At 72.2% G+C, this 111,541-nt stretch carries 112 protein-coding genes (2 of these 112 only partly in view); 58 read left to right on the plus strand and 54 right to left on the minus strand.

Translation table 11 applies throughout. From position 1 onward, the window contains the following. The 4 genes in view from R9X44_RS07415 to R9X44_RS07430 are tightly spaced (at most 3 nt apart) and all read right to left on the minus strand, a layout consistent with a single transcriptional unit that may run on beyond the window. Positions 1 to 635, minus strand: the 5' portion of a protein-coding gene (locus tag R9X44_RS07415; protein WP_319813240.1) for an SRPBCC family protein. It extends 46 nt beyond the left edge of the window; 635 of the gene's 681 nt are visible here — the first part of the coding sequence; it begins with the start codon at positions 633 to 635; the stop codon falls past the left edge of the window. A 3-nt stretch (positions 636 to 638) separates the two neighbouring features. Then, on the minus strand, positions 639 to 3,029 hold the full coding sequence (locus tag R9X44_RS07420; protein WP_319813241.1) for a xanthine dehydrogenase family protein molybdopterin-binding subunit: 2,391 nt from the start codon (positions 3,027 to 3,029) through the stop codon (positions 639 to 641). Beyond that, complete coding sequence (locus tag R9X44_RS07425) at positions 3,026 to 3,646, minus strand: (2Fe-2S)-binding protein (RefSeq protein ID WP_319813242.1); 621 nt, start codon at positions 3,644 to 3,646, stop codon at positions 3,026 to 3,028. The genes R9X44_RS07420 and R9X44_RS07425 overlap by 4 nt, the downstream gene beginning before the upstream one ends. Further along, positions 3,639 to 4,505 carry a xanthine dehydrogenase family protein subunit M gene (locus R9X44_RS07430; protein WP_319813243.1) on the minus strand — a complete coding sequence of 289 codons (867 nt, stop codon included), beginning with the start codon at positions 4,503 to 4,505 and terminating at the stop codon, positions 3,639 to 3,641. Before R9X44_RS07430 ends, R9X44_RS07425 begins: the two co-directional genes overlap by 8 nt. Before the next feature lie 192 nt (positions 4,506 to 4,697). On the opposite strand from R9X44_RS07430, the gene R9X44_RS07435 reads away from it, so the two are divergent. Both R9X44_RS07435 and R9X44_RS07440 read left to right on the plus strand, forming a co-directional pair. Beyond that, positions 4,698 to 5,225, plus strand: a complete 528-nt coding sequence (locus tag R9X44_RS07435; protein WP_319813244.1) for a MarR family winged helix-turn-helix transcriptional regulator — start codon at positions 4,698 to 4,700, stop codon at positions 5,223 to 5,225. A gap of 217 nt (positions 5,226 to 5,442) precedes the next feature. Continuing rightward, positions 5,443 to 5,934, plus strand: a complete 492-nt coding sequence (locus R9X44_RS07440) for a MerR family transcriptional regulator (protein ID WP_319813245.1) — start codon at positions 5,443 to 5,445, stop codon at positions 5,932 to 5,934. Between the two features lie 60 nt (positions 5,935 to 5,994). On the opposite strand, the gene R9X44_RS07445 is transcribed toward R9X44_RS07440, so the two are convergent. The 5 genes from R9X44_RS07445 to R9X44_RS07465 form a co-directional block, all read right to left on the minus strand. After that, positions 5,995 to 7,026: a class I SAM-dependent methyltransferase gene (locus R9X44_RS07445; protein WP_319813246.1), complete on the minus strand. Its 1,032-nt coding sequence runs from the start codon at positions 7,024 to 7,026 to the stop codon at positions 5,995 to 5,997. A gap of 234 nt (positions 7,027 to 7,260) precedes the next feature. Continuing rightward, entirely contained in the window at positions 7,261 to 8,406 is a 1,146-nt protein-coding gene (locus R9X44_RS07450; protein ID WP_319813247.1) for an NDMA-dependent alcohol dehydrogenase, read from the minus strand. Between the two features lie 324 nt (positions 8,407 to 8,730). Then, entirely contained in the window at positions 8,731 to 9,120 is a 390-nt protein-coding gene (locus R9X44_RS07455; protein ID WP_319813248.1) for a VOC family protein, read from the minus strand. A gap of 159 nt (positions 9,121 to 9,279) precedes the next feature. Then, on the minus strand, positions 9,280 to 9,708 hold the full coding sequence (locus R9X44_RS07460) for a hypothetical protein (protein WP_319813249.1): 429 nt from the start codon (positions 9,706 to 9,708) through the stop codon (positions 9,280 to 9,282). Positions 9,709 to 9,772: 64 nt separating this feature from the next. After that, complete coding sequence (locus R9X44_RS07465) at positions 9,773 to 10,192, minus strand: VOC family protein (protein WP_319813250.1); 420 nt, start codon at positions 10,190 to 10,192, stop codon at positions 9,773 to 9,775. Positions 10,193 to 10,444: 252 nt separating this feature from the next. Here R9X44_RS07465 and R9X44_RS07470 point away from each other — a divergent pair, with 252 nt between their 5' ends. Beyond that, a complete protein-coding gene (locus R9X44_RS07470) occupies positions 10,445 to 11,743 on the plus strand; it encodes a cation:proton antiporter (RefSeq protein ID WP_319813251.1) in 1,299 nt (432 codons plus the stop codon). On the opposite strand, the gene R9X44_RS07475 is transcribed toward R9X44_RS07470, so the two are convergent. Further along, positions 11,718 to 13,109 carry an aminobutyraldehyde dehydrogenase gene (locus tag R9X44_RS07475; protein WP_319813583.1) on the minus strand — a complete coding sequence of 464 codons (1,392 nt, stop codon included), beginning with the start codon at positions 13,107 to 13,109 and terminating at the stop codon, positions 11,718 to 11,720. The two genes, R9X44_RS07470 and R9X44_RS07475, sit on opposite strands and share 26 nt — an antisense overlap. Positions 13,110 to 13,436: 327 nt before the next feature. On the opposite strand from R9X44_RS07475, the gene R9X44_RS07480 reads away from it, so the two are divergent. From R9X44_RS07480 to R9X44_RS07500, 5 genes are all read left to right on the plus strand, one after another. After that, positions 13,437 to 14,597 carry a metallophosphoesterase gene (locus R9X44_RS07480; RefSeq protein ID WP_319813252.1) on the plus strand — a complete coding sequence of 387 codons (1,161 nt, stop codon included), beginning with the start codon at positions 13,437 to 13,439 and terminating at the stop codon, positions 14,595 to 14,597. 47 nt (positions 14,598 to 14,644) lie between these two features. Continuing rightward, positions 14,645 to 15,448, plus strand: a complete 804-nt coding sequence (locus R9X44_RS07485; protein ID WP_319813253.1) for a MerR family transcriptional regulator — start codon at positions 14,645 to 14,647, stop codon at positions 15,446 to 15,448. Beyond that, positions 15,445 to 16,071 (plus strand): GyrI-like domain-containing protein, encoded by a 627-nt coding sequence (locus R9X44_RS07490; RefSeq protein WP_319813254.1) that lies wholly within the window; start codon positions 15,445 to 15,447, stop codon positions 16,069 to 16,071. The genes R9X44_RS07485 and R9X44_RS07490 overlap by 4 nt, the downstream gene beginning before the upstream one ends. Positions 16,072 to 16,126: 55 nt before the next feature. Beyond that, on the plus strand, positions 16,127 to 16,627 hold the full coding sequence (locus tag R9X44_RS07495; RefSeq protein ID WP_319813255.1) for a hypothetical protein: 501 nt from the start codon (positions 16,127 to 16,129) through the stop codon (positions 16,625 to 16,627). A gap of 68 nt (positions 16,628 to 16,695) precedes the next feature. After that, positions 16,696 to 17,427, plus strand: a complete 732-nt coding sequence (locus R9X44_RS07500) for a Sir2 family NAD-dependent protein deacetylase (RefSeq protein ID WP_319813256.1) — start codon at positions 16,696 to 16,698, stop codon at positions 17,425 to 17,427. Between the two features lie 55 nt (positions 17,428 to 17,482). Here R9X44_RS07500 and R9X44_RS07505 read toward each other — a convergent pair whose 3' ends face one another. Beyond that, positions 17,483 to 18,070: a PepSY domain-containing protein gene (locus tag R9X44_RS07505; RefSeq protein WP_319813257.1), complete on the minus strand. Its 588-nt coding sequence runs from the start codon at positions 18,068 to 18,070 to the stop codon at positions 17,483 to 17,485. A gap of 118 nt (positions 18,071 to 18,188) precedes the next feature. Here R9X44_RS07505 and R9X44_RS07510 point away from each other — a divergent pair, with 118 nt between their 5' ends. The 3 genes from R9X44_RS07510 (at position 18,189) to R9X44_RS07520 (ending at position 21,163) form a co-directional block, all read left to right on the plus strand. Beyond that, positions 18,189 to 18,863, plus strand: a complete 675-nt coding sequence (locus R9X44_RS07510) for a response regulator transcription factor (protein WP_319813258.1) — start codon at positions 18,189 to 18,191, stop codon at positions 18,861 to 18,863. A 1-nt stretch (position 18,864) separates the two neighbouring features. Next, complete coding sequence (locus R9X44_RS07515; RefSeq protein WP_319813259.1) at positions 18,865 to 20,250, plus strand: HAMP domain-containing sensor histidine kinase; 1,386 nt, start codon at positions 18,865 to 18,867, stop codon at positions 20,248 to 20,250. A gap of 112 nt (positions 20,251 to 20,362) precedes the next feature. Beyond that, the gene (locus R9X44_RS07520) at positions 20,363 to 21,163 is read left to right on the plus strand and encodes an alpha/beta hydrolase (protein ID WP_319813260.1); all 801 of its coding nucleotides are present in this window, start codon (positions 20,363 to 20,365) and stop codon (positions 21,161 to 21,163) included. A 3-nt stretch (positions 21,164 to 21,166) separates the two neighbouring features. On the opposite strand, the gene R9X44_RS07525 is transcribed toward R9X44_RS07520, so the two are convergent. From R9X44_RS07525 to R9X44_RS07540, 4 genes are all read right to left on the minus strand, one after another. Then, entirely contained in the window at positions 21,167 to 22,042 is an 876-nt protein-coding gene (locus R9X44_RS07525) for a MerR family transcriptional regulator (RefSeq protein WP_319813261.1), read from the minus strand. A 55-nt stretch (positions 22,043 to 22,097) separates the two neighbouring features. Further along, positions 22,098 to 24,680, minus strand: a complete 2,583-nt coding sequence (locus tag R9X44_RS07530) for a LuxR C-terminal-related transcriptional regulator (RefSeq protein WP_319813262.1) — start codon at positions 24,678 to 24,680, stop codon at positions 22,098 to 22,100. Between the two features lie 109 nt (positions 24,681 to 24,789). Further along, positions 24,790 to 25,467 carry a hypothetical protein gene (locus tag R9X44_RS07535; protein WP_319813263.1) on the minus strand — a complete coding sequence of 226 codons (678 nt, stop codon included), beginning with the start codon at positions 25,465 to 25,467 and terminating at the stop codon, positions 24,790 to 24,792. A gap of 121 nt (positions 25,468 to 25,588) precedes the next feature. Continuing rightward, positions 25,589 to 25,978 (minus strand): YidB family protein, encoded by a 390-nt coding sequence (locus R9X44_RS07540; RefSeq protein WP_319813264.1) that lies wholly within the window; start codon positions 25,976 to 25,978, stop codon positions 25,589 to 25,591. Positions 25,979 to 26,206: 228 nt separating this feature from the next. Here R9X44_RS07540 and R9X44_RS07545 point away from each other — a divergent pair, with 228 nt between their 5' ends. Beyond that, positions 26,207 to 27,442 carry a multidrug effflux MFS transporter gene (locus tag R9X44_RS07545; protein WP_319813265.1) on the plus strand — a complete coding sequence of 412 codons (1,236 nt, stop codon included), beginning with the start codon at positions 26,207 to 26,209 and terminating at the stop codon, positions 27,440 to 27,442. 12 nt (positions 27,443 to 27,454) lie between these two features. Here the strand turns inward: R9X44_RS07545 and R9X44_RS07550 are convergent, their stop codons facing one another. After that, on the minus strand, positions 27,455 to 28,171 hold the full coding sequence (locus tag R9X44_RS07550; protein ID WP_319813266.1) for an SDR family oxidoreductase: 717 nt from the start codon (positions 28,169 to 28,171) through the stop codon (positions 27,455 to 27,457). Between the two features lie 493 nt (positions 28,172 to 28,664). Between R9X44_RS07550 and R9X44_RS07555 the strand changes: the two genes are divergently transcribed. Both R9X44_RS07555 and R9X44_RS07560 read left to right on the plus strand, forming a co-directional pair. Continuing rightward, on the plus strand, positions 28,665 to 29,309 hold the full coding sequence (locus R9X44_RS07555; RefSeq protein WP_319813267.1) for a DJ-1/PfpI family protein: 645 nt from the start codon (positions 28,665 to 28,667) through the stop codon (positions 29,307 to 29,309). Then, the gene (locus tag R9X44_RS07560; RefSeq protein WP_319813268.1) at positions 29,306 to 29,755 is read left to right on the plus strand and encodes a MarR family winged helix-turn-helix transcriptional regulator; all 450 of its coding nucleotides are present in this window, start codon (positions 29,306 to 29,308) and stop codon (positions 29,753 to 29,755) included. The genes R9X44_RS07555 and R9X44_RS07560 overlap by 4 nt, the downstream gene beginning before the upstream one ends. A 21-nt stretch (positions 29,756 to 29,776) precedes the next feature. Here the strand turns inward: R9X44_RS07560 and R9X44_RS07565 are convergent, their stop codons facing one another. From R9X44_RS07565 to R9X44_RS07575, 3 genes are all read right to left on the minus strand, one after another. After that, complete coding sequence (locus R9X44_RS07565) at positions 29,777 to 30,094, minus strand: hypothetical protein (protein WP_319813269.1); 318 nt, start codon at positions 30,092 to 30,094, stop codon at positions 29,777 to 29,779. A 410-nt stretch (positions 30,095 to 30,504) separates the two neighbouring features. Next, positions 30,505 to 31,362, minus strand: a complete 858-nt coding sequence (locus R9X44_RS07570; RefSeq protein WP_319813270.1) for a helix-turn-helix transcriptional regulator — start codon at positions 31,360 to 31,362, stop codon at positions 30,505 to 30,507. A gap of 32 nt (positions 31,363 to 31,394) precedes the next feature. After that, on the minus strand, positions 31,395 to 33,155 hold the full coding sequence (locus R9X44_RS07575; RefSeq protein WP_319813271.1) for an APC family permease: 1,761 nt from the start codon (positions 33,153 to 33,155) through the stop codon (positions 31,395 to 31,397). A gap of 366 nt (positions 33,156 to 33,521) precedes the next feature. On the opposite strand from R9X44_RS07575, the gene R9X44_RS07580 reads away from it, so the two are divergent. The 18 genes from R9X44_RS07580 to R9X44_RS07665 all read left to right on the plus strand — a co-directional run bounded on the left by R9X44_RS07580 (position 33,522) and on the right by R9X44_RS07665 (position 52,968). Then, entirely contained in the window at positions 33,522 to 35,126 is a 1,605-nt protein-coding gene (locus R9X44_RS07580) for a dihydroorotase (protein ID WP_319813272.1), read from the plus strand. A 1-nt stretch (position 35,127) separates the two neighbouring features. After that, positions 35,128 to 35,907, plus strand: a complete 780-nt coding sequence (locus R9X44_RS07585) for an isochorismatase family protein (protein ID WP_319813273.1) — start codon at positions 35,128 to 35,130, stop codon at positions 35,905 to 35,907. Then, the gene (locus R9X44_RS07590) at positions 35,904 to 36,488 is read left to right on the plus strand and encodes an amino acid synthesis family protein (protein WP_319813274.1); all 585 of its coding nucleotides are present in this window, start codon (positions 35,904 to 35,906) and stop codon (positions 36,486 to 36,488) included. The genes R9X44_RS07585 and R9X44_RS07590 overlap by 4 nt, the downstream gene beginning before the upstream one ends. Beyond that, on the plus strand, positions 36,485 to 37,222 hold the full coding sequence (locus tag R9X44_RS07595) for an ABC transporter ATP-binding protein (RefSeq protein WP_319813275.1): 738 nt from the start codon (positions 36,485 to 36,487) through the stop codon (positions 37,220 to 37,222). The genes R9X44_RS07590 and R9X44_RS07595 overlap by 4 nt, the downstream gene beginning before the upstream one ends. Continuing rightward, positions 37,219 to 38,034, plus strand: a complete 816-nt coding sequence (locus R9X44_RS07600) for an ABC transporter permease (protein ID WP_319813276.1) — start codon at positions 37,219 to 37,221, stop codon at positions 38,032 to 38,034. Before R9X44_RS07595 ends, R9X44_RS07600 begins: the two co-directional genes overlap by 4 nt. Positions 38,035 to 38,155: 121 nt before the next feature. Next, complete coding sequence (locus R9X44_RS07605) at positions 38,156 to 39,310, plus strand: hypothetical protein (protein WP_319813277.1); 1,155 nt, start codon at positions 38,156 to 38,158, stop codon at positions 39,308 to 39,310. A gap of 109 nt (positions 39,311 to 39,419) precedes the next feature. Next, complete coding sequence (locus R9X44_RS07610; protein ID WP_319813278.1) at positions 39,420 to 40,289, plus strand: carbon-nitrogen hydrolase family protein; 870 nt, start codon at positions 39,420 to 39,422, stop codon at positions 40,287 to 40,289. After that, positions 40,286 to 41,641, plus strand: coding sequence for an amidohydrolase (locus R9X44_RS07615; RefSeq protein WP_319813279.1), 1,356 nt, complete (start codon positions 40,286 to 40,288; stop codon positions 41,639 to 41,641). Before R9X44_RS07610 ends, R9X44_RS07615 begins: the two co-directional genes overlap by 4 nt. After that, positions 41,638 to 42,828: an amidohydrolase family protein gene (locus tag R9X44_RS07620; RefSeq protein WP_319813280.1), complete on the plus strand. Its 1,191-nt coding sequence runs from the start codon at positions 41,638 to 41,640 to the stop codon at positions 42,826 to 42,828. The genes R9X44_RS07615 and R9X44_RS07620 overlap by 4 nt, the downstream gene beginning before the upstream one ends. Before the next feature lie 17 nt (positions 42,829 to 42,845). After that, positions 42,846 to 43,448 carry an urea carboxylase-associated family protein gene (locus tag R9X44_RS07625; protein ID WP_319813281.1) on the plus strand — a complete coding sequence of 201 codons (603 nt, stop codon included), beginning with the start codon at positions 42,846 to 42,848 and terminating at the stop codon, positions 43,446 to 43,448. Beyond that, positions 43,445 to 44,491 (plus strand): hypothetical protein, encoded by a 1,047-nt coding sequence (locus tag R9X44_RS07630; protein ID WP_319813282.1) that lies wholly within the window; start codon positions 43,445 to 43,447, stop codon positions 44,489 to 44,491. The genes R9X44_RS07625 and R9X44_RS07630 overlap by 4 nt, the downstream gene beginning before the upstream one ends. Further along, a complete protein-coding gene (locus R9X44_RS07635) occupies positions 44,488 to 45,882 on the plus strand; it encodes an aldehyde dehydrogenase family protein (protein ID WP_319813283.1) in 1,395 nt (464 codons plus the stop codon). The genes R9X44_RS07630 and R9X44_RS07635 overlap by 4 nt, the downstream gene beginning before the upstream one ends. Next, positions 45,879 to 46,622, plus strand: a complete 744-nt coding sequence (locus R9X44_RS07640) for a class II aldolase/adducin family protein (RefSeq protein WP_319813284.1) — start codon at positions 45,879 to 45,881, stop codon at positions 46,620 to 46,622. Before R9X44_RS07635 ends, R9X44_RS07640 begins: the two co-directional genes overlap by 4 nt. A gap of 135 nt (positions 46,623 to 46,757) precedes the next feature. After that, positions 46,758 to 48,014, plus strand: a complete 1,257-nt coding sequence (locus R9X44_RS07645) for an aspartate aminotransferase family protein (protein WP_319813285.1) — start codon at positions 46,758 to 46,760, stop codon at positions 48,012 to 48,014. Further along, positions 48,011 to 49,405 (plus strand): amidohydrolase, encoded by a 1,395-nt coding sequence (locus R9X44_RS07650; RefSeq protein ID WP_319813286.1) that lies wholly within the window; start codon positions 48,011 to 48,013, stop codon positions 49,403 to 49,405. Before R9X44_RS07645 ends, R9X44_RS07650 begins: the two co-directional genes overlap by 4 nt. After that, entirely contained in the window at positions 49,402 to 50,934 is a 1,533-nt protein-coding gene (locus R9X44_RS07655) for an NAD(P)/FAD-dependent oxidoreductase (protein ID WP_319813287.1), read from the plus strand. Before R9X44_RS07650 ends, R9X44_RS07655 begins: the two co-directional genes overlap by 4 nt. 181 nt (positions 50,935 to 51,115) lie before the next feature. After that, positions 51,116 to 52,066: a methyltransferase gene (locus tag R9X44_RS07660; RefSeq protein ID WP_319813288.1), complete on the plus strand. Its 951-nt coding sequence runs from the start codon at positions 51,116 to 51,118 to the stop codon at positions 52,064 to 52,066. Beyond that, complete coding sequence (locus tag R9X44_RS07665; protein WP_319813289.1) at positions 52,063 to 52,968, plus strand: winged helix-turn-helix domain-containing protein; 906 nt, start codon at positions 52,063 to 52,065, stop codon at positions 52,966 to 52,968. Before R9X44_RS07660 ends, R9X44_RS07665 begins: the two co-directional genes overlap by 4 nt. A 15-nt stretch (positions 52,969 to 52,983) precedes the next feature. On the opposite strand, the gene R9X44_RS07670 is transcribed toward R9X44_RS07665, so the two are convergent. Further along, complete coding sequence (locus R9X44_RS07670) at positions 52,984 to 54,348, minus strand: CoA transferase (protein ID WP_319813290.1); 1,365 nt, start codon at positions 54,346 to 54,348, stop codon at positions 52,984 to 52,986. 166 nt (positions 54,349 to 54,514) lie between these two features. Here R9X44_RS07670 and R9X44_RS07675 point away from each other — a divergent pair, with 166 nt between their 5' ends. Further along, entirely contained in the window at positions 54,515 to 55,057 is a 543-nt protein-coding gene (locus R9X44_RS07675) for a hypothetical protein (protein ID WP_319813291.1), read from the plus strand. Here the strand turns inward: R9X44_RS07675 and R9X44_RS07680 are convergent. Next, entirely contained in the window at positions 55,014 to 55,910 is an 897-nt protein-coding gene (locus R9X44_RS07680) for an EamA family transporter (protein ID WP_319813292.1), read from the minus strand. The two genes, R9X44_RS07675 and R9X44_RS07680, sit on opposite strands and share 44 nt — an antisense overlap. Positions 55,911 to 55,982: 72 nt before the next feature. Here R9X44_RS07680 and R9X44_RS07685 point away from each other — a divergent pair, with 72 nt between their 5' ends. Next, positions 55,983 to 56,924: a LysR family transcriptional regulator gene (locus R9X44_RS07685; protein WP_319813293.1), complete on the plus strand. Its 942-nt coding sequence runs from the start codon at positions 55,983 to 55,985 to the stop codon at positions 56,922 to 56,924. Here the strand turns inward: R9X44_RS07685 and R9X44_RS07690 are convergent. The 17 genes from R9X44_RS07690 to R9X44_RS07770 form a co-directional block, all read right to left on the minus strand. Continuing rightward, positions 56,864 to 58,039 carry an MFS transporter gene (locus R9X44_RS07690; RefSeq protein ID WP_319813294.1) on the minus strand — a complete coding sequence of 392 codons (1,176 nt, stop codon included), beginning with the start codon at positions 58,037 to 58,039 and terminating at the stop codon, positions 56,864 to 56,866. The genes R9X44_RS07685 and R9X44_RS07690 overlap by 61 nt on opposite strands. Positions 58,040 to 58,426: 387 nt before the next feature. Next, complete coding sequence (locus tag R9X44_RS07695; protein WP_319813295.1) at positions 58,427 to 59,797, minus strand: FAD-dependent oxidoreductase; 1,371 nt, start codon at positions 59,795 to 59,797, stop codon at positions 58,427 to 58,429. Next, the gene (locus R9X44_RS07700) at positions 59,794 to 60,591 is read right to left on the minus strand and encodes an aspartate/glutamate racemase family protein (protein ID WP_319813296.1); all 798 of its coding nucleotides are present in this window, start codon (positions 60,589 to 60,591) and stop codon (positions 59,794 to 59,796) included. The genes R9X44_RS07695 and R9X44_RS07700 overlap by 4 nt, the downstream gene beginning before the upstream one ends. After that, entirely contained in the window at positions 60,591 to 62,042 is a 1,452-nt protein-coding gene (locus R9X44_RS07705; RefSeq protein WP_319813297.1) for an FAD-dependent oxidoreductase, read from the minus strand. Before R9X44_RS07705 ends, R9X44_RS07700 begins: the two co-directional genes overlap by 1 nt. An 8-nt stretch (positions 62,043 to 62,050) precedes the next feature. Continuing rightward, a complete protein-coding gene (locus tag R9X44_RS07710; protein ID WP_319813298.1) occupies positions 62,051 to 62,650 on the minus strand; it encodes an isochorismatase family cysteine hydrolase in 600 nt (199 codons plus the stop codon). Positions 62,651 to 62,676: 26 nt separating this feature from the next. After that, positions 62,677 to 63,459, minus strand: a complete 783-nt coding sequence (locus tag R9X44_RS07715) for an SDR family oxidoreductase (RefSeq protein WP_319813299.1) — start codon at positions 63,457 to 63,459, stop codon at positions 62,677 to 62,679. Beyond that, positions 63,449 to 64,807, minus strand: a complete 1,359-nt coding sequence (locus R9X44_RS07720) for an FAD-dependent oxidoreductase (RefSeq protein ID WP_319813300.1) — start codon at positions 64,805 to 64,807, stop codon at positions 63,449 to 63,451. Before R9X44_RS07720 ends, R9X44_RS07715 begins: the two co-directional genes overlap by 11 nt. Beyond that, positions 64,804 to 65,721 carry an oxaloacetate decarboxylase gene (locus R9X44_RS07725; RefSeq protein ID WP_319813301.1) on the minus strand — a complete coding sequence of 306 codons (918 nt, stop codon included), beginning with the start codon at positions 65,719 to 65,721 and terminating at the stop codon, positions 64,804 to 64,806. The genes R9X44_RS07720 and R9X44_RS07725 overlap by 4 nt, the downstream gene beginning before the upstream one ends. Next, positions 65,718 to 66,893 carry a hypothetical protein gene (locus tag R9X44_RS07730; RefSeq protein ID WP_319813302.1) on the minus strand — a complete coding sequence of 392 codons (1,176 nt, stop codon included), beginning with the start codon at positions 66,891 to 66,893 and terminating at the stop codon, positions 65,718 to 65,720. Before R9X44_RS07730 ends, R9X44_RS07725 begins: the two co-directional genes overlap by 4 nt. Before the next feature lie 81 nt (positions 66,894 to 66,974). Beyond that, a complete protein-coding gene (locus tag R9X44_RS07735; protein ID WP_319813303.1) occupies positions 66,975 to 67,478 on the minus strand; it encodes a flavin reductase family protein in 504 nt (167 codons plus the stop codon). A 38-nt stretch (positions 67,479 to 67,516) separates the two neighbouring features. After that, a complete protein-coding gene (locus tag R9X44_RS07740; RefSeq protein ID WP_319813304.1) occupies positions 67,517 to 68,236 on the minus strand; it encodes an ABC transporter ATP-binding protein in 720 nt (239 codons plus the stop codon). Then, positions 68,223 to 69,953, minus strand: coding sequence for a branched-chain amino acid ABC transporter ATP-binding protein/permease (locus tag R9X44_RS07745; protein ID WP_319813305.1), 1,731 nt, complete (start codon positions 69,951 to 69,953; stop codon positions 68,223 to 68,225). Before R9X44_RS07745 ends, R9X44_RS07740 begins: the two co-directional genes overlap by 14 nt. Before the next feature lie 2 nt (positions 69,954 to 69,955). Further along, positions 69,956 to 70,867 (minus strand): branched-chain amino acid ABC transporter permease, encoded by a 912-nt coding sequence (locus tag R9X44_RS07750; protein ID WP_319813306.1) that lies wholly within the window; start codon positions 70,865 to 70,867, stop codon positions 69,956 to 69,958. Positions 70,868 to 70,922: 55 nt separating this feature from the next. After that, the gene (locus tag R9X44_RS07755; protein WP_319813307.1) at positions 70,923 to 72,236 is read right to left on the minus strand and encodes an ABC transporter substrate-binding protein; all 1,314 of its coding nucleotides are present in this window, start codon (positions 72,234 to 72,236) and stop codon (positions 70,923 to 70,925) included. Positions 72,237 to 72,323: 87 nt separating this feature from the next. Then, positions 72,324 to 73,178, minus strand: coding sequence for an alpha/beta hydrolase (locus R9X44_RS07760; RefSeq protein WP_319813308.1), 855 nt, complete (start codon positions 73,176 to 73,178; stop codon positions 72,324 to 72,326). Next, on the minus strand, positions 73,175 to 74,080 hold the full coding sequence (locus R9X44_RS07765; protein ID WP_319813309.1) for a VOC family protein: 906 nt from the start codon (positions 74,078 to 74,080) through the stop codon (positions 73,175 to 73,177). The genes R9X44_RS07760 and R9X44_RS07765 overlap by 4 nt, the downstream gene beginning before the upstream one ends. Then, positions 74,077 to 75,252 carry a hypothetical protein gene (locus tag R9X44_RS07770; RefSeq protein WP_319813310.1) on the minus strand — a complete coding sequence of 392 codons (1,176 nt, stop codon included), beginning with the start codon at positions 75,250 to 75,252 and terminating at the stop codon, positions 74,077 to 74,079. The genes R9X44_RS07765 and R9X44_RS07770 overlap by 4 nt, the downstream gene beginning before the upstream one ends. A gap of 165 nt (positions 75,253 to 75,417) precedes the next feature. On the opposite strand from R9X44_RS07770, the gene R9X44_RS07775 reads away from it, so the two are divergent. Then, the gene (locus R9X44_RS07775) at positions 75,418 to 76,011 is read left to right on the plus strand and encodes a helix-turn-helix domain-containing protein (RefSeq protein WP_319813311.1); all 594 of its coding nucleotides are present in this window, start codon (positions 75,418 to 75,420) and stop codon (positions 76,009 to 76,011) included. A 7-nt stretch (positions 76,012 to 76,018) separates the two neighbouring features. Here R9X44_RS07775 and R9X44_RS07780 read toward each other — a convergent pair whose 3' ends face one another. Continuing rightward, positions 76,019 to 77,206: a helix-turn-helix domain-containing protein gene (locus R9X44_RS07780; RefSeq protein ID WP_319813312.1), complete on the minus strand. Its 1,188-nt coding sequence runs from the start codon at positions 77,204 to 77,206 to the stop codon at positions 76,019 to 76,021. A 192-nt stretch (positions 77,207 to 77,398) separates the two neighbouring features. Between R9X44_RS07780 and R9X44_RS07785 the strand changes: the two genes are divergently transcribed. The 8 genes from R9X44_RS07785 (at position 77,399) to R9X44_RS07820 (ending at position 85,800) form a co-directional block, all read left to right on the plus strand. Then, positions 77,399 to 78,241 carry an ABC transporter ATP-binding protein gene (locus tag R9X44_RS07785; RefSeq protein WP_319813313.1) on the plus strand — a complete coding sequence of 281 codons (843 nt, stop codon included), beginning with the start codon at positions 77,399 to 77,401 and terminating at the stop codon, positions 78,239 to 78,241. Then, positions 78,238 to 79,104, plus strand: a complete 867-nt coding sequence (locus tag R9X44_RS07790) for an ABC transporter ATP-binding protein (RefSeq protein ID WP_319813314.1) — start codon at positions 78,238 to 78,240, stop codon at positions 79,102 to 79,104. Before R9X44_RS07785 ends, R9X44_RS07790 begins: the two co-directional genes overlap by 4 nt. Continuing rightward, positions 79,101 to 79,988: a branched-chain amino acid ABC transporter permease gene (locus tag R9X44_RS07795; protein WP_319813315.1), complete on the plus strand. Its 888-nt coding sequence runs from the start codon at positions 79,101 to 79,103 to the stop codon at positions 79,986 to 79,988. Before R9X44_RS07790 ends, R9X44_RS07795 begins: the two co-directional genes overlap by 4 nt. Beyond that, entirely contained in the window at positions 79,981 to 81,087 is a 1,107-nt protein-coding gene (locus R9X44_RS07800) for a branched-chain amino acid ABC transporter permease (protein WP_319813316.1), read from the plus strand. The genes R9X44_RS07795 and R9X44_RS07800 overlap by 8 nt, the downstream gene beginning before the upstream one ends. Then, entirely contained in the window at positions 81,084 to 82,346 is a 1,263-nt protein-coding gene (locus tag R9X44_RS07805; RefSeq protein WP_319813317.1) for an ABC transporter substrate-binding protein, read from the plus strand. Before R9X44_RS07800 ends, R9X44_RS07805 begins: the two co-directional genes overlap by 4 nt. 205 nt (positions 82,347 to 82,551) lie before the next feature. Continuing rightward, on the plus strand, positions 82,552 to 83,814 hold the full coding sequence (locus tag R9X44_RS07810; RefSeq protein WP_319813318.1) for an ABC transporter substrate-binding protein: 1,263 nt from the start codon (positions 82,552 to 82,554) through the stop codon (positions 83,812 to 83,814). A gap of 113 nt (positions 83,815 to 83,927) precedes the next feature. Next, positions 83,928 to 85,274, plus strand: a complete 1,347-nt coding sequence (locus R9X44_RS07815; protein ID WP_319813319.1) for a cytochrome P450 — start codon at positions 83,928 to 83,930, stop codon at positions 85,272 to 85,274. Between the two features lie 16 nt (positions 85,275 to 85,290). Beyond that, positions 85,291 to 85,800: a DUF6328 family protein gene (locus R9X44_RS07820; protein WP_319813320.1), complete on the plus strand. Its 510-nt coding sequence runs from the start codon at positions 85,291 to 85,293 to the stop codon at positions 85,798 to 85,800. Here R9X44_RS07820 and R9X44_RS07825 read toward each other — a convergent pair. Next, entirely contained in the window at positions 85,797 to 86,123 is a 327-nt protein-coding gene (locus tag R9X44_RS07825) for a hypothetical protein (protein WP_319813321.1), read from the minus strand. The two genes, R9X44_RS07820 and R9X44_RS07825, sit on opposite strands and share 4 nt — an antisense overlap. Positions 86,124 to 86,285: 162 nt before the next feature. Here R9X44_RS07825 and R9X44_RS07830 point away from each other — a divergent pair, with 162 nt between their 5' ends. The 4 genes from R9X44_RS07830 (at position 86,286) to R9X44_RS07845 (ending at position 89,509) form a co-directional block, all read left to right on the plus strand. Continuing rightward, the gene (locus tag R9X44_RS07830; RefSeq protein ID WP_319813322.1) at positions 86,286 to 86,621 is read left to right on the plus strand and encodes a plasmid stabilization protein; all 336 of its coding nucleotides are present in this window, start codon (positions 86,286 to 86,288) and stop codon (positions 86,619 to 86,621) included. Positions 86,622 to 86,810: 189 nt separating this feature from the next. Then, entirely contained in the window at positions 86,811 to 87,317 is a 507-nt protein-coding gene (locus R9X44_RS07835; RefSeq protein ID WP_319813323.1) for a hypothetical protein, read from the plus strand. A gap of 169 nt (positions 87,318 to 87,486) precedes the next feature. Next, positions 87,487 to 88,314, plus strand: coding sequence for an alpha/beta hydrolase (locus R9X44_RS07840; protein WP_319813324.1), 828 nt, complete (start codon positions 87,487 to 87,489; stop codon positions 88,312 to 88,314). Between the two features lie 61 nt (positions 88,315 to 88,375). Then, positions 88,376 to 89,509, plus strand: a complete 1,134-nt coding sequence (locus R9X44_RS07845; RefSeq protein ID WP_319813325.1) for an alpha/beta hydrolase family protein — start codon at positions 88,376 to 88,378, stop codon at positions 89,507 to 89,509. 30 nt (positions 89,510 to 89,539) lie between these two features. On the opposite strand, the gene R9X44_RS07850 is transcribed toward R9X44_RS07845, so the two are convergent. Then, positions 89,540 to 89,713: a hypothetical protein gene (locus R9X44_RS07850; protein ID WP_319813326.1), complete on the minus strand. Its 174-nt coding sequence runs from the start codon at positions 89,711 to 89,713 to the stop codon at positions 89,540 to 89,542. 203 nt (positions 89,714 to 89,916) lie between these two features. Between R9X44_RS07850 and purB the strand changes: the two genes are divergently transcribed. From purB to leuC, 3 genes are all read left to right on the plus strand, one after another. Further along, positions 89,917 to 91,374, plus strand: coding sequence for an adenylosuccinate lyase (purB, locus tag R9X44_RS07855; protein WP_319813327.1), 1,458 nt, complete (start codon positions 89,917 to 89,919; stop codon positions 91,372 to 91,374). An 82-nt stretch (positions 91,375 to 91,456) separates the two neighbouring features. After that, a complete protein-coding gene (locus R9X44_RS07860) occupies positions 91,457 to 92,089 on the plus strand; it encodes a TetR/AcrR family transcriptional regulator (RefSeq protein ID WP_319813328.1) in 633 nt (210 codons plus the stop codon). Between the two features lie 109 nt (positions 92,090 to 92,198). Beyond that, positions 92,199 to 93,596, plus strand: coding sequence for a 3-isopropylmalate dehydratase large subunit (gene leuC / locus R9X44_RS07865; RefSeq protein WP_319813329.1), 1,398 nt, complete (start codon positions 92,199 to 92,201; stop codon positions 93,594 to 93,596). Positions 93,597 to 93,647: 51 nt separating this feature from the next. On the opposite strand, the gene R9X44_RS07870 is transcribed toward leuC, so the two are convergent. The 5 genes from R9X44_RS07870 to R9X44_RS07890 all read right to left on the minus strand — a co-directional run bounded on the left by R9X44_RS07870 (position 93,648) and on the right by R9X44_RS07890 (position 97,797). Further along, a complete protein-coding gene (locus R9X44_RS07870; RefSeq protein ID WP_319813330.1) occupies positions 93,648 to 94,535 on the minus strand; it encodes a TauD/TfdA family dioxygenase in 888 nt (295 codons plus the stop codon). A gap of 171 nt (positions 94,536 to 94,706) precedes the next feature. Beyond that, the gene (locus R9X44_RS07875) at positions 94,707 to 95,345 is read right to left on the minus strand and encodes a hypothetical protein (RefSeq protein ID WP_319813331.1); all 639 of its coding nucleotides are present in this window, start codon (positions 95,343 to 95,345) and stop codon (positions 94,707 to 94,709) included. Beyond that, positions 95,342 to 95,869 (minus strand): SigE family RNA polymerase sigma factor, encoded by a 528-nt coding sequence (locus R9X44_RS07880; protein WP_319813332.1) that lies wholly within the window; start codon positions 95,867 to 95,869, stop codon positions 95,342 to 95,344. Before R9X44_RS07880 ends, R9X44_RS07875 begins: the two co-directional genes overlap by 4 nt. A 110-nt stretch (positions 95,870 to 95,979) precedes the next feature. Further along, entirely contained in the window at positions 95,980 to 96,933 is a 954-nt protein-coding gene (locus tag R9X44_RS07885) for a peptidoglycan-binding domain-containing protein (protein ID WP_319813333.1), read from the minus strand. Positions 96,934 to 97,089: 156 nt separating this feature from the next. Further along, a complete protein-coding gene (locus tag R9X44_RS07890) occupies positions 97,090 to 97,797 on the minus strand; it encodes a dihydrofolate reductase family protein (RefSeq protein WP_319813334.1) in 708 nt (235 codons plus the stop codon). A gap of 22 nt (positions 97,798 to 97,819) precedes the next feature. Here R9X44_RS07890 and R9X44_RS07895 point away from each other — a divergent pair, with 22 nt between their 5' ends. The 3 genes from R9X44_RS07895 to R9X44_RS07905 all read left to right on the plus strand — a co-directional run bounded on the left by R9X44_RS07895 (position 97,820) and on the right by R9X44_RS07905 (position 100,960). Further along, positions 97,820 to 98,875 (plus strand): ATP-dependent DNA ligase, encoded by a 1,056-nt coding sequence (locus R9X44_RS07895; RefSeq protein ID WP_319813335.1) that lies wholly within the window; start codon positions 97,820 to 97,822, stop codon positions 98,873 to 98,875. Positions 98,876 to 98,940: 65 nt separating this feature from the next. Next, positions 98,941 to 99,426 carry a hypothetical protein gene (locus R9X44_RS07900; RefSeq protein WP_319813336.1) on the plus strand — a complete coding sequence of 162 codons (486 nt, stop codon included), beginning with the start codon at positions 98,941 to 98,943 and terminating at the stop codon, positions 99,424 to 99,426. A gap of 88 nt (positions 99,427 to 99,514) precedes the next feature. Beyond that, positions 99,515 to 100,960 (plus strand): aldehyde dehydrogenase family protein, encoded by a 1,446-nt coding sequence (locus R9X44_RS07905; protein ID WP_319813337.1) that lies wholly within the window; start codon positions 99,515 to 99,517, stop codon positions 100,958 to 100,960. Positions 100,961 to 101,009: 49 nt separating this feature from the next. Here R9X44_RS07905 and R9X44_RS07910 read toward each other — a convergent pair whose 3' ends face one another. Both R9X44_RS07910 and ligD read right to left on the minus strand, forming a co-directional pair. Further along, the gene (locus R9X44_RS07910; RefSeq protein ID WP_319813338.1) at positions 101,010 to 102,278 is read right to left on the minus strand and encodes an NAD(P)/FAD-dependent oxidoreductase; all 1,269 of its coding nucleotides are present in this window, start codon (positions 102,276 to 102,278) and stop codon (positions 101,010 to 101,012) included. A 77-nt stretch (positions 102,279 to 102,355) separates the two neighbouring features. Further along, positions 102,356 to 103,414, minus strand: a complete 1,059-nt coding sequence (ligD, locus tag R9X44_RS07915) for a non-homologous end-joining DNA ligase (protein WP_319813339.1) — start codon at positions 103,412 to 103,414, stop codon at positions 102,356 to 102,358. A gap of 104 nt (positions 103,415 to 103,518) precedes the next feature. Between ligD and msrB the strand changes: the two genes are divergently transcribed. Both msrB and R9X44_RS07925 read left to right on the plus strand, forming a co-directional pair. Next, a complete protein-coding gene (msrB, locus tag R9X44_RS07920) occupies positions 103,519 to 103,917 on the plus strand; it encodes a peptide-methionine (R)-S-oxide reductase MsrB (RefSeq protein WP_319813340.1) in 399 nt (132 codons plus the stop codon). A gap of 107 nt (positions 103,918 to 104,024) precedes the next feature. Further along, positions 104,025 to 104,690 (plus strand): VanZ family protein, encoded by a 666-nt coding sequence (locus tag R9X44_RS07925; RefSeq protein WP_319813341.1) that lies wholly within the window; start codon positions 104,025 to 104,027, stop codon positions 104,688 to 104,690. A gap of 6 nt (positions 104,691 to 104,696) precedes the next feature. On the opposite strand, the gene R9X44_RS07930 is transcribed toward R9X44_RS07925, so the two are convergent. Next, positions 104,697 to 105,377 carry a TetR/AcrR family transcriptional regulator gene (locus tag R9X44_RS07930; protein WP_319813342.1) on the minus strand — a complete coding sequence of 227 codons (681 nt, stop codon included), beginning with the start codon at positions 105,375 to 105,377 and terminating at the stop codon, positions 104,697 to 104,699. A gap of 114 nt (positions 105,378 to 105,491) precedes the next feature. Between R9X44_RS07930 and R9X44_RS07935 the strand changes: the two genes are divergently transcribed. Then, positions 105,492 to 105,932, plus strand: a complete 441-nt coding sequence (locus tag R9X44_RS07935; RefSeq protein WP_319813343.1) for a nitroreductase/quinone reductase family protein — start codon at positions 105,492 to 105,494, stop codon at positions 105,930 to 105,932. 32 nt (positions 105,933 to 105,964) lie between these two features. Here R9X44_RS07935 and hemQ read toward each other — a convergent pair whose 3' ends face one another. The 3 genes from hemQ to R9X44_RS07950 all read right to left on the minus strand — a co-directional run bounded on the left by hemQ (position 105,965) and on the right by R9X44_RS07950 (position 108,774). Further along, positions 105,965 to 106,606 carry a hydrogen peroxide-dependent heme synthase gene (hemQ, locus tag R9X44_RS07940; protein ID WP_319813584.1) on the minus strand — a complete coding sequence of 214 codons (642 nt, stop codon included), beginning with the start codon at positions 106,604 to 106,606 and terminating at the stop codon, positions 105,965 to 105,967. Between the two features lie 47 nt (positions 106,607 to 106,653). After that, entirely contained in the window at positions 106,654 to 108,060 is a 1,407-nt protein-coding gene (gene hemG, locus R9X44_RS07945; protein WP_319813344.1) for a protoporphyrinogen oxidase, read from the minus strand. 120 nt (positions 108,061 to 108,180) lie between these two features. Continuing rightward, on the minus strand, positions 108,181 to 108,774 hold the full coding sequence (locus R9X44_RS07950; RefSeq protein ID WP_319813345.1) for an NAD(P)H-dependent oxidoreductase: 594 nt from the start codon (positions 108,772 to 108,774) through the stop codon (positions 108,181 to 108,183). A gap of 102 nt (positions 108,775 to 108,876) precedes the next feature. On the opposite strand from R9X44_RS07950, the gene R9X44_RS07955 reads away from it, so the two are divergent. Then, on the plus strand, positions 108,877 to 109,734 hold the full coding sequence (locus R9X44_RS07955) for a helix-turn-helix transcriptional regulator (protein ID WP_319813346.1): 858 nt from the start codon (positions 108,877 to 108,879) through the stop codon (positions 109,732 to 109,734). A 1-nt stretch (position 109,735) separates the two neighbouring features. Here R9X44_RS07955 and R9X44_RS07960 read toward each other — a convergent pair whose 3' ends face one another. Then, positions 109,736 to 110,530: an alpha/beta fold hydrolase gene (locus tag R9X44_RS07960; RefSeq protein WP_319813347.1), complete on the minus strand. Its 795-nt coding sequence runs from the start codon at positions 110,528 to 110,530 to the stop codon at positions 109,736 to 109,738. Between the two features lie 57 nt (positions 110,531 to 110,587). Here R9X44_RS07960 and R9X44_RS07965 point away from each other — a divergent pair, with 57 nt between their 5' ends. Continuing rightward, positions 110,588 to 111,070, plus strand: coding sequence for a MarR family winged helix-turn-helix transcriptional regulator (locus tag R9X44_RS07965; protein WP_319813348.1), 483 nt, complete (start codon positions 110,588 to 110,590; stop codon positions 111,068 to 111,070). Positions 111,071 to 111,074: 4 nt separating this feature from the next. Here the strand turns inward: R9X44_RS07965 and R9X44_RS07970 are convergent, their stop codons facing one another. Further along, positions 111,075 to 111,541, minus strand: partial view of a hypothetical protein gene (locus R9X44_RS07970; protein WP_319813349.1) — the 3' portion only. The gene runs 124 nt beyond the window's last position; the window shows 467 of its 591 coding nt (coding positions 125-591); the start codon falls outside the window, past its right edge — the gene reads right to left on this strand; it ends in the stop codon at positions 111,075 to 111,077.

Genomic DNA, 111,541 nt, shown 5'->3' on the forward strand with positions numbered 1-111,541 from the left:
AACGCGAGCAGCAGGCCGAGGACCACGGCGAAGGGGGCTGCCTTCTTCACGAGGACGGGGCCCGCGACGGAACCCAGGTCCAGGGGGGCGGCGGCGACCGGCGCGAACGCGGGCTGGGCCGGCACCGCCTGACCCGACGCGGGCTGGGACGTCGCGGGCTGGGCGGGGGCGGCGGGGGCCGGGTGGGCCGGTTCCGGGGTCGCCGAGAGGGCCGCCTGGATGTTGGCGGCGAAGGCCGCGACGACCTTGTCGCCGACCTCGCTGATGACGCCGCGCCCGAACTGGGCGGCCCGTCCGGAGATGTCCACGCGGGTGTCCACCACGACGCGGGTCGCGCCGCCCTCGTCGGCGAGGCGGCACACCACGTCGGCGGCGACCGCGCCCGCGCCCTTGGTCTCGGCGGCCTCGACGCGGAGCGCGACGGTGTCGGCGTCGCCGTCGAGGAAGCGGCCCTTGCCCCGGTAGGACATGGTGATCGCGCCGACCTTGACGCTCATCCTGCCGGTGAACTCGACGCCGTCGAACCCGTCGAGGACCGCGCCCGGCATGCACGGCGCGAGCCGCGTGACGTCGTGCAGGACGCCCGCCGCCTCGCTCGCCGGGACGGGCACGGTGAAGGAGTGCTGAAGCTCCATTGCTTACCTTTCTGACGTGACGCCGGGGGACGCCGCGCGGATGAGGTCCTTGACCCGGCTCGGGGTGAGCGGGCCTCGGGTGACGTGGACGTGGTCGGGCCCCAGCGCGTCCTCGACGGCGTTGGCGATGACGGCGGGCGGCGCGATGGCCCCGCCCTCGCCGAGGCCCTTCACCCCGAGGGGGTTGAGGGTCGAGCGGGTCTCGATGTGGTCGAGCACGTAGGGCGGGGCCTCGGCCGCGGTGGGCACGAGGTAGTCCATGTAGGTGACCGAACGCGGCTGCCCGTCGGGGCCGTACTCCATCTCCTCGTAGAGCGCGCCGCCGATGCCCTGCATGACGCCGCCGGTGACCTGGCCGTCGGCGACCATCGGGTTCACCACGCGGCCGCAGTCGTGCACGATCGCGTACGAGACGATCTCGGTCTTGCCGGTCCGCTCGTCCACCTCGACGATCGCGCCGTGCGCGGCGCTGGCGACGGTGACGGTCGGCGGCTTGAAGAACGTGGTCTCGCTGATCACCGCGCCGGGTCCCGTGCTGGTGCCGGGCACGAGCAGGGGGGCGCGGCGGGCCGCGAGGTCGGCGAGGTCGATCCCGGCCTCGGGCTTGTCCACCGGACGCACCACGCCGGCCACGATCTCCAGGTCCTCCGGCGCGACGCCGAGCAGGCCGGCGGCGTCGGCGAGCACCTGGTCGCGGACGGCCAGCGCGGCGAGGTGGATCGCGTTGCCCGCGGTGACCATGCTGCGGCTGGCGATGGTGCCGACGCCGTGGCCGATCGCGGCGGTGTCGCCCTCGCGCAGGTCGATCCGGTCGAGCGGGACGCCGAGCGCGTCGGCGGCGACCTGGGCGAACACCGTCTGGTGCGCCTGGCCCTGCGAGCTCGCGCCGGTCGCGACCCTGATCCTGCCGGACGGCAGCACCGTCACCGAGCCGCTCTCGAACGGGCCGAGTCCGGTGCCCTCGATGTACAGGGCGAGGCCCACGCCGAGGCGCTTGCCGGGGGCGACGTCGCCGTCGCGCTGGCGTCGCCGGATCTCGGCGACGTCGAGGTGGCCGACGAGGCGGCGCAGCAGCTCGGGGAAGTTGCCCGAGTCGTAGGTCTGCATGGTCCCGTCGCGGTACATGAGGCCGGTCCGGTGCGGCATGTTCTCCGGCTGGACCAGGTTGCGGGCGCGCAGTTCGTGCGGCTCGATCCCGACCTTCCTGGCAAGACGGTCCATCGCGCGTTCCATCGCGAAGACCGCCTCGGGACGGCCCGCGCCCCGGTAGGGGGTCGCCATCATCGTCGTGGTGACCGCGCCGCGCACCCGCAGGTCGAGCGACGGGATCACGTACGGGCCGATCACGTGCGTGAGCGTGTTGTAGGGGACGACGAGGCCGGTGAGGTTGGCGTTGCCGAGGTTGATGACCGCGTCGTCGCGCAGGGCGAGGAGGCGGCCTTCGGCGTCGGCGGCGAGGGTGATGTCGTGGACCTGCTCGCGGGCGTGCGAGGAGGACGTCAGGTTCTCGGTGCGGTCCTCGACCCACCGGACGGGACGGCCAAGCCGGTGCGCGGCATAGGGGACAAGGACATCCTCGACATACTGGACGCCCTTCTGCCCGAATCCTCCGCCGATGTCGGGCGCGGTGACCCTGACGTCGGACGGGTCGAGCCTGAGGGTCCCGGCGATGACCTCGCGGAGGCGGTGCGGGGTCTGGGTGGAGGCGAAGACCGTCAGGGACCCGTCGCGCGGGTCGAGGGAGACCGCGACGCCGCGCGTCTCCATCGGCGAGGCGACATACCTGTGCGACCTGTACCTTTCGGTCACCACGTGGACGGCCTCGGCGAGGGCCGCCTCGACGTCGCCGACCTTGCCCTCGACGGAGATCGCCAGGTTGTCCTCGGTGCCCGGCACCACGACGGGGGCGTCCGGCGCGAGCGCGTCGAGCGGATCGACCAGCGCGGGCAGCGGGGAGTAGTCGATCTCCACGAGCTCGGCGGCGTCCTCGGCCACGTACCTGTCTGCGGCGACGACCATCACGACGGCCTGCCCGACGCACGTCACCCGTCCGTCGGCGAGCAACGGCACGGGCTGGAGCCGCGAAAGCGGGCGAATCGCCTCCCGCACCTGCTCGGGAATCCGCATCTCGGCCTCAAGGAACAGCTCAGAGACCGTGTCGCGAATGTCGTCCCAGGCGTAAACGGCGACAACCCCGTCAAGCGCGCGGGCCGCCCCGCAGTCGATCCTGGTGACCTCCGCGTGCGCGTGCGGACTCCGCACGAACGCGATCTCCAACGCCCCCGGCAGCGCGAGGTCGGCGAGAAACCGCCCCCGCCCGCGCAGCAGCGCGTCATCCTCCTTCCGCTTGACCGGCTGCCCGATCAACCCGCCCGACGCATTCACCACGCTCATCCCTCAACTCCTTCTCGCTCGACACCGGCCGCATCAGCCCGCGCGGCTCCCCCACCGACCCCGGCGGCCGCGACGTCAGCCCGCTCAGCCCGCGCGCGGGCGTCCTCAGCGCTCGCGGGGGCGGTGGGTGCGGCCGTGTCGTGGGGGCAGGGGGTGGTGAGGGCCTGGTGGGCGGCGGCGGTGATGTTGCGGTAGCCGGTGCAGCGGCACAGGTGGCCGGAGAGGGTCTCGGCGATCTCGTCCTCGGGGACCTCGGCGGTGGCGGCGCGCTCGTGGAGGGCGACGAGGCTCATGACGATGCCGGGGGTGCAGAAGCCGCACTGGAGGCCGTGGCAGTCGCGCATCGCCCGCTGGACGGGGTGCAGCTCGGTGTCGGACGGGGCGACCGACTCGATGGTGCGGATCTCGCGGCCCTCGGCCTGGACGGCGAGCGTCAGGCAGGCGCGGACGGGCTTGCCGTCCATCAGGATCGTGCAGGCGCCGCACACGCCGTGCTCACAGCCGACGTGGGTGCCGGTGAGGCCGAGGCGGTCGCGGAGCGCGTCGGTGAGCAGCATGCGGTCGGGCACGGTGAGGCGGTGCGCGGCGCCGTTCACGGTGAGGGTGATCTCAGGCATCGGTGCTCCTGGCGAGCGCGTCGGCCAGCGCCACACCCAGCAGGTGGGCGGCGACCTCGCGGCGGTAGTCGGCGGAGGCGTGGCTGTCGGAGGACGGGGTGAGCGAGGCGGCGGCGAGGCGCGCGGCCTCGTCGAACGCCTCCTCGGTGGCCGGGCCGCCGGTCAGCAGCGCCTCGGCCTCGGGCAGCCGGACGGGGGTCGAGGCGACGCCGAACAGCGCGAGGCGCGCCTCGGCGACGGTCCCCGCCTCGGCGCGCAGCAGCGCCGCGCAGCCGACGAGCGCGAAGTCGCCGCTGCGCCTGGCGACCTCCTCGAACGCCCAGCCGGTGCCGGGCGCGGGCAGCGGGAACTGCACGGCGGTGACGATCTCGTCGGGGGCGAGCGCGGTGTCGAACGTGCCGGTGAAGAAGGACGCGGCCTCGTGGACGACGGGACCGCGCGGCCCGTAGGCGAGGATTCGCGCGTCGAGCGCGAGGGCCAGCGCGGGCAGCTCGGCCGACGGGTCGTGGTGCGCGATGCTGCCGCAGACCGTGCCGCGGTTGCGGATCTGGGAGTGGCCGATCCGGGAGATCGCGGCGGCGAGGATCGGCAGGCGCTCGCGCACGAGGGGGTGCGCGGCGACGTCGGCCTGGGTCGCGGTCGCGCCGACCTCGAGGTGCCCGTCCACGAGGTCCACGTAGTCCAGCGCGCTGAGCGCGCCGATGTCCACGAGGGTGCCGGGGCGGGCGAGCCGCATGTTGAGCATCGGGACGAGCGACTGCCCGCCCGCGATGACCTTGGCGTCGGGGTCGGCCGCGAGCAGGTCTACCGCCTCGGTCAGCGAGGCGGCCCGGCGGTAGGCGAACGGCGCGGGCTTCACTGCCGCCGCCGCGCGTGTGTGGTCATGGGGATGACTTCCTCTCCTTGACGTTCCCGGCGGCTGCGCCCCGGCCTGCTTCGCCCGGCCGCCTGTGTCGCGGGCCGTACACTAGAAGCCTTGATACTGAGTTTTATAGCTTAGACCAAAGATACTTAGCCCGGAGCGATCCGGGGTCCGGGTGGGGAGATCCGCATGGCAGCCGACGAGACATTCCGTGACGAGGTCGACGAGATCGTCGACCAGTGGCGGGAGCAGCGCCCCGACGTGTCCCCCGACGCGATCGGCGTCTTCGGCAGGATCACCCGCATCAACATCGCCCAGCGCGCGATCCTGCGCGAGGTCCACGAGCGGCACGGCCTGACCCTCGCGGCCTTCGACGTCCTGGCGAACCTGCGCCGCTCGGGCGCGCCGCACCGCAAGACCGCGGGCGAGCTCGCCGAATCCTCCCTGCTCACCTCGGGCGGGATCACGTTCCGGCTCGACAAGATGGAGGCCGACGGCCTGATCCGCAGGACGCGGTCCAAGGAGGACCGCAGGGTCGTCTACGCCGAGCTCACCGAACTCGGCCTCGCCAAGATCGACGAGGTGTTCGCCGAGCACCTCGCCACCGAGCAGCGCATGCTCGGCGGGCTCGCCGAGGCCGAGGCCGCGCTGCTCACCGCGCTGCTGCGCAAGCTCGGCGCGTCGGTGGACGCCAGCGCACAGCCCGTCGAGGGCTGACCCCGCCCCGCGCATTACTCCCCCGTTCCGGCCGCCCCCTGCCCGGCACCGCGTCATCCCAGGTCAGCGATGTGCGATGTCCGATTTCGACCGGTTCCAGTGTGCGAACTCAAGTACGCTTGAGTACAAGCCCGCCGCCCCGGGAACATCACGGAGAGTCCCGAAGTCATCCGAATTCGGAACACAAGGGCGACGCCGGGGGTAAGGGGGAATCGGGATGGGTGAGTTGTATTCGATCACGGAGGTCGCGGAGCGGTTCGGCGTCTCGGTGCCGACGCTGCGCTACTACGAGGACATCGGGCTTGTCCCGTCGTCGGCGCGGCGGGGCAGGGTGCGGCACTACGACAGGGCCGCGCTTGAGCGGCTGGCGTACGCCCAGCTCTGGCACCACGACGGCATGATGACGCTCGCCGACACCCTGGCCACCATGCGTGCGCCGCGCGCCGCCGACCGGCACGCGCGGATCACCGCCCAGCTGGAGACCACCCGGGCGCGGATCAGCCGGCTGGAGCGCGCCGCCAAGGTCCTGAACCACCTGCTCGACTGCCCGCGCGACCACCCGCTCGACTGCCCCGTCACCGGGGCCCACATCCGCGCCCGCGTCGACGCGATCATGTCCGGCGAGCCCTACACCGAGCCCTTCCCCAACCCCGCGGACCTCCCCGCCCCCGAAGACTCCCCCGAGCGCGACGACCCCACCGAGCCCTAGCGCTCACCCGGGCGGCGGAGCCGTCCGAACGCGACAGCGTCCGTGAAGGACCTGCCGGGGTCAGACGCGGCGGGCGATGAGGCGGTAGGCGTTGGTGTGGCCGGGGATGAGGTGGCGGACCGTGTGGTCGAGGACGAACGCGACGGCGACCGTCGGGACCGCGGTGAGCAGGGCCGCGTAGTGCCGCAGACGGCCGACGAGGGTCGGCTTCGCCCAGGGGCGTGACGGTTTGGGGCCGAAGGCGTTGAGGACGACGAGGGAGGCGAAGACGAAGTCGTGCCCGAGGTCGGCCTTGGACCTGACGACCTCCACGACCTCGAACCCGGCGTCCGTGACCGCCTTGGCGAGGTTGGCGTGCGGGAACATGTGCAGGTGCTGCGGCTGCATCCACTGGAACCAGTGGTTCCCGAACAGCCTCGCGAACGCGCTCTCGGGGTCGGGGACCTCGATCTGGAGGAACCCGCCGGGGTCGAGCACCCGCGCGGCCGCCTCGATCTCCGCGAACGGCTCGGTGGTGTGCTCGAGGTAGTGGTGCATGCTCACCACGTCGTAGGAGCCCGCGAGTTCCGGCGCGAGGTCCACGAAGGAGCCGCGGTGCGCCTGGGCGACCCAGCCGCGGTCGAGTCCCTTGACGATGCCCGCGCCCTGGTCGAGTCCGGCGAATTCGGTGTCCGGCCAGACGCCTTTGGCCTCTTTGCAGAAGTGCCCGAAACCGGCCCCGACGTCGAGCCAGCGTTTGGGCTGCGCGCCGTGCGCCCGAAGGGTGCGCGCGCGGCGCCGGTAATCGCGGGCGACGAGCCCGAATCCGAATTCCGTGGACGCCTCGCCGAGCCCGTCATAGGTGTCGCGATAGTAGAAGCCGAGTCCTTCTCCGGTGAGCCGCGGGTTCTGGAAGACATGGCCGCACGCGCGGCATCCGTCGAGCGTGAAGACGCCCGGCTTGTGCTGCACGATGTCGGGCGTGACCGCGCGGACCGCCAGGTCGGACGAGCCGCACCACACGCACTCGGTGCGCCGGGGCTCGAAGAACCTGTCGACTCCCCTGGCGATCTCCGGTGCGTAATAGGCGCGCGCTTCGTCCTCTGCGGTCATAGCGAGCAAATGTAGCCGCACAATTCTCAGGGCAATATTCCGCCAAGTGTGATGTATCTCACATTCACCGAGGCAACCTCATCCGTGACTGGACAATCAACTGCCTTTCGTCAACCGTCCAAGGAATGAGACGTCCGGAATTCGGAAAACTCCCGGAAACATTGTGGCGGGCCCGTCCCGAAATGCGGACGGCCCGGCCGCCGCGAAGGCGTCCGGGCCGTGGGAAGGCGGGGTCTAGTACTTGATGATGCCCCGGATGTTCTTGCCGTCGCGCATGTCCTTGTAGCCCTGGTTGATGTCGTCAAGGGTGTACGTGGTGGTGATCAGCTCGTCGAGCTTGAGCTTGCCCTCCTCGTACAGGCGCAGGAGGCGGATGATGTCGCGGCGCGGGTTGGAGTTGCCGAAGATGCAGCCGACGAGTTCCTTGCGCTGCATCGACAGGTCGAACAGGTTGATCTTCACGTCCTCCTGCAGGATGGGCGCGACCGCGGTGCAGACGGCCCTGCCGCCCTTGGTGATCAGGCTCATCATCTGGCCGATGAGGTCGCCCGTCGCCACCGAGGTGGTGAGGATCGCCTTGTCGGCCATCGCGCCCCACGTCAGCTCGCCGACCTTCGCGAACGCCTCCTCGACGGTCGCGGCGGTGTGCGTCGCGCCGAACTCGGCCGCCTTCTCGCGCTTCCACTCCACCGGCTCGATGCCGACGACGTGCCGCGCCCCGGCGAGCGCCGCGCCCTGGACGGCGTTCATGCCGAGCCCGCCGAGCCCGATGACGACGACGGTCTCCCCGGCCCGCACGTCTGCCGCGTTGACCGCCGAGCCCCACCCGGTGGTGACGCCGCAGCCGACGAGGGCCGCCTTGTCGAGCGGGATCCAGTCATCGATCTTGATGCACGAGGTCTCGCTGACGACGGTGTAGGGCGCGAAGGTGCCCGTGCACGCCATGATGCCGAGGTCGGTGCCGTCGAGCGCGTGGTGGCGTGCCGTCATGTCGGTGATCTGGCGGCCCGCGAGGATGAACGCGCCGAGGTCGCACAGGTGCTGACGCCCCCGCGCGCACGACGGACACCGCCCGCACGCCGGAATGAACGACAGGACGACGTGGTCGCCCTCCTTGAGTGTGGTCACGCCGGGGCCGACCTCGACGACCTCGCCCGCGCCCTCGTGGCCGCCGATGATCGGGAACTGCTGGACGCCCATCAGTTCCGAGATGTCGGGCCCGAGCACCATGTCACCGGTGACGAGGTGCTCGTCGGAGTGGCACAGTCCGGACGCCACGAGCTTGATCTTGACCTCGCCGGCCTTCGGGTCGTCAAGCTCGATGTCCTCGACGCTCCAGTCGCCGTTCTGTTCCCACAGGATCGCTGCCCGAGTCTGCATGTGTTCCCCTTCAGGGGTCGGACCGTCGTGGCAGTCGCGCTCGCGCCTTGACGCGGCTTCCCGACAGGTGCGGTCGATATTGCTTCAGAACCTCACTGCACGAGGGAATCGCCGCGCCTGGACCAGCACGTGTGAAAGCCGTGGTCCCGTCTTCCGCTCAGTCGTCAAGTTGGCACCTCCGAAGGGGTGGCAGGAGGCCGTCGCCACGCAGCATGTCACGTTCTGGACGCCGCGGACAATATCGGGAGGGTGCCCCCGCACAACCGGGTCAGGGCCGACTGTGCGGGGGCACCCTCTCCGGGAGCCGTACGGACGTGCCGGGGGCTAGGCGTCCGTCATGATCTCCATGTTGTGGCCGTCGGGGTCCAAGAAGTAGACGTTGCGCCAGGTCATGGCGCGGCCGACGGTGTAGGGGCGGGTGTGGTTGGGGTCGCCGTAGTAGGTGATCTCCTCGGCCTCGAGGCGGGCGACCATGGCGTCGAAGGCGTCGCCGGGGACGTGGAAGGCGTAGTGCTGGCTCTGGATGGGGCCGTCGGTGAAGGCGTAGTAGTCGAGCGTGACACCGTTGCCCAGGAGGATCGGGAGGAACGGGCCCATCCGGTGGCCGACCTCGAGGCCGAGGATGCGGGCGAGGAAGGCCGCGGAGGCGGCGCGGTCGGAGGCGTGCACGACGGTGTGGTCGAGGCGGACGCCGGAGGTGTGCTGCGCGGACATTGGTGACCTTTCCGGTTTCTTCTGCTCGGTGCGCATGAGGCGCGAAGGTGCGGAGAAGCGGAAAGGGCGGCGGGCCGCGTGCCCGCCCCGGCCTCACTCGGCGGCCGGGGAACCCTTCCGTGCGCGGCGCGAGGCCGACCCGGCAGTCACCCGTTCAGCCTAACCCCGCGCCCTGCGCTCGATCAACGCGAGCAGCCCGGCGGGGCCGTGGCACAGGTTCACCATCTGGTCGAGCATCAGCCGCAGTTCCGCTCCTTCGACGAGTTCGGTGGCGGTCCGTCCCGGGCGCAGGCTGAGCAGCGCCCACACCTCCTCCCGGGGACCGAAGGTGAGGTGCGCCCAGCGCGGCGGGAGTCCGCCGAGGAGGTATTCGTCGGGGAGGTCGGCGAACTCCTCGACGCGCCAGACGGCGCAGGTGTCCGGGATCGTGACGCCCTGGCCGTCGGGGGCGAAGCGTTCGGCGAGCACGTCGGCGAGGGGGCTGCCGTAGTACCCGGCGAGGCTGACGGCGCAGCCGAGGAAGTCGGCGAACACCCGCCGCGGGTCGTCGGTGGCGGCGAGGATCCCGTCCCGGTGCACCTGTCGCATGGCGAAACTCCATAGGGGCCGTGGCGGGGGCGTCCCCCAGGAATAGCAGGACGCCCCCCTCACGTCACCCGGATTGCGCGGGCTCCAGCTGCTGGAGGAACACCCACAGGTGGTGGAACGGGTCGGTGAGGATCGCGGTGCGCGCCCCGTAGAACTGGTCGGCGGGGGCCTGGTCGAGCCGCGCCCCCGCGGCGACGGCACGGGCGGCGAGCGCGTCGACGTCGTCGACGTACACGTGCAGGGCGACGGGCGGCGCGCCGGGCACGGGCGGGCCGAAGGGCGGGTGCGGGTCGGAGAGCATCAGGGTCGATCCGGCGACGCTGATCTCGGCGTGGAAGATCGAGCCGTCGTCGTCGGTGAGCCGGAACAGCTCGGTCGCGGCGAACGCGCGGCCGTAGAAGGCGATCGCCTCCGCCGCGTCGGCGACGGCGATGTGCGGGATGACCGCTGCGTTGTAGTGCTCGGGGGCCGTGGTGCTCGCCATGGGCGTGCCTCTCTCGTCTGTGGGCGGTGCGATCACGACGCTAGGACCTGAACCTGACTCAAGGTCAAGGCACTCGACGCGATCACGAGATCGCCGGAAATGTGATGTGCGCCACCGGACCCGCGACCTTGTCAGCGTGATCAATTTAGGTAAGCCTTGCCTAAGTAGAACCGACCCCTCACGGCAGGCCCAGTCGCGCGTCCGGCAGACCGCTCCCCCCTGGAGGTTCGCTTGTCGTCAGCTTCCGCACCCGTGGCGACCCTTCCCGCAGAACAACTGCTCGTCTTCCTCCTCCAGGTCGGCGCGCTGCTCGCGCTCGCCGTCGGGCTCGGCGCGCTCGCGCGGCGGCTCGGGATGCCCGCGATCGTCGGCGAGCTGTGCGCGGGCGTGCTGCTCGGGCCGTCGGTCGCCGACCACCTCTTCCCCGGGTTCACCGCGTGGCTGCTGCCGAAGGACCCCGGCCAGTTCCATCTGCTCGACGCGGCCGCGCAGCTCGGCGTGCTGCTCCTTGTCGGGATCACCGGAATCCAGCTCGACCTCGGACTGCTGCGCAGACGCGGCATGACCGCCGCGCGGGTCAGCCTGTTCGGGCTGCTCGTGCCGCTCGCGCTCGGCGTCGGCGCGGGCCTGCTGCTCCCCGGCAGCCTGCTCGGCGAGGGCGCGGACCGCAACGTGTTCGCGTTCTTCCTCGGCGTCGCGATGTGCGTGAGCGCGATCCCCGTCATCGCCAAGACGCTGATGGACATGGGCCTGCTGCACCGCGACGTCGGCCAGCTCACCCTCACCGCCGGGATGTTCGACGACGCCGTCGGCTGGTTCCTGCTGTCGATCGTGTCCGCGATGGCGACGGTCGGCGTCACGACCGGGACCGTGGCGACGTCGATCGGGCATCTGGGCCTCGTGGTCGTCGCGGCGTTCCTTGCCCGGCCGCTGCTGCGGCGGCTGCTGCGCGCGACCGGCGACGACACCGGCCGCACCGTCTCGGTGCTGGTCGTCGTGATGATCCTCGCCGCCGCCGCGACGCACGCGCTGAAGCTCGAGGCGATCTTCGGCGCGTTCGTGGCCGGCGCGGTGATGGGCACGACCGGCGAGGTCACCGCAGAGCGCCTCGCCCCACTGCGGACGCTGGTGCTCGCGGTCCTCGCCCCGCTGTTCTTCGCCACGGCGGGCCTGCGCATGGACCTCACCGCGCTCGCCGAGCCGTCGGTGCTCGGCGCGGCGCTCGCGGTGCTGGCGATCGCGGTCGTCGGCAAGTTCCTCGGCGCGTTCGCCGGGGCCGCGCTCAGCGGGCTGAGCCGGTGGGAGGCGCTGGCGCTCGGCGCGGGGATGAACGCGCGCGGCGTCGTCGAGGTGGTGGTGGCGATGGTGGGGCTGCGGCTCGGCATCCTCACCACCGCCACTTACACGATCATCGTGCTCGTCGCGATCGTCACGTCGCTGATGGCCCCGCCGACGCTGCGGTTCGCGATGCGCAGGGTCGCGCCGACGGCCGAGGAGGAGACGCGGGAGCTGGCGTTCGCGCCGGTCAGGGCGTCCCGTGGGCCGTCATGACGTGCTTGACGCGGGTGTAGTCCTCAAGGCTGTAGGCCGACAGGTCCTTGCCGTGTCCGGACTGCTTGAAGCCGCCGTGCGGCATCTCCGCGGCGAGCGGCCCGTGCGCGTTGAGCCAGACGCAGCCGAAGTCGAGGTCGGCCGAGAGCCGCACCGCGCGGCCGTGGTCGGCGGTCCAGACGGACGCCGCGAGGCCCTGCGGGACGCCGTTGGCGAGCGCGACGGCCTCGGCCTCGTCTGCGAACGTCTGGACGGTGACGACCGGCGCGAAGATCTCCTCCTGGACGATCTCGTCGTCCTGGCGGACCCCGTCAACGACCGTCGCGGCGAGGTGGAACCCGCGGTCGCCGACGCGTGAGCCGCCCGCCCGTACCGTCGCGTGGGCGGGCAGCCGCTCCAGCAGGCCGAGCACCCGAGTGAGCTGCGCCGCGCTGTTGAGCGGGCCGAAGTCGCCGCCGTCCTCGGGCGCGAGGCCGGTGCGGGCGGCGTGGGCGCGTTCGGCGAGCGCGTCGGTGAACGCCTCGTGCAGGTCGCGGTGGACGAGGACCCGGGAGGCGGCCGTGCAGTCCTGTCCGGCGTTGTAGAAGGCCGCGTCGGCGACGGCGGCGGCCGTGGCGACGGGGTCGGCGTCGGCGAAGACAAGGACCGGCGCGTTCCCGCCGAGCTCAAGGTGGGTCCGCTTAAGCGCGCTAGCGGCCGACTTCGCTACCTCGGCCCCCGCGCGGGTCGACCCGGTGATCGAGACCATCGCGGGGACCTCGTGCTCGACAAGCGCGCGGCCGGTGTCGCGGTCGCCGGTGACGACGTTGACGACCCCGGCGGGCAGGTGCCGCGCGCAGACCTCGGCGAGCAGGACAGTCGTGGTCGGGGTGGTCTCGGCGGGCTTCAGCACAGTCGTGTCGCCCGCCGCGACGGCCGGGCCGATCTTCCACACCGCCATCATCAGCGGGTAGTTCCACGGGGTGATCTGGGCGCAGACGCCCAGGGGCTCACGGCGGATCGAGGACGTCAGGCCGGGCAGGTACTCGCCGGTCGCGCGGCCCTCCGGGGTCCTCGCGGCTCCGGCGAAGAAGCGCAGGGCGTCGGCGCTCTGCGGGATCTCGTCGGCGAGCACGAGGGCGCGCGGTTTGCCCGTCTCGCGGCATTCGGCGTCGGCGAACTCCTCGGCGCGCGCCTCGAGCTCGTCGGCGATGGCCAGGAGCGCGGTCATCCGCTGGGCGGGGGTGCTCTTGCGCCATGTCGCGAACGCGTCGCGGGCGGCGCGGGCGGCGGCGTCGACCTCGGCGGGACCGCACAGCGCGACCCTGCCGCACACCTCGCCGGTCGACGGGTCGACCAGGTCGAGCGCACGGCCGTCGGCGGGCATGACGCGCTCGCCCGCGATCAGTGCGGGAAGTGTCTTGATGGTCACGCGGAGGCTCCCTTGCGGCGGGCTGGGGTCGGGGCGACGTCGACCCACCCTAGGGTCGCCGCGCGCGCATCTCACTGGACGTTTCACCCCAAGTCAGGGCGGGATCAGGATGAATCATCCCGGTTGCCGCGCTCGGGTTCGGGCTCGCGCTCACCTGGACCGACGGCCGACCCGGGTTCCCCGGTACAGGTCGCGCAAACCCGACGAAGGTCACGGGAACAGGGCCGTCCGGACGATCGTTTCCGTGACGGAAAGATTCTGTAGGCGAGAGGGTGGGGCGGCATGGCGGTGGACTCGGCTGCGCGGCGGCCTTCGGCGCTGCGACCTGTGCTGATCGGCGGCGCGCTGGTCACGATCATGGGGCTGCTGTTCGGCGTGCCCTGGTGGACGCTCGTCGCCGCGCCGGGCTGGGGCGAGCCCGCCTTCGCGGTCGGATCGGCGCTGTTCGCGGGGGCGGCGCTGGCGACCCCGTTCCTGATGTTCGCCGGGCAGCGGCCCGGCGGCGACCGGCTGTCGGTGGCCGGAAGCGTCGTCCTGGGGGCGGCGTGGGTGCTGTTCAGCCAGTCGGTGCTGGCCGTCGTCGTCCGGGTCGGGCTTGAGGCGGTGGGCGTCGCGGACGCGGCGCGGATCACCGCCGCCTGGGTCGCGGCGGTCTCGGCGGGCCTGCTGGTGTGGGGCTACTACGAGGCGATGCGGGTCCCGCGCGTCAAGGAGGTCGACGTCGTCCTGCCCAGGCTCGGCAAGGGCCTCGACGGGGCGCGGATCGTCCTGCTCACCGACACCCACTACGGCCCGACGGACCGGGCCGCGTGGTCGGCGAAGGTCACCGAGGTCGTGAACGCGCTGGAGCCCGACGTCGTCGCGCACACCGGCGACATCGCCGACGGCACAGTCGCGCAGCGCCGCGCCCAGGCCGCTCCGCTGGCCGACGTCGAGGCGAAGCTGGCCCGCGTGTACGTCACCGGCAACCACGAGTACTACGGCGACCCGCTCGGCTGGCTCGCGCACATGCGCGACCTCGGCTGGCAGCCGCTGCACAACCACCACGTGGTGGTCGAGCGCGGCGGCGACAGGCTCGTCCTGGCCGGGATCGACGACCACACCGCGCACCACTCGGGCCACCCTGGCCACCGCGCCGACCTCACCGCGGCGCTCGACGGCGCGGACCCCGACCTGCCCGTCGTCCTGCTCGCCCACCAGCCCAAGCAGGTCGCGGTCGCCGAGGCCGCCGGGATCGACCTCCAGCTGTCCGGCCACACCCACGGCGGGCAGATCTGGCCTTTCCATCACTTCGTCCGGATCGACCAGCCCGAGGTCGCGGGCCTGTCCCGCCGCACCGACCGCACCCAGATCTACACGAGCCGGGGAACCGGCTTCTGGGGCCCGCCCTTCCGCGTCTTCGCCCCGAGCGAGATCACCCTCCTTAAGCTCCGCGCCGCCTGAGCGAGCCTGCTGGACCCTCCCCCCGTGGGAGGGTCCACGATGGGGGCATGCGGCAAGATCTGCTCACCATCGGGCGTTTCGCCCGACTGTGCCGCCTCAGCGTGAAGCGGCTGCGGCACTACGACGACCTCGGCCTGCTGCCGCCCGACCGGGTGGACGCCACGACCGGCTACCGCTACTACGCGCCCGAACGCGCCCCCGACGCCCTCGCCGTCGCGCTGCTGCGCGACCTCGACGTGCCGCTCCCCGCGATCGCCGCGGTGCTCGCCGCCTCCGGCGAGGAGCGGGCTGGGCTGCTGCGCGCCGAACGCGACAGGGTCGCCGCGCGGATCGCGCGCGACCGGGCACGGCTCGCGGTCCTCGACAGGCTCGCCGAAGGCCGGGCCCTCGACTACAAGATCGCCCTCGCCGAGGTGCCCGCACTGCGCCTCGCCGCGGTGCGGGCCGTCTGCGGGCCCGCCGACCTGGGGGCGCGGACCGGCGAGTGCGTCATGCGGCTGCTCGCCGCCATGACGGACGCCCGGTGGGCCCCTCCCCTGTACGGGATCTTCCCGCTCGACCTCGTCGACGGCATGACGGTGTCGGTCGGCGCGCTCGCCGAGGGGGAGCCGCCGGGGACGTCCCCGCTGGCCCTGCCCGCCGTGAACGCGGCAGTCACCCTGCACCGGGGGCCTTACGAGGAGATCCCGCTCGCCTACCACGCGCTGCTCGTGTGGATCAGCGGGCGCGGGCTCGCCCCGCGCGGGCCGGCCCGCGAGGAGTATCTGACCGGGCCCGGCGAGGCGGGGCCCGAGAATCTGCTGACCAGGCTCGCCGTTCCGGTCGGGCCCGCCGAGGAGGAGGGGCTATGAGCGAGGACTTCAAGAAGACCTATCGGGAGCTGTACAGCGCGCGGGCCAGGCCGTCGGTCGTGGAGGTGCCGGAGCTGGGGTTCCTGCGGATCGACGGGGTCGGCGCGCCCGAGGGCGAGGTGTGGTCGGCGGCCGTGTCCGCCTTGTACACCGCGTCCTACGCCGTGCGCGCGGCACTGAAGGGGGCGGGGACGCTCGTGTACACCGTCATGCCGCTTGAGGGGCTGTGGTGGCCGGGCGACGGGCAGCGTTATGAGGAGTCGGACCGTGACCGCTGGCACTGGTCGATGATGATCATGCAGCCGCCGCAGGCGGGGGACGAACTCGTCGCGACGGCGTTGGAGGGCGCGGCGCGCAAGAAACCGGGACTGCCGCTCGCCGACGTGCGGTTCGCCCCGTGGCGTGAGGGCCGCTGCGCCCAGATCCTGCACACCGGGCCCTTCGCCGACGAGCCCGCGACGCTCGAGCGCCTGTACGCGCACATCGCCGAGGCGGGCCTGGAGATCGCCGGGAAGCACCACGAGATCTACCTGTCGGACTTCCGGCGCGCCGCGCCCGAACGGCTCAGGACGATCCTGCGGTACCCGGTCGCCGAGGCCGGAAGCACGGCTTCGGCTCGGTAAAACGGCGGAAAAGCGCACACTACTTGAGGTAGTCGCGTCGCTACCCTGTGCGCTTATGCGTTCTCTCTGCGCCCTCACCGCCGCCGCCCTGCTCGTTCTGCCCGCGTCCGCCGCCTCGGCCGCGCCGACCGCCGGGATGATCGTCCCGATCAAGGTCGTGGAGGCGGGCGGGCAGGCGATCGACGTCCAGCTGCTGTACTCGTGCGAGCCGAAGAACGAGACGGCGGTGCTGTCCGTCGCGTTCGGCAAGACGTCGAAGGGGCCGTCCGCGCGCGCGAAGGCGCCCTTCGGGAAGATGCGGGAGAAAGTCGAGTGCGGGGTGCTGCGCCGGCACACCGTCCGGGTCCCGGTGCTGCGCGACGGGCCCGTCCCGGCCGGGGAGAAGATCACCCTCACCAGCGAGCTGCACGCCGCGAACGGGGTCAGGCTGCACTCGGCGACGAGTTCCAAGAAGGTGCAGGCCAACATCAAGAAGAAGGGCGGCGGCGGGCTCGGCAAGGGCAACCCGCTCGGCAACCCCTTCGGCGGCCTGTTCGGCGGCCTCCTGCCCTCCTGACGCGCCCCGGGCCGCGTCCCCGCCTAACCTTTTGCCCGGTGGGGGCGCGGGCCCCTATGTTGCAGGGCATGGAGGACCTTTCCTGGGCCAGGGGCGTGCGGCGGGTCACCGCCTTCACCGGAGCCGGAATCTCGACGGACTCGGGCGTGCCCGACTACCGGGGGCCGCAGGGCCTGTGGACGAAGGACCCGGCGGCGGCCGACATCTTCACCTATGACCGCTTCCTCGCCGACGCCGAAGTGCGCCGCCGCTTCTGGGAGGTGTTCTCCGGCCGCCAGGGCGAGGTGCAGCCCAACGTCGCGCACCGCGCGCTTGCCGACCTCGAGGCGTCCGGCTCCGCGGTGCGGATCGTCACCCAGAACGTCGACGGCCTCCACCAGAAGGCGGGGTCGTCGCCGCGCAAGGTCGTCGAGCTGCACGGCTCGCTCACCACCGCGTCATGCCTGGACTGCGGCGCGCGGACCACCGCGGCGTCCGCGCTCGCGCAACTGCCCGCCGAACCCCTGTGCGGGTGCGGCGGGCCGCTGAAGCCGTCGATCGTGATGTTCGGCGAGTACCTGGACTCCGACGTGCTGAGCCAGGCGCGCAGGATCGCCGCGGCCTCCGAGCTGTTCCTCGTCGTCGGCACCACCCTGCAGGTCGAGCCCGCCGCGTCGCTGTGCGGCCTCGCGGTCGACCTCGGCGCGCGGCTCGTGATCGTCAACCGCGACCCCACCCCGTACGACGACCTCGCCACCGCGGTCATCCGGACCCCGATCGGCGAGGCGGTCCCCGCGATCTGCGCGGAGCTCATGGCCTGACACGGCAGAACGCCCCGGGACGATGGTCCCCGGGGCGTCGCGTGGTGCCTTGCGGTCAGGTGGAGGTCGGCGACGGGGTCGCGGTGGCGTTCGCGTCGTCGGCCGGGACCTGGAGCTCGTGCTCGGCGCCGTCGTCGGCCTTGACCGTCACGTCCCACACCGGCTTGTCGCCCTCGTCGCCGAAGTCGACGGACTCCAGCGTGCCGGGCTGCGTCTCGGTCGCCTTCTTGACGGCGTCTGCGGCGGTCACCTTGGCGTCACGGATCTTCTTTGCCTCGTCGGAGTCGCCGTCGGTCTCCTGGTCGCCCGTGACCTCGCCGGACGTGCCGTCCACCGTCACCTCGTGCCACTTGTCGTCGTCGGTGACGACGGTGACCTTCCACGACGGCGGCTGGCTCTCGTCGTCGAGCTCGGTCGCGGCGATCTTGCCGGAGACCTTCTCGTTGGCCTTGGTCATCGCCTGGTCCGGCGTGATGGCCGGGGCGGCGGGCTGGGTGCCCTCCGGCGGGGCCGTCGGCGTCTCGGTCGCGGCGACGACGGGGACGCGAAGGGCGGAGTCGGCGGAGGCCAGGGCGGTCCCCGCGGCGATCCCCGCGGCTGCGGTCGCGGTGAACGCCAGGGCGATCACGGTCTTGGCGGGCATCGGTGCTCCTTACTTGACGCGGTCTATCCGATCAGCGCCCACGCTGCCCTAACCGTCCTGAAGAGACCCTGAAGCTGGCTGAAGCGTGCTTCAGCATGGTTTTGGCAAGGTTGAGGGTATGAGACTGCTGATCGTCGAGGACGAACGCCGCCTCGCGCTGTCGCTCGCGCGCGGGCTGCGCGCCGAGGGGTACGCCGTGGACGTCGCGCACGACGGGAGCGAAGGGCTGTTCCTGGCGTCCGAGGAGGACTTCGACCTGATCATCCTCGACGTGATGCTGCCCGGCATGAACGGCTACCGGGTCGCCGCGGCGCTGCGGCGCGACGGCGTCCAGACCCCGATCCTGATGCTGACGGCCAAGGACGGCGAGTACGACGAGGCCGAGGGGCTGGACTGCGGCGCGGACGACTACGTGACCAAGCCGTTCTCTTATGTGGTCCTGCGCGCCCGCATCCGCGCGCTGTTGCGGCGGCGGCAGCGGGCCGGCGCGCCCGTCATCGAGGTCGGCGACCTGCGGGTCGACCCCGCCGGGCAGCGGGTGCGCAGGGGCGAGGAGGAGGTCACGGTGACGTCGCGGGAGTTCGCGGTCCTCGAGTTCCTCGCGGCGCACGCCGAGGAGGTGGTCTCCAAGCGGCGCATCCTTGAACACGTGTGGGACTCGGCCTACGACGGCGACCCCAACGTGGTCGAGGTGCACGTCAGCGCGTTGCGCCGCAAGCTCGACGCCCCGTTCGGCAGGCGCTCGATCGAGACGGTGCGCGGCTCCGGGTACCGCCTGACGGCCGGGGCGTGACGTGCTCGGCTCGGTGCGCGCCCGCACGACCCTCGCGGCCACCGCGGTGGTGGCGCTCGCGCTCGTCGCCGCCGCGGTTCCGGTGGTGCTCGCGCTGCGCGCCGAACTCGTCGGCGGGGTGTCGGTGGCGGCCGAGGCCACCGCGCAGCGCGTCGCCGACCAGTGGACGGCGGGGACGTCCTCCAGCTCGCTGCGGCTGCCCGACGACGATCCCGTCCGGGTCGTCGGGGCGGACGGGCGGATCGTCGCGCAGAGCCCCGACCTCGCCGTCGACGGGCTGCCGACGGTCCCGCCCGGCCCGGCCGAGCACGATGACGATGACGAGCCGGAGACCGGGTTCGTCACCCGGACCGCGGTCTTCGAGGGCGACCCCGCGCCCTATCTGTTCGCCGCCGTCTCCGCGACGAGCCCCGACGGGATCGCCGTCGTCGTCTATGGCGGGGCCGATCTCAGCGACACGCGTGAAGCCGTCTCCACGACCGTAAGGGCGCTGCTTCTCGGGCTGCCGCCTGTGCTGCTCGTGACGGCCGCCGCAGCGTGGCTCGTAACGCGGCGCGCGCTACGGCCAGTGGAGGCGATCCGGGCGCGGCTCGCAGGGATCACCGCGGCGGGCGACCTGTCGGCGCGGGTGCCGGTCCCGGCGTCGAGCGACGAGATCGCGCGGCTCGCCGCGACCACCAACGGGACCCTGTCGGCGCTGGAACGCTCGAGTGAGCGGCAGCGCAGGTTCGTCGCGGACGCCTCGCACGAGCTGCGCACCCCGATCGCGTCGCTGCGCGCCCAGCTGGAGATCGCGCGCGAGCATCCCGAGCTGCTCGACCTCGACGAGACCGTCCTTGACGTCTACCGGCTCCAGAACCTCGCCTCGGACCTGCTGCTGCTGGCCGGGCTCGACGCCGACGGGGCCGGGCCCGATCCCGTCCGGGTGCCGTTGGCGGAACTCGTCGCGGACGTGGTGGCCGAGCGTGCGGCGACGGACGGGGTGCCCGTCGTGTACGAGGAGTCGGCTACGCCGTGGGTGTCGGTGCGTCCCCGACGGCTCGGGCGCGCGCTGGGGAACCTGTTGGACAACGCGCGGAGGCATGCGGCCGGACGCGTCACGGTGACGGTGGCGGAGGAAGGGGGCCTCGCGCTGGTCTCGGTGCGCGATGACGGACCCGGTGTCCCGGCCGAGCACCGGGAGCGGATCTTTGAGCGTTTTGTCCGGCTTGATGACGCACGCGCCAGCGACGAGGGCGGCGCGGGGCTCGGGCTCGCCCTCGCCAGGGAGCTCGCCGAGGCCGACGGGGGCTCGCTCGTTTGCGCCGATCCGGGCGGTCCCGGCGCGCTTTTTGAGCTCCGGCTCCCCCGCGTGGCCGACCCGGACGCGGCTTTTGGCCGATCCTGAGGATTTCCCGGGAGGCGTGCCCGGGAATGCGTCCGGGAATGAGTGGATTTGTAGGGGTGTCCGACGGTGAACTTCCCAGTGACAACTGGAATTCGGGAAGGCGGCGCGAGGCATGCTGGCATACGAGCGCAGGGGCGCGGGCGAGCCCCTCGTCCTGTTGCACGGGATCACCCACCGGAGGCAGGCGTGGTATCCCGTCGCCGACCACCTCGCCGAGCAGCGCGAGGTCATCCTCGTCGACCTGCCTGGGCACGGCGAGTCCCCGTCGCTCAGGCCCGGCGCGGAACCCCCGGGCGAGCGCATGGTCGCCGACCTCCTCGACCTCTTCGCCGAACTCGGCCTCGAGCGCCCCCACGTCGCGGGCAACTCGCTCGGCGGCCGGCTCGGCCTCGAACTCGCGGCGCTCGGCGCGGCCCGCAGCGTCACCGCGCTGTCGCCCGCCGGGTTCTGGCGCACCCCCGCCGAGTTCCGGTACACCGCGAGCCTCTTCCGCAGCGTCATGGCGCTCGCCGGGGCGCTCGACCCGCACGCCGCGCGCCTGCTGCGCACCCGCGCCGGCCGCGCCGCGCTGTTCTTCTGGATCAACAGCAGGCCGACGTGGCTGTCCCCCGAAGCCGCCCTCGGCGACTTCAAGGGGCTGCTGCGAGCCCGTCCCGAGGTGACCGAGTTCTTCGCCGAGAGCGCCCCGTTCACCGCCGAGATGCCCGCCGACGTGCCCGTCATCGTGGCGTGGGCGCAGCGCGACCTGGTGCTCCCGCTCTACCAGGCGAAGGTCGCCCGGACCCTGCTCCCCCACGCGGAACACATCGTCCTGCCGGGCTGCGGACACGTCCCCATGAACGACGACCCCTACCGCGTCGCCACGACCATCCTCCGCGGCAGCCGCCCCACGCCGGTGAAGAACGCGGCGTAACGGTCAGCGCAGCCGCTCACGCAGGTCGGCCAGCTCCGCCCTGACCCGCGCGTCCATCGCCCGCGCGAAGTGCTCGTCCGCCACGGCCCGCGCCACCGGCCGCAACGCCGCGACCACCCCGGCCAACCCCTCCCCCTCCTTCCCGCCGTCCCTTCGGGACTGCGGGAAGGAATCAAGGGACGCCGCGCCCGGGGCCTCGCCCCGCTCAGGCTCCACGCCAGGCAGGGCCGTGTCCTTTTCCTCGCGGTCCCGAAAGGACCGCGAGGAAAGCGATGTCGGGGATGGGGGGAGGTCGGCCAGGGCGGGGTCAAGGAGGTGGGTTCGGACCAGGCGGACGAAGCCGTAGGCGACCCTGTCGAAAGCCGCCTGGAGCTCCCAGCCCATCGAGACCACTGCCTTGAGGGGGATGCCCGCCTCGACGAGCTGGACCGTCGCGGCGAGCAGGCGCGGGCTCGTGTGGACGAGCTCGTCGCCCTCGAGCCGCACGTAGCCGAGCTCGACGGACTCGGCGAGCACCTCGTCGGTGAGCGGCCCGCCGAACCGCTGCTCGGCCTCCTGACGGCTCATCCTGACCTCCCCCGGCTCGGCCCACGGCGCGCCGGCCGCGCGCTCGAGGCCGAGCAGCTCGGTGACCTCCCTGCCCTCGCCCGCCGCGGCGAGGAGCTCCTCGATCCCGTCGAGCCGGTATCCGCGCTCCAGCAGCGCGGCGATGAGCCGCAGCCGCTCAAGGTGGGCCGCCGAGTACATGCCGACCCTTCCCTGCCTCCGGGGCCGGGGAAGAAGGCCGCGTTCCTGGTAGTACCTGAGCGTCCGTACGGGAATGCCCGCCTCGGCGGCGAGTTCCCCGATCCGGTACTCCACAGCCGCTCCGTCGCTCATGCCGGACAGCCTAGTGGCCGTGCCCGGCCACCAGGCCACCTGCCACTGGCAGGGTTCAGGGGGCGAGCATGTCCGCGAGGTCGGCGCGGTCGCTCACCCCCAGGCGCGCATACACCGCGACGAGATGGTTCGACACGGTTCGCACGGAAGTGTGGAGAAGGTTCGCTATCTCCCGGTTGCTCAGCCCGGACGCGGCGAGCCCCGCGACCTCGCGCTGCCGCGCCGTCAGCTCGGGGAAGGCGAGCCCGACCAGCGCGGGCGTGCGCGCCCCCTGGCAGCGGGCCGCGAGCCGCCAGCCGCGCGCCCGCGCCGCGCGGGCCGCCCGCACCGCCCCCGCCCGCTCGTGCGCCGCCGCCGCGTGCGCCTCGGCCTCCGCCGCGTACAGCAGCATCCCGGCCTCCTGGAAACCGCGCGCCGCCCGCTCCATCGCGACGGCGTCGCCGGCGGCCGCGCCCGTCGCGTGCTCCGCGCACAGCGCCGCGAGCGCGCCGCCCATCCGTCCGGCCAGACCGGCCAGCCGGTCGGCGACGAGCGCGGCACGGCCGAGCCGCACCACGTCGTGCAGGGCGAACACCAGGTAGCCGCCGAGCCCGCGCCGCTCGGCCTCCTCGGCGCAGGCCAGCGCGGTCTCGACCGCGCCCGAGCCGTCGCCGTCGAGCGCGGGCGCCCAGATCGCGGCGAGCCGCGCGGGGAAGTCGATCAGCTCGAACCCGGGCGCGCCGCGTTCGACCGCCGCCGCCAACGCGGGCTCGGCCTCCTTCCTGAGCTCCAGCAGCGCCGCCGCGTGCGCGAGCTCGCCAAGGCACAGGCCCGCGAAGCCCGCCTTGCCGTCGGCGAGCCGCGCCGCCCCCTCCCGCGCCGCCTCCAGCGCCTCCCTTGTTCTGCCGAGCAGGCGCAGCGCCTGCGCGCGGTGCCCGAGGAACCCAGCGACGCCGAGGTCCCAGCCCGCGAACCTCGCCTCGAACCTGCGGGTCATCCCGTCGGTGACGGCCAGCGCGCCGGGCACGTCGCCGGTGCCGAGCCGTCCGACGAGCCGCGCGCACTGGACGCTCATCTCCGCGTCGGCGATCGCGCCCCAGCCGTCGTAGGACGCGAACGCCGCCTCCGCCACGGCCTCCGTCGCGGCCGCGTCCTCGGTGTAGGCGGCGAGGATCGCGCGGGCCACCGACGCGTACGCCCCGGCCCGGCCCGTCAGCGGCGCCTCCTGGCCCGCCAGGGTCGCGCGCGCCCGCGCGAAGTCGCCGCGCTGCGCGCTGATCCACGCGCGCATCCCGGCGATCTCCGGCGACGCGACGGCCTCGGCGGCCGCGTCAAGCACCGTCAACGGGTCAACGACGGAGAAGCCGGTCAGGCCGTTGCCGAAGGCGCGCATCGTCGCGAGCTCCACGATCTCCGCGTCGTCGCCGCCCGTGCGCGCCGAGAGCAGGACGTCGGCTTCCGCGCCGCGTCCCGTCAGGTACAGGACACGGGCGAGGGCGACCGCCGCGCCGTGGCCGCCGCCCGCAGCGAGCGCGGCACGGGCGAGCCGCTCGGCGAGGCCCAGATCGTAGGCGGCGGTCGCGCGCAGGCACGCGTCGACCGCGCCACCCGGGTCCTGCGGCGCGCCGCTCTCCAGCCGCCACACCGCGACCTGGAACCGGTCGGCGGCCCTGCGCATCCCCGTCGCCTCGACCGTCGCGGCGAGGGTCGTCAGGGTGCGCCGGATCAGCAGCGGGCTCGCCTCACTGCGCGCGAGATCGCCGTACAGGGGGTGGCCCAGGCAGGCGTCGATGCGGCGTCCGTCGGACCTCAGCCGGACGAGCCCGCGCGCGACCGCGCGCTCCACCGCCGCGTCGGACGTGAGCCGCGCCAGTGTCTCGGCGGCCAGCGGCTCGCCCAGCGCGACAAGGCGCAGCACCTCGCGCTCGTCGGCGGGCACCTCGCCCGCCCGGTGCCGGATCAGGTCCTGCAGGCGCGGGGTCATCGGCGGGTCGCCGTCCCAGCGCCATACCCCCGCGTGCTCGGCGAGGCGTCCCGCCGCCGTCCCTGCCTCGACCAGCTCGCGCAGGAACAGCGCGTTCCCGCCCGCCGTCCGCCACAGCCGCGCCGCCGTGAAGTACCGGACGGGGCCGCCGAGCGCGCCGCGCAGGATCTCCGCCGACTCCTCGAGCGTCAGCGGGGCCACGGGGACGAGCGAGCAAGGGCCCTCCTTCCACAGCGCGCGCACGGCGTCCGGGACGGGCTCGCCCTCACGCAGCGTCGCGAGCACCCGGTGACCCCGTCGCGCGACGAGATGCAGGACCAGCGCCGCCGACGCCGGATCGAGCAGATGGGCGTCGTCCACGACGAGCAGGAGCGCGCCGCCGTCGCCGGTGATCGCCTCCTCCGCCCAGCGCAGCGGATTGGGCAGCGTGCGCACATCGGGCACCGGCAGCAGATGCCCGAACGCGCCGAACGGCAGCCGCGCCGCCGCCCGCGTCGCGCCGACCCGCAGCACCCGGAAGCGGCCGGGCGGCAGCAGCCCGACCGCCTCGGCCGCGAGCCTGCTCTTGCCGACCCCCGCGTCCCCCGTCAGCACCGCCCCGCCGGGCGCGCGCACCAGTTCGCCGATCTCGCCGAGCAGCGCCGCACGCCCGGCGAACGGCCAATGCCCTCGCACGCCCGCAGTGTAAGAACCGCTGTCGCGTTCGGTCTGCGCTCCCGCGCCCAAACGACCTCACCCGGCCAATTCTGGGGCGCGGCCTCCCCGCGCGGCCGCGCCCCGCCCGTCACGCCCGCGTCCAGCCCGTGCCCTCCCGCACGATCCGCTGGGCCACCAGCGCCCCCGTCACCGTCTGGAGCACGCCCCCGAGCACGAGCAGCGCGATCGTCCCCGTCGCCTGCCCGGCGACCAGGACCGGAACCGAGGCGGCGAACACCCACCCGGCCCACGCCGGGACCCGGCCCGACCTGGCGAGCGCCACCCCGATCACCACCGGCGCGATCAACCCGGCGATCGCGAGCAGCGACGGCCAGGTCAGCACAGGCGACGCCGCGACCCCGTCATCGAGGATCTTGACGGTCACCGCCTGGTCCACGCCCGCCTCTGCGGCGGCGAGCAGCAGGACGTCCTGCGACATCAGCAGCGTCAGCTGAGCCGCCGCGCCCACCGCGAACAGCGCGAGCCCGGCCCCCGCCGTCCGCCTGGCCCCCGCCAGCGCGACAAGCCCGATCAGCACCACGGCGGGCACATACAGGATCGCGGAGAGCAGGTTGGACAGAACGTAGACGCTCAGCTTCCCCGACGCGGCGACGGAATCCGCCACCATCTCCGATGTCTCGGAAAAGCCCGGATAGGGCAGGAACAGCGGGGCGACGGCGATCGAGAGCGGGCCGAGCACGGCGAGCGCGCCCGCCGCCGTCCGTCCCGTCGTGCGCCGTTCCGGCACGGTCTGCGCGGTCGTCATCTCGGAACCTCCAGAAGGTGGACTGCTTCTGGAGTGTGCGGGCGCGCGAGAGCCATTGCGTGAGTACGCCCTACTCAAAGTGCGCGGGACCGCCCCCTGGTGGGCGGCCCCGCTTAGCGCGCTACTGGCCGGGCTTGGGGTCGACCGAGCCCGCGGGCGTCGCCTTGTCGACGAGTCCTGGCAGCGCGTTGGCGAGATCGTCGGCCGCCTTGTCCGGGGCCACGCCCGCCGCCTGCGCCATCTGCTGGACGGTGTCGGGGCCGAGCGCCTGCTTGACCTCCTGGCCCGTCACCGGCTCGTTCGTGCCCGTGCCGACCCAGGAGTCGACCTGCTTGGACAGGCCGCCCCCGGCGAGCTGCCCCAGCAGGTCCTGGAGGCCCCCGCCTCCGCCCTTGCCCTGCGCGGCCTGCCCGCCCGCCTGGCCCGAGTCGCCCAGCCCGCTCACCAGCGACTTCACCATCTGCTGGACCTGCGGGTCCTGCGCCAGCTTCATCAACTGCGACAAGTCCATCGAAATCCTCCCTTGACCTCCTTTCACGCTAGGAAGCGGTCTTCCGGGCCGCGTCCAAGGGGGCGGCAAGGAATCGCCAAGGGGTCCGGCCACCGAGACCCGGCGCGGAGGGCGTGCGTGCGTCCGGACTACCCTGGCGAGGGCCTGCCGCACCACCGGCCGCCGCACCGCGGGGGACCGCCCTCCGGCCGACGCACACCGTCCCTTCTGCCCGCCGGAGCCCTCCGCATGACCGCACCGTCCGTCAGCCGTCCCGGCCTCGGCCTGATCCTCGCGCTCGGCACTTTGTCCGCGCTCGGGCCGCTGTCGATGGACCTGTACCTGCCGGCCTTCCCCCAGATCGCGCGGCAGCTCGGGACGACCGGCGACCTCGTCCAGGTCACGCTCACCACATGCCTCGCGGGGCTCGCGGCCGGGCAGCTCGTCGCCGGGCCGCTCAGCGACAGGTTCGGGCGCAAAAAGCCGCTCGTGGCGGGGATGGGGGCCTATCTGCTCGCCACGCTGGCGTGCGCGTTCGCGCCGACCGTCGAGGTGCTCATCGGGGCGCGGCTCGTCCAGGGGCTCGCGGGCGCGGCCGGGCTCGTCATCTCCCGTGCGATCGTCCGCGACCTCTTCCAGGGCCTCGCCGCGGCGCGGTTCTTCAGCACGCTCATGCTGGTCTCCGCGCTCGCGCCGATCCTCGCGCCGCTGCTCGGCGGGCTCATCCTCCAGGTCACCGTCTGGCGCGGGATCTTCGTGGTGCTCGCGGTGCTGGGGGCGCTGATGCTCGCCGGATGCGTCCTCGCCGTGCCCGAGACGCTGCCCGCCGACCGTCGGCTGAAGGGCGGGCTCGGGGGCGGGCTGCGCGCCGGATCGTCGCTGCTGCGGGACGCGTCATTCACCGGGTACATGCTCACCGGAGCCCTCTGCTTCGCCGGGGTGTTCAGCTATATCGGGGCGTCGTCCCTCGTCCTTCAGGACGTCTACGGGGCCTCGCCCACTGTCTTCAGTCTTCTGTTCGCGCTGAACGCCCTCGGCCTCGCCGTCGCGGCCCAGGTCAACGGCAAGCTCCTGCTCGGACGGTTCCGCTCCCACGCCGTCCTGCGCACCGGCCTCACCGCGATGACGCTCGGCGCGGCATGCCTGATCGTCCTGCACCGCGTCGACGCGCCCCTGCCCTGGGTGGCCGCCCTGCTGTTCGTCTGCGTCTCGTCCATGGGCCTGGTCATCCCGACCACCACGGCGCTCGCCCTCGACCGCGCGGGCTCCGCCGCCGGCACCGCGTCGGCCTTCCTCGGCGCGGCCCAGTTCGGCTTCGCCGCCCTCTCACCTCTCCTGACTTCTTTGGGCTCGACGCCTTCCCTTCTCCCCATGGCCCTTTCGCTCCTTGTCTTCTCCCTTCTGTCGCACCTTGCCTTCGCCGTCTTCAACCGCGCCCACGGCCACGACCCCCTCCTCGCGCCTCCCGCCGGGGCCGGGAGCTAGCACGCCCTGGGGCTAGTGGGTGCTCAGGCCGCCGTCTATGTAGAGGGTCTGGCCGGTCACGTAGGACGCGGAGGGGGAGGCCAGGTAGACGGCCGCGCCCGCGAAGTCCGAGGGGACGCCGTTGCGGCCGATCGTCGTTCGGGAGGCCAACTCGGCGAGGCCCTCGTCGGAGACGTGCGTGGTGAGGGGGGTGCGGACGAAACCGGGGACGAGGGTGTTCGCGGTGACGCCGCGCGCCGACCAGGCTTCGGCCTGGGAGCGGCTGAGCGCCGTGATGCCCGCCTTGGAGACGCCGTAGCCGCCGCTGTTCAGGAAGGCGCGGAACGCCTGCTGCGAGCCGACGTTGATGATCCTGCCCCAGCCGCGCCCGGCCATCGCGGCGCCGAACCGCTGGCCGAGCAGGAAGGGCGCGTCGAGGTTGACGGCCATCGTCAGGTCCCAGTCGGCCTCGGTGAGGTCATCCATGTGCGGGCGCGGGTTCACGCCCGCGGAGTTCACGAGGATGTCGACCTCGCCGAACGGCAGCACCGCGCGCTCGGCCGCGTCCTTCACCGCCGCCCGGTCCCCGAGGTCGGCGGCCACCCATCCCGCCCGGCACCCATACCCCTCAAGCTCCGCAACGGTCTCCCGCAACCCCTCCTCCCCCCGCGCCACCACCACGACGGCCGCCCCCGCCCGCCCGAGCGCAACGGCGATGCCCCGCCCGATGCCCGAGCTCCCGCCCGTCACCAGCGCCACCTTCCCATCAAGCCCAAACAACCCCCGCAAATACCCCATCCCTCTCCCCCTCCACTCGACTCCCAAGATTCTCCCCCCTCCCTCCCCCACCTCCGCCCTCCCCTCCCACGCCGCCTTGCCTGACCTCCGACCTCCCCTCGCCCCCCCTCCGCCCCGCTCCCCGCCGACCAACCCCTCCCCTCCCCGCCGCCCGACCCCACCTCCGCCCTCCCCTCCCGCGCCGCCTTGCCTGACCTCCGACCTCCCCTCGCCCCCTCCGCCCCGCTCCCCGCCGACCAACCCCTCCCCCCCACGCCGCCTTGCCTGACCTCCGACCTCCCCTCGCCCCCCTCCGCCCCGCTCCCTCCGCCGACCGACCTCTCCTCCGGCGGCTACCTCCCACGCCGCCTCTAACCTCCTTTCCTTCTTTCCTGGGGCGTTCCGTCCCGTTCGCCGACAGATCTTGGGACTTGTCAGCATGCTGACGTTATGACAGGATACTGACATGATGACTTCGACGCAGGACACTCAGGCCAAGCGCGACGTGTGGGTGGCGGTCTACGACGGCTGGGCCGACTGGGAGGCCGGTTTCACCGTCGCCGGGATCTCCGGCGCCCAGTGGCAGCGCGAGCCGGGCCGCTTCCAGGTGCGGACCTTCGCCGCGACGTCGGCCCCGGTCACCACGGCGGGCGGGCTCCGGATCATCCCGGACGCGACGCTCGCGGACGTGACGCCAGAAGGCTCGGCGATGCTCGTCCTGCCCGGCGCCGACGCGTGGGACGAACCCGGCGTCCTCGACCCGTTCGCCGACCTCGCGGCCCGCTTCGTCGCGGCGGGCGTCCCCGTCGCGGCGATCTGCGGCGCGACCGCGGGCCTCGCCCGCGCCGGCCTCCTCGACGACCGCGCGCACACCGGCGTCGTCGCCGAGTACCTCGCCGCCACCGGCTACCAGGGCGGCGCGCACTACGCCGACACCGACGCGGTCACCGACCGCGGCGTCATCACCGCGGGGCCGACCGACCCCGTCGCGTTCGCGCGCGAGATCTTCGCCGAGCTCGACCTCTACGAGCCCGCCGTCCTCGACGCCTGGTTCCGGATGTTCGCGCGCTCCGACGCGTCGGCCTTCCCCGTCCTCATGGCGGCCGGATGACCCCGGAGGACTTCGTCTCGGCCACGGCCCTCAGCGTTTTCCGCCTGAACGGCCTGTTCCTCGAGGCGTCCGAGCGCCTTGCCGGACCCGTCGGTCTGACGGCCGCGCGCTGGCAGGTGCTCGGCGCGGTCGTCACCACCCCCCACACCCTCTCCGAGATCGCCCGCATCATGGGCATAACTCGCCAAAGCGTCCAACGTGTGGCCGCCCTCCTCGTCGAGGAGGGCCTCGCCGAATACCTCCCCAACCCCGCCCACAAACGCGCCCACCTCCTCCACCCCACCCCCGCCGGCTACGCCACCCTCCGCGCCATCGACCCGGCCCACTCAGCCCTAGGCCACGCCCTTACCGAAGCCCTAGGCCCCGACCACCTCTCCATCCTCACCGCCCTAACCCGCCTGACCACCGCCATGCAATCCCTCCCCAACCCCCCCACCCCCTCCTAACCCCACCCCCACCCCCAACCGCTACAACGGCCCGGGACCCACCCCACCCACCACCACCTCCCCCACCCACAACACCGCATCCACAACATCCCCCGCCTCCGCGAACGCCGCACCCCCACGAAAGAAGAACCACAACCTCCCCCCATCATCACCCCGAGCCCCACACCCCACCTCCACCACAGCCCCCCTCCCCCCACCCAAACCAACCGTCATCCCCCCGACCACCCGCCGCACCACAAACCCCCTCCCCTCCAGCAAACACCCAAGCCGAAACAGCGCTGCGACCTCCGGCTCAACCACCGGAACCGCATCGGTGAACCCCTCGCCCTCAAGCTCCACGACCAGCCCCCCGCCGGTCCCGAAACAACCACCCCTGCACATCCCGACTCGCCACCTCAGGACGCTCCACCGAACAGATCGCCCCATTCCACGACGAGTACCAGAACCACAACCCGCCCACCTCCGCGTTCTCCCGCACCACAACCCGACAAGCCAAATCCGGCAGCTCCGCGTTAGTCACGCGCAAGCTCGACACCCCCTCGTGCTCACCCAACTCAATGACCAGACCCACGTCCTCCAACAGAACACCGAGCCGCGCGAGATGGCTGCACCCACGCGGGAAAGCCGAGAGCTGGTATCGCGGCCTTTCCAAGGACGTCACAGAAATCCCCTTACCGATAGACGATGCGTCACCGGCAAGCTAGGTCGTGTGGTCGGTGCGGTCCCAGCGGTGTGCGTTGGTTTGCTCGTCAATCCTGTAAGGCGTCCAACGCCTCCAGGGCTCCGGTAATCAGGGAGCGGGCTTGCGGTCCGTGGACCGCGCTCGCGCTGAGCTCGGCGAACGCCTTCGTGTAGATGCCGATCTCGCGGGGCTGGGTGATGGCCAGCTCGGCGGACGGCGTCTCGACCAGGACGCGCCCTTCGTCGAAGACCCAGAAACCGGACATGGGCCAGATGACGCGGTCGACGCTCGCGGGGATGATGCCGAGGCTCACGTTCGGTTGAGAGGCCAGCGTGAGCAGGCGGCCGAGTTGGCCCGCCATGACGTCGGCGCCGCCGATGCGGGTCCGCAGAGCGGCTTCCTCGAGGACGACGGCGAACCTGTGGACCCCGGCCCTGACGACCTTCTGGCGATCCATGCGGGCCGCGACGGCCTCGTCGGCGTCGTCGGGGATGCCTCGGAACGCGATGACCGCGCTCATGAGGGCATGGGCGTACTCGCGCGTCTGGAACAGACCGGGGATGAGCGACGGCTCGTAGATGCGGAACCGGGCCGTGCTCTCGTACAGGGGGACGGCCGATTGCTGGTGCCTGCGCATCCCCGTGCGCTGAACCCTGCGCCACTCCGTGTACATCTCGTCTATCGCGCGCAGCGACTCGACGAGGTCGGCCGCCTGGTCCTGCACCCCGCAGTGCAGGCACCAGGCGCGAAGGTCGGCTTCGCTGGGAACCTGCCTGCCGTACTCGATCTTGCTGATCTTCGAAGAATGCCAGCCCGCCAGACGCCCGAGGTCACGCCCCGACAGACCGGCGTCAGTCCGGAGCTCGCGCAAGCGTGCGCCAAGGGCCCTGCGGGCGCGCTCCACGCCGGCCGAGGGCGGAGTCACCGGAGACCTGCGGGCACGTTGCGGAACTGGCTTCAAGCGGCCCGGTACTCCTCGTGGGGCGTGGCCCGACTCCAGACCGCATCGAACGCCGAACCACAAAGCTCAGCGATCTCCACATCCTTCGTCCACTCGACCCCGACCCAGTCCCCCACCCCGCTGAAGTGGTTGAACATGACGCGCTCGCCATCCAAATCAACTGCCTCCGTGAGGTCGTCCCAGGGCACCTCGATGACGGTCTCGTGGTCGGGCCGAGACTGCCGGGTCCGTGACCTCCGAGGAACCGTAGCGGCATCGCCGCTTCCCTTGCCCGAAGTGTGCGCTGGATTGCTCACCTTGCATGGGGCTAGTGCCCTGGTGCGCAAATGTGGAAGCACATGTGACCGTAGGCGGCCAACCTTCTCGGCGTGCTGTGTGCGTTGGGGTGGGTTTGTTGGGGGGCGGGGTGGGGGTAAGCGGGGGAGGCGGCCGGTGGTGTAGCGGGTGTAGAGGTAGTTGGCGAGCCAGAGGAGGATGCCGATGGCTATGAGGGTGGCGGCTCGGATGTAGACGTCGGGGTCTCGGCCGGTTAGGGGGGAGGCGAGGACTAGGCAGACGACTGCGCCCAGGGCGGGCATCCAGGAGGGGGCGCGGAAGTGGGGGTGGTCGACCGGGTCGCGGCGTAGGAGGAGGACGCAGACGTTGACCAGGGCGAAGACCAGGAGGAGCAGGAGGACCGTGGTGTCGGCGAGGCCGGCGATGTCGCCGGTGCTGACCAGGACGACGGCGACCGCGACGGTGAACAGGATCGCGGTCCACGGGGTGGCGCGGACCGGCGCGACCTTGCCGAGGACCGACGGGACGATCCCCTCGCGGGCCATGCCGTACACCAGCCGCGACGCCATGATCATGTTGATCAGCGCGGTGTTGCCGACGGCGAGCAGCGCGATGAGCGCGAACAGCTTGGGCGGGAACGAGAACCCGGCGACCTTGACGACTTCCAGCAGCGGCCCCGTCGACGCCTCGAGCGTCTTGGTGTCCACGAGCATCGTCGCGGTGAAGGCGACCGCGAGGTAGACGACGGCGGTGACGGCGAGGCCGCCGAACAGCGCGCGCGGGAAGTCGGCCTGTGGGTTCTTGGCCTCCTCGGCGAGGTTCACCGAGTCCTCGAAGCCGAGCAGTGCGTAGAACGCGAGCGCCGTCCCGCCCAGAACGCCCAGGATCGCCCCGTTGTGCGGGTGGAACTCCAGCGCGCGGGCCGGCTCCCCGTCTCCCTGGATGAGCGCCCAGATCCCGATCGCGACGATGACGAGCAGCCCGAACGCCTCGATCGCGGTGAGCACCACGTTCACCTTGATCGACTCGGAGATGCCCGCGAGGTTCACCAGCGTCACCAGCACGAGGAACGCCAGCGCCCCGACGATGACGGGCAGCGTGATGAACTCCGCGAGGTATCTTCCGCCGAACGCCCGAGCGGCCGCGCTCGCCGACGTGACCCCGCTCATCATCACGGTGAACGCCACCATGAACGTGACGAACGGCAGCCCGAACGCCTTGTGCGTGTACAGCGCCGCCCCCGACGCCCTCGGGTACTTCCCGACGAGTTCGGCATACGCCGTGGCCGTCAGCGACGCCAGCACGAACGCGACGAGGAACGGGAGCCAGATGGCCCCGCCGACCTCGCCCGCGACCTGTCCGACGAGGGCGTAGATGCCCGCGCCGAGGATGTCGCCGACGACGAACAGCAGCAGCACCTTCCGCCCGATGACCCTCTTCAGCTCGGATTCCTCCGGCTGCCCCACCACCGCACGCGCCATGACCGCCCCACCCCGTTCCGTCCCCGTCCGACGACCGTCCGTCAGGCACGATTATGCCGCCGCTCCCCGCAAGCCCCAGTATCCGCCTGTGGAAAACTCCGCTCGCCGACACCCGCTCTGTCTCTCTTCTGTCTCCTTCATGCCAGAAGGGAGAATTGCACCCTCTGTCTCTCATCTGTGCCGTCGAATGGCCACGATGTTTCTTCCGTGTTTCGGGCTCCTGCCTGCGTAAATGGTGGGTGAAATGGGGCGTTAGGGGCTGACGTTGCGGTTCGTCCCTGTGCTTGTATCGCGCTGGCAGCAACAGGAGACAGGCCGACGACGCACAGCGCAGCCGCCTTGCTGTCATCCTCGAGAGGCACACAAGTGGCAGAGGAAAAACTCGACCTGAAGGTCGTGAACGGGACCGTCGTCCTGGGCGATGGGAAATACGACTTCGGGATCGGCGTCAAGGACGGCAAGATCGTCGCGCTGGCTCCGGACGACCTCCTCCCCGACGCCAAAGAGGTCATCGACGCGCGCGGCAACTACGTCATTCCCGGCGTCGTCGACTCCGAGGCCCACCCCGGCTGCTATGTCCCGTTCGAGTACGACATGCGCACCGAGTCGCGGGCGGCGGCCTGCGCGGGCATCACCACGTGGGGCATCCAGGCCCCGATGACGCGCATGGGCACGACCCCGTTCAAGGAGATCATCGGCAAGTCCGACGTCGGGTCCTTCCACGAGTCGTTCCCCGCGGCCAAGAAGGTCATCGAGGACGTCTCGCACACCGACGCCTACCTGTGCTACATGCTGGAGACCGACCAGCACGCCGACGAGATCCCCGAGTACGTCGAGCAGCACGGGGTCACCGACTACAAGCTGTACCTCCAGACGCGCGGCATGAAGTCGATGTCCGACAGCGTCGACAACAACTGGCCGTCGCGCCGCGCGGGCCTGGGCACCGGCATTGACGACGGCACGGTCTTCCGGGTGATGGAGGAGGTCGCGCACTACGGCGGCATGGTCCACATCCACCCGGAGAACTGGGAGATCGGACGGATCTTCGAGGAGCGGCTGCGCAAGGCGGGCCGCACGGACTTCGGCGCGTGGACCGACAGGTCGCCCGACTTCCTCGAGGCGCAGCACATCCGCGCGTACTCCTACCTGGCTCAGCAGACGCCGGGACGGGTCTCCCTGTACCTCCAGCACTGCACGACCCAGCTCAGCTTCGACGAGGTGCTGAAGGCGCGCGGCGAAGGCGTCGACGTGTACGCCCAGACGGGCCCGGCCTGGCTGTGGGCCGAGCCGGAGCAGGGCTGGCGCATCAACGTGCCGCTGCGCCGCCGCGACAACATCGAGGCCCTGTGGGTCGCCCTCGCCGACGGCATTGTCGACGTGGTCGGCTCCGACCACGTGGTCGGCTGGGAGCCCGCCACCTACGAGGAGATGTACAACGCCAACATCTGGGACTGCCGTACCGGCTTCTCCCGGGTGGAGATGCTGCTCCCCGTACTGCTGTCGGAGGGCGTCGCCAAGGGGCGGATCTCGATAGAGCGCATGGTGCAGGTCGTCTGTGAGAACCCGGCCAAGACCGCGGGCCTGTGGGGCCAGAAGGGCTCCCTGCTCCCCGGCTTCGACGCCGACATCACGATCGTTGACGCGGGCCGTGAGGTGACGGTCGGCAAGGAGCACCTGAACACCCGCTCGGGCTGGTCGATCATGGAGGGCCACAGGTTCACGGGCTGGCCGGTGAAGACGATCCTGCGCGGCAAGGTCACCGCCGAGTGGGCCGACGACTCCCCCGGCATGCGGCCCGTCGGCGAGTCGCAGGGCAAGTACCTGCCTCGCACCCCCATGGGCAAGAAGCAGGCTTTCGCGGTCACCGAGCCGACGAGGGTCGCGCCGAGCAACCGCTGGCTGGGCACCGACTTCACCCGGCCCGGCTTCGCCAAGGAGACCTACAAGTACAACGCGATGAAGGGGAACTGAGATGGCTCCTCTGTACGAGCGCGGCGTCGCGCCCTGGGACGACGTGCTGGACGCCACCGACCGCGCGGTCTTCGAGGCCGCCGGGTGGGGCCGTAGGGCGGGGTTCGGCTCACGCCCGGCCATCGTCGTCATCGACGTGAACTACAACTTCGCGGGCGACACCGACGAGCCGATCCTCGACTCGATCAAGCGCTGGCGCTACGCGTGCGGCCCGGAGTCCTGGACGCGTTCGATCCCGGCGATCGTCCGCGTCCTGGAGGTCGCCCGCCGCAAGCGCCTCCCGATCGTCTACACGACGAACCCGCGCCGCCCCGACGGCTTCGACCTCGGCGTCTGGAACGACAAGAGCCACCGCTCGACCGACGTGGTCGACGTGATGGGCCACCGCGGCAACGACATCGTCGACGAGGTCGCGCCCGAGGACGGCGACATCTTCATCGAGAAGCGCAAGCCGTCGGCGTTCTTCGGCACCCCTCTGATGAGCCACCTGACGAACCTGAAGGCCGACTCCCTGATCCTCATGGGGTCGACCACCAGCGGATGCGTAAGGGCGACCGCGGTGGACGCCGTCTCCTACGACCTCAAGGTGACGATCCCGCACGAGGCCGCGTTCGACCGCTCGCAGCTGTCGCACAAGGTCGCGCTGATGGACGTCCACATGAAGTACTGCGACGTCACCGACACCGACGACGTCTTGGGATACCTGGAGTCCCTTGGGGCCGGTCTCTTCGACGCCGTGTACCCGCCCGCGGCCGCGGCGGCCAAGGCGGTGCCGGCATGAGCGACTTCCCGTTCCCGATCCGCAGGTTCCTCACGCAGGTGACCGAGGACCTGAGCTGTGAGGGGATCGTCGCGGACAAGCCGCTGCGCAAGGTCGTCGTGGGCGCGGTCATCGCGAACCCGTTCGCGGGCGGCTACCACGCGGACCTGTCTCCGGCCGTGGACGCCAGCCCCGTACTCGGCACGATCCTCGGCGACATGGCTGTGGAGATCCTCGGCGAGCCCGCCTTGAGCTACGGCAAGGGCGGCATAGCCGGGACGAACGGGTCGCAGGAGCACGTCGTGTCGTTCGTGACCACGCCCTTCGGCAACGCCCTGCGCGACGCCGTCGGCGGCGGAGCGGCCTGGGTGTCCTCGGCCACCTGTGTGGGCGCTGCGGGCACTCCCCTTACCCTCCCCCTCGCGCACAAGGACGCCCTCTACGTACGGGACCACTACGACGCCGTCACCCTGTACCCCGCCGACGCGCCCTACCCTGACGAGATCCTCGTCGCGGTGGCCGTCGCCAACCGGGGCCGGCTCAACGCGAGGCTCGGCGGGATCGCGCACGCCGACGTCGTCGGCCGGGACGGTCTGACGTGACGGGGCCGGGTCCGCTGCTCTCGTTCGCCGACGTGACGCGCTCCTTCGGGTCGGTCAAGGCGCTCGACCCGGTGACCCTCGAGGTCGCGCGGGGCGAGTTCGTCTCGGTCATCGGCCCTTCGGGGTGCGGGAAGTCGACGCTCCTGCGGCTCGCCTCGGGGCTCGACAAGGCGTCCTCCGGCTCGGTGCGGACCGCGACGGACTCGGTCGCCTACGTCTTCCAGGACGCGACGCTCATGCCGTGGCGTACGGTCCGGCGTAACGTCGAGCTGCTCGGCGAGCTGTCCGGGGCCAACCGCGGCAACGTGCGGATGCGCGCGCAGGCGGCGCTGGAGTCGGTGGGCCTCGCCGACTTCGCCGACCATCTGCCGCGCCAGCTGTCGGGCGGCATGAAGATGCGCGCGAGCCTCGCCCGCGCGCTGGTCATGGAGCCCGAGCTGTTCCTGTTCGACGAGCCGTTCGGCGCGTTGGACGAGATCACGCGGACCCGGCTCAACCTCCAGCTCATGGAGCTTTTTGTGGAGCGCCGCTTCGGCGGCATGTTCATCACCCACTCCGTCGAGGAGTCGGTGTTCCTTTCCGACCGGGTCGTGGTGATGTCGGCGCGCCCGGGCCGGATCACCGCGGAGTTCACCGTTCCGTTCGCCTTCCCCCGTCCGGCCGAGCTGCGTTACACCGCGGAGTTCGCCGATCTGGCCGGGAAGGTGGCGCGTGCCTTGGAGGAGGCGTCATGAGCAGGCGTCTTACGCACGCCCTGGGCCGCGTCCTTCCGCCACTCGGGGTGTTCGCGCTCATCGTCGCCGGGTGGTACCTCGTCACCTACCAGGTGCTCGCGGAGGACAGAAGGTTCCTGCTCCCGCCGCCGCACGAGGTGATCAACGAAGGGTTCCTCGACGAGCGGGTGCGCGAGGACATCCTCCTGGCGGGCTGGGAGACGCTGAAGGCGGCGCTGATCGGCCTGGCGATCGCGTTCGTCATCGGGTCGGTCCTTGCCGTCCTCATGGCGCAGGCGCGCTGGATCGAGCGGTCCCTGTACCCGTGGGTGGTGTTCCTGCAGACGATCCCGATCCTCGCGATCGTGCCCGTCATCGGGTTCTGGTTCGGGTACGAGCTGACCGCCCGGGTCGTCGTCTGCGTGATCATCTCGATCTTCCCGCTGGTCATCAACCCGCTCCAGGGCCTGCTCGGCACCGACCGCGGCCTGCACGACCTGCTCACCCTCGCCCGCGCCAAGCCGCTGACCCGGCTGCTGAAGCTGCAGATCCCGGCGGCGCTGCCGCAGGTGTTCGTGGGCCTCCAGACGGCCGCTGGGCTGTCGATCGTCGGCGCGGTCGTCGGCGACTTCTTCTTCGGCCGCGGCGCGATCGGCCTCGGCCTGCTCCTGTCGCGCTACAGCGGCAGGCTCCAGTCGGCCGAGATGCTCGCGACGGTCTTCGCCGCGGCGGTCCTTGGCGTCGCGGTCTTCTGGGTGTTCGGCGCGCTCGGCCGCAGGGTCGTCGGCGCGTGGTCCGAGGCGTGGGGCGCGGGCGAACGCCCGGCCTCCTGACCCCTCAGTTCCCCATCCCCTCTCCCCCGTCCCCTCTCTCCCTCATCCCTCGACTCCTTGCCTTCTCTCGGCGCTCCTCGACTACTCCCCGAGACCGCCCGACCACCGAAAAGGACGAGCCATGTCCAGACCCCTCAGCCGCCGCGCCGTCCGCGCCGCAGCCCTCGTCACCTCCCTCGGCCTGCTCGCCACCGCCTGCGGCGACGCCGACGAGCCCACCGACGCCGCAGCGCGCACCGGAGCCCTCTCGGGCGTGTGCCCGGCGACCGTCGTCATCCAGGCCGACTGGGAGCCTGAGGCCGAGCACGGCGGCATCTACAAGCTCCTCGGCGACGACTACACCGCGAACGTCGAAGCCAAGTCCGTCAAGGGCCCGCTGATGGCGTCCGGTGAGGACACCGGCGTCGACGTCGAGATCCGCATCGGCGGCGCGTCGGTCGGCTACCAGACCGCGCAGTCCCTGCTCTACCAGGACAAGGACATCATGTTCGGCTACGGACGCGTGTCCGAGCACCTGGTGACGCAGAAGGAGACGCCCGTCGTCTCGGTCTTCGCCCAGCTGGAGAAGAGCCCGTACGCGATCTACTGGGACCCGGCCACCTACCCCGACGCCAAGACGATCGCCGACCTCAAGAAGGACAAGGTCAAGATCCTGCTCGGCTCGGACGTGACGGTCTGGCAGGAGTACCTGGTCGGCACCGGCGTCATCGACAAGGCGCAGATCGACCAGAGCGACTCGCCCAAGCCCGCGACGTTCGTGGCGGCGGGCGGGAAGGTCGCCGAGACCGGCTTCATCACCGCCGAGCCGTACATGTACGAGGTCGAGACCAAGGCGTGGGGCAAGCCGGTCGTCGGCCAGCTCATCCACGACACCGGGTTCCCCGAGTACTTCCAGTCGATGGTCGTGCGCAAGGAGGACGTGACGAAGCAGAAGGACTGCCTGGCCAAGCTCGTCCCGATCCTCCAGCAGGCCCAGGTGGACTACATCACCGACTACAAGGCGACCAACGACCTGATCGTCGACCTCGTCGACCAGTACCAGACGAGCTGGATCTACACGCCGGGCCAGGCCGAGGCGGCCGCCAAGGCCGAGATCGAGATGGGCCTGGTCGCCAACGGCGACAACGCCACGCTCGGCGACTACGACCTGGCCAGGGTGCAGAAGCTGATCGACCTGATCGGCGAGTACGCGCCGGACGCCGACGTCGCCGACGTCAAGCCAGAGGACCTCGTCACCAACGAGTTCATCGACACCTCGATCGGGCTCAAGTCCTGACCCGCTGAGCCCTCTCCCCCACGGGGGGCGGGAGCGGAGCCCTTCTCCCGCCCCCGCCCCCCGCCCCCGCCCTTGCGCCCCGCTCTTGCGCCAGATCGAGGAGGAACCCTTGCCGGACACGTACACGCTCGCCGTAGCGCAGCCGAGGACCGCGCCGCCGGAGCGGCGCGAAGACAACGCCGCACGGGCCGTCGAGCTCGTGGCCGAGGCCGCCGCGCGCGGGGCCGACCTCGTGCTGTTCCCCGAGCACAGCCCCGGGCCGTTCACCGAGGCCGAGTCCTATGACGCGGCCCCCGCGATGGCCGAGGCGGCCCGCGCGCACGGGGTGAACGTGTGCTGGAGCCGGATGGAGCGCTGCCCGGACGGCCTGTTCCGCCTCGTCGTCCACGTGACCGACCGGACGGGCGCGCCCGCGTTCCGGTACGAGCGCAGCCACCCCGCGACGGTCCCGCCCAAGGACACGGGCGGCTGGGTCGCGCCGGGGCCCGTCCTCGGGTCGTTCACGCTCGACGGCGTCCCGATGGGGATCGTCGTCTGCTCCGAGCTGTGGATTCCCGAACCCGCGCGGGTGCTCGCGCTGCGCGGCGCGGAGATCCTGCTGTCGCCGGCGGGCGGCGGCTTCACGTCGCTCGCGCCGAACTGGGAGATGATCGCCCGCGTCCGGGCGGTGGAGAACCAGTGCTACCTCGCGCTGACCAACAACCTGTGGGACGTCGAGTCCGGCTCGGCGATGGTCACCGGCCCCGAGCATCCCCTCGCCGTCGCCGGACGTGCCGAGCTCGCCGTCGCGCCGCTCGACCTGGCGCGGCTGCGGTGGCTGCGCGCCCAGGACGACCAGCTCGGCGCGGTCAAGCCGTTCGACGCCATCCCCGGCCTGCTGCGCGCGCGGCGGCCCGAGCTGTACGCGGAGCTGTCCGAGCCCCGCGACGGCCTCTTCGACTACCACACCCCTCCGCAAGAGATCTCGGAGCAGCGATGACGCGCAAGACCCTTGTCCGTGGAGGGCACGTCCTCACCGCGGGGCCTTCCGGGGCGCTCAAGGACGCCGCCGTACTCGTCTCCGGAGGGCTGATCGAAGCCGTCGGCCCGTACGCGGAGTTGAAGGCGGCCCACCCGGACGCCGTCGAGCTGGGCGGGCCGAACGACCTCGTCCTTCCCGGGTTCGTCAACACACACGGGCACTTCTCCGAAGGGCTGATCACCGGGATCGCCGAGCAGTACACGCTTTGGGAGTGGATCCACGCCCTCATCAACCCGGTCAAGCCGCATCTGGACCGCGAGTCGGCTTATGTCGGGACCCTTGTGTCGGGCATCCAGATGCTGCGGAGCGGGATCACGACCGCGAACGACATGTTCGTGTGCGACCCGCACGCCGAGCCCGTCACGCCCGGCGTCGTGGACGCGCTGGACGAGCTGAACCTGCGCGGCGTCGTCTCCTTCGGCGCGGGCGACATGGGCGCGTCCGACGGGATCGGCCCGCGCATGGACGAGCACGCCGCGCTGCGCGAGGCCGCCGCCAAGAGCAGGCTCAGCACGTTCCGGGTCGGGATCGGCGCGGTCGGCGGGCAGAGCGACGCGCTGTTCGCCGCCTCGGTCGACCTCGCGACGGGCGGCGGGCACGGCGTGCACATCCACCTCCAGGAGATCCGCGAGGAGGTCACCGCGACGTTCCAGCGGTTCGGCCGCTCGCCCGTCGCGCACTGCGCCCACGAGGGCCTGTTCGCCGCGCCGACGCTCGCCGCGCACTGCGTCTGGGTCGACCGGCACGACCGCGAACTGATGGCGCTGCACCGGGTCGGCGTCGCGCACAACCCCGTCGCGAACATGATCCTGGCGAGCGGGGCCGCGCCCGTCACGGAGATGCGCGCGCTGGGCATCGACGTCGGCATCGGCGTGGACGGGGCGGCCTCCAACGACAGCCAGGACTTCCTGCAGGCGCTCAAGTCGGCGGCGATGCTCGCCAGGGTCACCTCGCAGCAGGCGACCGCGATGACCGCCTATGAGGCGTTCGAGATGGCGACGATCGGCGGGGCCCGCGCGCTGCGGATGGCCGACACGATCGGGTCGCTCGAGGTCGGCAAGGCCGCCGACGTGGTCGTGCTCGACGGGGAGTCGCCGACGCTCGCGAACGTGCACGACCCGTACCAGGCCGTCGTCTGGGTGGCGGGTTCACGCGAGGTCAAGGAGGTGCTCGTAGACGGGCGGCTCTCTGTCGCGGACGGCGAGGTGGTGACGGTCGACGTCGCCGAGACGGTCCGGCGCTCCCGGCCGCTCGCGCGCGACCTCGTGCGCAAGGCCGGGCTCACGCACCTGTCGGAGCTGGCCCGATGAGCCGCACGCTGGTCACCGGCATCGGGACGCTGCTCACCGGCGACCTCGCCGCGCCCGTCGCCGAACCGGGCGACCTGCTCATCGTGGACGGACGGATCGCCGAACTCGGCACCTCGGCCGGGCCCGCCGACGTCGACCAGGTGATCGACGCCCAGGGTGCTACGGTCGCGCCCGGCCTGATCGACTCGCACTGCCACGTCGTGCTCGGCGACTACACGCCGAGGCAGACCGCCGTAGGGTTCCTCGCCTCCTACGTGCACGGCGGCATCACCTCGGTCATCTCGCCCGGCGAGATCCACCTCCCCGGCAGGCCGCATGACGCGGCGGGCGTCAAGGCGCTCGCGGTGCTCGCGCAGCGGTCGTGGAGCGAATACCGGCCGGGCGGGATGAAGGTGAACGGCGGCTCGATCGTGCTCGAGCCCGTCCTGACCGCCGCTGACTTCACCGAGCTTGCCGGGCTCGGTGTCCGGTTCGCGAAGTTCGGGTTCGGCAGGTACAGCGACCCCGCCGACGGGCTCCCGCAGGTCAGGGCCGCGCAGGACGCGGGAATCCTCGTCACCTGTCACTCGGGCGGCGCGTCGATCCCCGGCTCCAAGCCGATCACCACCGACCATCTGATGCTGCTCGCGCCCGACATCTGCGGACATATCAATGGCGGGCCGACCTCCCTGGACTCCGCCGGGCTGCGCACGATCGTCGCGGAGACGTCGATGGCGCTCCAGCTCGTCCAGGCCGGCAACCTGCGCAGCTCGATCGAGCTCGTCGACCTCGTGCGCGAGCACGGGGCCGAGGGACGCGTCGTGCTCGGCTCCGACACCCCCACCGGGACGGGCACGATGCCGCTCGGCGTGCTCAAGACAGTCGCGGAACTCAGCTCACTGGCCGGGGTCGACCCCGCCGTCGCGTGGGCGTGGGCGACGGGCAACGTGTCGGCCGTCTACGGGATCGAGGCGGGCGTCATCGCGCCGGGACGGCCCGCCGACCTCGTCGTCATGGACGCGCCCTGGGGCGCGCAGGCCCCCGACGCGCTCAGCGCGCTTGCGCGCGGCGACATCCCCGGCATCAGCCTCGTCCTCATCGACGGCGAGATCAAGGCGCTGACCAGCCGCAACACCCCGGCGGCCGCCCGCAAGGCGCGGATCACCCCGGAAGTCCCCGAGCCGCCCGGCTCGGCCCACGTCTGCTGAAACGAAGGACACGTCACATGACCGTCTCCGAAGTGGTGATCCCGGCGAAGGAGGGGCGCGGCGTGCGCGTCGCCGCCGGGCAGCTCCTCGACCTCGTGGACCTCGAAGGGTCGCAGGTGGCCGACCTCGTCGCCTATGACGCCGCCGACCCCGCCGAGTACCTGTCGCCCGCGCACACCGCCGCGGTGAACACGTCGGTGCTGCTGAAGACAGGGCAGAGCCTTTACTCCAACCATCGCAACCCGCTGCTGACCATCCTGCGCGACGACGTGGGGCGGCACGACATCGTCGTGCCGTGCTGCGACCGGGAGCGGTACGAGTACTCCTACGGGGTGAAGGACCACCGCAGCTGCCTGGACAACCTGCTCCAGGCGCGCGACCTGCTCGGACTTGATCTTGAGGTGCGCGGGGAGAACGCCTGGAATGTCTTTATGCACAACAGCGTGACGGCTGACGGCGAGGTCGTCACCGATCCGGCGCTGCACCCGGCCGGGTCGACCATCACGCTGCGCGCCGAGCGCGACCTTTTTGTCCTGGTCTCGGCCTGCCCGCAGGATCTGAGCCCGTGCAACAACTGGGACCCGACCTCGATGAAGCTCGTCGTCAGGGAGGGCGCGTGAACGCCGCGGCGCTGAGCCGGGAGGCGCGCTTCCCCGTCTCCGCGCGCAAGATCCGCGCGCCGTTCGTCCTTGACCCTTCGCTGTGCCTGTACTCGCCGCAAGAGAACCTCGAGTCTTTGCGGCATCCGCGCATCGCCGCCTGGATCGACTTCGTGCGGGACGTCTGGACGCCGACCCCTGTGCCCGGAGCCGACGCGGGAAGGGTCGCGGTGCTGCTTCCGTGCACGAAGTACAAGCCGTATGTCACGAGCCGGGAGCACCGGGGGATCAACGCTGCCCTGCGCGCGGCGGGGTGGGTCCCTTCGGGCGGCGAGATCCCCGACGGGCTCACCGCGTGCCTTGCCGAGGGCGAGGACCCGTCCCTGCTCGACGTGTCCCCGCTCGTGCGTGACGGCTGGGTCCTTGACCGCTTCGTCGTCAGCGAGCCCTTGGGGATCGTCCCCTACGAGCTGTCCTGCCACTGGCGTGGGGAGCAGAGCCCGGCGACTTCCTACGACGACCCCGGCCTGTTCGAGTCCCGGGGCACTTCGGTGTCCCCGTACCGGGACGACTCCACGGCGACGCCCGGCGCGAACGGCACGTGGAAGTGGGGTCCGGCAGAACGCGAGGCGTATGCCGACATGCACAACGCCCTCGTTGACGTGCTCGCCGCAGCCCTCGGAAGGCTCGCGCCGCACTACGCGGGCATAGCCGCGTGGGTGTCTCCCGGGCTCACCCACATCAGCTTCCTCGCCGACGCAAGCAGGCGCAAAGCCGACGGGCTGCCTTCCGCGCGCAAGGGCCTGACCGGGCCGAAGCCGCTCAGGGGCGTCCTCGACGTGCTGCCCGGCGCGCTCGACCTGATGCCGACGCGCGCCCAGCTCACCGCCGCGACGGCCGCGCTCACCGAACGGCTCGCCGCCGAGGGCCGCCCGGCCGGACCCGGCTCGGTGCGCTCGGTCTTCGCCCGTGGCGACGGCCGCGACACGCCCCTCGCCCTGCCCGAGACCCTCGCCCATCTGACGGCGTGGATCGACGCGGCGGTCGCGGAGGGCGGGTCATGAGCGCCGAGCTGCCCGAAGCCCCCGAATCCGTCATGCCGGACGCGGTGCCCGGGATCGTCGCCGCCGCGCGGGCCGCGTTCCCCGGGTGGCGCGACGCCGCCCCGCACGCCCGCGCCGACGTGCTGCGCCGCGCCGCCGACCTCGTGCGCGAACGGCTGGAAGACCTCGCGATCCTGCACGCCCGCGAGTCGGGGAAGGTCATCGCGCAGGCGCGCGGCGAGGTGCGCGGCGCGGCACGGCTGCTCGAGGTCAACGCGGAGCTCGGCCGCACCTGGGCGGGCACGCTCGCGCCCACCGGGGCGCTGCCGGGCGGGGAACGCGACCTGACCCTCGTGGAGCGGGTGCCGGTCGGCGTCGTCGTCGCGGTGATCCCGTTCAACTTCCCGGTCGAGCTGACCGTCGAGAAGGCGGCGGCCGCGCTGGCGACCGGCAACGTCGTCATCGTGAAGCCGCCGCCGCAGAACCCCAGGGCCACGGCCGCCGTCTGCGCGATCCTGCGCGAGGCGGGGGTGCCGGAAGGGGTGCTGCAGGTGGTGCCCGGCGGGACCGAGGTCTCGGCGGCGCTGTGCGCGGCCCCCGGGGTCGCGGCCGTCTCGCTGACCGGGTCGGTCAGCGCGGGCGTCGCGGTCGCGCGGGCCACCGCGCACCTGCTGCGGCCGCTGCACCTCGAGCTCGGCGGCAACGGCGCGGCGATCGTGCTGCCCGACGCCGACCTCGACCTCGTCGTCGCCGAGACGCTGCGCGGACGGCTCCTGATGAACGGCCAGGCGTGCGCGGCGACCAAGCGGATCATCGCGCACCGCTCGGTCGCGGGCGAGCTCACAGGGCGGCTTGAGGCCGCGCTGGCCGAGGTCGTGCCCACCGACCCGCTGAAGGAGGACGCGAGGCTCGGCCACCTCATCGACGCGGCGGCGGCGGGCCGCGTCGCCGCGCAGGTCGGCGGGATCGTCGCCGACGGAGGACGGCTCGTCCTGGGCCGCGCGGAGGCCGACGGGCCGTGGTTCGCGCCCGCGCTGCTCGCCGACGTGCCCGCCGACGCCGCCGTCGCGGTGGACGACGAGATCTTCGGGCCAGTCTTCCCGGTGATCCCGGTCGACTCCGACGAGCAGGCGGCCGCTGTCGCGGACGCAAGCGCGCTAAGGCTCACCGCAGGGGTGTTCTCCCGCGACCTGCCGCGCGCGATCGCGCTCGCGCAGCGCCTCGACTTCGGCGGGGTCGTGGTCAACGGCACGGGCAACTACCGGCCGCCGGTCGTGCCGTTCGGCGGCGTCGAACTCGCGGGGGCGGGCCGTGAGGGCGACGGGTACACGATCGAGGAGATGACGCGGACGCGCTTCCTCGCGCTGCGCGGCCTGCGTCCCGCGGCCGTTCCCCTCCCGGAGGGATCATGACCGCCGCGATCCGGGCTGAGGTCGCCGCCGCCGCGCAGGCCGCCGCGCGCGCCGGGCTCGTCGAGGCGTTCGGCCATGTGTCCGCGCGGCTGCCGGACGGCGGCGCGGCCATCACCGCGACGCTGCCGATGGACACGGCGCGGGCCGAGGACGTCATCGTGCTCGACGCGGCGGGCCGTGCCATCGCCGGGGCCGTCGGGGACGTCCCGCTGGAGATCTGGCTCCACCTCGCGATCTACGCGGCGCGCCCCGACGTCGGCGCGATCTGCCGTGGCCACCCGCCCGCCGCCGTCCGCTGGGGCACGGGCGACGCCGAACTCCCTGCCCTGCACGGCCTCGGCCTCATGGCCGGCCGCCGAGTCCCGGTCCACGACTCCGTAGCCCTCGTTTCCACCCCGGAGCGCGGCGCGGCGGCGGCACGCGCCCTCGGCTCCGAAGCCTCCCTGCTGCTGCGCGGAAACGGCGCCCTGGCCGTCGGCGCGGACCCCCTGGAAGCCGCGACCCGCCTCTACGCCCTCGAGGACCGCGCCCGCGTGGCCCTCTCCCCCGGCCCCGCCTCCCGCCCGGTCCCCGCCCCCGACTGGGACGCCCGACTAACCGACAGCCCCATCGAACTGACCCGCGCCCGCCGCTGGTTCACCCACCACTACACCCCACCCCCCACCCCACCCACCGCCCCGGCCACCGGGTCGGCCAGCGCTTCCCCGTTCGGGTCGACCGCCGGGGAGGCCCAGGCGTAGCGCCGCCGCGCGCCGGGATCGGGCGCACCAGCAGGCCGCACGGCCGGGTGGGCGGCCTTGGGTGGAGTTGTAACAGGGGCGAGAACGAGTCGTGGGTTGTGAGACGAGTCGCCGTGAGAAGTGAAGGAGAGAACGATGCTGAACAATCTTGTGCCTTCGGCGACGATGACCGATGAGGAGCTTGAGTCGTATCGGGACAGGTTCGCGGCGCGGCTGTCGCAGACGGTTCCGGGACGCAAGGAGCTCGTCGTGTCGGCGGCCGAGGGGTGCACGCTGCGCGCCGCCGACGGCAAGGTCTACCTCGACATGACGTCCGGGATCGCGGTCGCCAACGTCGGGCACACCCGGCGCGAGGTCGTGGAGGCCGTGCAGGCCCAGATGACCCGGTACGCGCACGTCAACGTCTACGGGCGGTTCGTGGTCCCCGAGCAGGTCGAGATCGCCGAGCGGCTCGTGCGGGCCGTCGGCGGCGAGCTCGACACCGTCTACCTGACGTCGTCGGGCGCGGAGTCCACCGAGTGCGCGCTGAAGCTCGCGCGCAAGCACACCGGACGGCCCAAGTTCGTCGCGATGGAGCGCGCCTACCACGGCCGCACCTTCGGCGCGCTGTCGGTCAGCTGGCGCGAGCAGTGGCGCACCCCGTTCGAACCGCTGCTGCCCGAGGTCGAGTTCGTCCCGTTCGACGACCTCGAAGCGGCCGCGGCCGCGATCGACGAGCGGACCGCCGCCGTCATCGTCGAGCCGATCCAGGGCGAGGGCGGCATCCGGGTCCCGTCCGACGGGTTCCTGCCCGGCCTGCGCGAGCTGTGCGACCGTGCGGGCGCGCTCCTCATCTGCGACGAGGTGCAGGGCGGCATGGGACGGGCCGGGGCCTGGTTCTCCCACCAGCTGTGGGACGTCAAGCCCGACATCGTCACCTGCGCCAAGGCCGTCGGCGGCGGGCTGCCGCTCGGGGCCGTGCTCGCCCGCGCCGACGTCTTCGCGACGTTCCTCGAACCCGCGCTCAGCCACCTCACCACCATGGGCGGCAACCCGGTCGCCTGCGCGGCGGGCATCGCCGCCTTCGACGTGATCGAACGCGAAGGACTCGTCGCGAGGTCCGCCGAGCTCGGCGACTACCTGCGCGACAGGCTCGACTCGGTGCGCGGTCAGTTCCCCGACCTGCTCACCGAGATCCGGGGACGCGGCCTGTGGTGCGCGTTCGAGGTGAGCGTGCCCGCCCAGCGGGTGGCGGTCGCGATGCAGGAGCGCGGCGTCCTCGTCGGCTCGGTCCTCAACTCCGAGGGCACGGTCCGGGTGACGCCCCCGCTGGTGATCACCCCGGCCGAGATCGACGTGTTCGTCGGGGTGCTCCGCGCGGTCCTGCGCGACATCGCGGAGGAGGCCGCGTGAGCAGCCTTCCAGTGCGCGAGGAGACCCTTGTCCGTGCCGCGTGGGTGCTGACTGTCGGTCCTCTCGGCGACATCGAGGACGGCGCGGTCCACGTGCGGGACGGCGCGATCGTCGCGGTCGGCCCGTACCGTGAGCTGCGCGCGCAGCTGCCCGGCCTGCCCGTCGAGGGCGACGGCACGGGCCTGCTCGTCCCCGGCTTCGTCAACACGCACACGCACCTGTCGGAGGCGCTGGCGACCGGCATGGGGTCGGAGCTCACCCTGTTCGAGTGGGGTGAGCGGATCGTCGGCCCCCTCGGCTCGGCGCTCACCGCCGAGGACGCGCGCGAGGGCACGCGGCTGCGCGCCGTGGAGATGCTCCTTTCCGGGGTGACCACGGTCAACGACATGTTCGTGCACTGCAACCCCGAGGAGGCGGCGAGCGTAGGCGTCGTCGCCGGACTCGCGGAATCAGGGCTGCGCGGCGTCGTCTCCTTCGGCGCTGAGGACGCGGCAGTACCCGGCGCGGACCCCTGGGCCGACGTGGCCCGGGTCATGGCCGAGCAGACCGCGCTGGCCGAGGCCGCGGCCGCCGCCGAACTCGTCTCCTTCCGGTACGGCGTCGGCACCCTGCTCGGGCAGAGCGACGCGCTGCTCGAGGCGGGCGCGGACGCCTGCCGCGCGCACGGCTGGGCCGTGCACACCCATCTCGCCGAGGTGCGCGAGGAACTCGTGGCGGCGGCCCAGCGCTGGGGCCGCCGCACGATCCCGCACGCGCTGTCCCTCGGCATGTTCGACCGGCCGCTCATCGCCGGGCACGGCGTGTGGGTGACCGAGGCCGACGTCGAGATCCTCGCCGCGCACGACGTCGCCATCGCGCACAACCCCGTGGCGAACATGATCCTCGGCTCCGGGGTGTGCCCGGTGCCCAGGCTGCGCGCGGCGGGGATCGCCGTCGGCATCGGCACCGACGGAGCGGCCTCCAACGACGGCCAGGACATGCTCCAGGCCGTCAAGATGGCCGCGCTGCTCCAGAAGGTGAACGCGCTCGACCCGTCGGTGATCGACGCCCCGACCGTGCTGCGGATGGCCACGCTCGACGGAGCGCGCGCGCTCGGCCTCAACCACCTGGTCGGATCCCTCGAGGCGGGCAAACGCGCCGACCTCGTGCTGCTGCAGGACTCCGTCTGCGTGTCGGTGCTGCACGACCCGTGCGGCCAGCTGGTGTACGGGGCCTCGCCCCGGGCCGTGCGCGCGGTGTGGGTGGACGGCCGCAGGGTCGTCGCCGACCACGCGTGCGCCACCGTGGACGAGGCCGAGCAGATCGCGCGCTCGCGCGCCCTCGCCGCACGGCTCGCCGCCGCGTCCGGGCTGCGCGCGAGCGGTTTCTCCCGGTTGGGGGGCGGCGCGTGAGGACGCTGGTGATCGGCGGCGGGCACAACGGCCTTGTCGCCGGGGTCCATCTCGCGCGCGCGGGCGTGGACGTGACGGTGCTCGAGGCCGCCGACACCCCCGGCGGCTGCGTGTGGACCCAGACGCTGCCGGACGGCTCGGTGATCGAGCGCGGCGCGGTGGACCACGGCGGGATCGCCGAGGTCGCCGCCGAACTCGGGCTCGCCGGGTTCGGCCTCCAGTACGCCGAGCGCGACCGGCTCAGCGCAATGCGCTTCGGCGACGGGCGCAGCAGGGCGTTCGAGGTGTCGGCCGAGCGGACCGCGCAAAGCCTCGGCGCGGACGGACCCGCCTACCTCGACCTCGCCCGCAAGGCCGCCGCGTTCTTCGGCGTGCTCGACTCCTTCGCCAGGCCGCCCACACCGACCGAGCTCGCGGCCGCGCTGCACCGCGTGCCGGGCGGCGACGCGACGTTCCGGATGCTGCTCTCCCCCGCCGAGGCGGTGCTCGAGCGCACGCTGACCGACCCGCACACCCGCGCGGCCCTCGCGCTGCACGCCGCGCACGCGCAGATCCCGCCCTGGGCCGCGGGGTCCGGCATGTTCGCGCTGCTGCTGCCCGGCTCGCACGGCGCGCCCGCGATCCGTCCCGTCGGCGGCTCGGGCGCGCTTGTCGACGCGCTCGTCGCCGCCCTCGGTGCGGCGGGCGGCGGCCTGCGGACCGGCGCGAAGGCCGCCTCCCTCACCCGGACGCCGGCCGGCTTCACGCTCACCCTCGCCGACGGCGAACAACTCACCGCCGACCGTGTGGTGTCCACGCTCGACGTGCGGCGGACCGTCGCGCTGCTGACCGATCCGCCCGAGGCACTGCGCACCGCCGCCGCCCAGGCCGTCTCCGGCAGGCTGAACGTGTGCGAGCTGACGGTCTCGGTGACCGGCGTCGCCCTTCCCGACGACGTCGGCGGCCCGACCGGCCCGGTCTGCTTCGTCCAGGACGGCCTCGACGACCTGCGCCGCGGCTTCGGCGACGTGCTCGCCGGTCGACTGCCCGCATCGCCCTGGGCGATGGTCGCGGGCGGCGGCACCGGCGTTTGGCTGTCCTCGGTCGTGCCGCTGCGCCGCGCCGACGGCCCCTGGACGCCCGAGCTGGAGCACGCCGCCGCCCTGCGCGTGCTCACCACTGCGGACCGGATTCTCGGCACCGACCTCGCGCGCGGCGACGTCACCGTGACCGGCCCCGCGAGCTGGGCCGCCCGGCTGCACGGCGACGGAAACCCCAACCACCTCGACCTCGGCGTCGACCAGCTGCTCGGCTGGCGGCCGCCCGGGATCGCCGCGCCCGGGACACCGCTGCCCGGCCTCTATCTGGCGGGCTCCGGCGTGCATCCCGGCGGCGGCCTGTCGGGCGTCTCCGGCCGTGCTGCGGCACGCGCGCTGCTCGCCGACGACGGGCGCGCCCCGCGCACGGGTGTGTGGACGCGGGCCCGCGACGAGGTCGCCGCGCTGTGGGCGGGCCTGCGCGCCTACCGGGCGACGCGCGGGACGCCCTGACCGGCACCCGCGCCGCAGGCCGCGCCGCAGCGCCCCGCACAGCGCGACGACAACACCGGCACCCCTGCCGAAACCCCTGATGAGCCGACGGTTCACCGTTCTCCCCTTCCTCGACCGACCCGGACTTTCCCGGACCCGATCGAGGCTACCGAGGGGGTCTGACAGAACACCGGGAGTGAAGATGAGAACGACTTTCGACGTGATCGACGCGCTGACCGGCTACCAGCCGGCGGCGGCGATCGCCGCGGCCTGCCGGGTCGGGCTGTTCGACGTGCTCGGCCCCGGCCCGCGCACACCGGACGAGGTCGCGGCCGCCGCGGGCCTCGCACCGAAGCCGACCGCCGCGCTCCTCGCCGCCCTCACCGCGCTGGGCCTGCTGGCGGACGGCAACGTGCCGACCCCGCTCGCGCGGCGGCTCGCGTCCGACGGCGACCTCGCGCCCCTCGTGCGCAAGGAGGCGTTCTTCGCCTCGGTCTGGACGGATCTCGACCCCACGCTGCGCACCGGTCTGCCCCGGCTCGCCCCCTGGAAGGAGCGGCTGCGTACCGAACCCGAAGTAGCGCGCGACTTCCTCGCGGCCTTGGCGGTGCTCGCCCGGGAGACCGGACCCGATCTGACCGTTCTGCCGGAGTTCGCGCCGGGCCGCCGTGTCCTCGACGTCGGCGGGGCGCTGGGTTCCTACGCGGTGCCGCTCGCCGGTGCGGGCGCGCACGTCACGCTCGTGGATCTGCCCGAGGTCGCCGTGTGGGCGCGGGCGACGGTCCCCGACACGGTCGAGGTGCGCGAGGCCGACGTGCTGGCCGTCCCCGCGTGCGGCGTCGAGCCCGGCTCGGCGGACACCGTCCTGCTGTCGCACCTGCTGCACGACCTCACCGACGAGCAGTGCGCGACTGTCCTCGCCGAGGCGCGGAAGGCGCTCGCGCCGGGCGGCTCGGTGGTGGTGATCGAGATTCCCGGAGACGCCCCCGGACCCCTCGGACCGCTGTTCGACCTGATGATGCAGATCGAGACGCCGGGAAGAGCCAGAAAAGCTGTGGAACTTGCTGATCTGCTTGTCTCGTCCGGGCTGCGGGGGGTTCGCGAAGCGGCCTATCCTCGTCCCGTCGTGGTCCTGATCGGGGAGTCTGATTGAGCACCGGCCTGCTGACGCTGAACGACGTCCACCGCATCCTCCGCGACCGCATCGGGGCGGGCGTCTACACCGTCGGCTCCCGGCTTCCCTCCTGCCGCGCCCTCGCCGCCGAGCTCGGCACCAACCCCTCGACGGTCGACCGCGCGCTGCACCGGCTCGCGGGTGACGGGTTCGTACGGACGAGCCCGAGGCAGGGCAGCGTCGTCACCGCCGCGCCGGAGAGCACCGCGCTGTCGGCCGAGCGGTTCGACCGCGACCTGCGCGGCCTCGTCATGCGCGCCCAGTCGGCGGGGCTCCCGGCCGGGGACATCCAGCGGATGATCGCCGACGCGCTCGCCTCGCTGCGGCCCGCCCCGCGCGTGGCGTTCGTGGAGTGCAACCAGCGCGACCTGGAACGGATGTGCGCGCTGGTCGAGCGGACCTCGGGCATCGCCGTCGAACCCGTGCTGCTGGCCGACGCGGCGGGCCGCCGCCTCGACGCCGAGTACGACGCGATCGCGACGCCGATCTTCCACCTGCGCGACCTCGAAGGGCTGGTCGACTCCTTCGACACGGTCATCGAGATCAACGCGATGCCCGCGCCGCCGCTGCTGCGCCGCCTCGCCACGCTCCCGTCGCGGCTGCGGGTCGTCGTCGCCGCGCCGACCGCGCGCGGCATCGACCGGATGGCCGCGCTCGTCGGCCAGTACACCCCGACCCCTCCCGAACGGCTCCTGCTCGGCTCCGACGACGTCTCCCGCGTCGCGGGGGCGGTCCTGGTCCGCAACAACGCGAGCGACCTGCCCGCCGAGGCGGCCTCCCTGGCCGCCGAGGTCCTCACCATCGAGTGGGACTTCGACAACGACTTCGCCCGCACCTTCCCCGCCCGCGTCAACGCCGTCGTCCACCGCCTGCCGAACTGACCCCCGCGCGCTTGGTCAAAGCCAGGTCGGAGTGGCGGTGGACCAGGGGGCCGGGGAGGGGTGGGTGGAGGGGCCGTGGGCGTAGGTGAACGCGGGGAGGGGCGTGGTGAGGGGGCCCGAGGCGAGGGGGAAGGTCTGGGTGGTGGGCGGGGGCTGGGTCGCGGGGGTGGTGGGTTGGGCCGGGTGGGCGAGGAGTTCCAGGGCCAGGCGGGCCAGGGAGAGGGAGACGTGGGCGGTGCGGGAGCGGGTGAGGGATGTGGTGAGGGCGGCGGCGAGGAGGTGGCCCGCGGCGTGGTCGAGGGCCTGGGCGGGGAGGGCGCCGGGGGTGACGCCGTCGGGGCTTTCGATGAGCGCGATGCCGGAGACCGCCTGGACGATGCTGTCGAAGCCGCGACGGCCCGCCCACGGGCCCGTGTCGCCCCAGGCGCTGACGGTCCCGACGACGAGGCCGGGGAAGCGGTCGAGGAGGTCGTCGGGGGCGAGGCCGTAGGGGGCGAGCGCGCCGGGGCGGTAGCCGGTGACGACGGCGTCAGCGCGCTTGAGGAGGTCGTCAAGGGCGGCGCGGCCGGCGCGGGAGCGCAGGTCGAGCAGGGCGCTGCGCTTGCCGTGGCCGGTGTCGAGGTGCTGCCAGGGGAACTCGGGCAGGTGCGGGGAGTCGAGCCGCAGAACGTCGGCCCCGGCGAACGCGAGGTCGCGGGTCGCGACGGGGCCCGCGATCACCCGCGTCAGGTCGAGCACGCGGACGCCGGACAAGGGGAGGCCGCCGTCGCCCCGCCAAGGCCGGGGCGGGCCTTCGGCGCGGATACGCGCGCGCACGAGCGGGGTGCCCGCGAGCGCGCGGGCGTGCGGGTGCTCACGCCACTCCTGCGCGCTGCGTACGGCGAACACGATCGCGCCCGCTTCCGCAGCCTTGTCTTCTAGTTCCTTCGCGCCGCGCTCGGCGATCAGCCTTGCGACGTCGTCCTTGGCGGCCGTGTCTGACGCGCCGAGGAGGGCGCGCAGGGCGCGTCCGTGGTGGGGGTAGTTCGCGTGCGTGCGTACCCAACCGTCGGCCGTCTTGAAGAAGCCGGAGAGGGGCGACCAGACATCGGGGCGCTCGCCGTCCACCCGCAGGTGCCGTTCGCTCTGGAACGAGGTGGCGACGCGGACGCCGTCGAGCGCGACGGGCTCCGGGCCGCCGGTTCCGGCGCGGTCGGCCGCCGCGAGGTTCAGGGCGAGTGCGCTCAGCGCGACGCTGTCGCAGGCCAGTTCGCCGACCGCGAGCCGCGACGGCAGATACGGCGAGGGGTCCGGCCGCCCGACCGCCTCCAGCAGCTCCTCGGCGAGCCCCAGCTCAAGCCAGGCCCTCCGCCCGAACCGTCCGACTCCCGATGCCAGCATGGCCGCGCCTCTCTTCCTCCGGAGGACCCCGTCCGCCGAGTCTCCTCCGGTAAGCGAGTCAAGTACCGTCCGGCCCCCTTGTCACCGGCCAATACGGGTCTGTGGCCTGCTCCGCCGGGCCGGAAAACCGGATGACGGAGACGGGCCCGCGTCCTACCGTCGAAGGATGGACGTCACCTTCCGCCGCACGGGCGAGCGCAGATACGCGGTGCTCGCCGAACCGCGAGGGTTCCCCGCGCAGGAGATGGACCCCGCTCCCGGCTACGACGAGCACCTCCCCCATGACGTGATCCACTACCTCGTGGAAGCCGAGCTGGGGCTTACGGGCGGCCTGTACGGGCGGATCGCACGGGGTGGAGGGGAACTCCCCAAAGCCGTCCGGGAGGGCGACGACCCGAAGGCGCACCGCCGCGCGGTGCGCAGGCAGAAGCGCAAGCAGGCGTCGCTCAAGGTCGAGGACCACAAGGGCGCGGGCGACATGGGCCTGTCGGAGGACCTGGCGGCCGCCGTCGACCTCGCCTGGCGGCGGATGCACGGCGCGCGGCGGCCCGAGTGGGTCCCGCCAAGGCCCGCCGACCCGGAGATCGACGCGCTGGTGCGGCGGGTGATGCCCGCCGTCGAGGCGTTCGCGGAGCGGTGGCGGAAGCTGCCCGTGGGCGGCTCGCTCACCTTCCGGTGGCCGTCGACCCGGCCGGAAGGCCAGGACTGACCCGGACCGGCCGTCCGACGAGGAAGAGGCCGAACAGCACGACGGCGGCGGCCGTCGCGACGGCGGGGGTGACGGGTTCGCCGAGGACGACCGCCGCCGCGCCGAGCCCGAAGACCGGGACGAGCAGCCCATAGGGCGCGACCTTCGCCACCCCGTGCTCGGCCAGCAGACGGTTCCACACGCCGAAGCCGAGGAGCGTCGACGCGTAGGAGATGAAGGCCACCGCGAGCAGAGCCGTCCAAGACAGGTGGGTGAGCGCGCGCACGGTGGCGGCGAGGCCGTCCTGGGCTCCTGCGATGGCGAGCAGGGGCAGCGGAGGGACGAGGCTCGAGTACGCGAGCAGCGACAGCGGGCGGCGTTCGCCGCTGAGCCGCACCACGATGTTGGCGCACGCCCAGGCCAGCGCCGCGCCGACGGTCAGCAGGAGGCCCGCGAGCGGCGCGTGCTCGCCCCTGCCGAGCGCGAGCAGCGCGATCCCGCCCGACGCGACCGCGACGCCCGCCGCCTGCGCCGACCTGACCCGCTCGCCGAGCGCGAGCGCGGCGAGCGCCACCGAGAACAGCGCCTGGGCCTGGATGACCAGGGAGGCGAGCCCGGCGGGCATGCCGTGCGCCATCGCGGTGAACAGCAGGCCGAACTTCACGACGCCCAGCGCGAGCCCGTAGGCGACGACGTGCCTGAGCCTTGAGGTGGGCCGGGGCACGAGGAAGACGAGCGGGACCGCGCAGGCGAGGAAGCGCAGGGCGGTGAGGACGAGCGGGGGGACCTCGCGCAGGCCGAGGTCGATGACGACGAAGTTGACGCCCCAGATCGCGGCGACCGCGACGGCGAGGGCCCGATGACGTGATGGCACCCGTCAAGCCTGACCGCGACCGACTCTTCAGGACAAGTTCAGCTTTCTTCACCGACTATGTAGCATCGCTTCATGGAACTTGACGCCCGACGCCTGCGCGTCCTGCACACGGTCGCGGTCCGGGGCGGGGTGACCGCCGCCGCCGAGACCCTGTGCGTGTCGCCGTCGGCGGTGAGCCAGCAGCTCGCCCTGCTCGAGCGCGAGGCGGGCTGTGACCTCGTCGAGCGGGTGGGGCGCGGGATCGCGCTGACGCCCGCGGGGCAGGCGCTCGCCCTTGCCGCCGAGGAGGTGGCCCGTGCCCTTGACCGCGCGGAGGCCGCCGTGGCGGCGGCACGCAAGGGGATCAGCGGAACCGTCCGGGTGGGCGCGTTTCCGAGTGCGGCACGTGCCTTGGTCGGACCTGCCGTGACGCGTACGCTGCGCCGTCACCCCGGCCTTGACGTGCGCGTCAACGAGGGCGAGGACGTCAGGACCCTGGGCGATCTGCGGCTCGCCGCCCTCGACGTCGTCATCGCGCAGGAGTACGACCACGTGCCCGTGGACTTCCCTTCGGGACTGTCCAGGAGGGCCGTCCTTCGGGACCCCCTGCACCTGTGCGTACCGGCGTCGGGGGCGTATGCGAAGGCGTCGTCACTGGAGGAGCTGCGTGACGCGCCGTGGATAGCGGCCGCTCCCGGGACGCCGTGCGGGGACTCCACGCGGCAGGCGTGCCATGACGTCGGCTTCTCCCCCGACGTACGGCACACCGTCATGGACTTCGGCCTCGCGCTCGACCTCGTCGCCGAAGGGCTCGGCGTCGCGCTCATCCCCGAGCTCGGCCTGCGCGACATGCCCGACGGCGTCGTGACCGCGCGCACCGCGCAGGCGCGCACGATCTACGCGCTCACCAGGGCGCCCGGCGTGGGGCCGGTCCGTCCGGCTGTCGCGGCGTTCCTCGCCGAGCTCGCCGGGGATCAGTTGTCGGCGGGCGCTGAGGCGTCCACGGGGAGGGTCCGCGAAGACAGCGACGCGTAGCCGAGGGCGAGAGCCGTCGCGTACAGGACCCCGGCGACGCCCAGGCCCGCCGCTAGGGCCCCGGCCGCCGAGGGGATGATGATCTGGCCCGTGCGGTTGCCGAGCAGGCGCAGGGCCATCGCCCTGCCGCGCAGGCCGGGCGGTGACGCCTCGGCGAGCCACGACATGGTGAGCGGCTGCCCGATGCCCAGGCCGAACCCCGCGACGGCCATGACGGCGAGGAGCGCGGCGAGCGGCAGGTCGAACGGGAGGACCGCCATGGCGAGCCCGGAGGCCGCGGTGCTGGTGGTGAGCAGCCTGCGACGGCCGAGGCGGGCCGCCATCCTGCCGAGGAAGAACCGGGAGCCCATGGACGCCAGCCCCCGGACGGTCAGGAGCAGCCCCACGGTCCCGGACGCGAGGCCGCGTTCCGCGCCGAGCGCGGGCAGGTAGGCGAGGGTGATGTCGACGGCGGCGATCACTATGCAGCTCGTCGTGAGGGCCCGTACGAGGCCGGGAAGGCGGACCAGTTCCCGGAACCCGCCTTCGTCGCCTGTCTTGGCGGCCGACGCCGTCCGGCGGGTGTCGGGAAGGGCGAACGACAGGACGACGAGCAGGGCGGCCGCGCCGACGCAGGCGGTGAAGATGCGGTCGGTGTGCGGGATCTGCTGGTCGCCGCCGAACAGCAGGATCAGGGTGGGCCCGAGGGACTGTCCGAGGGAGGCGGCGAACGTGTAGTGCCCGAAAGCCGTGTCGTAGCCTCCGCGCGCGGAGGTGTTCGCCACAAGCGCCTGCTGTCCTACGACGCAGCCGAGGTGGCCGACGCCGAGCAGGACGCTGCCGCAGAGCAGCCCGGCGAGGCCGTCGCCGAGGAAGGTGAACACGAGGGCCGCCGCGGCGACGCAGGCCGCGCCCGCGAGCACGATCCGCCGCTCCCCGATCCGGTCGGTGAGCTGGCCGACGGGCAGCGCGAGCACCAGCGGCGCGAAAGCGAAGCTCGCCGCCAGGACGCCGAGCGCGGCGGCCGGTACGTCGAGTTCAAGCGCGCGGTACGACATCGTCGGCCGCAGCACGAACGTGACGAGCTGGATCAGCACCGCGTGCCCGAGCAGCACAGGCCCCCCGCGCAAACCCACCCGAACTCCCCCGCCCCCCACATCTCCGACACCCCGCATCATCCCCCACCACCTGCCCGAACACCCCACCACCCCCACCCAATCCCCAGCCCCGCACCCTCCCGCAGCCACACGCTCCCAACGGGACCCCGCCCGCCCCGGTGTCGGGGGCGGGCGGGGTCACGGCAGCCGCGCGATTCCCCTACGGGACCACGCCCGACCGGGCGACGGGGGCGAGAGGGCACGGCGGCCAGGTGGTTCCCAGAGGGACCGCACCGACCGGGTCGCGGGGCGGGTGGGTCGTGGTGGCCGCGTGGTTCCCAACGGGGTCGCGCCTGCCCGGGTCGCGGGGGAAAGGTCGTGGCGGCCGCGTGGTTCCCTGCGGGTCGTGCGTGCGGGGGTGGGGGGTTAGGGGGTTAGGTGGGTGGCGATTTGCCAGGCTAGGCCGAGGGCGGCGAGGAGGCCGTTGCCGGACATGTAGCCGTCGGAGGTGGGGCCCGAGATGCCTGAGGCGGAGCCGCCGCCGGCGTAGAGGCCGGGGATGGGGGCGCCTGAGGTGTGCAGGACGCGGCCCGTGGGGTCGGTCTCCAGGCCGCCCTGGGTGGTGAGGATGCCGCTGGTGATGCGGGCGGCGTACAGGGGCGGCTTGAGCGGGCCGTGGTCGGTGTCGGCGTCCGGGGCGTCCTGGGCCGCGCCGGGCTCGCGGGAGACCGCGTGGAAGGCCGTCAGGGTCGCCGACAGGGCGTCCAGCGGGAGCGCGAGGTCGACGGCGAGGGCTTCGGCGCTCGGATAGCGCCGGAAGGCTCCCGCCGCGTCCGATTCGCGCATGAGTTCCGAGCGCATCGCGAGCGCGTGCATCCGCTCGTCCCAGATCAGCACGGCCCGGTGGTCGGGCCGTGCCGCGATGAGGCGGCCGAGCTTGGAGTACCCCTGGGCGCGCTCGTCGGCGAAGCGGCGGCCGTCGGTGCCGACCAGCAGCGCGCCGAGGAACGGCAGCACCGGGTTGAGGCGGGTTCCGTGCCCGACGACCACCATGCCGTGCCCGAGATATCCGGACATATTGCGGGTCCGCGCGCCCAGCGCGACGCCCCAGCCGATCGCGTCGCCGGTGCTCGTGCTGACGCCGCCGTAGAAGGCGTCGGCGGCGTCCGGGCAGTGCGCGGCGACCATCGCGGCGTTGCCCGCGAACCCGTCGGCGGCCAGCACGACGGCCCGAGCCCCGACGCGTACGGACCGCCCGTTCTCCCGGACGACGACGCCGGTCACCGCGCCGCCCTCGGCGATCAGCCCTTCGCCCGGCGTGTTGTCGAGGAACGCGATGTTCGAGGCGTTCTCCACCGCTTTGCGCATCGTCCTGATCAGCAGCGCTCCCCCGGCCCGTCCCCGGTCGGCGTGCAGGCGCGGCACGGACTGCCCCGCCCTGGCCATGTCGAGGCCGAGTTCGAGCGGGTGCCCGAGCTCGTCGGCGAGCCACTCGACGTACTGCGGCGCGGCCGCGCAGACCGCGTGGACGAGCGGGGCGGCCTCGGCGTCCCCGCTCGCGGCGAGGATGTCGGCGGCGTGCCGCTCCGGCGAGTCCTCGATCCCCGCCGCGCGCTGGAAGCGCGTTCCCCCTGCGGCGAGGCTGCCGCTGGAGATCTGGGTGTTGCAGCCGTCGCGGGTGCTCTTCTCGAAGACCGCGACGGTCACGCCGGGCGCGCGGGCGGTGCGCAGCGCGGCCATCAGCCCGCACGCGCCGCCGCCGACGACCGCCACGTCGACGGTGTAGTCGAAGCTCATTCCGCGCCGCCGTAGTAGAACGCGCGCGCGGCGGCGAGGAGCTCGGCGTCGGGCCGGGTGAAGTACAGGCCGGTGCGCGGCGGATAAAGGCCGGAGCGGCGGTGAAAGACCGCGCGGGTCTCGGCCAGGGCGAGCCCGGTGCCGAGCGAGTCGATGACGGGCACGTCGTCCACCCGGGAGATCCCCTGGTCGGCGAGGAACACGTTCAGCGGCCCCTCGCCGGGCACGATGACGTTCGCGCCAAGCCGGATCGCCTCGCGCGCGGCCCGCTCGAACGCCGCGACGAGCGGGCCTGGGTCGGCGTACGCGCCCATGACGTCGGTGAACCCCGCCTCGACCTGGACGATCGGCCCGACGACGTCGCCGAACCCGTACGCCTGCATGTTCCGCCTGAGCTGCGGCTCGAGCTCGCCGATGAAGTTGACGATCCCGACCCGCGACCCGACGGTCGCCGCGAACGCCACAGACGCGTTCCCGAACGCCACGACCGGGATGTCCACCAGCGTCCGGATCTCCTCGTAGCCGGTGTCGGGGATCGTCGCGATGAAGAACGCGTCGTACCCTTCGGCCTCCGCCCTGAGCGCCGCCTTGACGAACTGCTCACGGTGCAGGTTCGTCAGGTAGAGGTGCCCGATGTGGACGCCCGGATACGAACCCGGGTAGGTGCCCGCCGCCATGCCGTGCAGCTCGACCGTCGTACCGGGCCGCGCGGCGCCCTTGAGGTGGCGGCTCAGGGCGTCCCGGTAGTGGGGGACGTCGTCCAGGACGGTGAAACTCTGGTGCCAGATCCGCATCACGCGCCTCCCGCCGCGCCCCGGCCCGCGATCCGCCCGTAGACGGCTCCGCGCAGCACCGAGGTCGATCCCGTGTAGTTCGTGTAGTAGAGGCCGGTGAGTTCTCCCGCCGCGTACAGGCCGGGAAGGGGGCGGCCGTCGTTGTCCAGGACTCGTGCCGCGTCGTCGGTCTTGAGGCCGCCGAAGGTGAAGACGTTGGAGGCGATCACCGGATAGGCGGTGTAGGGCCCCTTGTCGAGGGGTCGGGCCCAGTTCGACTTCGGAGGGGTGAGCCCGGAGGTGGCGAGCCCGTCGAGCTCCAAAGGCAGGTACTCGCCTTGGCCGCATGACGCGTTGAACTCCGCGACGGTCGCGGCGAGCGCCTCGGCGGGGATCTCCAGCTTGGCGGCGAGGCCGTCGAGGGTGGGCGCGGTGATCGGCGGCTGGTCGGTGCGGATCGCGGCCGAGAGGTTCGGCACCTCCGACGCGCCAGCGTCGAAGATCGCGTAGGCGACGCCGTCGGTCTGCGCGTGGACGCGCCGCGCGATCCGCTCGTACCAGGCGTCGATCGGGCCGGGGGCCTCGTCGGTGAAGCGCCGTCCTTCGGCGTTGACGAGGATGCCGTACGGGAACGCGAAGATAGCGGCTTCCGCGACGCCCGAGCGCGGATCCACAGGCTCGGCGTGGAAGAGCGCGAAGTCCCCGGCCGTGGCGGCTCCGGCGTCGAGCGCCATGAGCAGGCCCTCGCCCTTGTTGTAGTGGCCGCCGCGCGCCACGGGACGGGTGTGCCGCCCCCCGCGCCCGTGGTAGCGGCCCATCAGCTCCGCGTTGCCCTCGTACCCGCCGCACGCGAGCACGACGGCCCCGCGCGTCTCCCCGCGCGAGGTGGCGACGCCGACGACCGACCCGCCCTCCAGCAGCAGGGCGCGCGCGGTGGTCTCGTAGTGGAAGTCCACGCCGAGCTGCACCGCCGCGTCCGTCAGCGCCTCGACCAGCGCGAGCCCGCCGCCGACGGGCATGAGCCTCGTGGTGGAGGTGGTGAGGAACGGGGTGGCGAGATGGGCGAACCGGACACCGTGCCCCTCGATCCAGCGCAGGGTCGGGCCCGCGTTCTCCGCGAGCGTCGCGACGTACTGCTGGTCCGCGACGCTGAGCGCGCGCAGGGGCGCGGACCAGGTGCCCGGGTCCTTCAGCGACTCCACCAGCAGAGCCGGGTCGGGGTGGCCCATGAAGTCGCCGAGGAGCCGCTCCTCGAAGTCGTCGGCGACCGCGTCGATCGAGCGCATCCGGAGGAACGCCTCGGTGTGCCGGGTGTTGCCGCCCGCGTCGGCGCGCGGCGCGCGCTCCACGACGGTGACGGCCGCGCCCACCTCGGCCGCTGAGACCGCCGCGGTGAGCCCGGCGACCCCCGACCCCACGACGACCACGCGCGCCCGGTTCTGTGTCTGTGCCTGTGTCTGTGCCTGTGTCATCGCGGCCCTCACAGTTCGGCGATGAACTCGGCGGACGCGCGGACCGCGGCGAACATCGGCAGGATCTTGGTGACGGCGACGTCGTGCAGCGCCGGGTCGAAGGACGCGCACAGATCCTCGAGGACGGTCACCGCGAGGCCGCTGTCGACGGCGTGCCGCGCGGTGGACTCCACCACGAGGTTGGTGGCGACGCCGCCGAGCACGACGTGCCGGACGCCCGCGCCGAGCAGCATCTCCAGCAGCGGGGTACCGACGAACGCGCCGACCCCGCCCTTGTCCACGACCGGCTCGTGCGGCAGCGGCGCAAGCGCGCTGACGATGCGGGCCCCCGGCGCGTCCCTCAGCATCGCCCTTTCACGCGGATACACGTCGAACCGTGCGGACCGGTTGGTACGGAGTTCGTACGAGGGGTCGAACGCGAGCCGTACGTGTACGACGTACAGTCCGGCGTCACGCGCGGCCGCGAGGGTCTTCTCTGCGGCGGCGAGTACGCCGCGCCGCTCTACCTGTTCCACGAGCGGCGGCATCCGCATGTGCTCGCCGCACTCGCAGAGGGCGGTCTGGTAGTCCAGCATCAGCAGGGCGGTACGCCCAGGGTTCTCGGTCATGGGGTTCTCCTTGTGGGTGGGTGCGTTCACCAGGCCGACCAGCCGCCGTCGACGTACACGACCTGGCCGGTCATGTACCGGCCCGCGTCGGACGCGAGCAGCAGCAGCGGCCCGTCGAGGTCGGGTCCCGGCTCGCCGAGGCGGCCGAGCATCGTGCGGTCCTCGAACCACTTGAGCCGCTCGGGGTCGGCGGCCAGCGGCGCGGTCATCTCGGTCGGGTAGAAGACGGCGGGGGCCAGGCAGTTGACGGTGACGCCGTGCGGCCCGAACTCGGCGGCCATCGACCGGGTGAGGTTGGCGATCCCGGCCTTCGACGCGTAATAGGCCGATTCGGGAATGGGCCCGACCCGCTCGGCGTAGACCGTCGAGAAGTTGACGATCGCGCCGCGCCCGGCCTTCGTCATGATCCGTCCGGCCGCCCGGTTGAGCAGCCAGGTCCCGGTGAGGTTGACGTCGAGGACCCGCCGCCACTCCTCCAGCGAGGTGTCGAAGACCTCGCGGCGCAGCATCGCGCCCGCGGCGTTGACCAGGACGTCGAGGCGGCCGTCGGGGTCGGCGGCGTGCGCGACGAGGGTCTCGACGTAGTCCTCGCGCGTCACGTCGAAGCGGAGCGCGCGGGCGCGGGCCCCCTGGGCGTGCAGCCGTCCGAGGGTCGCGTCGAGGTCGGCGCCGCGCGCGGGAAGGTCGGCGACGACGACCTCGGCTCCGCGCGCGGCGAGGGCGAGGGCCGCGTACCCGCCGAGCCCTCCCCAGGCCGCGCCGGTGACGAGGGCGCGCCGCCCGCTCAGGTCGAACAGGTCAGCGGTCATGGTTCCCCCCTGCGGCGGTGCGTCCCGCCGAGCGGCCGAAGATCGCGGCCTTGCCGATGGACGTGCCGGTGACGTATCCCGCGCCGTGCAGGCCGCCGACGAGTTCACCCGCCGCGTGCAGCCCCGGGATGGGCTCGCCGAACACGTCGAGGACGCGCATGTCCGGGTCGATCGTGAGGCCGCAGTAGGTGGCGAGCACCACCGTGGTCGAAGGGTGCGCGTAGAAGGGCGCGGTGATGATCGGCACCGGGGTCCCGACCCCTCCGGAGAGGGTCGTACGGCCCTGCGCGTCGGTGCCGCGTCCGATTGCCGCGTTGTAGGCCGCGACGGTCTCGCGCAGCGCGTCGGCCGGGACGTCGATGAGCCCGGCGAGCTCGGCCAGGCTCTGCGCCCGGACCAGGAGCCCGTTCTCGATCCGCGAAGCGAAGTCGTAGATGGGAACGCTCGGGTCCGAGCGGTCCATGACCCCCGCGTCGAAGATCTGGTACGCGACGCCGTCACGCTGGGCGAGGCACGCGTCGCCGACGACCTTGTAAGGCAGCGACTCGTCTACGAACCGCCGTCCTTCCCGGTTGACGGCGATCGCACCCTTGTAGATGGCGAGGATGCCCGTCCCTCCCTCGGCCCCTTCGGGGTCGGGGTGGATGCCGAAGGTGCCCTTGACGTACGGGGTGTCGATGACGCCCGCGCCCGCCTTCCACGCCATGAGCAGGCCGTCTCCGGTGCTGCCCTCGGCGCCGCCGCGCAGCGCCCGGTCCATCTGCGGGGCGAAGCGCGCGAGCAGCTCGGGGTTGCGCGAGAACCCGCCCGACGCCAGCACGACGGCGTCGGCGTGGATCTCCGCCCCGCCCTCGGTGACGACGCCGCGCACGGCCCCGTCGGCGACGATCAGCCGCGCGACCCTGACCCCGGCGTAGAAGTCCGCGCCCAGGGCCTTCGCACGCTCCAGGAGGGTCCGGACGAGGACGCCGGTGTCGGTCGGGTGGGAGCGCGGGACCGTCTGTCCCGACGCCGCGTGCACCTCGCCGTACGCGACGCCGAGCCCCTTCAACCACCGGTAGGTGGCCAGCTGACGCGCGCAGTAGGCGTCCACGAGGGCGGGGTCGTTGCGGTGCATGCCGGTTTCGAGCAGGTCAGTGCGCAGAAGTTGCACGCTGTCCGCGATGCCCGCCTCGGCCTGTTCGTCGGTCCCGGCGAAGGCCGACAGACCCGCCGAAAGAACCGTGCTGCCGCCGATCTCGTGCCGTTTCTCCAGGATCGTCACCCGCGCCCCGGCCTCGGCGGCCGCGACGGCGGCGGCGAGCCCGGCGAGCCCGGCCCCGACGACGAGCACGCTCGGCCCGCTCATCGGCCCTCCCCGGTGAAGCGCGCCTCAAGCTCGGTGTATCCGGCGAGGGAGAAGATCCGCTGCCGGTCGGCCCAGGGCAGCAGCGCGTCGGTGCGCGAGCGGGTCTCGCCGGCGGCGGCGAGGTGGGCGAGCGCGGCGCGTCCGGCGTGCATCATGCTGCGCATCAGGTAGTTGGCGAACAGCGCGACGGTGAAGCCCAGCTCCTCGAGCTCGGCGAGGCTCAGTTCCGGGGTCTTGCCGCCCTCCACGATGTTGGCGAGCAGCGGGACGCCCTCCAGCGCGCGCCCGACCTCGCGCATCTCCTCGACCGTGCGCGGGGCCTCCACGAAGATCACGTCGGCTCCCGCAGCCGCGTATGCCTTTGCGCGGGAGATCGCCTCGTCAAGGCCGAGCACTCCGCGCGCGTCGGTCCGCGCGATCAGCACGAGCCGGGAGTCCCCGCGCGCCTCGACGGCGGCGCGGATCTTGCCGCACATCTCCTCGGCGGACACGAGCTGGTGTGCGTCGAAGTGGCCGCAGCGCTTGTTGAGCACCTGGTCCTCGAGCTGGATGGCGGCGGCCCCCGCGTCGATCAGCTGCCGTACCGTGCGCATCACCGAAAGCGCAGCGCCGTAGCCGGTGTCGGCGTCCACGATGAGGGGCAGGTCGGTGGCTTCGGCGAGGCGGCGGACGTGGTCCACGACCTCCTTCTGTGAGATGAGGCCGATGTCGGGCAGGCCGTACTGGGCGTTGGCAAGGCCCGCGCCGGTCAGGTAGGCGCAGGACAGGCCGGACTCCTCGACCAGGCGAAGCCCGGCCGCGTCGGTGACGCCGGGGGCGACGAACGCACGGCCGGACGAGAGCAGGGCGCGCAGGTCGGTGCGGCGTTCCTCGGCGGTACGTGACGGCAGGACGGCGTGCAGGGAGGCGTTCACAGGTGGACTCCGGGGACGTCGGCGGCACCGAGGCGCAGGGCGGCGTACGCCTGGCCGAGCGGGTCGGCGAGCAGGAACGCGTGGCCGATGGCGGCGGTGACGTCCTGGTAGCGGCGGTGCAGCGGGTGGTCGGTGTAGGCGGTGCGGCCGCTTGAGGCGCGCATCAGCCGGGTGACGGCCGCGCCCGCGTCCTGCGCGGAGCGGGCGAGGTCGTAGCGCAGGCGGGCACGCCGCTCGCGGTCCGGCCACTCCCCCGCCTCGGCGACGGCGGTCAGCTCGGCGGCGGCGTTGCGCAGCTTCAGCAGCCCGGCGTCCACCACGTAGGACTCGGCGGCGAGGTGGTCCTTGATGAGGGCGTCGTCGCGCAGCATGCCGCCGTAGTTGGAGCGGCGGGTGGAGGTCTCGGCGGTCCAGGCGTCCACGAACCCCTGTGCCGCGCCGAGTGCCCCCGCCGCGATGATCGCGTTGAAGACGACGGCCCAAGGCAGCCGGTAGAGCGTTCCGGGGTTGACGTCACGGCCGGGCAGCGGCGCGCCCAGGAGGTAGGTGTAGTCCACGTGGGACTGGGCGCGGTGGGCGGGCACGAACACGCCGTCCACGACGACGTCGTTGCTCCCGGTCGCCGCAAGGCCCGCCGTGTGCCAGGTGTCCTCGATGCGGTACTGGGCGCGGTCGAGGATGACCGAGGTGAAGTCGGCGACCTCGGTGCCGTGCCAGTCGCGGCCGCCCGCGATGCCGCCGAGGATGACGCCGTCGGTGTGCAGGGAGCCCGAGGAGAACGACCAGCGGCCGGAGACCTTGTAGCCGCCGTCGACGCGCTCCACCTTCCCGGTCGGGGTGTAGGAGGACGCGAGGGTACGGGCCGGGTCGTCGCCCCAGATCTCGGCCTGCGTCCGCTCGGGGAACAGGGCGACCTGCCACGGGTGGACGCCGACGACCGCGGTGATCCATCCGGCGGCGGGCGCGACCCTGCCGATCGCGACGACAGCGTCGAGGAACTCCCCGAGGGGCACTTCGCCGCCGCCCCAGCGCGCGGGCTGGAGGGCGCGCAGGACGCCGCTCTCGCCGAGCTGCTTCCACGCGGTGTCGGTGAGGCGGCGCTGCCGTGCGCCCTCGGCGTCCTCGGCCGCGAGGACGGGCGCGGCGGCTCGGACGTCGTCAAGGAGAGACATGGTTCTTCCACTTCCTCCCTGTAGTGATCACTACAGGGAACTAGGCAGACGTGTGCCCCGCGAAAAGGTCGGGGGGAAGGGTCAGGAGGCGAGCTTGAGCGAGCCGTAGCCGCCCCGGTAGAAGATCAGCGGTCCGGCGTCGGCGCGGGCGCTCAGGCCGAGCACCCCGCCGAGCGCGAGGAAGTGGTCGCCGACCTCCTGCACGCCCGCCAGCGAGCACTCGATCCAGGAGATCGCGTCGCTGAGCACCGGCGCGCCGGTCTCGCCGGGCGACCAGGCGAGCGCGCCGAACTTGTCGGCCCCCCGCGTGGCGAACAGGCGGCAGACGTCCTGGTGGTCCTCGCCCAGCACGTTGACGCAGAACGCGCCGGCCTCGCGGATGCGCGGCCACGTGGTGGACGAGGCGTCGGGGAAGAACCCGACGAGCGCGGGCCGCAGCGACACCGAGGTGAACGAGCCGACGGCCATGCCGACGGGCTCGCCGTCGTGCACGGCGGTCACCACGACCACGCCGGTCGGGTAGTGGCCGAGGACGCGCCGCAGGTCGTCAGGGTCGATCTCGCGCGGCGTGACGGCTTGGGACATCGGGCTTCTCCTTCTCCTGAAGTGAGGGGTTCGGACGTTCAGAACAGGTCCCAGTAAGACTCGCGGGCGCGCATCTCCTCGGCGGTCTCGGCGAGCAGCAGACGGCCGGAGCGCAGCACGCACACCCGGTCGCAGATCCGCAGCGCCTGGGCGACGTTCTGCTCGAGGAGCAGCACGCCGGGCCCCTCCCGGTCGGCGAGCGCGCGGACCGCGTCGAAGATCTGCTGGACGACGCCGGGCGCGAGGCCAAGCGACGGCTCGTCGAGCAGCAGCAGGCGCGGCCCCGCCATGAGCGCCATGCCGAGGCTGACCATGCGCTGCTGGCCGCCCGACAGCCGTCCGGCGAGCTGCCCTGGCCGTTCGGCGAGCAGCGGGAACAGCTCGCGCACGAGGTCGAGCCGCGCCGCGGTGTCCATGCCGCGCGGCGCGTTCGCCGCGCCGAGCCGCAGATGGTCGGCGATCGACAGGTCGGGGAACACGAACCGCTCGGACGGGATCAGCGCCATCCCCGCCCTGACGTTGGCCCGCGCGGAGCGGCCCGTGGCGTCGCGTCCGGCGAACGCGACGCGGCCGCCCTGGGCGGGCAGCAGCCCGAGGACCGTGCGGATCACCGTGGTCTTGCCCGCGCCGTTGTGGCCGAACAGGCCGACGACCTCACCGGGCGCGACGCTCAGTTCGAGGTCGTGCACGATGCGCTTGGGGCCGTACCCGGCGTGCAGTCCCGACACTTCGAGCAGGGACGGTTCAGACCGTGCCAAAGTAAGCCTCCGCGAGCCGGGGCGACGCGGTGAGTTCCGCGACAGTGCCGTGGGCGGTGATCCTGCCGAGTTCCATGAAGTACACGTCGTCGGCCAGGCGGCTGACCACGTGCAGGTTGTGTTCGACGATGCAGACCGTCCTGCCCTGCCGACGCACGTCCTCGATGAGTTCCAGCATCCGTTCCACCCACGCGGTGTCGATGCCGGAGGCGGGCTCGTCAAGGAGCAGGACGCGGGCCTCGGTGGCCAGGGCGCGCGCCAGCGACACGAGCTTGGACTGGCCGTAGGACAGGGCTCCGGCGGGCACGTCGGCGAACTCGGCCATGCCGACGAACTCCAGCCACTCGCGCGCCTTGGCGCGCACCTCGGCCTCGCGCCGCGCGACCCCGCTTCCCGGCGTGAACAGCCGGGTGACGTGCTCGCCCGCCTGCTCCTGCACGCCGAGCATGACGTTCTCCAGGCAGGTCAGCCGCTGCGGCAGCCGCACGTCCTGGAAGGTCCTGACGAGTCCGAGCCCGGCGATCTCGTCGGGGCGGCGGCCGACGAGATCGCGCCCGGCGAGCTCGACGCTGCCCGCGTCGGGGGCGATCGCGCCGGTCAGCAGGTTGAAGACCGTGGTCTTGCCCGCCCCGTTCGGCCCGATCAGTGCGGTGATGGTGCCTTCGCGTAGTTCAAGGTCGAGTCCTTCGGCGGCGGTGATGCCGCGAAAGCGCTTGCCCACGCCCGAGGTGCGCAGGACGACCTGGGCCTCCTCCCACGCGGCGCGGCGCAGGGCCTGGTCGGCGGGGTCGGTCTCGGCCGGGGCACGTCCTGCGGGGGGCGGCTGCGTGGTGGGCGCGGCCTTGCCGCCGCGCGCTCCCCGCTCGGGAAGCAGCCCCTGCGGGCGCAGCAGCATGACCGCGACGATCAGCGTCCCGTAGACCGCCGACTGCGCCAGCGCGCTCTGCGCGGAGTCGAGGCCGAGCACCTGCCTGAGCAACGGCTGGATCAGGGTGAGGAGCGCGCCGCCGAGGACCGCGCCCCACAGGTTGCCCGCGCCGCCGAGGATCACCATGGCGATGACCGTCATCGACAGGTCGAGCGCGTACAGGCCGGGTGAGGCGAGGCTGAGCGACGCCGTCGAGACGCCGCCCACAAGTCCGGCTAGGGCGGAGGTGATGGCGAAGACCGTGAGCTTGGCGGCGTACACGTTCTTGCCGTGCGCGCGCGTCGCCTCGGGGTCTTCGCGCAGCGCCCTGAGGACGCGTCCGAAGGGCGATTCCCCGAGCCTGCGGCACAGCGCGAAGGTGAGCGCGGCGACGGCGAGGGCGACGACGAGCCAGTCGGCCTGGTCGTCAAGGTGCCAGCCGAAGATCGCCAGGCCGGACAGGTCGGTGATGCCGAGGGTGCCGCCGAGTTCGGGGAACGTGGCGATGACGCCGAGCAGCGCGAGCGTGAAGGCGATGGTGAGCAGGATCAGGTACTCGCCCGACAGCCGCAGCGCGGGAAGCCCGATGAGCAGGCCCGCGAGCCCGGCGACGGCCGCGCCCGCCGCGAGCGCGGGCAGGAACGCCCACTCCTGGGCGGTGGCGAGGTAGGCGACGGTGTAGCCGCCGAGCGCGGCGAAGCCCGCGTGCCCGGCCGAGAGCTGCCCGGCGTAGCCGAGCAGCAGGTTCAGCGACAGGGCGAACCCGGCGAACACCGCCATCTGCACGAGGTAGAAGAGCCAGAGGGACATCCTCACGCCCCCTTTCCGACGAGCCGACGGGGCAGCAGCGGCCCCGCGGCGCGGATCACGAGATAGCCGACGAGCAGCACGAACACCGTCGTCTGGGTCCACTGCAACGACAGCCACAGGCCCGACCACGCCTCGGCGAGCCCGACGCCGAGCCCGACGAGCAGCACCCGCAGCGGTGACGCCGACGTCCCGGCGAGGAACGCCACGACGATCGCGTAGATGCCGGGCCGTGTGCCCATCGCGGGATCGACGGTGTACTGCAGCCCGTACCAGAGCGCGCATACGCCGGCGATGAACGAGCCAGCCGCGAAGCACACAAGGTAGACGGTCCGTACGTCGATGCCCTGCGCGGCCGCGAGCCCCGGGTTGCCCCGGGTCGCGCGGACCGCGCGGCCGAGCCCGGTGTACCGCAGCGCGGCGGCGAGGCCGAGCACGAGGACGACGCTGGTCGCCGCCTGGTACACGTCGAGGTTGACGAAGGAGGCCCCGAAGGCCCGGAGCGGCTCGATCGACGGCCCGTAGTACGGCTGTGACTGCGAGCCCCACACCAGCTGGAGCAACGCGATCCCCGCGACGCCGACGCCGAGCGAGGCGACGAACACCGGCATCATGCCGTCGCCGCCCGAGCGTGCCGCGACCCTGCGGTAGACGAGCAGTTCGAGCAGCACGCCGAGGACCGTCCCGGCGAGGACGCCCAGGAGGGCGGCGGGCCAGAACGGCAGCCCGGCTTCGGCCGTCAGGGAGTAGGCCGCGTAGGCGGTGAAGGTATAGGTGAGGGAGTAGGCGAAGTGGAAGCGCGTGGTGACGCCGAGGATCAGCGCGAACCCTGCCCCGAGCGCGCCGTACGACGCGCCGTGGAACAGGCCGCTTGCGGTGAGCTGGGCGAGGTCGCCCCCGGCCGCGAGGACTTGCATGCGGACTCCCCTGGGTTACGGAGTCGGCCGGGCCCCCGCAGGGGCCCGGACCGCCTTACGGCTGGGCGAACCCGGCGCCGTTCATGTCGAAGGTCGCCAGCGGGGAGATCTCGCCGTCCTTGTACTCGAAGACCCCCTGCGGCCTTGTGGAGACCGAGTGCGTCTTGGGGTCGAGGGCGAGGACGCCGGGGGTGGCGGCGTCGCCGCCGTAGACGCTGGGGAACTCGTGGTCCTTCTCCAGCGCGGCGAGCAGCTGTGCGCCGTCGTTCACGTCGCCGCCTTCGGCGAGGACATGACGGACCAGCTCCCACAGGGCGAGGGCGTCCTCGTACATGTTGGCCGCGTAGAAGCCCGGCTTCTCGCCGTACGCCGCCTCGTACTCCTTCACGAAGAAGGTCGCCAGAGGGTTCTCGGCCTTGCCCGCGTCGAAGTAGTCCATCGCGAACGCGAAGCCCTCGGCGTCGAAGACGCCCTTGGAAGCGGCCACGGCGGTCGTGGTGAACTCCATGCCGAGCTCCTGCGACTTCACGCCCGCCGCCTTGGCCTGCGCCATGAACGCGCCGGGGGCCTGTCCGGCGAGGCCGAGCAGCAGCAGGTCGGGGTTGGCCGAGGCGACCTTCGGCAGGACCGCGGAGAAGTCGGTCGATCCGGCGGGAAGCAGCTCGTACAGGCCGCTGAACTTCAGGCCCGACTGCTCGATCTTGGCGAGGACGTCATCCTTGATGGCCTTGCTCGCCGGGCCGCCGACGTCCCAGCCGACCAGGCCGACGGTCAGGTCGGACTTGCCGGGGTTGGCGCGCTTGAACCATTCGAACGCGCCCGGGTAGGAGTCGTTCGGGGAGACCGCGCGGGTCCCGTAGAAGTACGGGACGCCCTGGGCGTACATGGCCGTGCCGCCGACGCCGTCGAAGGTGAGGATCTTGTTCTTCGACGTCTCCTCGAGCATCGCGCCGAAGCCGTCGACGTAGGACGACAGCTTCGCCGGGACCTTCGCTGCGACGAGCTCGTTGATGGCCTGCTTGGACTTGGCCGGGTCGCCCGAGCCGTGGTCGACGAAGGTGACGTCGATCTTCGGTCCCCCGGCCGCCTCGATGTGGCGCACGGCGAGCTTGACGGCGTTGGAGGTCTCGACGCCGTCGGCGCTGCCGATGCCCGACATCGGCAGGGCCGCGCCGATCTTCCAGGTGAGGCCGTCGCCGTTCTTCGCCGAGGCGTCGATGCCGAGGATCGTCGCGAGCTCCTTGCCCGCCGCGGCGTTGTCCTCGGCGGAGACCTCGGGGTCGGCGTCGCCGCCGCACGCGGAGAGCAGCAGGGACAGGGCGGCGGCACTCGCGGTGAGCACGAGCCGGGGGCGGGTGTTTCTGGGCATGGGTGTCCCCTCAGGGGTGGTTCGGAAAGCGGGGTGGAAAGGGGCGGTGACGCCGGGGAACGCGCCGGGGATGTCCGCCCGGGCGGCTCAGAAGTCGCCGCTGACGAAGCCGTCGACCATGCGGGCGAACAGCTCGGGGTACTCGATCTGGCTCCAGTGCCCGCACTTGGGCACGATGTGCAGCCGCGCGTTGGGGATGTGCCGCGACAGGTACAGGCTCGAGTCGACCGGGACGATCTTGTCCTCGCGCGCGGCGATCACCAGGACGTCATGCTCGATCTTCGCCAGCTCCTCCGGCGACCAGCCGACGCGCGGACCCGCGCTGAAGTCGAACGTCGCCTCGTGCGAGCGGCGGACCTCGGGCCGGTTGGCGCGCGGCACCCGGATCGCGGCGATCTCCTGGAGCCGGTCGCCGAAGGCCGAGGTGTCATAGACGAACAGCGAAAGCAGCTCGGCCATCGCCGCCTCGGTGGGGTCGTCGTAGAAGGTGATGAGCTTGCCGAGGCCGGGGAGCGGCTGGAGGCCCGGCATGCCGCCGCTGCCCATCAGGATGACCTTCTCGACGCGTTCCGGCCGCTCGAGGGTCATCGCCAGGGACATCTGGCCGCCATAGGAGTTGCCGACGAGCGTCACCTTGTCCACGCCGAGCTTGTCGAGCATGCCCCAGATGGCCGCGACGCGCAGTTCGGTGAACGCGACCATGCCGCGCGGCGGCGGGTTCGGGTGGTCGGAGTCGCCGAAGCCCAGAACGTCGGGCGCGACGCAGTAGTAGCGGTCGCCGAGGTCCTGGATCAGCCGCTCCCAGTTGGACAGGCCGGTCACGCCGGGGCCCGAGCCGTGCAGGAACAGCAGCGCGGGCTTCGACGGGTCCCCGGCCGTGCTGACGTGCAGGTCGTACTCGCCCGTCGGGACGCGGGTCGTGGTGATCTCGGCGGGCATCATGCCTCCTTGGGCTGGTTGAAGATCGCGAACGGCAGCTCGTCGCGGGCGGGGGTGCCGCGGTGGCCCCAGATCTTGGTGCTGGTGTAGGTCGCGGGCTCCCACAGCGCGTCGTCCACGACGACGCCGCCGTGCCCGTACTCCAGGTGGAAGCCGGCCGGCGTGTACAGGTAGAAGGAGGTCGTGCGGTCGTTGGAGTGCCGTCCGATGGTCAGCACTACGGGCACGCCGCGTTCCTCGCACATGTCGTAGGCGGTGCCGACGTCGTCGAGGGAGCCGACCTCGACCATGAGGTGCTGGAAGCCCGCGGCGTCGGGGATCTCGGCGATCGCCAGCGAGTGGTGGCGGCCGTTGACGTGGTAGAACTGCGCGTTCAGCGGCGGGTCGATGATCCGGTCGGACAGCCGGAACCCGAGGGTCCCGGTGAAGAAGTCGTTCGCGGCGGCCATGTCGGGCACGACGAGGACCGCGTGGCCGAGGCCCTGTTCGCCGGTGACGAACCCGCTGATGTTGCGGCCGGGGGTGAACTGGCCGGGGTGGCGGTACTGGCCCCAGGCGATCTCATGCCGGTTGCCCCACGGGTCAACGAACCAGGACAGACCGGCCACATGCCGTTCGGCGGCGAGCTCCGGGGAGCCCTCGTGCACGTCGAGTCCGTAGGCGGCGACGCGCGCGGCGACCTCGGCGAGGTCCTCGGGGGTGCGGACGCCCCAGCCGAGGTAGGCGAGGGCGTGGTCGTCGCCCGGGTGGATGACAAGGCGGTGGTCGGCGTCGTCAACCCGCAGGTAGACGGTGCCGTCCGCGCCGCGCGCGGCGATCTGCATGCCGAGCACTTCGGGCCCGAAGGTGAGCCACTCGGCGTGCCCGGGCGAGGCGAAGCCGATGTAGGCGAGCGACTGGATCACAGTTGGATCTCCACGGGGGTGGCTCCCAGCGCGCGGGAGGCGTAGGCGAGTCCGCAGGCGTCGGCGGCGAGGAAGGCGTGGCCGAGCGCGGTGACGATGTCCTGGTAGCGGCCGTGCAGGGGGTGGTCGAGGTAGGCGACGCGCCCGCTGGAGACCCGGTAGAGGTCGCTGACGGCGTCGCCGACGAGCTCGCAGCCCCGGGTGATGTCCCAGCGGTAACGGGCCCGCTCGTCCTTGTCGATGTACCGGCCCTCTTCACCGGCCTTGGTGATCTCGATGGCGGCGCGGCGCATCTTGAGGATCGCGGCGTCGAGCGTCCAGTAGGCGTTCGCGAGGTGCTTCTGGACCAGCGGGTCCTCGGCGACCGAGCCGCCCCAGTTGGCGCGGCGGGTGGCGGTGACCTTCGTCCACTCGTCAAGGAAGCCCTGGGCCATGCCGAGGGTCGGCGCGACGAGGACGAGGTTGAACAGGGTCGCCCACGGCAGCTTGTAGCGGGGTCCCGGGTTGGTCTCCTGGCCCGGCGCGAGGACGTCGGGCAGGTACTCGTAGCGCAGGTGCGACAGGAAGCGCTCGGCGGGGACGAAGGCGTCCTCGACCACGATGTCCTTGCTGCCGGTGCCCTTGAGGCCCGAGGTGAACCAGTTGTCCTCGATCCGGTACTGCTCGCGCAGCAGGATGATCGAACCGTAGTCGGGGAACCGCTGCCCGCCGAGCTCGATGGTCCCGGCGTTGCCGCCGAGGATGACGCCGTCGCCGTGGTCACAGCCGGAGGAGAACGACCAGCGGCCGCTCACCTGGTAGCCGCCCTCGACGGGCGTCACCTTGCCGGTCGGCGCGTAGGACGACGACAGCATCCGCGCCGCGTCCTCGCCCCACAGGGTCCGCTGGACGGCCTCGGGGAACAGCGCGCTCTGCCACGGGTGGGAGCCGACGACGCCGGCGACCCAGCCCGCCGACGGGGCGACGCGCGCCACCTCGAAGACCGCGTCGAGGAAGTCGACGAGCGGGGCCTCCGCGCCGCCCCAGCGCGCTGGCTGGAGGGCGCGCAGGACGCCGGTCTCCAGCAGGTGTTTCCAGGTGGTCTCGGTCAGGGACCGGCGTTCGACGGCGACCCGTTCTTCGGCAGCCAGTTCGGGCGCCAGCGCCCGGACCCGGTCAGCGATCGTCGGCACAGCGATGCCTCCAGGTTCTCTGTAGTATGTGCTCTAGCCTGTAGTAAGCACTACAGGATTCACAAGCCGGAAACATAGACAAAGTCCCGTGTGATAGCAAGGGGTTCCGTGGCACCGAAAACCGAAAGACGCGCTCAGCACAGCGAGGAGTCGCGCCGAAGGATCTTGCAGGCCGCGGCGGAGATCGCCGCGGAACGCGGGTACGACGGCACGAGCGTCGCGCTGGTCACCAAGCGCTCAGGGCTGCCCGCGAGCTCCGTCTACTGGCACTTCGGCAGCAAGGACGAGCTGCTCGCCGAGGTGGTCGAGCACAGCTACCGCGAGTGGCTGCCCGCGCTGAACCGCTGGACGCCGCCCGAGCCCGGCATCGACCGCGTCGCCTACCTGCGCTCAGCCCTGCAGGACGCGGGCAAGAGCTTCGCCGACCAGCCGGAGTTCATGCGGCTCGGCCTGATGCTGCTGCTGGAACGCCGGGTGGAGGAGCCCGCCGCGCGCGCCCGCTTCAAGCGCATCCGTACCGAGATGCTCGACTCGATGAGCGCGTGGTGGGGCGCGGTCCTGCCCGACGACGCCGTCGCCGCCCGCCCCGACCTGCCGCGCTCACTCGCCCAGCTCAACATGGCGGCGGCCGACGGCCTGTACGCGATGGCCATGAGCGGTTCGGACGCCGTCGAGATCTCCCGGCTCCAGGACCTGCTCGCCCTCGCGCTCGACGCGGCGGCCGAGCGGATCACCAGGGAGCTCACCGGGGGTTCCTGAACCGGCGTCAGCCTCCGGCGAGCCGGTGCGCGTCGAGCGCGAGGGACAGTTCCACCGCGTCGCGCGGACGGTCGGGCGAGCGGCCGGTCAGCGCCTCGATGCGGCGCAGCCGGTTGAAGACGGTGTTGCGGTGGCAGTACAGCGCGGCGGCCGTCCTGGTGACCGAGCCGTCGCGGTCGAGCAGGCAGTCCAGGGTGCGCAGCAGCGTGTCGCGTTCCGGCGGGTCGAGCGCGAGGACGGGGCCGAGCACCGTGCCGACGAGCCGGGCCGCGAGGTCGGGGCGGCTCACCGCGAGCGCGGCCGGCAGCCTGTCGTCAAGGCGGACGATCTCGGTCTCCCGGCACGTGCTGAGGGCCGTCATCGCGAGCCTGCGCCCCTCCGACAGGCCAAGGAGGCCCTCGATGAGGGGGCTCACCCCTGCGGGTCCGGGGAGTTCGGGGGTGAGCGCGGCGAGCGCGTCGGCGGGGTCCGCGCCGTTCAGCCAGACGACGAGGATGTCGCCGTCGGTGCGGGGGCGGCGCAGCACGCGCAGCCCGCCGAGCCGCGCGGGCGGGCAGGACGGCGAGGTGGCCTCAGGACGGCACGCGACGACGAGGTAGGCCCCGAACTGCGGCACCCCGAGCGCGCCTGCCGCCTCCCGCACCACGTCGGTGTCGGCACGGCCCTCAAGGAGCGCCTCGAGGAGCGCCTCGGCGCGCTCGGCGCTGCGGCGGCTCAACTCCGCCTCGCGGCGGCGGTAGCCGGTGACCGCGGCGATCGCCTGGCGGTCCACGTCCTGCCAGATGCGTCCCGCGAGGTGCAGGATCGTCCCCGCCGAGCCGGGATACTCACGGGCGATCAGGTCGACCATGGCGTCCCAGGTGATCTGGGTGGCGAGCCGGTACCCGCGCAGCAACGACTCAAGCGGGACGCCCTGTTCGGCGCGGCGCGCGGCCGTCGCCGCCGCGATCTCGACGTCGCGGCGCTGGGCGCGCTCCTGGTAGGCGGCGGCGATGCCCGCGCCGAAGCTGCGTTCCATGTCCCTGCGCAGCTCCGCCTCGGGCAGCACCCGGTAGGCGTCCTCGTCGGCGCGCAGGGCGGTGAGCAGCTTGCCCGCCATGTCGGGTACGCCGTCCATCATCCTGACGGCGACACGCCGCATGAGGTCGGCGCTCTCCGGGTCGGTCTTCCGGTCCGTCTTCGCGGCGCCCGGCACGGCACCACCCCCACCAGCCCGAGCGGAATCAACGTCAAACGCACGTTATCGGATGAATGTGCGTTTGCACACACTTCACCGGGTGTTACGCATGGCCACTTGTGCACCCGTCTCCACTTCCGGCCAAGCTCTGGACGCCCGCCCATCGAGCCGGTTTGTGTGAGCCATCACACATCCGATGGAGGACCCTGTATGCACGCAGCCAAGCCGCCGCCCGACCGCACGACAGCTCCACCCCACGGCGACGCAGGTCTGCGCGTCCACGACCTCGCGGTCGCCTACGGCAGGGTCCAGTCCCTGCGCGGAGTCTCGCTCACCGCGCCGCTCGGCTCGATCGTCGCCGTCCTCGGCGCGAACGGGGCGGGCAAGAGCACGCTGCTGCGCGCCGTCTCCGGCACCCTCCGCTTCCACAAGGGCTCGATCACCTCGGGCGCGGTGGAGTACGCGGGCGCGCCGCTGACCGGTCTCGACGCGGCGTCCGTCGTCGCCAGGGGCGTCACCCAGGCGCCCGAGGGCCGCCGGATCTTCGGCAGGATGACCGTCGCGGAGAACCTGCGCGCGGGAGCGCTCGGCGGTGCGGGCCGCAAGGCGACGGCCGAGGCGCGCGCCCGCGTCCTCGACCTGTTCCCCGTCCTGGCCGAACGCGCGGGCCAGCGCGCGGGCCTGCTGTCGGGCGGCGAACAGCAGATGCTGTCGATCGGCCGCGCGCTGATGGCACGGCCCTCCCTGCTCCTCCTTGACGAGCCCACCCTCGGCCTCGCCCCTTTGATGCAGCGGAAGATCGCGCAGACCATCACCGAGATCAACGCGCAGGGCACCACGGTTCTGCTTGTCGAGCAGAACGCCGCGACCGCGCTGTCGCTCGCCTCGCACGCCTATGTGCTCGAGGTCGGCGAGGTCGTGATGAGCGGCCCGGCCGCCGAGCTCGCCGCGAGCGACGAGGTGCGCCGCCGCTACCTGGGCGAGGGCGGCGAGGAGGAGACCGACGACTCCGACGCCGCGCCCCGGCCCGTCCTGACGAGGTGGGCGGGATGACAGTGGCTCCGCTCCCCCCGGAAGACCCGGTCGCCGTCCCACGTCTGAGCGTCGAGGACGTCACCGTCAGGTTCGCCGGACTCGTCGCGCTCGACGCGGTCAGCTTCACCGTCGAGCCCGGCAGCATCCACGCGGTCATCGGCCCCAACGGCGCGGGCAAGTCGACGTGCTTCAACGTCCTTTCCGGCGTCTACCGGGCGACCTCGGGCAGCGTCAGGTTCGGCGAGACCGAGCTGACCCGGCTGCCCACCCACAAGATCGCCGCGCTCGGGGTGGCCCGCACCTTCCAGAACATCGCCCTGTCGCAGCACCTGCCGGTCGCGGCCAACCTGATGCTCGGCAGGCACCGGCTCACCCGCGCCGGGTTCGTCTCGGCGGGCCTGCGGCTGCCGCAGGCCCGCCGTGAACGTGCCGCGCACGCCGCCCGCGTCGCGGAGATCGCCGCCTTCACCGGCATCGCCGACAAGCTGCACCTGCCCGTCGGGCTGCTGCCCTACGGGGTGCAGAAGCGGGTGGAGCTCGCCCGCGCGCTGTGCATGGAACCGCGGCTGTTGCTGCTCGACGAGCCCGTCGCGGGCATGAACGGCGGCGAGCGGCGCGAGATGACCCGGCTCATCTCCGCGATCCGGGAGGACCTGGGCATCTCGCTCCTGCTCGTCGAACACGACATGGGCATGGTCATGCGGCTCGCCGACGCCGTCACCGTCCTGGACTTCGGCAAGCGCATCGCCGACGGCGCGCCCGCCGACGTCCAGCGCGACCCAGAGGTCATCCGCGCCTACCTCGGCGCGGCGGCGGACGACGGCACGGACAGCGGCACGGGAGACGGCAAGGACACGTCGGTCAAGGAGGAAACGGCGTGACCCACTTCGCCGAACTGCTGCTGAACGGGATCTCGATGGGCTCGGTCTACGCGCTCATCGCCCTCGGCTTCGTCATCATCTTCAAGGCGAGCGAGGTCGTGAACTTCGCGCACGCCTCGCTGCTGCTCGTCGGCGGCTTCCTGATCGCCGAACTGCACGACGACATCGGCTTCTGGCCCGCGGTGCTCGCGGGCGCGGCGGGCGCGGCGCTCACCGCCGCGTTCGTGGAGTTCGCGATCATCCGCAGGTCACGCGCCCACCACAGCGTCCTGGCGATCGTGACGATCGGCATCGACATCATCCTCGCCACCGAGCTGACCCGCAGGATCGGCACCCAGGTCATGGCGATGGGCGACCCGTGGGGCGACTCCGTCGTCCACCTCGGGCCCGTGTCGATCGCCGAGACCAGGATCGTCGCGCTGATCGTCGCGGCCTGCCTCATCGGCACGTTCCTGCTCGCCTTCAAGTACACGGGCTGGGGCGTGGCCATGCGGGCCGCCGCCGAGGACCACGAGACCGCCGCGCTGATGGGCGTCAGGCTCAGCCGGGTCTCGCTCAGCGCGTGGGCCGTCGCCGGGGCGCTCGCCGCCGTCGCCGCCCTGTTCCTCGCGGTCTTCCCCACCCCCGGCCTCGACCGCACCACCGGCCTCATCGCGCTCAAGGCGTTCCCCGCCGCGATCCTCGGCGGGCTCGACTCCACCACCGGCGCGCTCGTCGGCGGGCTCGTCATCGGCGTCACCGAGGCGCTGATGAGCGGCTACCAGGGCGAGATGGCGTTCCTGGGCAGGGGCATCGGCGACGTCGCGCCCTTCCTCGTCATGATCATCGTCCTGCTGATCCGTCCCGCGGGGCTCTTCGGGACGAGGGAGCTGACCCGTGTCTGACACCCGCGCCCCCCGGCTCCTGCGCCTCGCCCTGTGGGCCGCCACCGCCTTCGCCGCGGTGCTCATCCCCTTCTACCTCGACGCGTTCTGGCTCATGGCGGGGCTGTTCGCCATGTCGGCCGCGGTCGGCGCGATCGGCCTCAACCTCGTCACCGGCGCGACGGGCCAGCTGTCCATGGGCCACGCGTTCTTCCTCGCCGTCGGCGCGTACACCTACGTGTACCTGTCGTCGGAGTCCAGCGGGCACCTGTCCGGGCTCGGCCTGCCGACGGGCGTCGCCGCGATCGGCGCGATCATCGCCGCGGGCCTGGCCGGAGGGCTGTTCAGCCCGATCTCGGCGAGGCTCAAGGGCGCCTACCTGGGCATCGCGACGTTCGCGCTGATCTTCCTCGGCCAGCACGTCATGCACAACGCCGAACCCATCACCGGCGGGTACAACGGCCGGGCCGTCCCCCCGCTCAACCTCTTCGGGTTCTCCTTCTCCGACACCCCTGAACTCGTCGTCCTCGGCATCCCCTTCGGGGCGCTGGAACGCCTGTGGTACCTGGCCGTCATCCTGCTCGTCCTCGCCGCCTGGTTCGCCAAGGGCGTCCTGACGGGCAGGCCCGGCCTCGCCATGAACACCATCCGCGACCACGAGACGGCGGCGGGCGTCATGGGCGTGCCCGTCGCCAGGTACCGGGCCGGCGTGTTCGTCCTGTCGTCGATGTACGCGGGGCTCGCCGGGGTCATGCTCGCCCTGGTGTTCCAGCGGACCGTCCCGGACTACTTCGGCATCATCCTCGCCCTCGACTACCTCGCCATGATCGTCATCGGCGGGCTCGGGTCGGTCGGCGGCGCGGTGCTCGGCGCGGCCCTGGTCACCCTGCTGCCGCAGATCCTCACCCGCTACAGCGACTCCCTCCCGCTCGTCGCCCAGCCCGGTACGGGCGGCGGCGGGTTCTCCCCGGCGGAGGCCGCGCGCATCCTCTACGGATCCGTCGTGGTCGCCGTCGTGCTTTTCCTGCCCGCGGGACTGCTCGGACTCGCCCAACGCGTCCGGCAGCGCCTGTCGGGTTCCCTCCCCCACCCCTCCACCCCCACAAGGAGTGCTCCTTGAGCAGGTTCCGCTTCCGCGCAGGCGTCGTCGGCGTCACGCTCCTCGCCCTGGCCGCGACGTCGTGCGCCAGCGACAAGGCCGCCGACAAGGGCGGCTCCACCGGCGCCGACGGCGTCAAGCACGGCCCCGGCGTCACCGACGACACCATCACCGTCGGCATGATCACCGACCTGACCGGCCCCTACGCGCCGCTCGGCAAGAGCATCAGCCAGGCGGGCCAGGTCTACTTCGACGAGGTCAACGCCGCGGGCGGCATCTGCGGCCGCAAGGTCGAGCCGCTGGTCCGCGACATGGGCTACGACGTCCAGAAGACCGTCGCCGCCTACACCGAGCTCGAACCGAAGGTCGCGGCGCTCCCGCAGTTCATCGGCTCGGCCACCATCGCCTCGGTCCGCGACAAGCTCGAGGCCAGCGGCCCGCTGACGCTCGCGCTCGCCTGGGCCCCGAGCGTGCTCGGCGCGGACTCCATCCAGATGACCGGCACCACCTACGCCGTCGACGTGATCAACGGCGTGGACTTCCTGGTCAAGGAGCGCGGCATCAAGGCGGGCGACAAGATCGGCCACGTCTACGTCGAGGGCGACTACGGCGACGACTCCCTGGCCGGATCGAAGTACGCGGCCGAGAAGCTCGGGCTCAGCGTGGTCGAGCAGAAGGTGAAGGCCACCGACGCCGACATGAGCTCGCAGGTCTCCGCGATGAAGGAGGCGGGCGTCAAGGCGGTCATCCTGTCGATCGCGCCGCGGCAGACCGCCTCGTTCGTCGGCGTCGCGGCCGCCGCGGGCCTGAAGATCCCGGCCCTGGGCAGCAACTCGGCGTTCGCGCCGCAGCTCCTGGCGACCCCGGCGGGCCCGGCCCTGCTCGGCGACTTCTACATCCTGCAGTCCTCGAGCCCGCTCAGCGCCGACCTTCCCGCGATGAAGAAGATCGTCGACTCCTACAAGGCCAAGTTCCCGCAGGACAGCCTGGACAACGGCGTCATGGCGGGCTACGTCTCGGCGCAGGTCGTCGGCGACTCGCTGAAGAAGGCGTGCGAGAACAAGGACCTCAGCCGCGCCGGCATCATCTCCGCGCACCGCTCCCAGAAGGCTTGGGACGGCGGGTTCGGCTTCGCCTACGACTTCACCGACTCCACCCAGCCGCCCACCCGCAGCACCTTCATCCTGAAGGCCGACAAGGACGCCGTCGGCGGCCTGAAGGTCTTCAAGGACTCCGCAGTCTCCGAGCTCGCCGGGGGCTTCCCGATCACCGCGGGCTGACGCTTCAGCCGTCCCGCGTCCGAAGGCCGGTCCCTCCCCGGGGCCGGCCTTCGGCAATGGGCGTCGTCACACGGTTCCGGGGTCCGCGCGGGCCGGTCTTGTGCCGCCGCCGCGAGTTGCCCGCCCCCTCTGGACGGCCCGGGGTCCGGCCCGTTTGTGTGAGCCACCACACACACCGCGGGATCCGTACCTAAGGAGCGTCCCTGTGACCAGGTTCCGTCTTCGCTCGGGCGTCGTGGGCGTCGCCCTGCTCGCGCTCGCCGCGTCCTCCTGTGCCAGCGACAAGGCCGGGGACGGCGGCGCGGGCACGGGCGCCGACGGCGTCAAGCACGGCCCCGGCGTCACCGACGACACCATCACCCTCGGCCTCATCACCGACCTGACCGGCCCGTACGCGCCGATCGGCAAGAGCCTCAGCCAGGCCGCGCAGCTGTACTACGACGAGATCAACCTGGGCGGCGGGATCTGCGGCCGCCAGGTCGAGACGCTGGTCCGCGACATGAGCTACGACGCGCAGAAGACCGCGGTCGCCTACACCGAGCTCGAGCCGAAGGTCGCCGCGCTGCCGCAGTTCCTCGGCTCGACCACGATCGCCTCGGTCCGCGACAGGCTCGAGGCGAGCGGCCCGCTCACCCTCGCGCTCGCCTGGGCCCCGAGCGTCCTGGGCGCGAAGCCGATCCAGATGACGGGCACGACCTACGCGATCGACGTCATCAACGGCGTCGACCACCTCGTGAAGGACCGCGGCCTGAAGAAGGGCGACAAGATCGGCCACGTGTACCTGGAGGGCGACTACGGCGACGACTCCGTCGCGGGGTCGAAGTACGCGGCCGACAAGCTCGGCCTCAGCGTGGTCGAGCAGAAGGTGAAGCCGACCGACGCCGACATGAGCTCGCAGGTGTCGGCGCTGAAGCAGGCGGGCGTCAAGGCGATCATCCTGTCGATCGCGCCCAAGCAGACCGCCTCGTTCGTCGGCGTCGCGGCCACCGCGGGCCTCAAGGTGCCGGTGCTCGGCAGCAACTCGGCGTTCGCGCCGCAGCTCCTTGCCACCGACGCGGGCCCGGCGTTCCTCGGCGACTTCGCGGTCCTGCAGGCGGCGAGCCCGCTCAGCGCCGACCTGCCGATCATGAAGACGATCATCGCCGGATACTCGGACAAGTTCCCCAAGGACGGGCTCGACAACGGCGTCATGGCCGGATACACCTCGGCCATGGTCGTCGGCGACGCGCTGAAGAAGGCGTGCGAGAACAAGGACCTCAGCCGCGACGGCATCATCGCCGCGCACCGCTCCCAGAACGCCTGGGACGGCGGGTTCGGCTCGACCATGGACTTCACCGACCCGGCCCAGCCGCCGACCCGCAAGACCTACCTCCTGAAGCCCGACCCGAAGGCCGCGGGCGGCCTGACCGTGCAGAAGGACAACTTCACGTCCGACCTCGCCGCCGCGTACCCCGTGACGGCCGGCTGACCCCGTCCGTCGGAGGCCGGTCCCCCCTCGGGACCGGCCTTTCGCGTAGAACCGGAAACGGGGGGAAGGGGAGCTATCGGAGCTTCATCCGATGCTGCGGAGGGGGACGGCAGATGGTGGCGACCCAGGGGAGGGAGCGCACCTCGACCGGCGGGGCGGACCGGGTGTCGCTCGCCGACGAGGCGCTGATCACCGGCGGGGTGCTCGTCCCGCTCGTCGCGCGCGGGCTGCTCGCGCGCTGGCCCCTCATGGTGAACCTCGGCGACCTCGTCGACGCCGACCGCTACTCGGTGAGGCTGCTGCTGCACATGCGGGCCAAGTACGGGCGGGACAAGGCGCTGCTGCTCCGGCTCGCCGGACGCAAGCTCGCCCTCGTCCTCGACGCCGAGGGCGTCAGACGGGTCCTGGAAGGCGAGCCCGAGCCTTTCGCGGTCGCCAACCTGGAGAAGCGGCACGCGGTGGGACGGTTCCAGCCGAAGGGCGTCCTTGTGTCCTCGGGGCCCGAGCGCCAGGCGCGCCGGGTGTTCAACGAGGAGGTCCTGGACACCGGGCGCGGGCTGCCCAGGCAGGCCGAGACGTTCGCCAGGGTCGCCCGCGAGGAGGCGGCGGTCCTGCTGGAGTTCGCCGAGCGCCGCGGCGAGCTGCGCTGGGACGAGATGCGCGTCGCCTGGGCACGGGTGCTGCGCAGGATCGTGCTCGGCGACGGCGCGCGCGACGACCACGCCGTCACCGACACCCTGTTCCGGCTCAGGCGCGAGGCCAACTGGGGGTTCGCGCCGCGCAGCGAGCGCACGTACAAGGAGTTCAAGGGCAGGCTCGACGGGCATCTGCGCCGCGCCGAGGGGGGCAGCCTCGCCGCCCTCGTCGCGCGCACCCCGCACGACCCCGAGGTCGCGCCCTACGACCAGGTGCCGCAGTGGCTGTTCGCGTTCGACGCGGCGGGCCTCGTGCTGTTCCGCGCGCTCGCGCTGCTGTCCGCGCACCCTGTGCAGGCCGCCCGCGCGCGCACGGCGATCGAGCGCGACCCCGTCGCCCTGGGGTATGTGCGGGCGTGCGTCCTTGAGTCGGTGCGGCTGTGGCCCACCACTCCGGCGATCCTGCGCGACGCCACACGCGACGTCTCCTGGGGCGGCGGCGTCATCCCCGAGGGCTCGGCGGTGCTGATCCCGGCGACGTTCACGCAGCGCGACCCGCAGACCCTGCCTTACGCCGACGCGTTCACGCCCGAGGTGTGGACCGACGGGTCGGCCGAGGAGAGCTGGTCGGTCGTCCCGTTCAGCGGCGGCCCGGCCGCGTGTCCCGGCCGCGACGTCGTCATGCTGGCGTCGGCGGTGTTCCTCGCCGCGCTGCTGGCGGGCCACGGCTTCCGGCAGACGGGCGGACGCCGCCTGTCCCCCGAAGTCCCGCTCCCGGGCAGTCTGAGCCCCTACCGCCTGAGGTTCGCCGTCGGCGCGCTGTGAGACGGGGAGAAGACAAGTGCCCGAGGCGTCCGGCCCGCGCTGGACCGACAGGAACGAGACGGAGAGCGCGCGGCTCGACCGCAACTACGAGGAGCTGCTCCAGGAGCTGCGGGTGGCGCAGACCGGCGTGCAGATCCTCTTCGCGTTCCTGCTCACCCTGCCGTTCCAGTACGGCTTCGGCAGGACCTCGCAGCTCGACCGCGTGGTCTTCGTCGTGACGCTGATGGCCGCGACGGTCGCCACCGCCCTGCTCATCGCACCCGTCGGCTTCCACCGGCGGGTGTTCAGGCAGGGCCGCAAGAGCGACCTCGTGCACGCCGCGTCGTTCTTCGCCCAGATCGGGCTCGCCGCCCTGGCGGTGGCGATGTCGGGGGCGATCTTCGTGGTCACCGACGTCGTGCTCGGGATCGGCTGGGGCGCGGCGCTCACCTTCGCGGCCCTGGCCGTCCTTGTCTTCTTCTGGTATTTCGCCCCGTTCTTCTGGGACCTGCGCAGAAGCAGGCGGGAGGGGCGTTCTGAGCGCTAGCGACCGCTCCGATCCTCCTTCGTGCCCTTTCGGGTGAGCTTGTCGCGCTCCTCCTGGTCCGGGTCGCCGGGCTTCCCGCCGACCTGCGCGCTCTGCCCCGTGCCCTCGTGCACGGCGCCGCGCGGCCGTTCCGTGCGCTCGTCCGACGGCGGCTGCGGCGACGCCTGCGCCTCCGCGACGCGTTCGGCGTCGGCCTGGTCGAGGTCCTCGGCGGGGACCCCGCGTTCCAGGTCGTGCTCGACCCGCCGCGCCGCCTTCTCCGACTTGCCCCTGCCCGGCTCGCGCCCCTGCGGTCCCGGCTCCGGCTCGACCTTGGTTCCCATGACGTCCTTCCCCGCGCCCGGACGGTCCGGCGCACCGCGTTCCTTAATCCCCTTCCCCCACACAAGCGGTCAAACAGCGATAAACGCCTCCTTTCATCAAGCGCTCCCTGGGTAGGGGCACCTGTAACGGAAACAGGAACCTACGCAACGGAGGTACGGCAGATGCCCCGCCAGGACTGGAGCGACAAGCGGGAGAGGCAGTACGAGCACATCAAGGAGTCGGAGAAGAAGCAGGGCAGAGGCGAGCGGCGCGCCGAGGAGATCGCGGCCCGCACCGTCAACAAGAACCGCGCCCAGGCGGGCGAGGCGAAGTCGTCGAGCAAGCTGTCCCGCGAGGACATGTCCCCGCAGCAGCGCGGCGGCCAGCGCTCGGGCACCGCCCGCGAAAAGGGCCGCACCAAAGACCAGCTCTACAACGAGGCCAAGAAGAAGAACATCGAGGGCCGCTCAAAGATGACCAAGGACGAGCTAAAAAAGGCCCTCGGCACCTCAGACTGACCCACGCCACCCAACAACTTTTCCCACAAATCACGGGCCACCACGCCGGAGTTCCTGTGGGAGGGGCTCGACCGCAAGGCATACCCGCTGCTCACCGAGCTGCGCCGGCGCGGGCGCGACGTCATCCTGCTCGGCTTCACCGACCGGACCGCCTCGATCATCGCCAACGCCGAAACCGCCAAGGCCGCGATGCGGCCGCGCCTGCTCGGCCTGGCCGACGGCTCAGGTGACGGCACGGGCAACGGGGCCGAGCCCGGCGTGACCGCGGTCCTCGGCACGGGCCCGCGCGTCGCGGGCACCGACCTGCGCACCCAGCCGGTCGCCCCCGACACCCTCGCGGGCAAGCTGAGGTTCGTCGACGAGGCCGTCGCGGAGGTCCAGGCCCCCGGGGTGCCGCCCGTGGACGGTGCGCCCGGCGGCACGCTCAACGGCTTCAAGGTGCTGTCCGATGTGCTGAACAGCCTCGCGCTGCTCGGCTTCGGCGTCGACAACCCCGTCGAGGACCACTGCTTCGTGCCGTCCGCCAGCGCGGTCTCCATCCGTGACGTCACCGCCGACACCCTGCACGTCCCGGTGAACGGCCTCCCGGCCGAGGAGAGCGACTTCCACGACTTCACCCTCGCCGAGCGGAACGGCCCGCACACCGTCATCACCGAGGCGCACGCGCGCTGGCTGCTCGACCACATCACGTACTGAACGCACCGACCTGTGCGGGCCTTTCCGTGCCTTCCGCCCGGGAGGGCCCGCATTTGCGAGGACGCGCTTGTGAGGGCTTGGGGGACGATCTCCCCGGCGTTGGCCGAACCCCTGGTTCAGTGGGCGTCTGGAGCCACAAAACCAGACGAACAGGATCAGGGGGATTTTCATGGGGTTCGTGAGGACGCGGGACGGGGCCGAGATCTTCTACAACGACTGGGGGGAGGGCCAGCCCGTCGTGTTCATCCACGGGTGGCCGCTGAACGGGGACGCCTGGCAGGACCAGATGAAGGCGGTCGCCGAGAACGGGTTCCGTGGCATCGCGCACGACCGGCGCGGGCACGGCAGATCCACCCAGACCTGGGAGGGCTATGACTTCGACACCTTCGCCGACGACCTCGCCCAGCTCATCGAGGCGCTCGACCTGCGCGACGCCGTGCTCGTCGCGCACTCCATGGGCGGCGGCGAACTCGCCCGCTACATCGGCCGCCACGGCACCGGAAGGGTCAGCAAGGCGGTCCTGCTGTCGGCGATCCCGCCGCTGATGCTCCAGACGTCCGACAACCCCGAGGGCGTCCCGCACAAGGTGTTCGACGACATCAAGCGCGGCATCCTCGAGGAGCGCTCGCAGTACTGGCAGGACGCGTCGGAGAGCTTCTTCGGGGCCAACCGCCCGCACAACCGGGTCACCCAGGGCAACCGCGACGCGTTCTGGGCCATGGCGATGCAGGAGAGCATCAAGGCCGGCGTCGACTGCGTCACCGCCTTCGCCGAGACCGACTTCACCGAGGACCTGAAGAAGTTCGACGTGCCCACGCTCATCGTGCACGGCGACGACGACCAGATCGTGCCGATCGACGCGACAGCCCGCAAATCCGTACGGATCATTCCGAACGCGGAGCTCAAGGTATATCCCGGCGCGTCCCACGGCATCGCGCTCGTCCCCGGCGACAAGGAGAAGTTCACCGCCGACCTCCTCGACTTCCTGCGCGCCTGAGGGCCGGTACAGGACATCAGGGGCCCTGTCGGGAGATCGCGGGCGGCGGTAGAACGTCGGGGTGGAGATCTCCCGGAGCACCGCGGCCCTGCTCGTCTGCGGCATGCTCGCGGCGGGGCTCGCCGCCCCGGCGCGGGCGCAGGAGCGGCGGACGGCGGGCGCGGTGGTCTCCGTCGAGCGCCTTGCGCGCGCCCTGTGGCTGCCGAAGGCGGGCTCGGCCAAGCGGTTCCGTTACGTGACGCGTGACTCGCGCGGCAAAACGGCGGTCAGCAGCGGCATGCTGCACCTGCCCAAGGGCAGGGCCCCCAAGGGCGGCTGGCCCGTGGTGGCATGGGCGCACGGCACCGTCGGGATCGCCGACGCCTGCGCGCCGTCGCGCACCGGCTTCGCCGAGCGGGACGTCAGGTACCTGTCGCGCTGGCTCGCCGAGGGCTACGCGATCGTCGCCACCGACTACGCCGGGCTCGGCGCCGAGGGCGTGCCCGCCTACGCCGACGGGCCCAGCGAGGCCGAGAACGTCGCGGACTCGGTGCGGGCGGCGCGCAAGATCGTCAAGTCACTCGCCCGCAAGTGGGTGGTGGTCGGCCAGTCCCAGGGCGGGCACGCGGCCCTGTTCACGCTGCACTCGGCCGCGCGCTACGCCCCCGAACTCGACTTCCGGGGCGGCGTCGCCACCGGCGCGCCCTCCAACATCGAGTACCTCGCCCCGTTCGGCGGGCCCTACCTGCCCGACCTGCCCCTGCACGGCCTGACGACCTACTTCGCGTTCCTGATGGCGTCGCTGCGCGCCAACCGGCCCGACGTGGAGATCGACAGGTTCCTCACCCCGCGCGGCAGGACCGTCCTGGCCGACGCGCTGCGCCTGTGCTACGCCGACCTGTCCGCGAAGATCGCCGCCGACGGCACGGGGATCAACGACATCCTCGCGCGGTCCCTGTTCGACCGGCGCTTCTTCGAGGCCGAGCGGGCCGCCCTGGCCGTCCCGACCGAGGGGTACCGGCGGCCGTTCTACCTCGCCCACGGCGCGCGCGACACCGACATCCCCGCGGTGCTGACGCTGAAGCTCGCCGCCGACCTGCGCCGCGCGAAGGCCCCGGTGACCTTCCGGCTCTACCCGGGCGCGGACCACAGCGGGAACATGTTCGCCTCGCTGCCGGACACCGTCCCGTTCGTCAGACGGCTCCTGCGCGGCTGAGCCGTACTCCTGGGCCATCGGGCCCGTGGGTCAGCGGGACGCCTCGTACCACTGGTACGGGACGCTCCAGTCCCAGTTCTCGGCCTCCAGATAGTCCTCTGAGCCGACCCAGTAGGGGTCGAGGTATCCGGCGTAGGCGTGGCCCATGGCCCGCAGCCAGGAGGCCGCCATGGCGCCGAGGAAGGCGAGTGAGGTGCTGAACATGTGCGCTCCGCGGGGTCGGGGAGGTCGGCCGGTGTTCAGGGTCCGGCAAGGCCAGATCTCCCTGACCTTCCCGGGACACCAGTGTTGATGATCGGCGGCCCGGCTTCAATGGACATTCGCACAACACCGCGCCCCGTTTTCGCCGCCCCGGCCCACGGGCCTGACCTGCTGACTCTCCCGGGGGGCCGATAGACTCGGCGAACGTGACGACGAAGCCCCAGAGCAAGCCCCAGAACAAGCCCCGCATCCCCAATGTCCTCGCCGGCCGCTACGCCTCCCCGGAGCTCGCCGTCCTGTGGTCGCCCGAGCAGAAGGTGAAGCTCGAGCGCCGCCTGTGGCTCGCCGTCCTGCGCGCCCAGGCCGGGCTCGGCATCGACGTCCCCGAGCAGGCCCTGGCGGACTACGAGCGGGTGATCGACAAGGTCGACCTCGCCTCGATCGCCGAGCGCGAGAAGGTCACCAGGCACGACGTCAAGGCGCGCATCGAGGAGTTCAACGCGCTCGCCGGGCACGAGCACGTGCACAAGGGCATGACGTCGCGCGACCTCACCGAGAACGTCGAGCAGCTGCAGATCCGGCTCAGCCTCGCGCACGTGCGCGACCGCTCCGTCGCGGTGCTGGCCCGCCTCGGCTCGCTGGCCGCCCAGTACTCGGCGCTGGTCATGGCCGGACGCTCCCACAACGTCGCCGCGCAGGCCACCACGCTCGGCAAGCGCTTCGCGTCCGCCGCCGACGAGCTGCTCGTCGCCCTGGCCCGGGTGGAGAACCTGATCGAGCGCTACCCGCTGCGCGGGATCAAGGGCCCGGTCGGCACCGCACAGGACATGCTCGACCTCCTCGGCGGCGACCCCGCCAAGCTCGCCGCCCTCGAGGAGGGCGTCGCCGAGCACCTGGGGTTCGGCTCGGGGTTCGTCAGCGTCGGCCAGGTCTACCCGCGCTCGCTCGACCACGACGTGCTGTCGTCGCTGGTCCAGCTGGCCGCCGCGCCGTCGTCGCTGGCCAAGACGATCAGGCTGATGGCCGGGCACGAGCTGGTCACCGAGGGCTTCAAGGAGGGCCAGGTCGGGTCCTCGGCGATGCCGCACAAGATGAACACCCGCTCGTGCGAGCGCGTCAACGGCTTCATGGTCATCCTGCGCGGCTACGCGTCGATGACGGCCGAGCTGGCCGGCGACCAGTGGAACGAGGGCGACGTGTCGTGCTCGGTGGTCCGCCGCGTGGCCCTGCCGGACGCGTTCTTCGCCCTCGACGGCCTGATCGAGACCTTCCTGACCGTCCTCGACGAGTTCGGCGCGTTCCCCGCGGTCGTCTCCCGCGAACTCGACCGCTACCTGCCGTTCCTGGCGACCACCAAGGTCCTCATGGCCGCGGTGAAGGCCGGGGTGGGCCGTGAGGAGGCCCACGAGGTGATCAAGGAGCACGCCGTGGCGTCGGCGCTGGCGATGCGCGAGCAGGGCGCGGCAGACAACCAGCTGCTCGACCGCCTCGCCGACGACGCCCGCCTGCCGCTCACCAGGGCCGACCTCGACGCCCTCATGGCCGACCGCCTGTCGTTCACCGGAGCCGCCGAGGCGCAGGTCGCCGCGGTCGCCGAGCGGATCGCCGAGGTCGTCAAGCGGCACCCCGCCGCGGCCGCCTACACGCCGGGCGCGATCTTGTGACACCGCACGCTTTTGACAACAACTGTTCCACTGTTTCGACGGAGACGCCTTCCCGGGACAGGTGTTCTGTCAGGATGTCGGCATGAACGCCGTGCCCAGCCGCCGCATTTACGGCGGCGCGAGCCCCGAAGCCCGCGTCGCCGAGCGCAGGGCCCGCCTCCTTGAGGCGGGTCTTGAGCTGCTCGGCACCGAGGGCCTGCGCGGCACCACCGTGCGCGGGGTCATCGAGCGGGCACGGCTCACCCCGCGCTACTTCTACGAGAGCTTCCGCGACCTCGACTCGCTGATCACCGCCGTCTACGACTGGGTCGTGACCGCGCTGCGCGAGGAGTCGATGGCGGCGCTGCTCGCGGCGGGCGACCGCACCAGCGACCGGGTGCGCGCGGTGGTCAGGACGGTCGTCGACTTCTACGGCGACGACCCGCGCAAGGGCCGTCTCGTCCTCGCCGAGGCGATGGCGAGCCCGGCGCTCGCCGAACGGCGGCTGGCGACCTCGCAGATGTTCGCCAAGATGATGACGGGCGAGCCGATCCTGCACAGCGATCCCAGCCGGGAGATCATGATGGCCGCCCGCTTCATCGTCGGCGGGTTCAGCGAGATCCTGACCGGCTGGCTCCAGGGCGACCTCGAGGTCGACCGGCCGGAACTCGTGCGGCGCTGCACCGAGCTGATCATGGCGACGCTCGTCTCCGCGGCGACCGCGGAGAAAGCCTGACCCCTCCCCTTCGGCGCGGCCTTGGGTTAGCCTTGCCTCCATGGCGTTTCGCAGGGTGATACGCCGTTTCCAACCAGCCGGTACGCCGGCCGATTCCCGGGAGGCGTCGATGTCCGGCCGTACCCTCGCGCGCAAGATCTGGGACGCGCACGTCGTGCGCCGCGCCCCCGGACAGCCCGACCTGCTCTACGTGGACCTGCACCTGCTGCACGAGGTCAGCAGCCCGCAGGCGTTCTCCGGGCTGCGCGCCTCGGGGCTCGGCGTGCGGCGGCCCGACCTCACCCTCGCCACCGAGGACCACAACGTCCCCACCGACGACCCCACGACCATCGCCGACCCCCTGTCGCGCGCCCAGGTCGACACCCTGCGCGCCAACTGCGCCGAGTTCGGCATCCCGCTGCACTCGCTCGGCGACCCCGACCAGGGCATCGTCCACGTCATCGGGCCGCAGCTCGGCGTCGTCCAGCCCGGCATGGCGATCGTGTGCGGCGACTCCCACACCGCGACGCTCGGCGCGTTCGGCGCGCTCGCCTTCGGCATCGGCACCTCCGAGGTCGAACACGTCCTCGCCACCCAGACGATCACCGCGCCGCCGTTCTTGAGCATGGCCGTCACCGTCGAGGGGGAGCTTCCGCCCGGCGTGGGGGCCAAGGATCTGGTCCTGGCCGTCATCGCCAGGCTCGGCACCGGGGGCGGCGCGGGATACGGCATCGAGTACCGGGGCGCGGCGATCCGCGGGCTGTCCATGGAGGGCCGCATGACGGTCTGCAACATGACGATCGAGGCTGGCGCGCGCGCCGGGATGATCGCCCCCGACGAGACGACCTTCGCCTACCTCAAGGGCCGCCCGCATGCGCCCGCCGGCGAGCGCTGGGACGAGGCGGTCGCCTACTGGCGGACCCTGCGGACCGACGACGACGCGGAGTTCGACGCCGAACTCGTCATCGACGCCGCCGCGCTGACCCCGTTCGTCACCTGGGGCACCAACCCCGGCCAGGGCGCTCCCCTCGGTGCGGAGGTGCCCGACCCGGCGTCGTTCGCCAATGCGGCCGAGCGTTCGGCCGCCGAACGCGCCCTCGCCTACATGGATCTGACGCCCGGCACGCCGCTGCGCGACATCCGCGTCGACACGGTTTTTGTGGGTTCGTGCACCAACGGGCGGATCGAGGATCTGCGGGCCGTCGCGGAGGTGCTGCGCGGCCGCCGCGTCGCCGAGGGCACCCGGATGCTCGTGGTGCCGGGCTCGGCGCGGATCAGGCTCCAGGCCGAGGCCGAGGGGCTGCACGAGGTCTTCGCCGAGGCGGGCGCGCAGTGGCGGTTCTCCGGCTGCTCGATGTGCCAGGCGATGAACGCCGACCGCCTGGCCCCCGGCGAGCGCAGCGCCTCGACCTCGAACCGCAACTTCGAGGGCCGTCAGGGCAAGGGCGGACGCACCCACCTCGTCTCCCCCGCCGTCGCCGCCGCCACCGCCGTGCGCGGCCGCCTGTCGGCCCCCTCGGATCTGTGACGGGACCTGTGACGGGGGCGGCCCGACGCGGCCGCCCCCGTCTTCACCGCCCTACGCGGGTGTGTAGTGGCGGGCCTCATCCCCCTCAAGGATGAAGCTCTCCTTGCCCTCGATGCCGACCGGCACGTCGCCCGCGATGGTGACGCGGCGCAGGTGGCGGGGCAGGTCGCCGTAGTCGTCCGGCGCGTAGTGCTGGGTCGCCCTGTTGTCGAACAGCACGAGGTCGCCCGGCTCCCACTGGACGCGGAAGATGTTCTCCGGCCGCGTCACGTAGTGCTGGAGCAGGTCGAGGATCGCGCGTGACTCGCGGTTGGACAGGCCCACGATCGTCTGGGCGAACCCGCCGATGAACAGGCCGCGCTCGCCGGTCTCCGGATGCACCCGCACCACCGGATGCGCGGTCCGGTACCGCTTGGCGGTGAACACCTTGCGGTGCTCCTCGCGCGCGGACGTCTCGAACTGCGGCTGCACGTAGTCGTAGTCGTTGGTGTGCACAGCCCACGCCTTGTCGGCGAACTCGCGCAGCGGCTCGGGCAGGTCGTCGTAGGCGGTGACGCTGTTGGCGATGAGGGTGTTGCCGCCGTACGGGGGCACGATGATGCCGCGCAGGGTGCTCGCCTTGGGCGGCGTCCGCACGAAGGTGACGTCGGTGTGCCAGTTGTTGGCGCGGATGCCCTCGTCGCCGTTGACCTCGAGGATCTGCGGCTGCCCCTCGACCGACGGGACGGTCGGGTGCGCGCCGGTCAGCGGGCCGAACCTCGCGGCGAACTCCACCTGCCCGGCGTCGTCGAGGTGCTGGCCGCGGAAGATGAGCGCCTTGTGCTCAAGCAGTGCGGCGTTGACCTCGGCGAACAGCGCGTCGTCCAGGTCGCGGACGTCGAGGCCGACGACCTCGGCCCCGATCCGTCCGCCCACCTTGCGGAAGTCGATGTCTGCCAACGGGTGCTCCTCTCGAACTGGCGCGCACCCCCATGGGAACACCGGACCCGCGGAATTGTCAATAATTCCTATGGGTTAGATAGGCTTTAGGCCGGGGCCGCGCCCGCTACTCCGCGTCCCGCTCCTCGTTCTCCTTGTCGGCCTTGCTCTTGCTGAAGTGAATCCTGCCGATCACCGAACTACCTCCACGTTCGCCGCTATCTGTGCTGCCTTCTCCTGCCGGGAGCCGGAGATCCTGACCACCACCAGCAACCCGTCTTCCCGCTCACACGCCGCGATCACCGCGTTCCGCGCCCACCGGCCGCTGAACCCGCACCCGGCGAAGACCAGCGACCTGAGGTCGTAGAGCTCGGCGAAGTCCCGCGCGGTCACGCCCTCGTAGACCTCGACCATCGCACCGTCGCCACCTTCCGGGGGCTGGTAGTACTGCCGCTTCACCAGCCCGTCAACAGCGCCGGTCTGCCCCTGCGCCTCGGGCTGGGGGGCCTCCTGCGGACGCATCCCGGCGGGAAGGTCGTCCGGTCCCACCACGATCTCCACGTCGCCGGGGACCGCCGCCGTCTGCGTCGGCGCGGGCCCGTCGCCGGGAAACCCCAGGCCCACCGGGAGCGCCACCACGGCCGCCGCGGTGGCGACCGCCGCGAGCGGGATCGTGAGGCCGCGCAGGGACCACGGCCGCCGCCGTCGCGCAAGCACCCGTTCGGCGAGGTCGTGCGGCGCGGCGACCTCACGCACCTCCTCCTCGACGCTCTCACGGACCAGCGCGGCGAGCGCGGCGAGGCGCGCGGCCGACTCGTCGGGGCCGGTCATCGCCATCCTCCCGCCATCTCGCTCTCCGGAGGCGCGTCCCGCAGCTCGGCCGAGCCGCGCAGCGCCCGCATCGCGCGGTGCGTCTGGCTCTTGACCGTGCCGACGCTGACGTCCATCAGCGCGGCGGTCTCCGCCTCGGTCAGGCCCTCCCAGTACCGCAGCACGATCACCGTCCGCTGGCCGGGCGACAGGTCGCGCAGCGCGCGCCGCACGGCGTCACGGCGCACGTAGTCGTCGAACGGCAGCGTCACCGGCTCCTCGCCGCCGACCCGCTCGAGGACCGTCAGCGTCCGGGTGTCGCTCCGCCAGCCGTCCTTGGCCGCGTTCACGATCGAGCGCCGCAGATACCACTCGGGGTCGCCGCGCCGCGCGATCCGCTTCCACCGGGGGAACGCCCGCTCGAGCACCGCCTGGACCAGGTCCTCGGCCTGGTGCCGGTCGCCGGTGAGCGCCGCGGCGAACCGCGTCAGCGCGGTGCCGCGCTCGCGGACGAAGCTCGTGAACTCCGCCTCGGTCTCGTTCACCGTGCCCTCCCTCCGGTCGACACCCGGTACACGTCCGGGGAGGCCCGAAGGTTGTCACGCGGGTGCCCCCGATTCCCTGGGGAACCGGGGGCACCTCACGCGTGCCCGTCTCAGCACATGTTGCTCGAGGTGTAGGACATCCGCTTGGTGCCCGGGTCGTTGTAGTAGGCGTTCTGGCTCAGGCGCTGGAACCAGACGAGGTAGTTCCAGCCCTGGTAGTACACGGCGTTGTTGTACACGTTCCAGGTCCCGTCGTCCGCCCAGCCCCGGGTCGCCGGGCCGACGATCCCGTCGACGCCCAGGTTCCACTTCCGCTGCCAGGACTTCGTGGCGTTGGCCGTCCCGGAGCCGAAGATGCAGTCGACGCCGATCGAGATGCCGTCGGAGTGGACGACCTTCTGCCAGAGCCACACGTAGTTGCTCGTGGAGTAGGCGCAGCCGTTGCAGAGCGTCGCCTCATCACCCCAGTCGTCCGTGGAGTTGCCGACGCCGTCGACGAACTTGTTGGACGTCGAGCGCTCGGCGGTCTCCCTGCGCGGCGGCGGCGCCTTGTCGATGAGCCGCTTCACCTTGTTCGACACCTTCGAGGAGTCCGCGGGCAGCGCCTTGACGATCTTCAACAGGTCGTCGTGGCTCACCGGGTTGTGCAGGACGACCGTGTAGTTGACGCCGGTCCGCTCGGTCCAGACCGCGCCGGTGAGGCGGCCCTTGGCCACGATGCGCACGTCGCGCGTCCCGGCCTTGGCCCGCTTCACCTTCGCGGACTTGACGAGCCTGCCGGGCACCGTGCGCGGCGTGACCTCGCGGATCGCGCCGACCACCCGGATGACGGCCACGGACTGCGCGCCGTGGAACTCGGCGGAGTCCACCCTGACGTTCTGGTCGGGCGCGACGTCGGAGGGCGGCTGGAGCGCGGTCTCCCCGGTGAGCTGGACCCCGGGGATGACGCCGGTGACCGCCCCCTCGACGCCGTCGGGTATCCCCGGCGGCGCGGCCTGTGCGGGGGACGCCAACGAGAGGGTGAGGAATGAGGCGGCAAGGACGGCTGCTGCCTTGTTGCGCAAGACGAACTCCTAAGACACCGTGCGGAAACGATGATCAGAGATTCCCGTTTTGGACACTCAAGATCAAGATCAGTGAATGGCCTGTGATGGACATGTTGTCCGTGTTTGTAACGGAGACTCTGTTTCCGCAGTGACGGTGTCAAGCGGTCCGCGCGATCAGGCGGTCCGTGCGCCTTCCGGGCGGTAGCGGAGGAAGAGGGTGCCTTCGTCCTCGTAGACGGCTTCCAGCGCCAGGTCACGGCGTCCGTCGAGGTCGCCGACGAGCCGCGTGTGGTGCGGGGTGCCGAGCAGCGTCGGCGCGATGTTCAGGCACAGCTCGTCGGCGAGGTCCTCGCGCAGCACCGACGTGGTGAGCCCGGGGCCGCCCTCGCACAAGAGGTGGCGCAGGCCGTGCTCCTCGCGCAGACGGCGCACGGCGAGCCTGAGGTCCACGTCGCCGTCCCCCGCCGAGACGACCTTCACATGGCCCGGAGCGGGCGCGTGCGCCCCGTCGGAGGTGACGACGATCGTCTCGGCCTCGGTGAACAGGGCGGCCTCCCAGTCGAGGTCGAGCGACCTGCTCACCACGACGATCGGCGCGGGCGGACGGCCCCGCCGCGCCGCCATCTCCTTGGTGAGCCTGGCGGGCTTGATCCGGCCGGTCCGCACGGTCGACGCGCCGACCATGATCCCGTCGGCGAGGGCGCGCAGCGCGCGGAACACCCGGAAGTCGGCCTCGCCGCCCAGGCCGTCGGACCAGCCGTCCTCGTCGGTGGCCGAGCCGTCGGCGCTCACCACCATGTGGACGCGCAGCAGGTCGCCCGCCACGCCGTACTCGTAGTACGGGTCGATGCCCTCTTCGGGTTCCGGCAGCAGACGCCTCATAGGCCCCAGGTTATCTTGGGGCATGGACCTGCCGATCAGTCCTCCGGTCGCGCCGATGCTGGCCAAGGCGGTCAAGACCATGCCGCGGGGAGACCTTTACTACGAGCCGAAGTTCGACGGCTTCCGCTGTGTCGTCTTCCGGGACGGTGAGGAGGTCGTCCTGTCCAGCCGGGGCGAGAAACCGCTCACGCGGTACTTCCCCGACCTTGTCGAGACCGTCAGATCCGAGTTCCCCGAACGCTGTGTGATCGACGGCGAGATCATCATCCGGCGCGGGTCGCGGCTCGACTTCGACGCGCTGTCCCAGCGCATCCACCCGGCCGCGTCACGGGTGCGGCTGCTCGCCGAGCAGACGCCCGCCTCCTTCGTCGCCTTCGACGTGCTCGCCCTCGGCGACGAGTCCTACCTGACGACCCCGTTCCGCGACCGCCGCCCCCTCCTTGAGCGGGCGCTCGCCGAGGCGCAGCCGCCGGTCCACCTCAGCCCCATCACCGAGTCCTTCGACCTCGCCACCCGCTGGTTCGCGGAGTTCGAGGGAGCGGGGCTCGACGGCGTCATCGCCAAAGGCGCGGACCTGCCTTACGCGCCGGACAAGCGGCTCATGTTCAAGGTCAAGCACGAGCGGACCGCCGACTGCGTCGTCGCCGGGTTCCGGTGGCACAAGAGCGGCCCGATCGTCGGCTCCCTGCTGCTCGGCCTCTGGGACGGCCAGGGCGGCCTCAGGCACGTCGGCGTGGCGGCGTCGTTCACCATGAAGCGGCGCGAGGAGCTGGTGGCCGAGCTGGAGCCCTACCGGATGACGGACATCTCCGGCCATCCCTGGTCGGAATGGGCGGCGCAGGGCGAGGCCGACAGGATGCCGGGGGCGGTGTCGCGCTGGACCGGCAAGAAGGACCTGTCGTGGGTGGCGCTGCGGCCCGAGCTCGTCTGCGAGGTCGCCTACGAGCACATGGAGGGCGACCGCTTCCGGCACACCGCGCGGTTCCGCCGCTGGCGCGCCGACCGCACGCCCGAGTCGTGCACGTACGAGCAGCTGGAGGTCCCGGTCGACTTCGACCTTGACGAGATCCTTCGGTAACGAACCACTTGTCTCGCCGGGTCGTCAGAACGGCTGACCGTCCCAGCGAAAGAGAAGAGCGTTCCTTGCGCCGTCTGCTGCCCGTCGCCCTCACCACCCTGGCTCTCGCCCTGTCCGGATGCACCGCCTCCACCGACGGAGGGCTGAAGGCCGAGGAGTCACCGTCCGCCGCGCCGTCACAGGACGCCGCCGGGGGCGCGGCCGGCATCCAGGAGTCGGGCGGGCCCCAGCCGACCGACGTCACCTCCTCGCCCGGCACGATCCGCTTCACCAACGCCACCGAGGCCGTCGAGCGGCTGCTCCAGGCGCGGATCGAGGACGACAGGCCCGGCGCGCTCCTTGCCGCCGGGCCGCGCACCGTCGAGAAGCTCTGGGCCCTGCCCGCGCCCTCCACCCCGAGGATCGACGCCTGCCAGTCCGGCGCGGAGGCGGGCAGCTCGCACGCCTACGACTGCTACCAGCGCTACGAGGGCGGCGCGTCGCATTTCTCGGTGGACGCCCACCCCGCCGCCGGCTGGCTCGTCGTGGACTTCGAGCAGAACGCCGACTGAGCGCGGCGCACCGACTGACGTCCTGAGGGTTCCCTTCCCGCAACAAACAAGCGTACGCTTGGTGCGCTGTTAGACGGGAAGGGAACCGATGACCGAGATCAAGACCTACGCGCACCTGATCGGCGGCGAACTGCGCCAGTCCGAGCACACGCTCGACTCGGTCGACCCGGCCACCGGGCAGGTCTGGGCGCGCGTCCCCAAGGGCACCGCCCAGGACGCCGACGACGCCGTCGCCGCCGCCAAGAAGGCGTTCCCCAGGTGGTCGAGCATGCCCGCCGCCGGACGCGCCTTCATGCTCCGCAAGGTCGCCGAGGTCTTCACCGCCAACGCCCGCGAACTGGCCGAACTGGAGACCCGCGACAACGGACGGATCATCAACGAGACGTCGAAGCTCGACCTGCCCGGCATGACCTACCTGTGGCAGAACGCCGCTGGCGAGGCCGCCCAGGCCGTCGAAGGCAAGTCGGTGATCTTCGGGCCGGGGAGCATGGGGTACACGCGGCGCGAGCCTTACGGCGTCGTCGTCGGGATCATCCCCTGGAACTCCCCCATCTCGACCTTCTCCGCCAAGGCCGCCTACGCGCTCGCCGCGGGCAACACCGTGGTGATCAAGCCCGCCGAGCAGGCGACCGTCTCCATGCTGCGGCTCGCCGAGCTGCTCAAGGACGTGCTGCCCAAGGGCGTGCTCAACATCGTGTCCGGGCTCGGCGAGGAGGTCGGCGACAGGCTCGTCCGGCACCGCGACGTCGGCAGGGTCAGCCTCACCGGCTCCACCGAGACCGCGAAGATCATCACCAGGGCGTCGACCGACGCGCTCAAGCCGCTCGCGCTGGAGCTCGGCGGCAAGTCGCCCAACATCGTCTTCGCCGACGCCGACCTCGACAAGGCCGCCGAGGGCGTCTCCACCCGCGCGATCTTCACCGGCAACGCGGGCCAGGCGTGCCTCGCCGGATCACGCATCCTGGTCCAGCGGCCCGTCTACGACGAGCTCATCGCCAAGGTCAAGGAGCGGATGGCCGCGATCAGGCTCGGCGACCCGCAGTCCCCCGAGACGACCATGGGCCCGATCGTGTCCCGCGAGCAGTACGACCGCGTCGTGTCCTACATCGAACTCGGCCAGAAGGAGGGCGCGGAGCTCGTGTACGGCGGACGCCACGGGGCCGAGCTCGTCCCCGACGAGTTCGCAGGCGGCTACTGGGTCGAGCCGACCCTCCTGGCCACCTCCGACAACTCCCTGCGCGTCTGCCAGGAGGAGATCTTCGGGCCCGTCGCCGTCGTGCTGCCCTTCGACACCTACGAAGAAGCGATCGCGATAGCCAACGACTCCCCTTACGGACTCGCCTCCGGCGTCTGGACCAAGTCGCTGGCCACCGCGCAGCGCGCCGCCCAGGACATCCAGGCCGGATACGTCTGGGTCAACACCTTCCGCCGCGTCGCCCCCGGGCTGCCCTTCGGCGGCTGGAACGACAGCGGCTACGGCCACGACGCGCTGCTGGAGAACACCCGGGAGAAGTCGGTCATCCTCGACCTGTAAGCCACTCCCCTGGCCGGGGGACTCCCCCCTTCCCCCGGCCGCTCCCCCGTCACGCGTGCGTCGACGCGATCTGGTGCTGGCGCGCAAGGTCGGCGTCGGCCTGCGCGGCGGCCCGCCAGCCGCTGGCGAGCGCGCCCTGGACCGACGGGGAGTCGCGGTGGTCGCCCGCCACGTACAGGCCCTCGGTCATCCGGGTCGGGCGGCGCAGCCGGTGCGTCGGCGGCGCGGCCTCGGGAAGCGCGTCGGGGATGCGCACCGTCGTCAGGTGCTCCCAGCCGTCCGTGGGCGTGCCGTAGACCCTGGCCAGCTCACGCCGGACCGCGCGTTCGTCGGCGTCCGCCGCGGCGAGGGTCGTCGCGATGAGCGCGCGGCCCCCGGGCGCGTAGGACGGGACCGCGTTGCTCACCACGATCGTGTTGAGAACCCCGCCGTGCCGCCAGCCGTCGCCGTCCACGACGAGCACCGGTTCGCGCAGCGGCGGCCGCGACGCGACGTGGTAGACGGTCGTCAGCGGCAGCATGCGCGGCGCGGCGACCGCCGGGACAAGCCGGGCCGCAGTCACCGGATCGGTGGCGACGATCACCGCGCGGGCCCGCAGCGGCCCTGAGGACGTCCAGGCGGTCATCCCGTCGAGCCGGTCGACCCGCTGGGCCAACCTGATCCGTCCGCGCGGCAGCGGCGCGGCCAGGGCCTCGGGGACCGCGGCGATCCCGGCGGCGGGCAGCCCGATCCTGCCGCGCGCGAACGACCTGACGACCATCGCGAGGACGTGTTCGGACACCCCGAGGTCGGGATCGGCGAAGACCCCGGCGAGGTAGGGGCGGACGAGCCCGTCGAGCATCGCGGGCGAAAGCGACGAAAGCGCCTCGGCCGCGGTGCGCTCCTCGGTGTCGAGGAGCCGGGACACAGGCATCCCCGCGTAGCGCGCTAGCAACCCGGCCAAGCGCGCGTGGTCGGCGAGCGTGCCGATGCGGTGCCTTGCGAGGTCCTTGGCCATCGCGGGCGTGCCGCGCGCGTCGCGCACCGGATGGGCGTAGCGGACCAGGTCTCCCCGGTGCCGCACCAGGACGCCCTCGCGGAAGTACCCGAGCCGCAGCGCGGAGAGGTCCACGAGCGCGGCCAGGCGCGGGTACGCGGTGTTGACGACCTGGAACCCGCGGTCGATCCGGAACCCGTCGACCACGTCGGTCACGACGCGGCCGCCCACCCGGTTGGCGGCCTCGACCACCAGGAAGTGGCGTCCGGCCCGGTGCAGCCTGCGCGCGGCGGCGAGCCCCGCCATGCCCGCGCCGATGATCAGTACCTCGGTGTCCTCCATACCGGCCGCCTACCCGCCACAAGCCCCGACTTTCCCCTCAGACAGTTACGAACTCCACATGAAGGCTTGATCCGGCTTCATCCGGTCTGTTCGGGATGGACCGCCTTGCTCGGCTGGACGCGCTTCGGCTCGCCGGGCATCTTCGGATAGTTCGGCGGATAGGGCATGTCGCCGAGGCCGTGGTCGCGCTCGTCTCGGTCGGCCATGTCGAGCAAGGTCTCGAGGGAGAAGGCGGCGTCGTCTATCGCGGCGTGCCTGTCGCCCACCTCGGCGAAGCGCGCGGGCATCGTCTTGACGGTGAAGTCGGCGGGGTCGGCGTCGGCGAGCTCGTCCCAGAGCAGCGGCGCGGAGACCGGGGCGTTAGGGCGGGCGCGGACGCTGTAGGCGGAGGCGATCGTGCGGTCACGGGCGTTCTGGTTGTAGTCCACGAACACCGTCTCGCCGCGCTCCTCCTTCCACCACTTCGTCGTCACCGTCTCGGGCATCCGGCGCTCAAGCTCGCGGCCGAACGCGAGGGCGGCGCGGCGGACCTGGGTGAACGACCAGCGCGGCTCGATCCGGACGTACACATGCAGACCGCGCCCGCCCGACGTCTTGGGGAACCCGGTCATGCCCAGCTCGTCAAGGAGGGGTCGGACGGCCTCCCTGGCGACCCGCACGGTGTCGGCGAAGTCGCGTCCCGGCTGGGGGTCGAGGTCGATGCGCAGCTCGTCGGGGCGGTCCACGTCGGACGCGCGCACCGGCCACGGGTGGAACGTGATCGTGCCGAGGTTCGCCGCCCACGCCACGACCGCGAGCTCGGTCGGGCACACCTCGTCGGCCGACCTCCCCGACGGGAAGTCGATCCTCGCGGTCCGCACATACTCCGGCGCGCCCTTGGGGATCCGCTTCTGGTAGAACGCGTCGCCGCCGCTCGGGTCGGCCCGCGTCGACATGACGGCCCCCTCGACGACCCCGCCCGGCCACCGCTCCAACGTCGTGGGCCGCTCCCGCAGGGCGCGCAGGATGCCTTCGCCGACCGACAGGTAGTAGGACACGACGTCGAGCTTGGTGAGCCCCGCCTGAGGGAAGTACGGCTTGTCCGGGTTGGTGACCTTAACGATCCGATCGCCCACCGGCAGTTCGAGAAAGGCCATGCCCCTCGCCCTACCCCCGCGACCGCGCCACGGAACACGCGGGACCCTTCCGTGGTTGCACCCGATGCCACCCTCCGGCCAAGAAGGGAAGTAACGTGCCGCACATGGAGAAAGTCCACAAGACCGAAGCCGAGTGGCGGGCGATCCTCAAGCCCGAGGAGTTCCGCGTCCTGCGCCAGGCCGGGACCGAGCGCCCGTTCGTCGGCGAGTACACCGACACCAAGACCGTCGGCGTCTACCACTGTCGCGCCTGCGGGGCCGAGCTGTTCCGCTCGGAGACCAAGTTCGACAGCCACTGCGGATGGCCGTCCTTCTACGCGCCGACCGACTCCGACGCGGTGATCCTGCGCGAGGACGACTCCCTCGGCATGCGCCGCGTCGAGGTGCTCTGCGCGGCGTGTGACTCGCATCTCGGCCACGTCTTCCACGGCGAGGGCTACGGGACGCCGACCGACGACAGGTACTGCATCAACAGCGTCTCCCTGCGCCTCGAAGAGGTCTGACGCCCCGCTCCGGGCCCGCCTTGACCGGGCCCGGACACTCCTTGACCGTCCCGTTCATTGAATATCGCACTACCTATCCGGGAATGAGCGTTTCCGGGAGGCGGTTCGTGAGCGGCGAGACGGTGAAGACAGGCAGGTTCGGCAGGCCCACGTGGTTCGTGAGGTCCGAGCCCCCTAAGGCGGCCCCCGAGCCACCGGCCGAAGGCGGCCGACGGAACTGGCTGCGCAGGCGTACCCCCAAGGAGACGCCCCCACAGGCCCCTCCCCAGAAGCCGCGTAAGAAGAGCCGCGGCCTCCTGAGCCGGTTCTTCCGGTTCCTCACCGGCGTCGTCACCCTCGCCGCCCTCGCGGTGTTCTCCTACTGGGCGTACCGGTTCACGCTGACGCCCGTCCCGGACCCGAACGGCTGGGCCATCGGCAACGGCGAGCCGGGCAAGACCCTGCGCTTCTACCTCGACCGCCCCAGCATCAAGGAGGCGGTCCACGCCATCGGCGGCAACCTCATCCTGCTCGCCCCCCTCGGCGTGATGCTCCCGATCCTCTTCAAGAGCCTGCGCGGCCCCCTCCGTCTCACCGTCGTGGGCGCGTTCCTCTCCTTCTGCATCGAGATCGTCCAGCACTACGCGATCAACGGCCGCACCTTCGACGTCGACGACATCATCCTCAACGCCACCGGCGTCCTGCTCGCCTACCTCCTGCTCGGCCAACGCGCCGCCCGCCTCATCCACGGCCGCAAGCCCCCGCTCACCGACCGCCTCCTCGGCCGCGCCTGAGGGCCGTCAAGGCAGGCCGAGGTAGACGGCCATCTGGTCGGTCGCGTGCCGGAACAGCGGGCCCGCCGGGTCCGCGCTGCCGGTGAACTGGCCGAACAGCTCGAAGCCGACGAGCCCGAACAGCTGGGACCACACGATCAGGACACGGGCCGCCTCCTCGGGGGCGAGCTCCAGGCCGGTCGCGGCGGCGACCGCCGCCATCTGGGCCGAGAGCGCGGGGTCGAGCGGCCCGGGAAAGGCCGGGCGCAGCGGCCGGGCGTCCTGGGCGATCAGCGCGCAGCGCAGGACGACCCGGGTGCCGGGGGCGACCGTCTGAGGCGGCGCGTGGTAGCCGGGCACCGGAGAGCCGTACAGCAGCGCGTACTCGTGCGGCCGCTCGATCGCCCAGGAGCGGACCGCCGCGCACAGCGACGACCACCGCTCCCGCGGCGCGGCCGCCGGGTCGTCAGCGGCTTCCACGGCGTCGCCGAGCGAGTCGTAGGCGTCGGTGATCAGGGCGGTGAGCAGCTCGTCACGGCTGGGGAAGTAGCGGTAGACGGCCGAGGAGGCCATGCCCAGCGCGCGCGCGACCGCCCGTAGGGAGAGCTGCGCGGAGCCCACCTCGGCGAGCTGCCTGCGGGCCTCCTCCTTGATCTCCCTGGTCAGCTCGGCGCGCGCCCTCTCGCGGGCGGTTCTGATCGCGGTCATGGACCAAGTCTGCCAGAGCGCCGCACGAAAAAGAGAGCACCGCTCTTGCTTTTCCAGGACAACGGATGTTCACTGTTCTTAAGCGAGAGCACTGCTCACAAAGGAGAACATCAGATGCGCTATGTCGAGGCGGGCCGCTCAGCGAACCTGTTCAACGCCTGCGTCGCCTGGCTCACCAGGCGCGGGCTCAGCCTCTACGGCGCGCAGCTCGTCGCCGTCCGCGGCCGTAAGAGCGGCGAGTGGCGCACGAACCCCGTCAACCCCCTCACCGTCGACGGTGAGCGCTACCTCGTCGCCCCGCGCGGCGACACCCACTGGGTCCGCAACCTCCGCGCCGCCGACGGCCACGGCGAACTCCGCCTCGGCAAGCGCACCACGCCCTTCCACGCCGCCGAACTCCCCGACGCCGCCAAGCCCCCCGTCCTGCGCGCCTACCTCAAGCGCTGGAAGTTCGAAGTCGGCGTCTTCTTCGAGGGACTCGACCACACCTCAACCGACGCAGCCCTGCTCAAGGCGGCCCCCGACTACCCCGTCTTCCGCCTGACCACCCGATAGGGCGGGCCGTGGTCCGGCCCGCCCGGACACCGCTACGGCAGGTCGGTCACCAGTTCGGCGACGGTCTTGCGGCGGCCCGTGTAGAACGGGACCTCCTCGCGGACGTGGCGGCGGGCCTCGGAGGCGCGCAGGTGGCGCATGAGGTCGACGATGCGGTGGAGTTCGTCGGCCTCGAAGGCGAGCATCCACTCGTAGTCGCCGAGCGCGAAGCTGGAGACGGTGTTGGCGCGCACGTCGGCGTAACCGCGGGCCATCTTGCCGTGCTCGGCGAGCATCTGGCGGCGCTCGGCGTCCGGCAGCAGGTACCACTCGTAGGAGCGGACGAAGGGGTACACGCACACGTACGCGCGCGCCTCCTCGTCGGCCAGGAACGCCGGGATGTGGCTCTTGTTGAACTCGGCAGGGCGGTGCAGCGCCATGTTCGACCACACCGGGGTCGAGGTACGGCCCAGCTCGGTGCGGCGGAACCGGTGGTAGACCTCCTGGAGGTCGTCGCTGCTCGGCGCGTGCCACCAGAACATGTAGTCCGCGTCGGCGCGCAGGCCGGCCACGTCGTACAGGCCCCGGGTCGTGACGTCCTTGGCCGCGTACCCGTCGAGGAGGTCCTGGACCTCGGAGGCGAACGCGCCGCGGTCGCCCTCGGGCAGGCCGTCCGCCTTGAACACCGACCACATGGTGTAGCGGATGACCTGGTTGAGGTCGCGGGCCTTGGGCTTGTCGGTCACGGTTGTACTTCCCTCAGCTGATTGATGATCCGTACGGCCGCCGCCTTGGCGGTGGCAAGGCAGGCGGGGACGCCGACCCCATCGTAGGCCGCGCCGCATACGGCGAGCCGGGGGTGTCCCGCTACCGCGCCGCGTACGCGGGCGATCCTGTCGAGGTGACCTACGTTGTACTGCGGGAGGCCGCCTCCCCAGCGCGTCACGCGGGCTTCTACGGGCAGTTCCCTAACAGCGCAGACGTCGGCGAGCTCGGCCATCGCGTCCGCCTTCAGCTCCGCGTCGGGCCGCTGGAGCGTGCGTTCCTCGCCGAACCTGCCGATCGACGCGCGGACCAGCACGAGGTCACTGTCGTGCTCGGTCAGGTGCGGCCATTTCACCGAGCTGAACGTCACCGCCTTGACCCGCCGGTTCTCCACCGAAGGCACAAGATATCCGGAACCCGTGGGTTTCTCCGGGAAGGCCGAGGCGCGGTAGGCGAGGCTGATGATCGCCATGCTGGCGTACTCGACGCCCGCGAGCTCGGCCGCCGCCGCGGGCACGTCGGCCGCGAGCAGGCGCGCCGCCGGAGCCGCGGGGACCGCCAGGACGACGGCGTCGGCCTCCACGGGCACCGGAGCCGTCTTCGGGCCCAGGACGACCCGCCACCCGTCTGGCGTACGGCGCAGCTCCTGCGCCATCGCCTCGGTGCGGATGTCCACACCCTCCTTGCGCAGGATGTCTCCGAGCAGGACGGGCAGCGAACCCATGCCGTCCCGCATCGTCGCGAAGACAGGTCCCTGGTTCTTGGGCGCGGCCTCCTGGATCGCCTTGGCCGCCTGCACGAGCGAGCGCTGGCCGAGGCTCGCGTGGGCGAGCTGCGGCAGCGTCGCCTCGAACGACAGCAGGTCGGCGCGGCCCGCGTACACGCCGCCGAGCAGCGGCTCCACAAGCCGGTCCACCACCTCGCGGCCCAGCCTGTCGCCCACGTAGTCGGCCACCGAGACGTCCGAGCCGCGCGGCGTCGGCCTGCGCGCCAGGTCGAGCGCCGCCCGCGCGACGCCCTGCGCGTCGAGGACGCCCGACTGCGCCAGCGCCGTCAGATCCGACGGCACCCCCATCACCTGGCCCGCGGGGAACCGCTTCAGCCCCCCGTGGCTGTAGATCGCCGACGACGCGGTGCCCGGATGCCGCAGCAGCCCGTCAAGGCCGAGCGCCGCGACCAGCCCGACGGCCTCGGGCCGCCGCGCGAGCATCGACTCCGCGCCCTCGTCCAGCGGGACCCCGGCCAGCTCGCTCACCCTGAGCTTCCCGCCGAGCCTCGGCCCGCCCTCCAGCACCGTCACGCGCAGGCCGGCCCGGCTCAAGTGCCAGGCCGCGCCGAGCCCGGAGATCCCTCCGCCGACGACCACCACATGCTTCGCAGTCACCCCTCCACGATGGCAGAAACGGGGCGATGGCCCGTCCGTCCCACGGTGTGAGATCACAGTCAGTCCGGAAGGACCATCGCCCCTGTGCCGTCTTGTCTGAGCGGCGTAGAAGGAGTCCGCTTACGCGGCGTACGGGCGGCTCGCCCTTGCCTCGCTGAGCGCCCGCGCCCACCAGTCGAGCTGGCCGAGCAGCGCCTTGGCACCCGCTTCGGCGGCATCGGAAGGCGTGAGCCCGCCGTCCTCGCCGAACAGGGTCCAGTAGTCGGCGAACGAGACCTGGTCGCGGACCGTGACCGCGTGCATCTCCGCGAACACGCCGCGCAGGTGCTCGACGGCCCGCAGCCCGCCGGAGACGCCCCCGTAGGACACAAAACCGACCGGCTTGGCCTGCCACTGGGTGAAGTGCCAGTCCACGAGGTTCTTCAGCGCCGCCGGGTAGCTGTGGTTGTACTCGGGCGTGACCACCACGAAGGCGTCGGCCGCCTCCAGCCGGGGCGTGAGCCGCGAGACCGCAGCCACGATCTCGGCGGACGGCGCGGCGTCCTTGGCCGGGAACGCCAACGGCAGGTCGGCGTGGTCGGCGAGGTCGATCACGTCGACCTCGAACGAGGTCGCCGCGTGGGCGGTGATCCACTCGGCGAACACGGGGCCGACCCGGCCCTCGCGCACACTGCCGATGATCACCGCGAGCTTGAGAGGAACATCAGTCGTCATGGGGAACAGGCTGCCGCCCGCGCCCGGCCCGAGGGAGACCGCGCCGAGGCTGGCCCTCGCGGGGCCACGCTAGGCCGCCTCACCTCCCGGTAAATTCCCCTTATGGGCGACAACCAACTCGGCGTGTTCCTCCGGGAACGGCGCGAACTCCTCACCCCGGAGGCCGTCGGGCTCCCCACCGGGCCGCGCCGCCGCACCCCCGGGCTGCGCCGCTCGGAACTGGCGATGCTCGCGGGCGTGAGCGTCGAGTACCTCACCCGCCTTGAGCAGGGACGCGACCGCAACCCGTCGTCGCAGATCCTCGGCGCGCTCGCCGATGCCCTCCGCCTCGACCGCGACGAACGCACCTACCTGCGGTTCGCCGCCAAGGCCGTCAACGGGGACCCCGCGCCGTGCGCGGCCTCCGACCCGCCCGCGCGGGAGGTGCGCCCGGCCCTCCTCGCCATCCTGCGCAGCCTCGAGCCCACCCCTGCCGTCCTGCTCAACCGGATCAGCGACGTGCTCGCCCACACCGTCGCCTACGAGCGGTACGCCCGCCCCCTCGGCATCCTCGACGGCGCAGAACCGAACCTGCTGACCTGGATCTTCACCGACCCGCGCGCCCGCGCCGCGCTCCCCGACTGGGACGCCCACGCCGACGCCGAGCTCTCCGCCGTCCGCATGGCCTCCTCCCCCGACGACACCCACCTCAACGCCCTCGCCGAGGACCTCACCGTCCTCGCCGGGGCGGCCTTCTCCGACCGCTTCCGCCCCGCCCCCCTCTCCCTGCCCCGGCCCACCGTCGCCACGGTCCGCCACCCGGAAGCCGGTCCCCTCCGCCTGCACATGGAGACCCTCGCCTCCGAGGACCACCGCGTCCTCATCCACCTGCCCGCCGACGCGCCCACCGAGCACTCCCTCAACCACCTCGTCGGCAAGGGCACCCTCCTCCCTCTGCCCACCCACTCCCGCTCCGCCTAGGTCACAGGGAGGCCAGGTAGGCGCGCAGGAGGTCGGTGAAGAGGGCGGGGTGCTCGAGGTTGGGGTAGTGGGCGGCGTCGGGGATCGGGTGGGAGCGGCCGTCGGGGACCGCGGCGATGAGCCTGTCGGACATCGCGAGGTGGTCTGGCGAGTCGAGAGCGCCGGACAGGGCGAGGACGGGTACGGCGATCCCCGCGACGCGCGTCCATGTGTCGTGTACGGGACGAAGGTAGTCGGGCTCGCCTGGCGTGTGCTTGGACATCGTGCCGAGGGCCATCGTGCGCAGCCGCCCCACGACGGCGGGGTCGAGCGCGTCGAGCCGCCTGTGCGGTCCCGCCGCGAAGGACAGGAACGCCTCGACCGAGCCGTCCAGATCGCCGACGGACATCGCGGCATGCCAGCGGCCCAGCACACCGAGCGTCCACGGGTCGGCGAAGGCGGGCTCGCTCGTGCCCGCACCGCTCACGACCACGGCCTTCACCAGCTCCGGATACTCCAGGGCGAGGTCGACCGCGGTGCTCGCGCCCATCGAGACCCCGACGAACACCGCGGGGCCCGTCCCCAGGCGGCACGCCAACGCCGCGACGTCGTCAACGTGCCGGAACGGCCCGGACGCGTTCGCCGAGCGCCCGTGCCCCCTTGCGTCTGGTGCGATGACGCGGTGGTCGGCGGCGAGCGCCGGGACCTGGCCGTCCCACATCCGGTGGTCGAGGAAGCCGCCGTGCAGCAGGAAGACGGGCTCGCCCGCGCCCGACTCGGTCCAGTAGAGGTCCTGGGTGATCGCGCTCTCCATCATGACAACCAAGGTGTCATTTTTTGCGGCAAATGACAACCCAGGTGTCATCATGGTCCGGTGAACGAAAGTGAACCTCCCCTGCCGCCAGACGTGCTCGCGGCCCGCCTCGCCGAGGTGTTCGACCTCGTCGGCCCGGTCTACCGGCGCGCCCAGCGCAGGGTCGAGCACTACCTCCCGGAGGATGACCTGTCCGTCGGGGTCCGGGCCGTCCTGACCCTGCTCCACGAGCGCGGCCCGCTCACCGTCCCCCGGATGGCCGGGGAACTCGCGCTCAGCCGCCAGTTCGTCCAGCGGATGGCCAACGACGCGGCAGCCCGCGCGCTCGTCCGGTTCGCGCCGAACCCCGCCCACAAGCGCTCGTCCCTCGTCCACCTCACCCCCGAGGGCTCCCTGGCCATCGCCTCCCTCCTGGCCCGCGAGCAGACGATGCTCGCCGCCGTCGGCGGCGACCTCACCGCCGCCGACCTCGACGGCTGCGTCCGCGTCCTCACCCGTCTCCTGGACTTCCTCGAGGACCCCCGGCCGCCGACGGAGTCCTAGGAGGTCAAGAGGTTCCGGTGAAGCGGCGGAGGAAGACCACGGCGGCGGTGGCGGCCAGGGAGAGGCTCGCGACGAGGGGGATGAGGACGCCCGGGCTGGTGAAGTCGAAGGAGCCCTCGGTGCCGACGTCGACGCCGCCGAGCGGGGTCTGGTTGTGAGTGACGGCCGGGACTGTCTCGGTGCTCCGGTCGTCGCGGTCGTCCTGGTGTTGGGAGTCTTCGGGGGAGGCCGTGGGGGCGTCGTCGTCGGGTGTGCGTTGGGGGGTTGCGGCGGGTTTGGCGGTTGGCGTTACGCCCGGGTTCCTTGTGGGCGACGCGCTGGGGGGTTTTGTGCCGTTCGTGGAGGGACGGGGGGTCGCGGTGGGGCGGTCGCCCTTGTCGTCGTCGTCACGATCATCGCTGTCGTCGTCCGAGTCATCGTCATCGTCGTCGTCCTCCTCGTCCTCATCCTCATCCTCGTCGTCCTCGTCTG

Source organism: Actinocorallia sp. A-T 12471 (assembly GCF_033875155.1).
In the GTDB taxonomy this organism is placed as follows: domain Bacteria; phylum Actinomycetota; class Actinomycetes; order Streptosporangiales; family Streptosporangiaceae; genus Actinocorallia.

Bases quoted from the DNA above. Each gene is read 5' to 3' on its own strand.
- R9X44_RS07420 (WP_319813241.1), bottom strand. From the start codon at position 3,029: ATGAGCGTGGTGAATGCGTCGGGCGGGTTGATCGGGCAGCCGGTCAAG.
- R9X44_RS07425 (WP_319813242.1), bottom strand. From the start codon at position 3,646: ATGCCTGAGATCACCCTCACCGTGAACGGCGCCGCGCACCGCCTCACC.
- R9X44_RS07435 (WP_319813244.1), top strand. From the start codon at position 4,698: ATGGCAGCCGACGAGACATTCCGTGACGAGGTCGACGAGATCGTCGAC.
- R9X44_RS07440 (WP_319813245.1), top strand. From the start codon at position 5,443: ATGGGTGAGTTGTATTCGATCACGGAGGTCGCGGAGCGGTTCGGCGTC.
- R9X44_RS07445 (WP_319813246.1), bottom strand. From the start codon at position 7,026: ATGACCGCAGAGGACGAAGCGCGCGCCTATTACGCACCGGAGATCGCC.
- R9X44_RS07450 (WP_319813247.1), bottom strand. From the start codon at position 8,406: ATGCAGACTCGGGCAGCGATCCTGTGGGAACAGAACGGCGACTGGAGC.
- R9X44_RS07455 (WP_319813248.1), bottom strand. From the start codon at position 9,120: ATGTCCGCGCAGCACACCTCCGGCGTCCGCCTCGACCACACCGTCGTG.
- R9X44_RS07460 (WP_319813249.1), bottom strand. From the start codon at position 9,708: ATGCGACAGGTGCACCGGGACGGGATCCTCGCCGCCACCGACGACCCG.
- R9X44_RS07465 (WP_319813250.1), bottom strand. From the start codon at position 10,192: ATGGCGAGCACCACGGCCCCCGAGCACTACAACGCAGCGGTCATCCCG.
- R9X44_RS07475 (WP_319813583.1), bottom strand. From the start codon at position 13,109: ATGCCCGCCGACGGCCGTGCGCTCGACCTGGTCGACCCGTCGACCGGC.
- R9X44_RS07480 (WP_319813252.1), top strand. From the start codon at position 13,437: ATGGCGGTGGACTCGGCTGCGCGGCGGCCTTCGGCGCTGCGACCTGTG.
- R9X44_RS07485 (WP_319813253.1), top strand. From the start codon at position 14,645: ATGCGGCAAGATCTGCTCACCATCGGGCGTTTCGCCCGACTGTGCCGC.
- R9X44_RS07490 (WP_319813254.1), top strand. From the start codon at position 15,445: ATGAGCGAGGACTTCAAGAAGACCTATCGGGAGCTGTACAGCGCGCGG.
- R9X44_RS07495 (WP_319813255.1), top strand. From the start codon at position 16,127: ATGCGTTCTCTCTGCGCCCTCACCGCCGCCGCCCTGCTCGTTCTGCCC.
- R9X44_RS07500 (WP_319813256.1), top strand. From the start codon at position 16,696: ATGGAGGACCTTTCCTGGGCCAGGGGCGTGCGGCGGGTCACCGCCTTC.
- R9X44_RS07505 (WP_319813257.1), bottom strand. From the start codon at position 18,070: ATGCCCGCCAAGACCGTGATCGCCCTGGCGTTCACCGCGACCGCAGCC.
- R9X44_RS07510 (WP_319813258.1), top strand. From the start codon at position 18,189: ATGAGACTGCTGATCGTCGAGGACGAACGCCGCCTCGCGCTGTCGCTC.
- R9X44_RS07520 (WP_319813260.1), top strand. From the start codon at position 20,363: ATGCTGGCATACGAGCGCAGGGGCGCGGGCGAGCCCCTCGTCCTGTTG.
- R9X44_RS07525 (WP_319813261.1), bottom strand. From the start codon at position 22,042: ATGAGCGACGGAGCGGCTGTGGAGTACCGGATCGGGGAACTCGCCGCC.
- R9X44_RS07535 (WP_319813263.1), bottom strand. From the start codon at position 25,467: ATGACGACCGCGCAGACCGTGCCGGAACGGCGCACGACGGGACGGACG.
- R9X44_RS07540 (WP_319813264.1), bottom strand. From the start codon at position 25,978: ATGGACTTGTCGCAGTTGATGAAGCTGGCGCAGGACCCGCAGGTCCAG.
- R9X44_RS07545 (WP_319813265.1), top strand. From the start codon at position 26,207: ATGACCGCACCGTCCGTCAGCCGTCCCGGCCTCGGCCTGATCCTCGCG.
- R9X44_RS07555 (WP_319813267.1), top strand. From the start codon at position 28,665: ATGATGACTTCGACGCAGGACACTCAGGCCAAGCGCGACGTGTGGGTG.
- R9X44_RS07560 (WP_319813268.1), top strand. From the start codon at position 29,306: ATGACCCCGGAGGACTTCGTCTCGGCCACGGCCCTCAGCGTTTTCCGC.
- R9X44_RS07575 (WP_319813271.1), bottom strand. From the start codon at position 33,155: ATGGCGCGTGCGGTGGTGGGGCAGCCGGAGGAATCCGAGCTGAAGAGG.
- R9X44_RS07585 (WP_319813273.1), top strand. From the start codon at position 35,128: ATGGCTCCTCTGTACGAGCGCGGCGTCGCGCCCTGGGACGACGTGCTG.
- R9X44_RS07590 (WP_319813274.1), top strand. From the start codon at position 35,904: ATGAGCGACTTCCCGTTCCCGATCCGCAGGTTCCTCACGCAGGTGACC.
- R9X44_RS07600 (WP_319813276.1), top strand. From the start codon at position 37,219: ATGAGCAGGCGTCTTACGCACGCCCTGGGCCGCGTCCTTCCGCCACTC.
- R9X44_RS07605 (WP_319813277.1), top strand. From the start codon at position 38,156: ATGTCCAGACCCCTCAGCCGCCGCGCCGTCCGCGCCGCAGCCCTCGTC.
- R9X44_RS07615 (WP_319813279.1), top strand. From the start codon at position 40,286: ATGACGCGCAAGACCCTTGTCCGTGGAGGGCACGTCCTCACCGCGGGG.
- R9X44_RS07620 (WP_319813280.1), top strand. From the start codon at position 41,638: ATGAGCCGCACGCTGGTCACCGGCATCGGGACGCTGCTCACCGGCGAC.
- R9X44_RS07625 (WP_319813281.1), top strand. From the start codon at position 42,846: ATGACCGTCTCCGAAGTGGTGATCCCGGCGAAGGAGGGGCGCGGCGTG.
- R9X44_RS07635 (WP_319813283.1), top strand. From the start codon at position 44,488: ATGAGCGCCGAGCTGCCCGAAGCCCCCGAATCCGTCATGCCGGACGCG.
- R9X44_RS07640 (WP_319813284.1), top strand. From the start codon at position 45,879: ATGACCGCCGCGATCCGGGCTGAGGTCGCCGCCGCCGCGCAGGCCGCC.
- R9X44_RS07645 (WP_319813285.1), top strand. From the start codon at position 46,758: ATGCTGAACAATCTTGTGCCTTCGGCGACGATGACCGATGAGGAGCTT.
- R9X44_RS07660 (WP_319813288.1), top strand. From the start codon at position 51,116: ATGAGAACGACTTTCGACGTGATCGACGCGCTGACCGGCTACCAGCCG.
- R9X44_RS07670 (WP_319813290.1), bottom strand. From the start codon at position 54,348: ATGCTGGCATCGGGAGTCGGACGGTTCGGGCGGAGGGCCTGGCTTGAG.
- R9X44_RS07675 (WP_319813291.1), top strand. From the start codon at position 54,515: ATGGACGTCACCTTCCGCCGCACGGGCGAGCGCAGATACGCGGTGCTC.
- R9X44_RS07685 (WP_319813293.1), top strand. From the start codon at position 55,983: ATGGAACTTGACGCCCGACGCCTGCGCGTCCTGCACACGGTCGCGGTC.
- R9X44_RS07695 (WP_319813295.1), bottom strand. From the start codon at position 59,797: ATGAGCTTCGACTACACCGTCGACGTGGCGGTCGTCGGCGGCGGCGCG.
- R9X44_RS07700 (WP_319813296.1), bottom strand. From the start codon at position 60,591: ATGCGGATCTGGCACCAGAGTTTCACCGTCCTGGACGACGTCCCCCAC.
- R9X44_RS07705 (WP_319813297.1), bottom strand. From the start codon at position 62,042: ATGACACAGGCACAGACACAGGCACAGACACAGAACCGGGCGCGCGTG.
- R9X44_RS07710 (WP_319813298.1), bottom strand. From the start codon at position 62,650: ATGACCGAGAACCCTGGGCGTACCGCCCTGCTGATGCTGGACTACCAG.
- R9X44_RS07715 (WP_319813299.1), bottom strand. From the start codon at position 63,459: ATGACCGCTGACCTGTTCGACCTGAGCGGGCGGCGCGCCCTCGTCACC.
- R9X44_RS07720 (WP_319813300.1), bottom strand. From the start codon at position 64,807: ATGAGCGGGCCGAGCGTGCTCGTCGTCGGGGCCGGGCTCGCCGGGCTC.
- R9X44_RS07730 (WP_319813302.1), bottom strand. From the start codon at position 66,893: ATGTCTCTCCTTGACGACGTCCGAGCCGCCGCGCCCGTCCTCGCGGCC.
- R9X44_RS07735 (WP_319813303.1), bottom strand. From the start codon at position 67,478: ATGTCCCAAGCCGTCACGCCGCGCGAGATCGACCCTGACGACCTGCGG.
- R9X44_RS07745 (WP_319813305.1), bottom strand. From the start codon at position 69,953: ATGTCCCTCTGGCTCTTCTACCTCGTGCAGATGGCGGTGTTCGCCGGG.
- R9X44_RS07750 (WP_319813306.1), bottom strand. From the start codon at position 70,867: ATGCAAGTCCTCGCGGCCGGGGGCGACCTCGCCCAGCTCACCGCAAGC.
- R9X44_RS07755 (WP_319813307.1), bottom strand. From the start codon at position 72,236: ATGCCCAGAAACACCCGCCCCCGGCTCGTGCTCACCGCGAGTGCCGCC.
- R9X44_RS07760 (WP_319813308.1), bottom strand. From the start codon at position 73,178: ATGATGCCCGCCGAGATCACCACGACCCGCGTCCCGACGGGCGAGTAC.
- R9X44_RS07785 (WP_319813313.1), top strand. From the start codon at position 77,399: ATGCACGCAGCCAAGCCGCCGCCCGACCGCACGACAGCTCCACCCCAC.
- R9X44_RS07790 (WP_319813314.1), top strand. From the start codon at position 78,238: ATGACAGTGGCTCCGCTCCCCCCGGAAGACCCGGTCGCCGTCCCACGT.
- R9X44_RS07815 (WP_319813319.1), top strand. From the start codon at position 83,928: ATGGTGGCGACCCAGGGGAGGGAGCGCACCTCGACCGGCGGGGCGGAC.
- R9X44_RS07825 (WP_319813321.1), bottom strand. From the start codon at position 86,123: ATGGGAACCAAGGTCGAGCCGGAGCCGGGACCGCAGGGGCGCGAGCCG.
- R9X44_RS07830 (WP_319813322.1), top strand. From the start codon at position 86,286: ATGCCCCGCCAGGACTGGAGCGACAAGCGGGAGAGGCAGTACGAGCAC.
- R9X44_RS07835 (WP_319813323.1), top strand. From the start codon at position 86,811: ATGCGGCCGCGCCTGCTCGGCCTGGCCGACGGCTCAGGTGACGGCACG.
- R9X44_RS07840 (WP_319813324.1), top strand. From the start codon at position 87,487: ATGGGGTTCGTGAGGACGCGGGACGGGGCCGAGATCTTCTACAACGAC.
- R9X44_RS07850 (WP_319813326.1), bottom strand. From the start codon at position 89,713: ATGTTCAGCACCTCACTCGCCTTCCTCGGCGCCATGGCGGCCTCCTGG.
- R9X44_RS07860 (WP_319813328.1), top strand. From the start codon at position 91,457: ATGAACGCCGTGCCCAGCCGCCGCATTTACGGCGGCGCGAGCCCCGAA.
- leuC (WP_319813329.1), top strand. From the start codon at position 92,199: ATGTCCGGCCGTACCCTCGCGCGCAAGATCTGGGACGCGCACGTCGTG.
- R9X44_RS07875 (WP_319813331.1), bottom strand. From the start codon at position 95,345: ATGACCGGCCCCGACGAGTCGGCCGCGCGCCTCGCCGCGCTCGCCGCG.
- R9X44_RS07890 (WP_319813334.1), bottom strand. From the start codon at position 97,797: ATGAGGCGTCTGCTGCCGGAACCCGAAGAGGGCATCGACCCGTACTAC.
- R9X44_RS07895 (WP_319813335.1), top strand. From the start codon at position 97,820: ATGGACCTGCCGATCAGTCCTCCGGTCGCGCCGATGCTGGCCAAGGCG.
- R9X44_RS07905 (WP_319813337.1), top strand. From the start codon at position 99,515: ATGACCGAGATCAAGACCTACGCGCACCTGATCGGCGGCGAACTGCGC.
- R9X44_RS07910 (WP_319813338.1), bottom strand. From the start codon at position 102,278: ATGGAGGACACCGAGGTACTGATCATCGGCGCGGGCATGGCGGGGCTC.
- ligD (WP_319813339.1), bottom strand. From the start codon at position 103,414: ATGGCCTTTCTCGAACTGCCGGTGGGCGATCGGATCGTTAAGGTCACC.
- msrB (WP_319813340.1), top strand. From the start codon at position 103,519: ATGGAGAAAGTCCACAAGACCGAAGCCGAGTGGCGGGCGATCCTCAAG.
- R9X44_RS07930 (WP_319813342.1), bottom strand. From the start codon at position 105,377: ATGACCGCGATCAGAACCGCCCGCGAGAGGGCGCGCGCCGAGCTGACC.
- R9X44_RS07935 (WP_319813343.1), top strand. From the start codon at position 105,492: ATGCGCTATGTCGAGGCGGGCCGCTCAGCGAACCTGTTCAACGCCTGC.
- hemQ (WP_319813584.1), bottom strand. From the start codon at position 106,606: ATGTGGTCGGTGTTCAAGGCGGACGGCCTGCCCGAGGGCGACCGCGGC.
- R9X44_RS07950 (WP_319813345.1), bottom strand. From the start codon at position 108,774: ATGACGACTGATGTTCCTCTCAAGCTCGCGGTGATCATCGGCAGTGTG.
- R9X44_RS07955 (WP_319813346.1), top strand. From the start codon at position 108,877: ATGGGCGACAACCAACTCGGCGTGTTCCTCCGGGAACGGCGCGAACTC.
- R9X44_RS07960 (WP_319813347.1), bottom strand. From the start codon at position 110,530: ATGATGGAGAGCGCGATCACCCAGGACCTCTACTGGACCGAGTCGGGC.